Origin of the sequence: Roseisolibacter agri, from assembly GCF_030159095.1 — a bacterium.
Taxonomy (GTDB): Bacteria; Gemmatimonadota; Gemmatimonadetes; order Gemmatimonadales; family Gemmatimonadaceae; genus Roseisolibacter; species Roseisolibacter agri.
In genome coordinates, this window is sequence record NZ_BRXS01000004.1 from 517,302 (window position 1) to 632,644 (window position 115,343).

At 74.3% G+C, this 115,343-nt stretch carries 93 protein-coding genes, 3 tRNA genes and 1 pseudogene (2 of these 97 cut by a window edge); 81 read left to right on the top strand and 16 right to left on the bottom strand.

What is annotated here, in order from left to right:
- From rosag_RS14465 to rosag_RS14480, 4 genes are all read right to left on the bottom strand, one after another.
- Positions 1–419: the 5' portion of an Ig-like domain-containing domain gene (locus rosag_RS14465; protein ID WP_284350854.1), read on the bottom strand. 991 nt of this gene lie to the left of the window's left edge; 419 of the gene's 1,410 nt are visible here — the first part of the coding sequence; its start codon is at positions 417–419; its stop codon lies beyond the left edge, outside the window.
- Between the two features lie 8 nt (positions 420–427).
- Complete coding sequence (locus tag rosag_RS14470; RefSeq protein WP_284350855.1) at positions 428–3,247, bottom strand: valine--tRNA ligase; 2,820 nt, start codon at positions 3,245–3,247, stop codon at positions 428–430.
- A 77-nt stretch (positions 3,248–3,324) separates the two neighbouring features.
- On the bottom strand, positions 3,325–3,585 hold the full coding sequence (locus rosag_RS14475) for a hypothetical protein (RefSeq protein WP_284350856.1): 261 nt from the start codon (positions 3,583–3,585) through the stop codon (positions 3,325–3,327).
- A gap of 186 nt (positions 3,586–3,771) precedes the next feature.
- Positions 3,772–4,629 (bottom strand): BON domain-containing protein, encoded by an 858-nt coding sequence (locus rosag_RS14480; protein ID WP_284350857.1) that lies wholly within the window; start codon positions 4,627–4,629, stop codon positions 3,772–3,774.
- A 145-nt stretch (positions 4,630–4,774) separates the two neighbouring features.
- On the opposite strand from rosag_RS14480, the gene thrS reads away from it, so the two are divergent.
- The 19 genes and pseudogenes from thrS to rosag_RS14575 all read left to right on the top strand — a co-directional run bounded on the left by thrS (position 4,775) and on the right by rosag_RS14575 (position 24,679).
- Complete coding sequence (thrS, locus tag rosag_RS14485) at positions 4,775–6,784, top strand: threonine--tRNA ligase (RefSeq protein WP_284350858.1); 2,010 nt, start codon at positions 4,775–4,777, stop codon at positions 6,782–6,784.
- A gap of 197 nt (positions 6,785–6,981) precedes the next feature.
- Positions 6,982–9,753 carry a TonB-dependent receptor gene (locus tag rosag_RS14490; protein ID WP_284350859.1) on the top strand — a complete coding sequence of 924 codons (2,772 nt, stop codon included), beginning with the start codon at positions 6,982–6,984 and terminating at the stop codon, positions 9,751–9,753.
- A 96-nt stretch (positions 9,754–9,849) separates the two neighbouring features.
- Complete coding sequence (locus tag rosag_RS14495) at positions 9,850–10,509, top strand: YczE/YyaS/YitT family protein (RefSeq protein WP_284350860.1); 660 nt, start codon at positions 9,850–9,852, stop codon at positions 10,507–10,509.
- A gap of 77 nt (positions 10,510–10,586) precedes the next feature.
- Positions 10,587–11,798, top strand: a complete 1,212-nt coding sequence (locus tag rosag_RS14500) for an acetyl-CoA C-acetyltransferase (protein WP_284350861.1) — start codon at positions 10,587–10,589, stop codon at positions 11,796–11,798.
- A gap of 68 nt (positions 11,799–11,866) precedes the next feature.
- Positions 11,867–12,742, top strand: coding sequence for a CPBP family intramembrane glutamic endopeptidase (locus tag rosag_RS14505; protein ID WP_284350862.1), 876 nt, complete (start codon positions 11,867–11,869; stop codon positions 12,740–12,742).
- A gap of 1 nt (position 12,743) precedes the next feature.
- On the top strand, positions 12,744–13,610 hold the full coding sequence (locus tag rosag_RS14510; protein WP_284350863.1) for a 3-hydroxybutyryl-CoA dehydrogenase: 867 nt from the start codon (positions 12,744–12,746) through the stop codon (positions 13,608–13,610).
- A gap of 2 nt (positions 13,611–13,612) precedes the next feature.
- Positions 13,613–14,773, top strand: coding sequence for an acyl-CoA dehydrogenase family protein (locus tag rosag_RS14515; protein ID WP_284351074.1), 1,161 nt, complete (start codon positions 13,613–13,615; stop codon positions 14,771–14,773).
- Positions 14,774–14,883: 110 nt separating this feature from the next.
- Positions 14,884–15,933: a Glu/Leu/Phe/Val dehydrogenase dimerization domain-containing protein gene (locus rosag_RS14520; protein WP_345784844.1), complete on the top strand. Its 1,050-nt coding sequence runs from the start codon at positions 14,884–14,886 to the stop codon at positions 15,931–15,933.
- A gap of 7 nt (positions 15,934–15,940) precedes the next feature.
- Positions 15,941–16,366, top strand: a pseudogene (gene rpiB / locus rosag_RS14525) (ribose 5-phosphate isomerase B); the annotation flags it as partial.
- Between the two features lie 107 nt (positions 16,367–16,473).
- On the top strand, positions 16,474–17,763 hold the full coding sequence (locus rosag_RS14530) for a serine hydroxymethyltransferase (RefSeq protein ID WP_284350866.1): 1,290 nt from the start codon (positions 16,474–16,476) through the stop codon (positions 17,761–17,763).
- Between the two features lie 256 nt (positions 17,764–18,019).
- Complete coding sequence (locus rosag_RS14535) at positions 18,020–18,406, top strand: Minf_1886 family protein (protein ID WP_284350867.1); 387 nt, start codon at positions 18,020–18,022, stop codon at positions 18,404–18,406.
- 63 nt (positions 18,407–18,469) lie between these two features.
- Positions 18,470–18,661 (top strand): hypothetical protein, encoded by a 192-nt coding sequence (locus rosag_RS14540; RefSeq protein ID WP_284350868.1) that lies wholly within the window; start codon positions 18,470–18,472, stop codon positions 18,659–18,661.
- Positions 18,662–18,776: 115 nt separating this feature from the next.
- The gene (locus rosag_RS14545; RefSeq protein WP_284350869.1) at positions 18,777–20,303 is read left to right on the top strand and encodes an NAD(P)H-hydrate dehydratase; all 1,527 of its coding nucleotides are present in this window, start codon (positions 18,777–18,779) and stop codon (positions 20,301–20,303) included.
- Positions 20,304–20,802: 499 nt separating this feature from the next.
- Positions 20,803–21,777, top strand: coding sequence for a thiamine-phosphate kinase (thiL, locus tag rosag_RS14550; RefSeq protein ID WP_284350870.1), 975 nt, complete (start codon positions 20,803–20,805; stop codon positions 21,775–21,777).
- Positions 21,777–22,553, top strand: coding sequence for a lysophospholipid acyltransferase family protein (locus rosag_RS14555; protein WP_284350871.1), 777 nt, complete (start codon positions 21,777–21,779; stop codon positions 22,551–22,553). Before thiL ends, rosag_RS14555 begins: the two co-directional genes overlap by 1 nt.
- A 93-nt stretch (positions 22,554–22,646) precedes the next feature.
- Positions 22,647–23,927, top strand: coding sequence for a phosphopyruvate hydratase (gene eno / locus rosag_RS14560; protein ID WP_284350872.1), 1,281 nt, complete (start codon positions 22,647–22,649; stop codon positions 23,925–23,927).
- 43 nt (positions 23,928–23,970) lie between these two features.
- On the top strand, positions 23,971–24,312 hold the full coding sequence (locus tag rosag_RS14565; protein ID WP_284350873.1) for an FtsB family cell division protein: 342 nt from the start codon (positions 23,971–23,973) through the stop codon (positions 24,310–24,312).
- Between the two features lie 70 nt (positions 24,313–24,382).
- Positions 24,383–24,456, top strand: a tRNA-Met gene (locus rosag_RS14570).
- Positions 24,457–24,605: 149 nt separating this feature from the next.
- Positions 24,606–24,679: transfer RNA gene (locus tag rosag_RS14575), tRNA-Met, on the top strand.
- A gap of 66 nt (positions 24,680–24,745) precedes the next feature.
- Here the strand turns inward: rosag_RS14575 and rosag_RS14580 are convergent.
- Positions 24,746–24,952 carry a hypothetical protein gene (locus rosag_RS14580; RefSeq protein WP_284350874.1) on the bottom strand — a complete coding sequence of 69 codons (207 nt, stop codon included), beginning with the start codon at positions 24,950–24,952 and terminating at the stop codon, positions 24,746–24,748.
- Between the two features lie 333 nt (positions 24,953–25,285).
- Between rosag_RS14580 and rosag_RS14585 the strand changes: the two genes are divergently transcribed.
- The 6 genes from rosag_RS14585 (at position 25,286) to rosag_RS14610 (ending at position 31,509) form a co-directional block, all read left to right on the top strand.
- A complete protein-coding gene (locus tag rosag_RS14585; protein WP_284350875.1) occupies positions 25,286–25,633 on the top strand; it encodes a hypothetical protein in 348 nt (115 codons plus the stop codon).
- Between the two features lie 167 nt (positions 25,634–25,800).
- Positions 25,801–26,796: an aldo/keto reductase gene (locus tag rosag_RS14590; RefSeq protein WP_284350876.1), complete on the top strand. Its 996-nt coding sequence runs from the start codon at positions 25,801–25,803 to the stop codon at positions 26,794–26,796.
- Positions 26,793–28,199 carry an NTP/NDP exchange transporter gene (locus rosag_RS14595; protein ID WP_284350877.1) on the top strand — a complete coding sequence of 469 codons (1,407 nt, stop codon included), beginning with the start codon at positions 26,793–26,795 and terminating at the stop codon, positions 28,197–28,199. The genes rosag_RS14590 and rosag_RS14595 overlap by 4 nt, the downstream gene beginning before the upstream one ends.
- Positions 28,200–28,478: 279 nt before the next feature.
- Positions 28,479–29,354 carry a pyrroline-5-carboxylate reductase gene (gene proC, locus rosag_RS14600; protein WP_284350878.1) on the top strand — a complete coding sequence of 292 codons (876 nt, stop codon included), beginning with the start codon at positions 28,479–28,481 and terminating at the stop codon, positions 29,352–29,354.
- Positions 29,351–30,178, top strand: a complete 828-nt coding sequence (gene proB, locus rosag_RS14605; protein ID WP_284350879.1) for a glutamate 5-kinase — start codon at positions 29,351–29,353, stop codon at positions 30,176–30,178. The genes proC and proB overlap by 4 nt, the downstream gene beginning before the upstream one ends.
- The gene (locus tag rosag_RS14610; RefSeq protein ID WP_284350880.1) at positions 30,175–31,509 is read left to right on the top strand and encodes a glutamate-5-semialdehyde dehydrogenase; all 1,335 of its coding nucleotides are present in this window, start codon (positions 30,175–30,177) and stop codon (positions 31,507–31,509) included. Before proB ends, rosag_RS14610 begins: the two co-directional genes overlap by 4 nt.
- A 4-nt stretch (positions 31,510–31,513) precedes the next feature.
- Here the strand turns inward: rosag_RS14610 and rosag_RS14615 are convergent, their stop codons facing one another.
- Complete coding sequence (locus rosag_RS14615; protein WP_284350881.1) at positions 31,514–32,182, bottom strand: hypothetical protein; 669 nt, start codon at positions 32,180–32,182, stop codon at positions 31,514–31,516.
- 32 nt (positions 32,183–32,214) lie between these two features.
- Positions 32,215–32,802, bottom strand: coding sequence for a biliverdin-producing heme oxygenase (locus tag rosag_RS14620; RefSeq protein ID WP_284350882.1), 588 nt, complete (start codon positions 32,800–32,802; stop codon positions 32,215–32,217).
- Between the two features lie 125 nt (positions 32,803–32,927).
- Here rosag_RS14620 and rosag_RS14625 point away from each other — a divergent pair, with 125 nt between their 5' ends.
- From rosag_RS14625 to rosag_RS14635, 3 genes are all read left to right on the top strand, one after another.
- A complete protein-coding gene (locus rosag_RS14625) occupies positions 32,928–33,668 on the top strand; it encodes a DUF2383 domain-containing protein (RefSeq protein ID WP_284350883.1) in 741 nt (246 codons plus the stop codon).
- A 118-nt stretch (positions 33,669–33,786) separates the two neighbouring features.
- Positions 33,787–34,866: a deoxyribose-phosphate aldolase gene (gene deoC, locus rosag_RS14630; protein ID WP_284350884.1), complete on the top strand. Its 1,080-nt coding sequence runs from the start codon at positions 33,787–33,789 to the stop codon at positions 34,864–34,866.
- A gap of 5 nt (positions 34,867–34,871) precedes the next feature.
- Complete coding sequence (locus rosag_RS14635) at positions 34,872–37,268, top strand: aldehyde dehydrogenase family protein (RefSeq protein ID WP_284350885.1); 2,397 nt, start codon at positions 34,872–34,874, stop codon at positions 37,266–37,268.
- 80 nt (positions 37,269–37,348) lie between these two features.
- Here rosag_RS14635 and rosag_RS14640 read toward each other — a convergent pair whose 3' ends face one another.
- Positions 37,349–39,052, bottom strand: a complete 1,704-nt coding sequence (locus tag rosag_RS14640; protein ID WP_284350886.1) for a glycoside hydrolase family 10-like protein — start codon at positions 39,050–39,052, stop codon at positions 37,349–37,351.
- A 156-nt stretch (positions 39,053–39,208) separates the two neighbouring features.
- On the opposite strand from rosag_RS14640, the gene rosag_RS14645 reads away from it, so the two are divergent.
- The gene (locus rosag_RS14645; RefSeq protein ID WP_284350887.1) at positions 39,209–40,615 is read left to right on the top strand and encodes a DUF4403 family protein; all 1,407 of its coding nucleotides are present in this window, start codon (positions 39,209–39,211) and stop codon (positions 40,613–40,615) included.
- Between the two features lie 220 nt (positions 40,616–40,835).
- Positions 40,836–41,840 (top strand): hypothetical protein, encoded by a 1,005-nt coding sequence (locus tag rosag_RS14650; protein ID WP_284350888.1) that lies wholly within the window; start codon positions 40,836–40,838, stop codon positions 41,838–41,840.
- A gap of 30 nt (positions 41,841–41,870) precedes the next feature.
- Here the strand turns inward: rosag_RS14650 and rosag_RS14655 are convergent, their stop codons facing one another.
- Together rosag_RS14655 and rosag_RS14660 are read right to left on the bottom strand one after the other, a co-directional pair.
- On the bottom strand, positions 41,871–43,955 hold the full coding sequence (locus rosag_RS14655; protein ID WP_284351075.1) for a beta-N-acetylhexosaminidase: 2,085 nt from the start codon (positions 43,953–43,955) through the stop codon (positions 41,871–41,873).
- Between the two features lie 17 nt (positions 43,956–43,972).
- Positions 43,973–45,022 carry a M28 family peptidase gene (locus rosag_RS14660; RefSeq protein WP_284350889.1) on the bottom strand — a complete coding sequence of 350 codons (1,050 nt, stop codon included), beginning with the start codon at positions 45,020–45,022 and terminating at the stop codon, positions 43,973–43,975.
- 576 nt (positions 45,023–45,598) lie between these two features.
- Between rosag_RS14660 and rosag_RS14665 the strand changes: the two genes are divergently transcribed.
- Both rosag_RS14665 and rosag_RS14670 read left to right on the top strand, forming a co-directional pair.
- Entirely contained in the window at positions 45,599–47,827 is a 2,229-nt protein-coding gene (locus rosag_RS14665) for a S9 family peptidase (protein ID WP_284350890.1), read from the top strand.
- An 83-nt stretch (positions 47,828–47,910) separates the two neighbouring features.
- Positions 47,911–49,248 (top strand): hypothetical protein, encoded by a 1,338-nt coding sequence (locus rosag_RS14670; protein ID WP_284350891.1) that lies wholly within the window; start codon positions 47,911–47,913, stop codon positions 49,246–49,248.
- Between the two features lie 370 nt (positions 49,249–49,618).
- Here the strand turns inward: rosag_RS14670 and rosag_RS14675 are convergent, their stop codons facing one another.
- Together rosag_RS14675 and rosag_RS14680 are read right to left on the bottom strand one after the other, a co-directional pair.
- Entirely contained in the window at positions 49,619–51,544 is a 1,926-nt protein-coding gene (locus tag rosag_RS14675; protein ID WP_284350892.1) for an ATP-dependent metallopeptidase FtsH/Yme1/Tma family protein, read from the bottom strand.
- A gap of 286 nt (positions 51,545–51,830) precedes the next feature.
- Complete coding sequence (locus rosag_RS14680; RefSeq protein WP_284350893.1) at positions 51,831–52,379, bottom strand: thioredoxin family protein; 549 nt, start codon at positions 52,377–52,379, stop codon at positions 51,831–51,833.
- Between the two features lie 216 nt (positions 52,380–52,595).
- Between rosag_RS14680 and aceB the strand changes: the two genes are divergently transcribed.
- Together aceB and aceA are read left to right on the top strand one after the other, a co-directional pair.
- A complete protein-coding gene (aceB, locus tag rosag_RS14685; protein ID WP_284350894.1) occupies positions 52,596–54,203 on the top strand; it encodes a malate synthase A in 1,608 nt (535 codons plus the stop codon).
- Positions 54,200–55,678 carry an isocitrate lyase gene (gene aceA, locus rosag_RS14690; RefSeq protein WP_284350895.1) on the top strand — a complete coding sequence of 493 codons (1,479 nt, stop codon included), beginning with the start codon at positions 54,200–54,202 and terminating at the stop codon, positions 55,676–55,678. The genes aceB and aceA overlap by 4 nt, the downstream gene beginning before the upstream one ends.
- Before the next feature lie 78 nt (positions 55,679–55,756).
- On the opposite strand, the gene rosag_RS14695 is transcribed toward aceA, so the two are convergent.
- Entirely contained in the window at positions 55,757–55,948 is a 192-nt protein-coding gene (locus rosag_RS14695; protein WP_284350896.1) for a hypothetical protein, read from the bottom strand.
- 70 nt (positions 55,949–56,018) lie between these two features.
- On the opposite strand from rosag_RS14695, the gene tilS reads away from it, so the two are divergent.
- The 5 genes from tilS (at position 56,019) to cdaA (ending at position 61,839) form a co-directional block, all read left to right on the top strand.
- Positions 56,019–57,470 (top strand): tRNA lysidine(34) synthetase TilS, encoded by a 1,452-nt coding sequence (gene tilS, locus rosag_RS14700; protein ID WP_284350897.1) that lies wholly within the window; start codon positions 56,019–56,021, stop codon positions 57,468–57,470.
- Positions 57,427–58,002 (top strand): hypoxanthine phosphoribosyltransferase, encoded by a 576-nt coding sequence (gene hpt / locus rosag_RS14705; RefSeq protein ID WP_284350898.1) that lies wholly within the window; start codon positions 57,427–57,429, stop codon positions 58,000–58,002. Before tilS ends, hpt begins: the two co-directional genes overlap by 44 nt.
- 87 nt (positions 58,003–58,089) lie before the next feature.
- The gene (ftsH, locus tag rosag_RS14710) at positions 58,090–60,069 is read left to right on the top strand and encodes an ATP-dependent zinc metalloprotease FtsH (RefSeq protein ID WP_284350899.1); all 1,980 of its coding nucleotides are present in this window, start codon (positions 58,090–58,092) and stop codon (positions 60,067–60,069) included.
- Between the two features lie 117 nt (positions 60,070–60,186).
- A complete protein-coding gene (folP, locus tag rosag_RS14715; RefSeq protein ID WP_284350900.1) occupies positions 60,187–61,035 on the top strand; it encodes a dihydropteroate synthase in 849 nt (282 codons plus the stop codon).
- Positions 61,036–61,044: 9 nt separating this feature from the next.
- Complete coding sequence (gene cdaA, locus rosag_RS14720; RefSeq protein WP_284350901.1) at positions 61,045–61,839, top strand: diadenylate cyclase CdaA; 795 nt, start codon at positions 61,045–61,047, stop codon at positions 61,837–61,839.
- On the opposite strand, the gene rosag_RS14725 is transcribed toward cdaA, so the two are convergent.
- Both rosag_RS14725 and rosag_RS14730 read right to left on the bottom strand, forming a co-directional pair.
- Positions 61,829–62,905, bottom strand: a complete 1,077-nt coding sequence (locus tag rosag_RS14725; protein WP_284350902.1) for a serine hydrolase domain-containing protein — start codon at positions 62,903–62,905, stop codon at positions 61,829–61,831. The two genes, cdaA and rosag_RS14725, sit on opposite strands and share 11 nt — an antisense overlap.
- Positions 62,902–64,794 carry a serine/threonine-protein kinase gene (locus rosag_RS14730; RefSeq protein WP_284350903.1) on the bottom strand — a complete coding sequence of 631 codons (1,893 nt, stop codon included), beginning with the start codon at positions 64,792–64,794 and terminating at the stop codon, positions 62,902–62,904. Before rosag_RS14730 ends, rosag_RS14725 begins: the two co-directional genes overlap by 4 nt.
- 27 nt (positions 64,795–64,821) lie before the next feature.
- Here rosag_RS14730 and rosag_RS14735 point away from each other — a divergent pair, with 27 nt between their 5' ends.
- The 25 genes from rosag_RS14735 to rosag_RS14855 all read left to right on the top strand — a co-directional run bounded on the left by rosag_RS14735 (position 64,822) and on the right by rosag_RS14855 (position 91,475).
- Positions 64,822–66,870: a protein O-mannosyl-transferase family gene (locus rosag_RS14735; RefSeq protein WP_284350904.1), complete on the top strand. Its 2,049-nt coding sequence runs from the start codon at positions 64,822–64,824 to the stop codon at positions 66,868–66,870.
- A gap of 10 nt (positions 66,871–66,880) precedes the next feature.
- A complete protein-coding gene (locus rosag_RS14740) occupies positions 66,881–67,561 on the top strand; it encodes a YggS family pyridoxal phosphate-dependent enzyme (RefSeq protein ID WP_284350905.1) in 681 nt (226 codons plus the stop codon).
- Between the two features lie 127 nt (positions 67,562–67,688).
- The gene (locus rosag_RS14745) at positions 67,689–68,429 is read left to right on the top strand and encodes a DivIVA domain-containing protein (RefSeq protein ID WP_284350906.1); all 741 of its coding nucleotides are present in this window, start codon (positions 67,689–67,691) and stop codon (positions 68,427–68,429) included.
- Positions 68,426–69,310 (top strand): purine-nucleoside phosphorylase, encoded by an 885-nt coding sequence (locus rosag_RS14750; protein ID WP_284350907.1) that lies wholly within the window; start codon positions 68,426–68,428, stop codon positions 69,308–69,310. Before rosag_RS14745 ends, rosag_RS14750 begins: the two co-directional genes overlap by 4 nt.
- Positions 69,307–72,630: an isoleucine--tRNA ligase gene (ileS, locus tag rosag_RS14755; protein WP_284350908.1), complete on the top strand. Its 3,324-nt coding sequence runs from the start codon at positions 69,307–69,309 to the stop codon at positions 72,628–72,630. Before rosag_RS14750 ends, ileS begins: the two co-directional genes overlap by 4 nt.
- On the top strand, positions 72,630–73,088 hold the full coding sequence (locus rosag_RS14760) for a TraR/DksA family transcriptional regulator (protein WP_284350909.1): 459 nt from the start codon (positions 72,630–72,632) through the stop codon (positions 73,086–73,088). Before ileS ends, rosag_RS14760 begins: the two co-directional genes overlap by 1 nt.
- Before the next feature lie 4 nt (positions 73,089–73,092).
- The gene (lspA, locus tag rosag_RS14765) at positions 73,093–73,668 is read left to right on the top strand and encodes a signal peptidase II (protein ID WP_284350910.1); all 576 of its coding nucleotides are present in this window, start codon (positions 73,093–73,095) and stop codon (positions 73,666–73,668) included.
- Between the two features lie 11 nt (positions 73,669–73,679).
- The gene (gene lspA / locus rosag_RS14770) at positions 73,680–74,267 is read left to right on the top strand and encodes a signal peptidase II (protein ID WP_284350911.1); all 588 of its coding nucleotides are present in this window, start codon (positions 73,680–73,682) and stop codon (positions 74,265–74,267) included.
- Positions 74,264–75,340 carry an RluA family pseudouridine synthase gene (locus rosag_RS14775; protein WP_284350912.1) on the top strand — a complete coding sequence of 359 codons (1,077 nt, stop codon included), beginning with the start codon at positions 74,264–74,266 and terminating at the stop codon, positions 75,338–75,340. Before lspA (rosag_RS14770) ends, rosag_RS14775 begins: the two co-directional genes overlap by 4 nt.
- 10 nt (positions 75,341–75,350) lie before the next feature.
- Complete coding sequence (locus rosag_RS14780; protein ID WP_284350913.1) at positions 75,351–75,983, top strand: chemotaxis protein CheW; 633 nt, start codon at positions 75,351–75,353, stop codon at positions 75,981–75,983.
- A gap of 3 nt (positions 75,984–75,986) precedes the next feature.
- Positions 75,987–76,349: a response regulator gene (locus tag rosag_RS14785; protein WP_284350914.1), complete on the top strand. Its 363-nt coding sequence runs from the start codon at positions 75,987–75,989 to the stop codon at positions 76,347–76,349.
- Positions 76,350–76,380: 31 nt separating this feature from the next.
- The gene (locus rosag_RS14790; protein WP_284350915.1) at positions 76,381–78,327 is read left to right on the top strand and encodes a chemotaxis protein CheA; all 1,947 of its coding nucleotides are present in this window, start codon (positions 76,381–76,383) and stop codon (positions 78,325–78,327) included.
- Positions 78,324–78,956, top strand: a complete 633-nt coding sequence (locus rosag_RS14795) for a chemotaxis protein CheC (protein ID WP_284350916.1) — start codon at positions 78,324–78,326, stop codon at positions 78,954–78,956. Before rosag_RS14790 ends, rosag_RS14795 begins: the two co-directional genes overlap by 4 nt.
- A 14-nt stretch (positions 78,957–78,970) precedes the next feature.
- Positions 78,971–81,628 carry a tetratricopeptide repeat protein gene (locus tag rosag_RS14800; RefSeq protein WP_284350917.1) on the top strand — a complete coding sequence of 886 codons (2,658 nt, stop codon included), beginning with the start codon at positions 78,971–78,973 and terminating at the stop codon, positions 81,626–81,628.
- Complete coding sequence (locus rosag_RS14805; protein ID WP_284350918.1) at positions 81,625–82,287, top strand: DUF4388 domain-containing protein; 663 nt, start codon at positions 81,625–81,627, stop codon at positions 82,285–82,287. Before rosag_RS14800 ends, rosag_RS14805 begins: the two co-directional genes overlap by 4 nt.
- A gap of 21 nt (positions 82,288–82,308) precedes the next feature.
- A complete protein-coding gene (locus rosag_RS14810; RefSeq protein ID WP_284350919.1) occupies positions 82,309–82,914 on the top strand; it encodes a GTP-binding protein in 606 nt (201 codons plus the stop codon).
- Positions 82,915–83,018: 104 nt separating this feature from the next.
- Complete coding sequence (locus tag rosag_RS14815; RefSeq protein ID WP_284350920.1) at positions 83,019–83,477, top strand: hypothetical protein; 459 nt, start codon at positions 83,019–83,021, stop codon at positions 83,475–83,477.
- 2 nt (positions 83,478–83,479) lie between these two features.
- Entirely contained in the window at positions 83,480–85,099 is a 1,620-nt protein-coding gene (locus rosag_RS14820; protein WP_284350921.1) for a DUF4388 domain-containing protein, read from the top strand.
- Positions 85,096–85,956 carry a CheR family methyltransferase gene (locus rosag_RS14825; RefSeq protein ID WP_284350922.1) on the top strand — a complete coding sequence of 287 codons (861 nt, stop codon included), beginning with the start codon at positions 85,096–85,098 and terminating at the stop codon, positions 85,954–85,956. The genes rosag_RS14820 and rosag_RS14825 overlap by 4 nt, the downstream gene beginning before the upstream one ends.
- Positions 85,953–87,035: a chemotaxis-specific protein-glutamate methyltransferase CheB gene (gene cheB, locus rosag_RS14830; RefSeq protein ID WP_284350923.1), complete on the top strand. Its 1,083-nt coding sequence runs from the start codon at positions 85,953–85,955 to the stop codon at positions 87,033–87,035. The genes rosag_RS14825 and cheB overlap by 4 nt, the downstream gene beginning before the upstream one ends.
- Positions 87,032–87,994, top strand: a complete 963-nt coding sequence (locus rosag_RS14835; RefSeq protein ID WP_284350924.1) for a tetratricopeptide repeat protein — start codon at positions 87,032–87,034, stop codon at positions 87,992–87,994. The genes cheB and rosag_RS14835 overlap by 4 nt, the downstream gene beginning before the upstream one ends.
- A gap of 20 nt (positions 87,995–88,014) precedes the next feature.
- Positions 88,015–89,010, top strand: coding sequence for a peptidase MA family metallohydrolase (locus rosag_RS14840; RefSeq protein WP_284350925.1), 996 nt, complete (start codon positions 88,015–88,017; stop codon positions 89,008–89,010).
- A gap of 58 nt (positions 89,011–89,068) precedes the next feature.
- Positions 89,069–89,260 carry a hypothetical protein gene (locus tag rosag_RS14845; RefSeq protein WP_284350926.1) on the top strand — a complete coding sequence of 64 codons (192 nt, stop codon included), beginning with the start codon at positions 89,069–89,071 and terminating at the stop codon, positions 89,258–89,260.
- Positions 89,261–89,436: 176 nt separating this feature from the next.
- Positions 89,437–89,510 (top strand) — tRNA-Val (locus rosag_RS14850).
- A gap of 390 nt (positions 89,511–89,900) precedes the next feature.
- Positions 89,901–91,475: a tetratricopeptide repeat protein gene (locus rosag_RS14855; protein ID WP_284350927.1), complete on the top strand. Its 1,575-nt coding sequence runs from the start codon at positions 89,901–89,903 to the stop codon at positions 91,473–91,475.
- Positions 91,476–91,546: 71 nt separating this feature from the next.
- Here rosag_RS14855 and rosag_RS14860 read toward each other — a convergent pair whose 3' ends face one another.
- Complete coding sequence (locus rosag_RS14860) at positions 91,547–92,461, bottom strand: diacylglycerol/lipid kinase family protein (RefSeq protein WP_284350928.1); 915 nt, start codon at positions 92,459–92,461, stop codon at positions 91,547–91,549.
- Between the two features lie 117 nt (positions 92,462–92,578).
- On the opposite strand from rosag_RS14860, the gene rsmH reads away from it, so the two are divergent.
- The 17 genes from rsmH to recG form a co-directional block, all read left to right on the top strand.
- The gene (gene rsmH / locus rosag_RS14865) at positions 92,579–93,556 is read left to right on the top strand and encodes a 16S rRNA (cytosine(1402)-N(4))-methyltransferase RsmH (RefSeq protein ID WP_284350929.1); all 978 of its coding nucleotides are present in this window, start codon (positions 92,579–92,581) and stop codon (positions 93,554–93,556) included.
- Positions 93,553–93,903, top strand: a complete 351-nt coding sequence (locus rosag_RS14870; protein ID WP_284350930.1) for a cell division protein FtsL — start codon at positions 93,553–93,555, stop codon at positions 93,901–93,903. Before rsmH ends, rosag_RS14870 begins: the two co-directional genes overlap by 4 nt.
- Before the next feature lie 22 nt (positions 93,904–93,925).
- Positions 93,926–95,983 (top strand): peptidoglycan D,D-transpeptidase FtsI family protein, encoded by a 2,058-nt coding sequence (locus rosag_RS14875; protein WP_284350931.1) that lies wholly within the window; start codon positions 93,926–93,928, stop codon positions 95,981–95,983.
- Positions 95,980–97,491 (top strand): UDP-N-acetylmuramoyl-L-alanyl-D-glutamate--2,6-diaminopimelate ligase, encoded by a 1,512-nt coding sequence (locus rosag_RS14880; RefSeq protein WP_284350932.1) that lies wholly within the window; start codon positions 95,980–95,982, stop codon positions 97,489–97,491. Before rosag_RS14875 ends, rosag_RS14880 begins: the two co-directional genes overlap by 4 nt.
- Positions 97,488–98,912, top strand: coding sequence for a UDP-N-acetylmuramoyl-tripeptide--D-alanyl-D-alanine ligase (locus rosag_RS14885; RefSeq protein WP_284350933.1), 1,425 nt, complete (start codon positions 97,488–97,490; stop codon positions 98,910–98,912). The genes rosag_RS14880 and rosag_RS14885 overlap by 4 nt, the downstream gene beginning before the upstream one ends.
- Before the next feature lie 37 nt (positions 98,913–98,949).
- The gene (gene mraY / locus rosag_RS14890; RefSeq protein WP_284350934.1) at positions 98,950–100,101 is read left to right on the top strand and encodes a phospho-N-acetylmuramoyl-pentapeptide-transferase; all 1,152 of its coding nucleotides are present in this window, start codon (positions 98,950–98,952) and stop codon (positions 100,099–100,101) included.
- 10 nt (positions 100,102–100,111) lie between these two features.
- The gene (gene murD / locus rosag_RS14895) at positions 100,112–101,518 is read left to right on the top strand and encodes a UDP-N-acetylmuramoyl-L-alanine--D-glutamate ligase (protein WP_284350935.1); all 1,407 of its coding nucleotides are present in this window, start codon (positions 100,112–100,114) and stop codon (positions 101,516–101,518) included.
- Positions 101,519–101,750: 232 nt separating this feature from the next.
- Entirely contained in the window at positions 101,751–103,004 is a 1,254-nt protein-coding gene (locus tag rosag_RS14900) for an FtsW/RodA/SpoVE family cell cycle protein (protein ID WP_284350936.1), read from the top strand.
- Positions 103,005–103,029: 25 nt separating this feature from the next.
- A complete protein-coding gene (locus tag rosag_RS14905; RefSeq protein ID WP_284350937.1) occupies positions 103,030–104,148 on the top strand; it encodes a UDP-N-acetylglucosamine--N-acetylmuramyl-(pentapeptide) pyrophosphoryl-undecaprenol N-acetylglucosamine transferase in 1,119 nt (372 codons plus the stop codon).
- A 70-nt stretch (positions 104,149–104,218) separates the two neighbouring features.
- Positions 104,219–105,625: a UDP-N-acetylmuramate--L-alanine ligase gene (gene murC, locus rosag_RS14910; protein WP_284350938.1), complete on the top strand. Its 1,407-nt coding sequence runs from the start codon at positions 104,219–104,221 to the stop codon at positions 105,623–105,625.
- On the top strand, positions 105,622–106,395 hold the full coding sequence (locus rosag_RS14915; protein ID WP_284350939.1) for a cell division protein FtsQ/DivIB: 774 nt from the start codon (positions 105,622–105,624) through the stop codon (positions 106,393–106,395). Before murC ends, rosag_RS14915 begins: the two co-directional genes overlap by 4 nt.
- Complete coding sequence (ftsA, locus tag rosag_RS14920) at positions 106,392–107,666, top strand: cell division protein FtsA (RefSeq protein ID WP_284350940.1); 1,275 nt, start codon at positions 106,392–106,394, stop codon at positions 107,664–107,666. Before rosag_RS14915 ends, ftsA begins: the two co-directional genes overlap by 4 nt.
- Before the next feature lie 558 nt (positions 107,667–108,224).
- Entirely contained in the window at positions 108,225–109,439 is a 1,215-nt protein-coding gene (gene ftsZ / locus rosag_RS14925) for a cell division protein FtsZ (protein ID WP_284350941.1), read from the top strand.
- Between the two features lie 13 nt (positions 109,440–109,452).
- Complete coding sequence (locus tag rosag_RS14930; protein WP_284350942.1) at positions 109,453–110,769, top strand: M23 family metallopeptidase; 1,317 nt, start codon at positions 109,453–109,455, stop codon at positions 110,767–110,769.
- Positions 110,770–110,847: 78 nt separating this feature from the next.
- Positions 110,848–112,674, top strand: coding sequence for a hypothetical protein (locus rosag_RS14935; protein ID WP_284350943.1), 1,827 nt, complete (start codon positions 110,848–110,850; stop codon positions 112,672–112,674).
- 70 nt (positions 112,675–112,744) lie between these two features.
- The gene (gene ftsY / locus rosag_RS14940) at positions 112,745–113,677 is read left to right on the top strand and encodes a signal recognition particle-docking protein FtsY (protein WP_284350944.1); all 933 of its coding nucleotides are present in this window, start codon (positions 112,745–112,747) and stop codon (positions 113,675–113,677) included.
- Positions 113,678–113,682: 5 nt separating this feature from the next.
- Positions 113,683–115,343, top strand: partial view of an ATP-dependent DNA helicase RecG gene (recG, locus tag rosag_RS14945; protein ID WP_284350945.1) — the 5' portion only. It continues 439 nt past the right edge of the window; 1,661 of the gene's 2,100 nt are visible here — the first part of the coding sequence; its start codon is at positions 113,683–113,685; its stop codon lies beyond the right edge, outside the window.

The window sequence follows — 115,343 nt, forward strand, 5'->3', positions numbered from 1 at the left end:
TCGCGCAGGTCCGCGAGCCCCGGCAGCATCGTGATCGTGTACGTCGTGCTGTCGCGGAAGCCGCGCCGCGGGCGGATCGCGATGCGCTCGCGCCGCCAGTCCACCTCCACCGAGCCGACGCGCGGCGAGACGATGAACAGCGGCTCCAGCGGATCGCCGGCGCCCGCCGTGCCCGCGCCGCCGGAGCCGCCCACACCGGCGCCGCGCGGCGTCTCGCTCACGACCTCGTCGAAGGTGAAGACGACCTCCTTCGGCCGCGTGCCGGTCGCCCCGGTGTCCGGCGAGATGCGGAGGAGCTTCGGCGGCGAGCGGTCCTCGGGCCCGCCCGGCGGCACGCCGGGCGACGCGCACGCCGCGCCCACGATGGGGAGCAGCGTCACGAGCCCGAGGAGTGCGCGCCGCGCGCGCGATGGCTGCACGCGCGGCGTCACGCGCCGCCGCCCATGGCGGCGAGCGTCGCGGCCAGCTGCTCGCGGCGCCGCGACCAGTCGGCCTCCTTCTGCCGCTCGGCGTCCACCACGGCGGCGGGCGCGCGCGACACGAAGCCCTCGTTCGACAGCCGGCCGCGCAGCGCGCCCAGCTGCTTGTCGAGCTCCGCCAGCTCCTTCGTCAGCTTCTCGCGCTCCTTGTCGAGGTCCACGATCCCGCCGAGTGGAACGACCAGCTCCGTGCCGCCGCCGAGCACCTTCGTGGCCGCCGCGCCCGCGGGCTTCGCGTCCGCCACGGCGAGCGTGCTGCGCGTGAGCCGGCCCGCCAGCACCGCCTCCGACTCGAACAGCGCGCGCGTCGCCGCGTCGCGCACGACGAGCATCGCCTCGACCTGCTTGCCCGGCGCGACGTTGTACTCGGCGCGCACCTCGCGCAGCGCGCTCACCGCCTCGCGCACGAGCTCGAACTCCGCGGCGCCGTTGGACGATGCGTCCGCGCCACGCGCCTGCGGCCAGCTCGCGACCGTCAGGAACTCGCCCTGCGCGCGGCCCGGCAGCCGCTGCCAGAGCGACTCGGTGATGAACGGCACCACGGGATGCAGCAGGCGCAGCGCGCCGTCGAGCGCGTGCACGAGCACCGCGCGCGCGACCTCGCGGTCGTCCTCCGTCGCGCCCGCGCCGGCCAGCCGGCCCTTCGTGCTCTCCAGGTACCAGTCCGCCAGCTCGTTCCACACGAAGCGGCGCGCCGCCTCGGCGTACTCGTTCAGGCGCAGGCCCGCCGCGTGCTCGCCCTCGCGCCACTGCGACTCGCCGTGCGCCGACACGCCGCCTGCAGGCGTCGGGCGCGCGGGGCCGAGCGCCGCGTCGCAGTCCGCGATCGCCTGGTCCAGGCGCGCGAGGATCCAGCGGTCCGCGCGCGTGAGGCGCTCGGCCGCGACGTCGGCGAGCGGCGTCACCGCCTCGGTGCCGACGTTCTGCAGCAGGAAGCGGCCGATGTTCCAGAGCTTCGTGCAGAAGTTGCGGCCCGGCGCGAACGACTTCTCCAGGTCGTTGTGGTCGAGGATGACGTCCGCGCCCATGCCGAGGCCCGCGATCGCCGTCCAGCGGAGCGCGTCGGCGCCGTAGCGCTGCACGACCTCGATGGGATCGATCCCGTTGCCGAGCGACTTGGACATCTTGCGGTGCTGCGTGTCGCGCACCGTGCCGTGCAGGTAGACCGTGTGGAACGACGTGCGATCCTTGAACGCGTAGCCGGCCATGATCATGCGCGCGACCCAGAAGAAGAGGATCTCCGGGGCCGTCACGAGCACGTCGGACGGGAAGAACGCCTTCAGGTCGTCGCTGTCCTCGTTCGGCCAGCCGAGCGTGGAGACCGGCCAGAGCCACGACGAGAACCACGTGTCGAGCACGTCGTCGTCCTGGCGCACGCTCGCGCTGCCGCACGACGGGCACGCGCTGACGTCGTGCCGCAGCGCGTCGTGCCAGTTGCACGCGTCGCAGTAGAACACCGGGATGCGGTGGCCCCACCAGAGCTGCCGCGAGATGTTCCAGTCGCGGATGTTCTCCAGCCAGTGGACGTACACGCCCTCCCAGCGCTCGGGGAGGATGCGCGTCGCGCCCGAGCGCACGGCCTCCAGCGCCGGCGCGGCCAGCGGCGCCATCTTCACGAACCACTGGTCCGAGAGGCGCGGCTCGACGACGGTGTCGCAGCGGTAGCAGTGCCGCACGTTGTGCTGGTGCGCCTCGACCTTCACCAGGCGCCCCGCCGCGCGCAGCTGCTCCACCACCTTCTCGCGCGCCGCGAACCGGTCGAGGCCCGCGATGTCCGCCGGCACGCGCCCCTCGGCCTCGCTGACCTCCTTCATCGTGCCCGTCGCGTCGATGACGATCGGCATCGGCAGCGCATGGCGCCTGCCGACCTCGAAGTCGTTCGCGTCGTGCGCGGGCGTGATCTTCACGACGCCGGTCCCGAAGGCGGGATCGGTGTACTCGTCCGCGACGACCGGGATCGGGCGGTTCACCAGCGGCAGCGTCACCGTCTTGCCGACGATGTCGCGGTAGCGCTCGTCCTCGGGATGCACCGCCACCGCGACGTCGCCGAGCATCGTCTCGGGGCGCGTGGTGGCCACCGTGACGGTGCGCGTCGGGTCGTCGGTGAGCGGGTAGCTGACGTGATACAGCCTGCCCGCCGACTCCTGGAACTCCGCCTCCTCGTCGGAGAGCGACGTCATGCAGCGCGGGCACCAGTGGATGACGCGGTGGCCCTTGTAGATCAGGCCGCGCTCGTAGAGGCGCACGAACGCCTCGCGCACGGCGAGGCTCAGCTCGGGCGAGAGCGTGTAGCGCGTGCGCGACCAGTCGCACGACGCGCCGATCGCCTTCAGCTGCTGCAGGATGACGCCGCCCGTCTCCTCGACGAACTGCGCGGTGCGGCCGACGAACGCCTCGCGCCCGAGGTCATAGCGCGTCTTGCCCTCCTCGCGCGCGATCAGCTTCTCGACGACGTTCTGGGTCGCGATGCCGGCGTGGTCGGTGCCGGGGAGCCAGAGCGCCTCGTCGCCGGCCATGCGGCGCCAGCGCGTGACGACGTCCTGCACCGTGTTGTTCAGGCCGTGCCCCATGTGCAGCACCGCCGTGACGTTGGGCGGCGGCATGAGCACGACGAACGGGTCGCGGTCGCCGTCCAGGCGGTTGGTGCGACGGGGCTGCGCGGTGTAGACGCCCGCCTCCTGCCAGCGCGCGTAGATCGCGGGCTCGGTGGCGGCGGCGTCGTAGGTCGCGGGGAGGTCGAGCGGGGCGGGGGAGCTGTGGTCGGCCATCCCCCAAAGTACAACGCCCCCGGGCCGAAGCCGCAGGGGCGAGGGGTGCCGCGTGCGCGATCCGCGCGCGGGACCGTCTATGAGTGGCTGGTGGGGCCGGCGTCCGGGTTGCGGAAGCGGTCCACGCAGTCGCGGTTCGCGTCGATCTTGGCCTGCAGGTCGTCCGCCCGGTACCCCGCGTCCGGGCCGATGTCGGCGACCGCGCCACCCAGGCGCACGTCGTCGCGCACGAAGTCGGCGCCCTGCGGATCCGCGAGCTTGTCGTCCACGTCGGTCTGCTTGACCTTGAAGTTGCCGTTGGTGCTACGGCCGTTGTGCGGCTTGTGGCGTTCCGACATCCGTATCCTCCTCTCCGGGGAAAGCGCCGGCGCTGCGGCCGGCCCCGTTCCCAGGGGCAAGGCTCGGGCCGGGGGACGCGGATCCCACAAACGATCGGCGCTCCGCGCTCGGCGCTCGGCCAGTCCGTTCGACTTGGCGAGCGCCGAGCGCGGAGCGCCGAATTTCGGACGGCCCCTGGGCCGACCTCAGTCCGCGCGGATGTTCCGGTCCGTCCGCCCCGTCTGCTCGCGCAGCACCGGGTCGGCCGAGGCGGGGTCGGCGACGTGGTCGCCCTTCGGGACGCCGGTCGGGGTGATCGGCGAGCCGCCCGTGCGGTCCCCCTCCAGGTCGGCCGTGGACGAGGCGCGGCGCTCGGCCAGCCCCTCGACGTCGTCGGCCGCGGCCTTCAGCGCCTGCTGCTCGCGCTGCCAGCGCTCCTCGAGCACCGGCTTCGGGTCGGCGTGGCGGTCGACCTCGGCCGAGGTGCCCTGGCGCGGGCGGCCGGTGCCGATGCCCATCCCCTCCCAGCGCGGCGACGTCTCCTCGTCGCCCGCCTCGTAGCGGCGGCCGCGCTCCTCGAAGCGGTCCTCGTCGTCGCGCACCGTGAGGCGGTTGACGACCGTGTCGACGCCGGGCACGCCGCGCGTGACGGTCACCGCGTGGTGCGTCTCGTCCTCGGCGTGCACCCAGCCGGTGAGCTCGATGATGCCGGTGCCGATGGCGCCGATGTCGATCGCGCGCTCGCTCAGCACGGGATCGTTGCGGAAGGCCTCGAGCACGCGCTCCTCGAGCACCTCGCCCTCGTCGGCGTCGTCGCCGAGCGGCTCGTCGTCGTACTCGGGGACGTCGTGCGCGGACGGGCGGCCCGAGAGCTCCTGCTCCGTGCCCTCGTCCTCGAGCGCGGCCTCGCCGAACCGGTCGCGCACCTTCTGCGTGATGCCCGACAGCCCGCCGTAGCGCTGCGCGAGCAGCACGCCGGCGGCGAGCCCCGCGAGCGCGCCGACGGCGACGAAGATGGCGCCGGAGGTGGAGCTTTCGCGGTCGCGGTAGCGAATGGTGGCCATGCGGTGGTCCGTGTGGCGGAGGTGAAGATGCTCAAATAGTTTACGCGTTTCCCGGCCCGTCGCACGGCCGGAATTCCACGCTACACTGCGACCGCGCGGGCGCAAGAACAAGGCCACCCCTCGGGGTCGCCACTGCCTCTCCTCGATGTCCTCTTCGATCCTCGATCGCCCCGACGCTCCGTCGCCCGACGCCCCGACGCTCACGCTCGTGCTGCCCGACGGTGCGACGCGCACCGTGCCCGCCGGCACGCTGCCCCGCGACGTCGTCGCGTCCATCGGCGAGCGGCTGCTCAAGGCCGCGGTCGCGGTCTCGGTGGACGGCGAGGTGCAGGACCTGATCACGCCGCTGCGCCGCGGCGGCGCGTTCAAGGTGCTCACGGACAAGAGCCCCGAGGCGCTCGCCGTGCTGCGCCACTCCGGCGCGCACGTGCTGGCGACGGCGGTGCGCCGCGTGCGCCCCGACGCCAAGATCGGCTTCGGCCCCGCCATCGACGACGGCTTCTACTACGACTTCGAGGTCGCCGCGCCCTTCACGCCCGAGGACCTGATGGCCTTCGAGGCGGAGATGCGCAAGGTCGTGCAGGAGAAGCTCGCCTTCGAGCGCCGCGAGGTCTCGCGCGACGAGGCGCAGGTCGTCTTCAGGGACGATCCGCTCAAGCTCGAGCGCCTGCAGGACCTCCCCGACGACGAGGTCATCTCGACGTACCGCGACGGCGACTTCGTGGACCTGTGCCGTGGCCCGCACGTGCCCGACACGTCGTGGCTGAAGCACTTCAAGCTCATGTCGACGGCGGGCGCGTACTGGCGCGGCGACTCCAAGCGGCAGATGCTGCAGCGCATCTACGCGACGGCCTTCTTCAAGAAGGAGGAGCTGGAGGCGCACGTCCACCGCATCGAGGAGGCGAAGCGCCGCGACCACCGCGTGCTCGGCAAGGCGCTGGACCTGTTCCAGTTCTTCCCGGTCGCGCCGGGCGCCGCCTTCTGGACGCCGCGCGGGACGACGATCTACAACACGCTCATCGACTTCGTGCAGGAGCGGCAGAAGGAGCGCTTCCTCGAGATCAAGACGCCGCTGCTGTTCACGAAGAAGCTGTGGGAGCAGTCCGGCCACTGGGGCAAGTACCGCGAGAACATGTTCCTCGTCCTCGACAACGAGACGAACGAGCACGACATGTCGCTCAAGCCGATGAACTGCCCCTCGCACCACCTGTACTTCACGTCGACGCGCCACTCGTACCGCCAGCTGCCGCTGCGCTACGTGACGTTCGACGTGCTCCACCGGAACGAGCTCTCGGGCGCGCTGTCGGGCCTCACGCGCGTGCGCCAGTTCGCGCAGGACGACTGCCACGTCTACCTGCGCGAGGACCAGATCGTCGACGAGGTGAAGTTCCTGATGGACTTCATCCTCGGCTACTACGAGACGTTCGGGCTGACGGCGACGCTCAAGTTCGCGACGCGCCCCGAGCAGCGCATCGGCTCCGACGAGATGTGGGACCGCGCCGAGTCGGCGCTGCGCGGCGCGCTGGAGGCGACGGGCAAGCCGTACGAGCTGAAGGAGGGCGACGGCGCGTTCTACGGGCCGAAGATCGACTTCGACGTGCACGACTCGATCGGGCGCGCGTGGCAGCTGGGCACGATCCAGCTGGACTACGCGGCGCCGGAGCGCTTCGACCTGACGTACGTCGGCGCCGACAACGCGCCGCACCGGCCGGTCGTCATCCACCGCGCCGTCAGCGGCTCGATGGAGCGCTTCATCGCCATCCTCATCGAGCACTTCGCGGGCGCGTTCCCGGTGTGGCTGGCGCCCGAGCAGGTGACGGTGATCCCGATCGCCGAGGACTACGCGGAGTACGCCGGGCGCGTCGCGGCGACGCTGCGGGAGTCGGGCGTGCGCGTGGTGTACGATGCCGCGAGCACGGAGGACTACCGCGTGCGCATCCGCGAGGCGGCGACGATGAAGGTGCCGTACATGCTCGTGCTCGGGCGCCGCGAGGCCGAGGCGGGCACGGTCACGGTGCGCACGCGCGGGCGTGAGAAGCAGGAGGCGATGCCGCTGGAGCAGTTCGTCGCGCGGGTCACGGACGAGATCCGCTCGCGCGCGCTGGTGCCCGTGTCGGACGCGGACGAGGCGGCGGCGGCGAAGTCGGCGAGCTGATTCACGCGTTGCGGGTTCGGCAGGCGGGGCGGTCGCACGGTGGTGCGGCCGCCCCGCGTCGCGTTCGCGCCGTAAGGATCGCGTGTCGAACGCCCGTGAAACGGTGGGGCTCGCCTTGCGGCCGCGCGTCGCGGGCTGCACGCTAGCGCAGCGGGAGTCATCCGCTCGGCGAGCCCCATCCCCTCGAGGAGGTCGCGATGCTCCGATCCCAGGTCTCCGCAGCTCCGCTCCGAACCCGTGCCGACGCACCGTGGCTGGTCGTGGCCGCGCTGCTCGGCGCCACCGCGCTTCCCGCGCAGCAGCCCGCCACCGGCGCGGTGAGCGGCCGCGTCACCGGCGAGGACGGCGGCGGCATCCAGGCCGCCACCATCTCCGTGTCCGGTACCCTACTCGGCGCGACGACGCGCTCCGACGGCACGTACCGGCTCGCCCTCCGCCCCGGGCGCTACGAGCTGCGCGCCCGCCTGATCGGCTACGCCGTCGCGCGCGACAGCGTGACCGTCACCGCCGGTGGCAACGCCACGGTCAACTTCCGCCTCGAGCGCGCCGCCTCGACGCTGGAGGCCGTCGCCGTGACCGGCAGCCGCACCGAGGCGCGCACCGTCATCGAGTCGCCGGTGCCCGTGGACGTCCTCTCGGCGGCGGAGATCAGGAGCACCGGCCGCGTGGAGACCGCGCAGATCCTCCAGCAGCTGGCGCCGAGCGTGAACTTCCCGCGGGCGACGATCTCCGACGGCACGGACCACGTGCGTCCCGCGACGCTGCGCGGCCTCGGCGCCGACCAGGTGCTGGTGCTCGTGAACGGGAAGCGGCGGCACACCAGCGCGCTGGTGAACGTCAACAGCTCGATCGGGCGCGGGCAGGCGGCCGTGGACCTGAACGCGATCCCGGCGAGCATGATCGAGCGGATCGAGGTGCTGCGCGATGGGGCCGCGGCGCAGTACGGCTCGGACGCGATCGCGGGCGTCGTCAACATCATCCTCAAGTCGAGCGGCGTGGGCGAGTTCTCCGCCACCGCCGGCCGCACGCAGACGACCTACGCGCGCGAGTTCAACGCGGACCGCAAGGCGACCGACGGCGGCACGGTGCAGCTGTCGCTCAACGGCGGCGTGAACCGCGCGCAGAACGCCTTCCTGCACGGCGGCGTGGAGTTCCGCGATCGCGACGCCACCAACCGCACCCTCGGCGATCCGCGCCCGCAGTCGTTCGCCGAGGTGGCGAGCAACACGACGCGCACCAACCTGACGGGGCCGATCAACCACCGGCAGGGCGACGCCGCGACCACGGACCTCGTGGGCTTCCTCAACGGCGCCTACGGGCTGGCGAACGGCGTGGAGCTGTTCGCGTTCGGCGGCGTGAGCCGCCGCGACGGCGAGGCGGCGGGCTTCTTCCGGCGCGCGCAGGACGACCGCACGGTGCGCTCGCTCTACCCGAACGGCTTCCTGCCCCTCATCACGTCGCGCATCTGGGACGTCTCCACGACCGCGGGCGCGCGCACCACGTTCGGTGGGTGGCGGACGGAGCTCAGCACCGTCTTCGGCGGCAACTCGTTCCGCTACGACATCGAGAACAGCAACAACGCGTCGATGGGGAACGCGAGCCCGACGGAGTTCTACGCCGGCACGCTGATCGACCGCCAGTCGACGACGAACCTCGACTTCTCGCGCGAGTTCCAGCCGCAGGCCGTGCGGGCGGTGCGCACCGCCGCCGGCGCCGAGTTCCGCATGGACTGGTACGAGATCCAGGAGGGTGAGCCGGACTCGTACCGCGACGGCGACGTGCGGGTGATCGGCGCCAACGGCCAGCCGACGACGACGCGCGCGGCCCCGGGCGCGCAGGTCTTCCCGGGCTTCCGCCCGACCGACGCCACCAGCCAGTCGCGCAACAACGTCGCGGTCTACGCCGACGTCGAGACCGACGTCACCGACCGCTTCCTGGTCGCGGTCGCGGGCCGCTTCGAGAACTACAGCGACTTCGGCTCGACCACCAACGGCAAGGTGTCGTCGCGCTTCACGCTGGCGCCGGGCTACGTGCTGCGCGGCGCCGCCAGCACCGGGTTCCGGGCGCCGTCGCTGCAGCAGTCGTTCTACTCCGCTACCGCGACCAACTTCGTGAACGTGAACGGCAACCTGACGCCGTTCGAGATCAAGACGTTCCCGGTCAGCTCGCAGCAGGCGCGCGTGCTGGGCGCCTCCGACCTGACGCCGGAGAAGTCGGTGAACCTGAGCGCCGGCCTGGCGATGGAGCCGGTGCGCAACCTGTCGCTCACCGTCGACGCGTACCAGATCGACATCGACGACCGTATCGTGCTGTCGGAGAACTTCACCGGCGCCGCGGTCGCCGCCCTGCTCCAGCCGTTCGGCGCCACGGGCGGCCGCTACTTCACCAACGCGATCGACACGCGCACGCGCGGCCTCGACGTCGTCGCCAACTACGGGCTGAATCTCCAGGCCGCCGGCTTCGCGCGCTTCACCGCCGGCTTCGCGCGCAACTACACCGTCGTGCAGCGCGTGGACAGCACGCCGCCGGCGCTGCGCAGCCAGCAGGAGGCGCTGTTCGGCCGTGTGGAGCGCTCGCGCATCGAGGAGGGGCAGCCGCGCACCAACGTCCTGCTGTCGGGGACCTACGACCTGCGCAACTTCGGGCTCGTGGCGCGCACGCAGCGCTTCGGCGAGGTCACCACGCGCACCGCGCTGACGGCCGCCGGCGTGCCGTCGGCACCGGACCAGACGTTCGGCGCCAAGTGGATCACCGACGTCAGCGCCTCGCTCCGGATCCTGTCGCGCGTGACGCTCGTGGTCGGCGCGGACAACGTCCTCGACGTGTACCCGGACGAGAACAGCGACCGGCGCAACTCCACCGCGGCCAACTCGGGGAACGCGAACTTCGGCATCTTCCCCTACAACCAGTTCTCGCCGTTCGGCTTCAACGGCCGGTACGTCTACGGGCGCGTGACCATCGGGCTCTGACGCCGTCCGACGGACCGTGGTACAGCCGGCCGACGGGCGCCGCTACCTTCGGGTGGCGGCGCCCGTCGCCGTTCCGCCTCCCCGCGCCCCGCCGCCGTGCCCGCCCGTCCGTCGTCCGATCTCCCTCGCCGCTGGGCGCAGCTCGTCCTCGGCCTGTTCGGCTGGGGCGCGTCCGTGGTGCTGATGCTGCGCAGCGGCCTCGGGGTGGGCCCGTGGGACGCCTTCCATCAGGGGCTGCACCTGCGGCTCGGCATCGGCATCGGCACGGCGAGCATCGGGGTCGGCCTGCTGATTGTCGCCCTCTCGCTCCCGCTCGGGCTGCGACCGGGCCCCGGGACGATCGCGAACATGGTGCTCGTCGGCCTGTTCACGGACCTGCTGCTGCCGCTCGTGCCGCCCGCCGCAGGTCCGGCCTGGGGGCTCGCGTACCACCTCTCCGGCATCCTGCTCTGCGGGTGGTCCACGGGCGTCTACATCGCCGCCGGGCTGGGGAAGGGCCCGCGCGACGGCCTGACGATGGGGCTGTCCGCGCGCCTCGGGTGGCCGGTGCGGCGCATCCGCGCGCTCATCGAGCTGTCGGTGCTGGGCGTCGGGTGGGCGCTCGGTGGCACGCTGGGCGTCGGCACGCTGCTGTTCGCGCTGCTCATCGGTCCGAGCATGCAGTGGGGGCTGCGCCGCTGGGGCGTGCTGCCGGCGCCGCTCGCGCGGGAGGAGCGCCCAGTCCGCTCCGTTGAACCCGTCCGGCGCGCCGGGTAGCTTTCGCGGGCTGGGCGCGCCGGGGCAGGCCCCCGTGCGCCGACCGGCATTCCCTGGCCGACCGTCCCGGATTCCCGATGCCCGATACCTCCCGCCAGCCCGTCATCGTCAGCGCCGCGCGCACCCCGATCGGGAAGTTCCTGGGGTCGCTGAGCGCGCTCACGGCGCCCGAGCTGGGCGCCGTCGCCATTCGTGCCGCCCTCGAGCGCGCCGGCCTCCCGGCCGACCAGATCCAGGAGGTCATCCTGGGGAACGTCATCCAGGGGGGCGTCGGCCAGGCGCCGGCGCGGCAGGCGCTGCTGAAGGCCGGGATCCCGGCCACCGTCTCCGCGCTCACCATCAACAAGGTGTGCGGCTCGGGCCTCAAGGCGGTGATGCTGGCGGCGCAGGCGATCAAGGCGGGCGACGCCGACGCGATCGTCGCCGGCGGCCAGGAGTCGATGTCGAACGCGCCGTACTACATGTACGGCATGCGCAACGGCGTGAAGCTGGGCGACCAGAAGCTCGTCGACGGGATGATCAAGGACGGCCTCTGGTGCGCCGTCTGCGACGTCCACATGGGCGGCCACGCCGAGTACACGGCGCGCAAGGCGGGTGTGTCGCGCGAGGAGCAGGACCAGTTCGCGGCCGGCTCGCACGCCAAGGCGATCGCGGCCCAGCAGGCCGGGAAGTTCGCGGCCGAGATCGCGCCGGTGACCATCCCCGGCAAGAAGGGCCCGACCGTCGTCGACAGCGACGAGGGCCCGCGCGCCGACACGACGGCCGACACGCTCGCGAAGCTGCGCCCCGCGTTTCCCGACAAGGGCACCGCGCCCGAGGATCTCACGGTCACCGCGGGCAACGCGTCGTCGCTGAACGACGGCGCCTCCGCACTGGTCGTGACGAGCGAGGCGTACGCGATCGCGCATGGGCTGCCGATCCTCGCCCGCATCACGGCGTACGCGACCGGCGCGACGAATCCGCAGGACCTGTTCTTCGCGCCCATCACGGCCGTGCAGAACCTGATGAAGAAGGCCGGCACGTCGATCGGCGACTACGACCTGATCGAGGCCAACGAGGCGTTCGCGTCGCAGGCGCTCGCGACCGGCCGCGGCCTCGGGTGGGCCGACGAGCGCGTGAACGTGAACGGCGGCGCGATCGCGCTCGGCCACCCGATCGGCGCCAGCGGCGCGCGCGTGCTGACGACGCTCCTGCACGCGCTGCAGGACCGCGACAAGGCGACCGGCCTCGCGACGCTCTGCCTCGGCGGCGGGGACGCGGTGGCGCTCAGCGTGGAGCGGGTCAGCTGAGCACGACCGGCCCATCGTCGTCGGCGCTGACGCGCTGGGTCGGGTTCGACGGCGGCCGGCCCGGCGCCGTGTGGCGGCTGCTGGGCTACGTGCTGGCGTTCGTCGCCGGCAGCGCGATCGCCGACGCGGTGCTGTCGCCGCTGGCCGCGACGCTGTTCGCGACGACGGGCGCGCGCCTCATCGTGTACTCGTGGGTCAGCCTCGCCGGCGCGGCGCTGGCGCACGTGGTCGCGCTGCGCTGGATCGAGAAGCGCAGCTGGCGCGACGTCGGGCTGGGACGCGACGCGCTGCGGCCGCGCGCGCTCGCAGGTGGCGCGGCGGTCGGCGCGCTGGCGGTCGGCGTGCCCGCGCTGCTCATGCTCGGCGCCGGCCTGCTGCGCGCCGAGCCGACCGCGGACGGCAGCTGGTGGGGCGGCGCGGCGTCGATGCTCGCGATGCTCGCCCCCGCGGCGCTGTTCGAGGAGCTGCTGCTGCGCGGCTACCCGTTCCTCGTGCTGCGCGAGGCGGGCGGACCGGCGGTCGCGCTCGCGGTCACGAGCAGCGTGTTCGGCGTGCTGCACCTGCAGAACCCGAACGCCACGCTCGGCTCGGTGGCGATCGTCGCGCTCGCGGGGGTGTTCCTGGGCAGCGTGCTGCTGGCGACCGGCAGCCTGTGGGCGGCGTTCGCGGCGCACCTGGCGTGGAACTGGACGCTGGCGGGGTTGCTTCACGCGGCGGTGAGCGGCGTGCCGCTCGCGACGCCGGACTATCAGGTGGTGGACGCGGGACCGGACTGGCTCACGGGCGGCGCGTGGGGCCCCGAGGGCGGCGCGGCCGCGGCCGCGGGAATGCTGCTCGCGCTGGGCTGGCTCTGGCGGCGTGGGCGCGGCGCGGCTCCCGCCACCCTTCACGGATCACTCGACGGTTCACTGGACGCGCGGCCCGACGGCCGCGGGAGCTTCTAGCATGGCGGACGGCACCACCGGGCGCGCGATCGCGGTCATCGGCGCGGGGCAGATGGGGAACGGCATCGCGCACGTCTTCGCGCAGAGCGGCTTCGACGTCGCGATGCTCGACGTCAGCGACGCGGCGCTGCAGCGCGGCCTGCAGACGATCGAGAAGAACCTCGACCGGCAGGTGAAGAAGGGCGCGCTCGACGCCGCGGCCAAGGACGCGACGCTCGGCCGGCTGACGACGCACACGGACCTCGCGGCCGTGAACGGCGCGGAGCTCGTCGTCGAGGCGGCGACCGAGAACGTCGACCTCAAGTTCAAGCTGTTCGGCGACCTCGATCGGCTCGCGGGCCCCGACGCCATCCTCGCCAGCAACACCAGCTCGATCGCGATCACCGAGATCGCCGCGCGCACCAAGCGCCCCGAGCAGGTCATCGGGATGCACTTCATGAACCCGGTGCCGGTGATGCAGCTGGTCGAGGTGATCCGCGGCCTCGCGACCTCCGACGCGACCACCGCGAAGGTGATGGAGCTGGCGCGCACGCTCGGCAAGACGCCGGTCGAGGTCAACGACTTCCCGGGCTTCGTCGCCAACCGGATCCTGATGCCGATGATCAACGAGGCCGTGTACTGCGTCATGGAGGGCGTCGGCACGCCCGAGGCGATCGACACGGTGATGAAGCTCGGCATGAACCACCCGATGGGGCCCCTGACCCTGGCCGACTTCATCGGCCTCGACACGTGCGTCGCGATCCTCGAGGTCATGCACCAGGGCCTCGGCGACCCGAAGTACCGCCCGTGCCCGCTGCTCAAGAAGTACGTGGCGGCGGGGTGGCTGGGCCGGAAGTCCGGTCGCGGGTTCTATTCGTACGCTTCGTGAACATGTTCGACGCGCTGTTGCCGCTGACGGAGACGCAGCGGGAGATCCAACGCCTGGCGCGCGACTTCGCGCGCGAGCACATCGCGCCGTTCGCGGCCGACTGGGACCGCCGCCAGTACTTCGAGCCCGCGCTCGTGCGCCAGATGGGCGAGCTGGGCTTCCTCGGCATGCTGCTGCCGGAGGAGTACGACGGCCTGGGCCTCGACGCCTCGTCGTACCTGCTGGCGCTGGAGGAGATCGCGGCCGCCGACGCCTCGGCGGCGGTGATGATGAGCGTGCACAACTCGCTGCCGACGCAGATGCTCCTCAACTGGGGGAGCGACGCGCAGAAGGAGCGCTACCTGAAGCCGATGGCGCGCGGCGAGCTGCTGGGCGCGTTCGCGCTCTCGGAGCCGGACAGCGGGAGCGACGCCGCGTCGCTGCGCTGCCAGGCGGTGCGCGACGGGGACCACTGGGTGCTCAACGGCACCAAGGCGTGGATCACGTCGGGCACGTACGACCGGCTCGTCGTGCTCGTGATGGCGCGCACCGACACGGCCGACGCGCGCCGCGGCTCGAAGGGGATCTCCGCCTTCGTCGTGACGCCCGACATGCCGGGCTTCAAGGTCGGCAAGAAGGAGAACAAGATGGGCCTGCGCGCGTCGCCGACCGTGCAGCTCGTCTTCGAGGACCTGCGCGTGCCGGCCGAGAACCTGCTGGGGCAGGAAGGGCAGGGCTTCGCGTACGCGATGCAGTCGCTCGACCACGGGCGGCTAGGCATCGCGGCGCAGAGCATCGGCATCGGGCGCGCGGCGCTGGAGGCCGCCCGCGACTACGCCGACCAGCGCAAGCAGTTCGGCCAGCCGATCCGCCAGTTCCAGGCGATCCAGTTCAAGCTGGCCGACATGGCGACCCGCCTCGCGGCGGCGCGCGCCACCCTGCACGCGACCGCCGCCGCCAAGGAGCGCGGCGAGCGCGTGACGCAGTTCAGCTCCATCTCCAAGCTCTTCGCGAGCGAGACGGCGATGTTCGTCACCGACGAAGCGGTCCAGATCTTCGGCGGCTACGGCTACGTCACCGACTACCCGGTCGAGAAGTACCTGCGCGACGCGAAGGTCACCGAGATCTACGAGGGCACCTCGGAGATCCAGCGCGTGGTGATCGCGCGCGAACTCTACGCCTGAAGGATTCCCGCCTCATGACGAGCGCCGCCATCATCCCGCCGACGCGCAGCACCAACGCGCCGGACCTCGCCGACTCCAGCAGCCTGCAGCTGTTCGACACGATCGCCGGCATGGGCCACGAGCAGGTCGTCGTGTGCCACGACAAGGCCAGCGGCTACCGCGGCATCATCGCCATCCACGATACGACGCTCGGCCCGGCGCTGGGCGGCACGCGCTTCTGGAGCTACGCGACCGACGCCGAGGCGATCGTCGACGCGCTGCGCCTCTCGCGCGGCATGACGTACAAGAACGCCGTGGCCGGCCTCAACCTCGGCGGCGGCAAGAGCGTCATCATCGGCGATAACCGGACGCCGAACCGCGAGATGATCTTCCGCGCGCACGGCCGCTTCGTCGACTCGCTCGGCGGGCGCTACGTGACGGCCGAGGACGTGGGCACGAGCACCGGCGACATGGACTTCGTGCACATGGAGACGGACTACGTCGCGGGCCTCGCGGGCGCGTCGGGCGATCCGTCGCCGGTGACCGCGCACGGCGTCTTCCGTGCCATCCAGGCGTCGGCCTTCCGTCGCTGGGGCTCGGACAGCCTGGAGGGGAAGACGATCGCGATCCAGGGCTGCGGCAACGTCGGCTATCACCTCGCGAAGGAGCTGCACCGCGCGGGCGCGAAGCTGATCGTCGCCGACATCGACGCCGAGCGCGTGAAGCGCGTGGTGAACGAGACGGGCGCCCGCTCGGTCGCGACCGACGAGATCGTCGGCCAGCAGGCGGACATCTACGCGCCGTGCGCGCTGGGCGGCGGGATCAATGACCGCACGATCCCGCAGCTGCGCGTCGAGATCGTGGCCGGCGCCGCGAACAACCAGCTGCTCGAGGACCGGCACGGCGACGAGCTGGAGGCGAAGGGGATCCTCTATGCGCCGGACTACGTCGCGAACGCCGGTGGCGTGATCAACGTCTACAGCGAGCTGGCCGGTTGGAGCCGCGAGCGCTCGCTGCGCAAGGCGGACGAGATCTACCACACGGTGCTGAACGTCTTCGACATCGCGAAGCAGGACGGCATCCCGACGTACCAGGCCGCCGACCGCCTGGCCGAGCGCCGCATCGCGGCCGTGCGGAGCATGGTGAAGACGTGGCCGCAGTGGCCGAACAAGGCGAGCTGAGGGCACCATGAAGGAGTCCATCCCGATCGCCGCCGACCACGCGGGCTTCGAGCTGAAGGAGAAGCTGCGCGCGGCGCTGGAGCGGCGCGGCTTCGCGGTCGACGACCTCGGGCCGTCGAGCGACGCCTCCACGGACTACGCCGACTACGCGCACCCGCTGGCCGACCGCGTGTCGACCGGGCAGGCGGCGCGCGGCATCCTGATGTGCGGCACGGGGCTCGGGATGTCGTACGCCGCCAACCGTCACCCGCACGTGCGGGCGGCGGTGGCATGGGCGCCGGAGATCGCCGAGCTGGCGCGCCGCCACAACGACGCGAACGTGCTCGTGCTGCCGGCGCGCTTCCTCTCGGAGGAGGAGGCGGAGCAGATTCTGGACGCGTGGCTGGCGACGCCGTTCGACGGCGGGCGCCACGAGCGCCGGATCGAGAAGATCGAGACGACGGACGCGGCGCGGGCCGAGGAGGCCGCGCGTCACCACCCCGACCATCGCGTCGGCCTGGGCGAGCAGGGCCCCGGCGGGCACGCGCACGAGGAGCTCGAGTGAAGAACTGGACCGACTGGGACCGCTGCCCGCCGGGCGCCTCCCTCTCCGAGACGGATCCTGAGATCGCGCGCCTGATCGAGCTGGAGATCGCGCGCCAGAACGAGGGGCTGGAGCTGATCGCGAGCGAGAACTTCGTGTCGCCGGCGGTGCTCGAGGCGATGGGCTCCCCGCTCACGAACAAGTACGCCGAGGGGCTGCCCGGGAAGCGCTACTACGGCGGCTGCGAGGTCGTGGACCAGGTGGAGCAGCTGGCCATCGACCGCGTGAAGCAGCTGTTCGGCGCCGAGCACGCGAACGTGCAGCCGCACTCCGGCGCGTCGGCCAACGCCGCGGTGTTCCTCGCCTTCCTCAAGCCGGGCGACACGTTCCTCGGCATGGACCTGTCGAACGGCGGCCACCTGACGCACGGCTCGCCCGTGAACTTCTCGGGCATCCTGTACCGGGCCGTGTCGTACGGCGTCACCGACGACGGGCTGCTGGACTACGCGCAGATGCGCGCGCTGGCGCGCGAGCACAAGCCGAAGATGATCATCGCCGGCTACAGCGCGTACTCGCGGGCCATCGACTGGCAGCAGTTCCGCGACGCGGCCGACGAGGTGGGCGCGATCTTCATGGTCGACATGGCGCACTTCGCGGGGCTCGCGGCCGTCGGCGCGTATCCGTCGCCCGTGCCGTTCGCCGACGTCGTGACGTCGACGACGCACAAGACGCTGCGCGGCCCGCGCGGCGGCATCATCCTCTGCAAGGCGCAGCACGCGAAGGCGATCGACAAGGCGATGTTCCCGGGCATGCAGGGCGGCCCGCTGGAGCACGTGATCGCCGCCAAGGCGGTGTCGTTCGGCGAGGCGCTGCGTCCCGAGTTCGCGACGTACTGCCAGCGCGTGGTCGCCAACGCGCAGGCGCTGGCGGCGGCGTTCGTGCGGCGCGGGTTCCACGTCGTCTCGGGCGGCACCGACAACCACCTCATGCTGCTCGACCTGCGCAACCGCGGGCTGACCGGCAAGGTGGCGGAGCAGGCGCTCGACAAGGCGGGGATCACGGTGAACAAGAACACCGTGCCGAAGGAGACGCAGTCGCCGTTCGTGACCAGCGGCATCCGCGTGGGCACGCCGGCGGTCACGACGCGCGGCATGGGCGAGGCCGAGATGGCGCGCATCGCGGAGCTGATCGACCGCGTGCTGCAGGCACCCGAGGACGCGTCGGTGCTGGAGTCCGTGCGGTCCGACGTGCGCGAGCTGGCCGCCCGCTTCCCGCTCTATCCGGCGACGGCGGGCGTCAGTCACTGAGCCCGGCGTGAGCCCGTGGCGCCGGCCGCGGAGCCGGGGTCCCTTCGGGGATCCCGCCGCGGCCGGGCGCGGTCCGCAAGGGTCGCGCCGCCCGTTCGTGCCCTGTGCAGAGGTTGCGGGGCGGGGGACGGAGGGGCAGTTTGCAGCACCGGCGGCGCGGCGTTGCAGGCCGCGCCGCCGCGCGTCCATTGAGCGTTGTCGAGCAGGATCGGGCAGGGCGTTTCGCTCACCGAGGTCGCACCTGGAGTATCTGACGTTGTCCGAGTTGGCGTTCCGCGACGGGATCATGGACCAGATCCGACTGCGCGAGCCCCGCTTTCACGAGCGCGGGTTCCTGTTCGTGCTGTCGGCGCTGGAGCACTGCCAGAAGACGCTCACCGAGCGGCGGCACATCACCGGCGCCGAGCTCGCGCGCGCGTGCCGCGACCTCGCCCTCGAGCGCTACGGCGTGCTCGCCCGCCTCGTCCTGGACCACTGGGGGATCCGGTCCACGGACGACATCGGCGACATCGTGTTCGCGCTCGTCGACCTAGGGCTGCTGATCAGCCAGCCCAACGACTCCCGCGACGACTTCGCCGGCGTGTTCGACTTCGATACGGCGTTCGAGCGCGACTATCCCTGGAACTGCGCGCTGCTCGGCTGATCGACCGGCGACGCCGCCCGGTCGCCGCGTGGCCGCCGCGCTCCGCCACCACCGCATCCCCCGATGCCCACCGAACTACCGACCTGCCACAAGTGTGGCGCGGGGACGCTCCTCCCGCTCAGCGACTACGGCCGCGACGGCGCGCCGATCACGTACAAGGCGTGGGTCTGCAGCAATCCCGAGTGCGGCTTCAACATCCGCATCGACAACGGCGAGATCGGCTACGGGCGCACGGTGGGGCCCTCGCACAAGTGAGCCGCGCGCGGCGTCGCTGCCCTGGACGTCCCATCCCGCGAGCGGCGGCCCATCCGGCCGCCGCTTTCGTTTGCGTCCACGTCGCATGACCGAGCATGCGGCTGCGACTTCCGCGGTGCGCGTGACGCGCGCGGACGAGGCCAGCGCCGCCGACCGCGCCGCGATCGATGCGGGCACGCCGTCGCGCGCGCTCATGCAGCGCGCCGGTGCCGCGGCGGCGTCGGAGATCGTGCGGCGATTCGGCGCGCTGCTCGATCGCGGCGTCGCGGTGCACGCGGGACCCGGGAACAACGGCGGCGACGCGTACGTGGTGGCCGCGGCGCTCGCGCGCGCCGGCGTGCGCGTCGGCCTCACCGCCTGGGGGCCGGCCGAGCCCAAGACCGACGACGCGCGCTTCGAGCGCGCACGCGCGCTGGCCGCGGGCGTGGGCGCCCCGCCGACGGGCGCCGAGCGCGTGGTCGTGGACGGCGTGCTGGGCGTCGGCGCGAGCGGCGCGCCGCACGGCTGGGCCGCGCAGGCCATCCGCGCCATCGTGCAGGCGCGCACGCTCGGCGCATCGGTCGTCGCGCTCGACGTGCCAAGTGGGCTGGACGCGACGACGGGCGCGATGCCGGGCGGCGTCGTGCGCGCGGACTGCACGCTGACGTTCGGCAGCTGCAAGCGCGGGCTGCTCGTCGCGCGCGACTGCGCGGGTGCGATCGCGGTGCTCGACATCGGCCTCGATCCGTCGCTGATGGGCGACGCGCCCGCGCTCGTGGGCCGGCCCGCGCCGCGCGCCTTCGCGGCGTCGGCGCACAAGGGGACGCGCGGCAAGGTCGTGGTGTACGGCGGCGGCGCGGGCATGGCCGGCGCGGCGCTGCTCGCGGGCCGCGCGACGCTCCGCACGGGCGCGGGGCTGGTGAAGCTGGTAGTGGACGCCGCGAGCGTGCCGGTGGTGCAGGGCGCGCTCCCGTCCGCGCTCGCGGCTGCATGGCCTGACGACGACGGCGCGCTGCGTCGTCACGTGATCGACTGGGCGGACGCGGTGCTGCTCGGCCCGGGACTCGGCACGGGCGACGACGCGCGCGCGCGCTGCGAGCGCACGCTGCAGGCGTGGCGCGGCCCCGTCGTCGTCGACGCCGACGCGCTCAACGCGTTCGCGGGCGACCTCGCCGCGCTCGGCGCGCTGCTGCGTGGGCGGCCGGCACTCGTGACGCCGCATCCGCTGGAGCTGGCGCGGCTCGCGGGCACGCCGCTCGACGACCTGCTTTCGCGTCGCTTCGACCTGCCGCGCGAGATCGCGGCGACGCTCGACGCGACGGTGCTGCTCAAGGGGACGCCGACGGTCGTCGCCGACGCGCGCGGCGTGCTCGTGGTGCCCACGGGCGCGCCGGCGCTGGCGACGGGCGGCAGCGGCGACGTGCTGGGAGGGATCGCGAGCACGCTGCTCGCCCAGGCCGCGGGAGAGCGGGTCGCGTCGCTCGCCGCCGAAGCCGCGTGGGTGCACGACCGCGCCGGAGCGATCGCCGCCGAGCGCCGCGGCGGCGCCCGGGGCGCCACGCTCGACGAGGTGGTCGACGCGCTCGGCGACGCGTGGCCGCGCGTCGCCGCGCCGCCAGCCGCGTATCCGGTGCTGGCGGAGCTGCCGCGCGTCGTCGGCTGAGGCTTCGCGTTTGCCATCCGGCGGACTGGCGTGCAGGCGCTCCGTACCGCGGCGCGGACGGTGGGTGCGAGGGTTTCGCCGGCTCGGAAATCGGGGCGGCGGAGCCACGACGGCGCTGCGCGCGTCGCGTCTCCTCACGCCCCGATTTCAGGTCGCTCGGCTCCACCCTCGCACCCGCCGTCCGCCGTGCACCGCTGCATCGCCGAGGATGCACGGGGCGAAGCGTGGCGGGGTGGGTCGCCGAGCGACGCCGCGATCGCAGCAAGGAGACCCGACGCGCAGCGGTCGGGGCTCCGCAGCGGCCGCGATCGCCCGGAGCCGGCGGGCCGCCCCACCACGCGCCGCCACGCGCGGAGGCCGGCCGCCGCACCGGTCGTAGGCGGACGGTGGGAAGGACGCGCGCCTGACGACCTCTCATCGGGCGCGTGCCTCGTGTGTGGGTTGCGCGGGCTGGCGCGTTCGGTAGCATCCGGCGCGTGAACGGCTCACTGGTCACTCCATGGCGTTCGCGGGCATGACCGCGGATGCGCACCATCGCCTCGGCCCCGGACGCGAGTTCGACCTCGTGCGCGCGATGCTCGCGCGGTGGGGCGACGTCGCGCAGGGGATCGGCGACGACGCCGCGTCGCTCGTCGTGCCGCCGGGCGAGCGCTTGGTCGTCAGCACCGACGCCTCGGTCGAAGGGGCGCACTTCCGCCGCGAGTGGCTGACGCCCGAGGAGATCGGGTGGCGCGCCGCCGCGAGCGCGCTCAGCGACCTGGCGGCGATGGCGGCGCGGCCGCTGGGGATGGTCATCGCGATGGCGCTCCCGGACGTGTGGCGCGCGGACGCGCTGGCGATCGCGGACGGCATCGGTGCCGTGGCGCGCGCGACCGGGACGCCGATCGTCGGCGGGGACCTCGTGCGCGCGTCCGAGCTGGGGCTGACCATCACGGTGCTCGGCAGCGCCGTGCGGCCGGTGGGGCGCGACGGGGCGCGCGTCGGCGACGCGGTCTACGTCACCGGCATGCTCGGCGGGCCGCGCGTGGCGCTGCGGGCGTGGGAGCGGGGCGAGGTGCCGTCGGCCGAGGCGCGTGCACGCTTCGCGCGCCCCATGCCGCGGATCGCCGAGGCGCGCTGGCTGGCCGAGCGGGGCGCGCGGGCGCTGGTGGACGTGTCGGACGGGCTCGGGGCCGACGTCCGGCACGTGGCGGCGGCCAGCGGCGTCCGCATCGTGCTGGAGCGCCGGCTCGTGCCCTGTCTGGCGGGCGCGTCGCCCGCAGATGCTCTGGCTGGCGGCGAGGAGTACGAGCTCGCGGTCGCCGCGCCGCCCGGGCTGGACGTGGAGGCGTTCGCCGCGCGGTTCGGGGTGGCCCTGAGGCGGGTGGGCGAGGTCGTCGCGGATGCGGCGGGCGCGGCCGGTCAGGTGGAGATTCGCGGCGACGACGGCGCGCGCGTTGAATTCCCCTCCGGCCACGACCACTTTTCGGGCTGATGCGCACCCTCCTCGCCGCCCCGGCCCTCCTGATCCTCACGCTCGTCTGCGGTGGGATCGTCCTCGTGGCCCAGCTGCTCGGGATTCCCGACGGTCCGGGGACCATCTACGAGAAGGCGCCGCGGTGGTGGGCGAAGGGGATGCTGCTCGCGTCGGGCACGAAGGTGGTGATCCACGGCGAGGAGCGCATGCGCACCGGCGAGCCGCGCATCTTCGTCAGCAACCACATCAGCTGGTACGACGTCCTGGTGCTGGTCGCCTACCTGCCGCGCTACTCGTTCGTCGCCAAGGCCGAGATCTTCAAGGTGCCGCTGTTCGGCGGCGCGGCGCGCGCGGTGGGGACGATCCCGATCGAGCGCGAGAACCGGAAGGCCGCGTTCCAGTCGTACGAGGAGGCGGCGGCGCGCATGAAGGGCGGCCGCAACGTCGTCGTCTTCCCCGAGGGGACGCGCGGGCCCGAGTACGCGCTGCGCCCGTTCAAGAAGGGGCCGTTCGTGCTCGCGATCGCGGCCGGCGCGCCGATCGTGCCGACGCTCATCCACGGCACCATCGAGGTGCTGCCGCGCGGCTCGTTCTGGCTGCGCGCCGGGCGGGTGGACGTGCACCTGCTGGAGCCCGTGCCGACCGCCGGTCTGGCGTACGACCAGCGCGACGAGCTCGCGCGCCGCGTCTACGACCGCCTCGCCGCGGCCCAGCAGTCGCTGTACGGCATCGCGAGCCCCGCGCTGCCGGGGGCCGCCGCACCGAGCGATACGCCCGTGGTCCGCGCGGGCTGAGACACACACGCATTCCGGCGCGCCGCGAGAGGCGCGCCGTTCCCGAAGGCCACGACGCGGCGCTCGGCGCCCACACCCGTTCACGACTCCGCAATGCCCACGATCATCGACATCAGCGCCCGCGAGATCCTCGACAGCCGTGGCAATCCGACCGTCGAGGTGGACGTCACGCTGGAGAGCGGCGCCGCCGGCCGCGCCGCGGTGCCGAGCGGCGCCTCGACGGGCGAGCACGAGGCGCTGGAGCTGCGCGACGGCGACGCCAAGCGCTACCTGGGCAAGGGCGTGCTGCAGGCCGTGCAGAACATCGAGGAGCAGATCGGGCCCGCGCTCGTCGGCATGGAGGCGAGCGACCAGATCGGCATCGACCGCCTGATGCTCGAGCTGGACGGCACCGAGAACAAGGCGAAGCTGGGCGCGAACGCGATCCTCGGCGTGTCGATGGCCGTCGCGCGCGCGGCCGCGTTCGAGCTGGAGCTCCCGCTCTATCGCTACCTGGGCGGCCCGATGGCGCGCCTGCTCCCGACGCCGCTGATGAACGTGGTGAACGGCGGCGCGCACGCGACGAACACGGTCGACTTCCAGGAGTTCATGATCGTGCCCGTGGGCGCCGAGACGTTCGGCGACGCGCTGCGCATGGGCGCCGAGGTGTTCCACCACCTCAAGAAGGTGCTCGTGAAGCGGAAGCTCGCCACGGGCGTCGGCGACGAGGGCGGCTTCGCGCCCGACCTGAAGACCGACGAGGAGGCGATCACCGTCATCCTCGAGGCGGTCGAGGCGGCGGGCTACGCGCCGGGCAAGGAGATCGCGCTCGCGCTGGACTGCGCGGCGTCGGAGCTCTACAAGGGCGGCACGTACACGTTCAAGAAGAGCGGCGCCGGCGCGCGCGACGCGCAGGGGATGATCGACCTCTACTCCGAGTGGCTGGAGAAGTATCCCATCGTCTCGATCGAGGACGGGCTCGCGGAGAGCGACTGGGAGGGCTGGGCGAAGCTGACGTCGGCGCTGGGTGACCGCGTGCAGCTCGTGGGCGACGACCTGTTCGTCACCAACACCGAGTTCCTGTCGCGCGGGATCGAGGAGGACGTGGCGAACTCGATCCTGGTGAAGGTCAACCAGATCGGCACGCTGACCGAGACGCTGGAGGCGATCGAGCTCGCGCGCGCGGCCGGCTACAGCGCGATCATCTCGCACCGCTCGGGCGAGACCGAGGACACGTTCATCGCCGACCTCGCGGTGGCGACGAACGCGGGGCAGATCAAGACGGGCTCGGCGTCGCGCTCGGACCGGATCGCGAAGTACAACCAGCTGCTGCGCATCGAGCAGGCGCTGGGTGAGGCCGCGGAGTTCGCGGCCGGCGGCCCGTTCGGGCTCTGAGGGAACCGACGAGGTCGCGCGCGCGACGCTGAGGAGCTGACGGATGTCGTGGGTGAAGCGCGCGGTGTGGACCGCGATCGGCGTGGGCGTGGCGGCGTTCGCGGTGCAGGGCGGGGAGTACGGCACCTCGGACCTGCTGGCGCAGCGCGCGCGCCGGCAGGCGCTGCAGGCGGAGGTGGACTCGCTGCAGCGGCAGGTGGACTCGCTGCGCACGCTGGAGAAGCGGCTGCGCAGCGACCCCGTGCTGCAGGAGCGCGTGGCGCGCGAGGAGTTCGGGATGGTGCGCGGCGACCGCGAGCTGCTGTACCGGTTCGCGGAGCCGCGCGTGTCGGACACGGCCGGAACGGGCCGCGTGCGGACCGCGCGCGCGCGGCCGGACTCCTGAGCGCGCGCGGGAAGTCGCACGTCGCGCAGGGTTGACGATGCCTCCTGTGCGGCTATCTTACGATCACTGCCGCGGGGTGGAGCAGCCTGGTAGCTCGTCGGGCTCATAACCCGAAGGTCGCGGGTTCAAATCCCGCCCCCGCCACTCGCGAAACGGCCAGCCTTCCCGGCTGGCCGTTTCGTTTGCGGGTCGGTCGGTCGTCCGGTGCCCCAGCAGTTGCGTGGCGGTTCCCTGCGGCGGCCGGAGCGGCTAGATTCGTGTGCTCGCCGCGGGAGACCGGGGCGAATGGTCGTGGCTGGGTAGCTCAGCTGGTGAGAGCGCACGACTCATAATCGTGAGGTCGCGGGTTCGATCCCCGCCCCAGCTACTTGAACGACGACGCCCCGCCGGCACACGTGCCGGCGGGGCGTCGTCGTTCCGGCGATCGACGCGCTCACGCCTTCACGCGGATCTTCCCCTCGCTCTTCAGGTCGGCCACCGCGATCGCGACCATCAGGCCGTTCAGCGACGGATCGTGCCGCTGCGCCAGGTGGCGGATGTCGGCCGGCGTCAGCGGCGCGGACGCGTCGCGCACCACGGTCCGCACGACCGCGCGCGTGCGCGCCATCGACGACGGGCCTCGTTCCTGGTCGGCTCTCACGGCTGGCTCTCCTCTCGACGGGCGATCGCGGGCCGGCGCCCGGCGTCGGCGCCGCATGTCCGGACCGAAAGATACCCGCCGGACCCGTCCGCACCATGCGGCGCGCCCGCGACACCTCCCGGGCGCCGGTGTCCAGGGTACGCCCGTTGCCTTGAGAGATCGCGGACCACACCGACCGCCGACCGCCCGCCGACGGGTCCCCGCCGCCACGACTTGGTGACGGGGAACACGCTCGCGGGCACGTCGCGTGCACCCCGGCCTGGTGACCGACGTGCGGTGGACGGGACCGCCGCGCGCGCGGCCGGCAGGGGACCAGCCAGCTGACGGTAGGGGATGCGGACGTTCGTCGACGAGCAGGGCACGGAGTGGACGGCCTGGGAGGTGCGGCCGGGCACGGGATCGCTGGCGCGGCCGGAGCGACGCCTTCACGACCGACGGCGCGAGGCGGCGCCCGATCCCGTGGTCGAGCGCCGGCGGGGCGAGGACCGCCGCAGCCGCAGCCCACGCGCCCGTGCGTCGCTCGTCCCTCGCACCGCGGCCTGGCTCGCGTTCCAGGCGGGCACCGTGCGCCGCCGGCTGGTCCCGATCCCCGACGCATGGGAGGGGCTGACCGACGTCGAGCTGCGGGCGCTCTGTCGCGCCGCCGCCCCGGTCGCGCGCGCGATGGTCGCCGTCGACTGACCGTCGACTGACCGTCGACTGGCCGTTGCTGACGGTGGACTGACGGAACGCGAACATCGCAGGGCATAACGCTCCGCCCCGGCCATGCGTACACTCGGCCGGGCGCGGGGCGCACGGGCGCCGCGCCGAGTGTTGAACACCGTGCGCCGTCCCGCGCCCCTGCCGCCATGCGTCGCTCCCCGAACGACTCGCCGGACCGCGCGCCCGACGCGCTCGGCCGCCGCGACCTGCTGAAGCTCCTCGTCGGCGCGGGGGCCGCGCTGTCGCTCGATCCCGCCCGCCTCGCCGCGTCGACCATCGCGCCGTCGCTCGACTGGCTGGTCGCGCAGGGGCTCGTCTCCAAGCCCATCCCCTCGTCGGGCGAGCGGATCCCCGTGATCGGCGTCGGCACCGCGCGCCGCTACGAGTCCGCCGCGACCGAGGCCGAGCGCGCGCCGCTGCGCGAGGTCGTGCGCAACCTGCCGAAGCTGGGCGGGCGCCTGATCGACACGGCGCCGAGCTATGGCCAGGCGGAGAGCGTCGTCGGCGACCTGGTGGCGGAGGTCGGCAATCGCGACCAGCTCTTCATCGCCACGAAGGTCGGCCGCGGCCGGCAGGGCGTGCAGGCCGGCAAGGACGAGATCGAGGCGTCGTTCCGCAAGCTGAAGACGGATCGCATCGACATGCTGCAGATCCACAACCTCGGCGGCGTGCCGGAGATGCTGCCCGTGCTGCGCGAGATGAAGCAGGCGAAGCGCATCCGCTACTACGGCGTCACCACGTCGTCCGACGGCCAGTACGCCGCGCTCGAGGAGTTCATGAAGCGCGAGCCGATGGACGTCGTGCAGGTGGACTACGCCATCGACAACCGCGGCGTCGAGGAGCGCATCCTGCCGCTCGCGGCGGAGAAGGGGATCGCGGTGCTCACGAACCTCCCGTTCGGCCGCGGGCGCGTGTTCGAGAAGCTCGGCAAGCAGCCGCTCCCCGACTGGGCGAAGGCGATCGGCATCACGACGTGGGCGCAGTTCGCGCTCAAGTACGTCGTGTCCCACCCCGCGGTCACGGTGGCGATCCCCGGCACCGCGAAGCTCGAATACCTGACCGACAACCTCGGCGCCGCGCGCGGCCCGATGCCCGACGACGCGACGCGCCGCCGCATGGCCGCGCTGGTGGAGAGCGCGTGAGCGCGGGTGTGACCACGCGCGTGAGCGACAGCGCGCTCGCACGCGCGATCGGCGCGCGCGGCGGCGAGGGGAAGGCGCTGCTCTGGTCGTGCGCCTACTACTTCCTCGTCCTCACGGCGTACTACATCCTGCGCCCCATCCGCGACGAGATGGGCGTCGCCGGCGGCGTCGAGAACCTGGCGTGGCTGTTCACGGGCACGCTGGCGGGCATGCTGCTGCTGCACCCGCTGTACACGTGGATCGTCGCGCGGCTGACGCGCCGCCGCTTCATCGCGCTCACGTACCGGTTCTTCATCGCGAACCTGGTGATCTTCTACCTGCTGCTGCGCGCGGCGGGAGGCGACACGCCCGACCCCGCGCGCGCGGTGTGGATCGGGCGCGCGTTCTTCATCTGGACGAGCGTCTTCAACCTGTTCGTGGTGTCGGTCTTCTGGTCGTTCACGACCGACATGTACCGGCCCGCGCAGAGCCGGCGCCTGTTCGGCGTGATCGCGGTCGGCGGCACGCTCGGCTCGATCCTGGGCAGCTCCATCACGTCGGCGCTGGCGGGCACGCTCGGCGCCGCGAACCTGCTGCTGGTGTCGGGGCTCTTCCTGGAAGCGGCGGCGTGGGCGGCGCGCGCGCTCGAGACGCGCGAGCCGGAGCTCGCGGCCGCCGCCCAGGCCGACGTGGCCGAAGGGGAGCGCGACCGCGCGGCGGTGACGCAGCCCGAGGCGAAGGACGCGGTCATCGGCGGCGGCGTCGCGGACGGCGTGCGGCACGTGCTGGCGTCGCCGTACCTGCTCGGCATCGCGGTGGTGATGCTCTTCTTCACCATCTCGTCGACCTTCCTCTACTTCCAGCAGTCGCAGATCGCGAAGGACACGTTCGGCGCCGACTCGGCCGGGCGCACGCAGTTCTTCGCCAACGTGGACCTGCTGGTGAACGCGCTGACGCTCGTCGCGCAGGTGTTCCTGACCGGCCGCGTCCTGCGCTGGCTCGGCGTCGGGATCGGGCTCGCGTTCCTGCCCGCGGTCAGCCTGCTGGGCTTCGCGGCCATCGGCATCGCGCCGGTGCTGCCCGCCGTGGTCGTGCTGCAGGTGCTGCGGCGCGTCGGCAACTTCGCGATCCAGCGCCCCGCCCGCGAGGTGCTGTACACCGTCCTCCCGCGCACCGACAAGTACAAGTCGAAGAACTTCAACGACACCTTCGTTTACCGCCTGGGGGACCAGGTGGGCGCGTGGTCGGCGACGCTCATCGGGTGGCTGGGCTTCGGCCTCTCGGGGCTGTCGTGGACGATGGTCCCGCTGTCGGCCGCGTGGCTGGCGCTCGCGTTCTGGCTGGGCGCGCGCTACCGCGGGCTGCAGGCGGGAGCCGAGCCCGCGCCGCGGCCCGCGCTGGAGCCGCGGCCCAACATCGCGTGAACACGGCGTCGCGCACGCTCGCCTTGACTTCCGTGCGCGTGTCCCGTAATCCTGCAACCGTGATCCCGTTCCGCGCCCTCCCCGCCACGCGCCTTGCCGCGCCGCGACCGCGACCGTCGTCGAACTCCCGACGCCGGACGATGGTCGCGCACGCAACCGCGTAGCGACCGAGCGCGCTCCGCCGCCCCTCGTGGGCGTGCCCGACGCCCCGTCCGTGCATTCGCACCGGACGGGGCGCTCTGCGTCCGGCCGGTGCTCATCCCGAGCCCATCACCGGCCATGCTCCACACCAGCAACTCCTCCGCCGCGGCCGCCGTCGCGCAGCTCGACGGCGCCTCGCTCGCGGGACGACGACTCGCGCTGATCGGCGCGGGCACGATGGGCCGCGCGATCGCGGGCGGCCTGCAGCGCGCCGGCGCCTTTCCCGACGCCGCGATCGCGGTCGTCGACCACCACGACAGCACCGCGCGCGCGCTCGCGAGCGAGATCGCGGGCGCCCACGTGGACGATCTCGCGGGCGCGTGCCGCGACGCCGACGTCGTGCTGCTGTGCGTGAAGCCCAAGGACGTCGCGGGCGTGCTCGCGACGCTGCGCGGCGCCGACGCGCTGGCGCACGCGCCCCTCCTGATCTCCATCGCCGCGGGCGTCTCGATCGCGACGCTGGAGGCGGGGACGGGCGGCCGCGTGCCCGTGATCCGCGCGATGCCGAACACCGCGTCGCAGATCGGGCGCGGGTGCACGGTGGTGTCGCGCGGCGCGCTCGCGACCGACGAGCACCTCGCGATCGCGGAGACGATCTTCACCAGCGTCGGCCGCTGCCTGGCGCTCGACGAGCGGCACCTCGACGCGGTGACCGCAGTGTCGGCGAGCGGGCCGGCGTTCATCTACGTCGTGCTGGAGGCGCTCACCGACGGCGCCGTGTCGTGCGGGCTGCCCCGCGACGCGGCGATGGAGCTGGTCGCGCGCATGACGCAGGGCGCGGCCGAGATGGTGCTCGCGACGGGACGGCATCCCGCGGCGCTCAAGGACGACGTCACCACGCCCGGCGGCTGCACGATCGCCGGGCTGATGGTGCTGGAGGACGGGCGCGCGCGCAGCGTGCTGGCGCGCACGATCGAGACGACGGCGCGCGTCGCCGCGGGGCTGGGCCGATGATCATCGAGGACACCTTCGAGGCCGAGCGCGGCGCGCTGGTGCGCGATGCGCGCCGCATCGTCGTGAAGCTGGGGAGCAACGTCGTGCTGGACGCCGATGGCGCGCCCGCGACGGCGCGGCTGGAGCGGATCGCCGACTCGCTGGTGGCGCTGCGTGCGACCGGGCGCGAGGTGCTGCTGGTGTCGTCCGGCGCCGTCGGGCTGGGCCGGCACGTCTGCGGCGCACGGACGGCCATGACGCGGCAGGCGGAGGCGGCAGTCGGGCAGGGGCGTCTGCTGGCCTTCTATCACCACGCCTTCGCTCGACGCGGCGTCGAGATCGCGCAGGTGCTGCTGACGGATCAGGACTTCGACGCGGGGGCGCGCGAGGAGCGGCTCGCGGCAACCCTGGATTCGCTCCTGGCACATGGCGCGCTCCCCGTGATCAACGAGAACGACGTCGTGGGGGACGTCTTCGGCGCCCCGCTGCGTCCCTCGCACATCCGCGACAACGATGCGCTGGCGTCGGCGGTCGCGCGGACGACGCGCGCCTCGCTCCTGCTGCTCCTGTCGGACGTGGACGGCGTCTACACCGCGAACCCCGCGGTGGCGCACGACGCCACGCTCATTCCGACGCTGCGGAAGGTGACGCACGAGCTGATCGTCGCCTCCGTGGGGCGCGGCGCGCGGGGACGTGGGGGCATGGCATCCAAGCTGGCGGCGGCGTCGAACGCGTCCGGCGCCGGCATCGGCGTCGTGATCGCCAATGGGCACGCCGACGGCGTGATCGACCGCATCCTGCGCGGCGAGGCGGTGGGGACGCTGGTGACGCGGAGGACGTCGTGACCGCGGCCGACGAGGTGCGCGCGCTCGCCCTCGCCGCGAAGGCTGCGTCGCGCGTGGTCGCCGCGCTGCCGTCGGAGGTGCGCCGGCATGCAGTGCTCTCGCTCGCCGACGCGCTGCTGGCGTCGCGCGACGCCATCCTCGCCGCGAACGCCGCCGACGTGGTCGACGCGCGCGAGGCCGTGGCTGCCGGCGAGATGAGCGCCGCCACGCTGCAGCGCCTGACGCTCGACGCGCGCAAGCTGTCGGAGGTGGCGGTGCAGCTGCGCGAGGTCGCCGCGCAGGACGAGCCGGTGGGACGCGTCCGCGAGCGCACGCTCCTGGACGACGGCCTGGAGCTGCGCCGCGTGACGTGCCCGATCGGCGTCGTGGCGGCGGTGTTCGAGGCGCGTCCCGACGCGGTCACGCAGATCGTCGCGCTCGCGCTCCGCTCGGCCAACGCGGTGGTGCTCAAGCCCGGGCGCGAGGTGCGGCGCACGGCGCGCGCGATCGTGGACGCGATGCACGCGTGCCTCCGCACGGGCGGCGCGATCCCGCCCGCCGCGATCGCGATGGTGGACGACCGCGCGGCGGTGGACGTGCTGCTGACGCTCGACGACCTGATCGACCTCGTGGTGCCGCGCGGCTCGCAGGCGCTCGTGCGGTCGGTGATGCAGCGCACGCGCATCCCGGTGCTGGGCCACGCCGACGGCGTGTGCCACGTCTACCTCGACGCGGCGGCCGATCCGGCGATGGCGGTGGAGCTGGTGGTGGACGCGAAGGTGCAGTATCCGTCCGCCTGCAACGCGGTGGAGGTCGTGCTCGTGCACCGCGACGCGGCGCCCACGCTGATCCCCGCGCTCGTCACGCGCCTGCGCGCGGAGGGGGTGACGCTCGGCGGCTGCGCGCGCACCGTAGCCCTCGCGCCCGACGACGTCTCGCTGGCGGCCGACGACGACTGGCACACGGAGTGGGGCGACCTGCGGCTGACGATCGGCGTCGTCGACGATGTCGACGCGGCGATCGCGCACGTGAACGCGCACGGCTCGCACCACACCGACGCGATCGTCACCGAGGCCAACGGTGCCGCGGACGCCTTCCTCGCGCGCGTCGACTCCGCGTGCGTCTTCCACAACGCGTCCACGCGCTTCGCCGACGGCTTCCGCTTCGGGCTGGGCGCGGAGCTGGGCATCGGCACGGGCAAGCTGCACGCGCGCGGGCCGGTCGGGCTGGAAGGGCTGACGACCTACCGCTGGGAGCTGCGCGGCAGCGGTCAGCGCGTGGCGTCGTACGCGGGCGCCGGCGCGCGCGCGTTCCGGCACGAGCGGCTGCCGGCCGGCGACGGCGCGCGCTGAGTCGTCAGCGCGCGCGGATGCGCGCCTCGGCCACCGTCTCGTGCACGGCCGCGATCCAGTCGTCGCCGAAGCGCTCGGGGTCCGTCGCCCAGCTCACGACGCTGGGCACGGCGAGCTCGATCCCGTCGCGCTCGTCCGCCACCGCGGCCGCGAGGATCCCGCCCATGCGGCGCAGCCGGCGCAAGTCACCGGATGCGACGCGCGCGTCGAAGTCCTGCTCCAGCGCGCGGAACGTCGCCTCGTCGAAGACCGCCAGCCGGCGCGCGCGCAGCGCCCCGGCGCAGTCGTGGAAGCGCTCGTAGTGCGCCCACTCGGGGCCGGGGCGGATGCGCGTCAGCTCGTCGGCCAGCAGGTCGATGTGGTGCTCCAGCATCCACCGCGGCATGCCGCGGCCGGAGAGCACGGTGCCGAGCCAGAGCGCCTGCGCGCACGCGCCCTCCTTCGTGAGCGCGCAGAGCGTGACCAGCCAGCCGCTGTCGCTGGAGCTGAAGCTGCGCCCCCGCGCGCCGAAGCGCCGCGCGTAGTACGGGAACTCCGCCCAGCTGCGCCGGATCGCGCGCTCCGCGGCCGCGATCTCCAGCGGGTCCGCCGTGACGGCGTGGTCGCCGGCGGCGGGGTTGAGCGCGCTGGCGGGCTGCGTGCGCGGTGGGGCGGCGGTCGGGAACTCGTGCATCGGAGCGGAGGGCGGTGGAGCCGGTGAGTCGCTCAGGCGGGGACGGCCAGCGTGCGGTCGAGCCACTCGGCCAGCGCGTCGAAGGTGTCGCGCGCGCCGGCGAGCAGCTCGTCGGGCGGGCAGCCCTCGCGCTCGACCGCGACGGCGAGGCCGGCGAGGAACGTGCGCCACATCGGGCCCACGTCGTCGCCGTAGGCATGGTAGTATGCCGCGCCGGTATCGGGCCCGAGGCCGAGCGTGCGCGCGAGGTGCCGCCGCACGAGCTGGCCGCCGAGCGTCGCGCCCTCGAGCACGTAGGCGCAGCCGAGCGCGCGCGCGAGCGTGCTGGCGTCGGGCAGACGATCGCACGCGGGGATCACCGCGACGTCGGCCGGCGCGCCGCCCAGCGCGCGCAGGTCCCGCGCGAGCAGCGGCGTCTTGCGGCGCGCGTCCCAGTCCAGCCCGAGCCGGTCCCACGGCACGGCGGCCAGCTGCCGCTCCAGCGGCGCGTGGAAGCCGTGCAGCGCATGGAGCACGCGCGCGTAGTCGGCGCGCGTGAGCGCCGGGTCCATCACCGGCAGGCTCGCCTCGGCGCGGGCGTGCTGCGCGCGGGTGCCGTCCTTCAACAGGGCGTGGATCATGGATGGCGGACGGTCGCATGGGCCGCGCGCCGACACAAGGCCGACGCACGTGTGTGTTCGCGCGCGGACGCGGTCGCCGGCTCGTCGCTTGCTCATCGGGACGCTCCCACCCGAATGGAGGAGCCGTGAGCCCCGTCACAGAGACGCCGGCCAGCGCGACGCTGATCGCCGAGCTGAACGACCTGCTGCAGCTGGACCACGACGCCCTGCAGTCGTACACGATGGCCATGCACGAGCTGGAGCACTCCGCCTACCGCGAGACGCTGCGGCGCTTCCGCGGCGACCACGAGCGGCACGTGGAGGAGCTGAACGCGCTCATTCGCGCGCACGGCGGGATGCCGATCGACGTGCCGCACCCCACCGGGCTGGCAAAGCTGGCGAAGCAGGCGCTCGGCGGGGCCGGGACCGACCGGCGGGTGCTGCTGGCGTTCCGCGCCAACGAGCGGCAGTCGCGCGACAAGTACGTGCGGGCGGCCGAGCGGGCGGCGGCGTGGCCGGCGGACGTGCGGGCGGCCGTGAAGCGCGGCGCGGCGGACGAGGAGCGCCACTTCGACTGGGTGGACGCGACGCTCGAGTCGCTGGGTGAGCGTCCGGACTCGCCGCGGGGGCGGGCGCGGCGCGCCTACGACGTGGTGCACGCGCGCGCGGCCGACGCGGTGGAGGCGGTCGGGAAGCGCGGGATGGTGGGCTTCGAGGCGGCGCGGCGTGGCGCGGCGCGCGTGGGCGGTGCGGGCCGGACGGTCGCCGTGAAGGCCCGCCAGCGTCCGGTCCTCACGGCGCTGGCCGTGGTGGGCGCCGGGGTGCTGACCGCGGCGATCGTGGGCGGGCTCGGCACGCGTCGGCGGCGGCGGACGCGGCGCGGCTGAGGGCCGTATGACGAGAGCGTGACGCCCGGCCCGCCCGTCGGGCGGGCCGTGTAGATTGCGAGGTCGGCCGGCGGCCGCACGTGGATGCATCCTCTCAACTCGCCGGCCCGCCCTCGTCATGGAAGCCAAGCGAACCCTCCCCAAGTCCGCCCGCGGGGCCGGCGTCACGTCCATCGTGGACGGGCGCGGCCCGCAGCTGGCGCCCGCGCCGGTCGACCCTGCCGCGGGCAACGGGCACGCCGACGATCACGTCGCGCGCAACCCGGGCACGGCCCTCGACCTCGACGTCGTGCGCGCGCTGCGCGTGAACCGCAGCGCGGTCGAGCGCCGCGCGGCCACGCTCCCCGCCCGCCGCACGGTGAAGAAGGAGTGGCAGGCGGCGTGGCTGCTGCGCGCCATCACCGTCATCGACCTCACCACGCTCTCGGGCGACGACACCCCGGGCAACGTGCGCCGGCTGTGTGCCAAGGCGCGCCAGCCCGTGCGCCCCGAGCTGCTCGAGTCGCTGGGCGTCGCGCACCTGGGGCTGAAGACCGGCGCGGTGTGCGTCTACCACGCCTACGTCGCGACCGCGGTCGAGGCGCTGCGCGGCAGCGGGATTCCCGTGGCCGCCGTGTCGACGGGCTTCCCGGCCGGTCTGTCGCCGCTGCGCGAGCGGCTGGCGGAGATCCGCGCCTCGGTGGCCGACGGCGCGACCGAGATCGACACCGTCATCACGCGCGCGCACGTGCTGCGCGGCGAGTGGGAGGCGCTGTACGACGAGGTGAAGGCGATGCGCGAGGCGTGCGGCGACGCGCACCTCAAGGTCATCCTCGCGACCGGTGAGCTGGCGACGCTGACGAACGTCGCGCGCGCCAGCGAGGTCGCGATGCAGGCGGGCGCGGACTTCATCAAGACGTCCACCGGCAAGGAAGGGACGAACGCGACGCTCCCCTACGCGCTCGTGATGTGCCGCGGCATCCGCGCGTACCAGGAGCGCACGGGCCACCTGGTCGGCTTCAAGCCGGCGGGCGGCATCCGCGCCGCGAAGGGCGTGCTGGAGTTCATGTACGTCATGAAGGAGGAGCTGGGCGACCGCTGGCTCAAGCCCGACCTGTTCCGCGTCGGCGCCAGCGCGCTGCTGACCGACATCGAGCGCCAGCTCGAGCACTTCGTCACGGGGCGCTATTCGGCGGCCCATCGCCACCCGATGGTCTGATCACGATGACCTCCGTAGCCGAGATCTTCGAGACGATGGAGTACGGCCCCGCGCCCGAGAGCGACAAGCCGGCGCGCGAGTGGCTGGCCGCGCACGACGGCGCGTTCGGGCAGTTCATCGGCGGCCGCTGGACGGCGGTCGCGCAGGACGCGCTGTTCGACGTGCAGGAGCCCGCGACGGGGAAGCCGCTGGCACGCGTGACGCAGGGCTCCGCCGCCGACGTGGACGCCGCGGTGAAGGCCGCGCGCGCCGCGCTGCCCGCGTGGCGGGACCTGCCGGGACACGCGCGGGCGCGGCACCTGTACGCGCTCGCGCGCGCGATCCAGAAGCACGCGCGCCTGTTCGCGGTCGTCGAGTCGCTGGACAACGGGAAGCCGATCCGCGAGACGCGCGACCTCGACATCCCGCTCGTCGCGCGCCACTTCTACCACCACGCCGGCTGGGCGCAGCTGCTCGAGAGCGAGTTCCCGGGCTACGAGGGCGCGGGCGTCGTGGGGCAGATCATCCCCTGGAACTTCCCGCTGCTCATGCTGGCGTGGAAGGTCGCGCCCGCGCTCGCGGCGGGGTGCACGATCGTCATCAAGCCGGCGGAGTTCACGCCGCTGACGGCGCTGCTGTTCGCGGAGATCGCGCAGGAGGCGGGGCTGCCCGCGGGCGTGCTGAACGTCGTCACCGGCGACGGCAGCACGGGCGCGGCGATCGTCGACCACCCGGACGTCGACAAGATCGCCTTCACCGGCTCGACCGAGGTGGGACGCGTCATCCGCCGCGCGACGGCGGGCAGCGGCAAGAAGCTGAGCCTCGAGCTGGGCGGCAAGAGCCCGTTCATCGTGTTCGAGGACGCGGACCTCGACAGCGTGGTCGAGGGCGTGGTCGACGCGATCTGGTTCAACCAGGGCCAGGTCTGCTGCGCGGGCTCGCGCCTGCTGGTGCAGGAGGGCATCCACGACGCGCTGATCGCGAAGCTCAAGCGCCGCATGGAGACGCTGCGCCTGGGGCGCCCGCTCGACAAGGCGGTGGACATGGGCGCGATCGTCGCGCCGGTGCAGCTGGAGCGCATCCGCACGCTCGTCGAGGCGGGGCGCGACGAGGGCGCGAGCATGTGGCAGCCGTCGTGGGCGTGCCCCACGGAAGGCTGCTTCTATCCGCCGACGCTGTTCACCGACGTCGCGCCGTCGTCGAGCGTCGCGCAGGTCGAGATCTTCGGGCCGGTGCTGGTCGCGATGACCTTCCGCACGCCGTCGGAGGCGGTGGCGATCGCGAACAACACGCCCTACGGCCTGGCCGCGAGCGTGTGGACGGAGAACATCAACCTCGCCCTGGACATCGCCCCGAAGATCAAGAGCGGCGTGGTGTGGATCAACGCCACCAACCTGTTCGACGCGTCGGCCGGCTTCGGCGGCTACCGCGAGAGCGGCTTCGGGCGCGAGGGCGGGAAGGAGGGGATGTACGAGTACCTCAAGAAGGCGAAGACCCCCTCGACGCTCGACGCTCGACGCTCGACGCTCGCGTCGTCGAACGGGAAGGGGAGCGGTGAGCGTCGAGCGTCGAGCGTCGAGGAGATCCTCCCCGCCATCGACCGCACGCCCAAGCTCTACGTCGGCGGCAAGCAGGCGCGCCCCGACTCGGGCTACAGCCGCCGCGTCCTCGGCGCGGACGGGCAGGTGCTCGGCGTCGTCGGCGACGGCAACCGCAAGGACCTGCGCAACGCGGTCGAGGCGGCGCACAAGGCGAGCGGCTGGGCGCGCACCACGGGCCACGCGCGCGCGCAGATCCTGTACTACGTCGCGGAGAACCTCGCCGCGCGCGGCGACGAGTTCGCGGCGCGGCTGAGCGCGATGACGGGCGGTGACGGCGCGGCCGAGGTGCAGGCGGCGGTCGCGCGGCTGTTCACGTACGCGGCGTGGGCCGACAAGTTCGACGGCGCGGTGCACGACGTGCCGATCCGCGGCGTCGCGCTCGCGATGCACGAGCCGATCGGCGTCGTCGGCGTCGCGGCCCCGGACGAGTCGCCGCTGCTCGGCCTCGTCTCGCTCGTCGCGCCGCTGGTGGCGATGGGCAACACGGTCGTCGCGGTCCCGTCGGAGCGGCACCCGCTCGCGGCGACGGACTTCTACTCGGTGCTCGACACGAGCGACGTGCCGGGTGGCGTGATCAACATCGTGACCGGCGCGCGCGACGCGCTGGCGACCGTGCTGGCCGAGCACGACGACGTGGACGCGGTCTGGTACTTCGGCGGCGCCGAGGGCGCGGCCGCGGTGGAGCGCGCGTCGGCCAGCAACATGAAGCGCACGTGGGCCGAGTGGGAGCCGCGCGACTGGACCGGTGCCGACGGCGAGGGGCGCGAGTTCCTGCGCGCCGCGACGCAGGTCAAGAACGTGTGGGTGCCGTACGGCGAGTGATCGCCCAAGATGCGTGAAACGCACGAGGCCCCGCGGTGACATCGCCGCGGGGCCTCGTCGTTTTCACCGCGTGCGCTGCGTCAGCGCAGCCGCACCATGCGCGAGGGGCTCTGCACGCCGCTGGGCGTGACGGCGGAGACCGCGACCGCGTTCGCCACCGCGCCCGGCGCCAGCTCGGCGCTCAGGCGCCGCTCGGCCGCCGGCACGACGCGCGTGTGCCAGGTACCCACGGAGTCGAGCAGCTGCACGGCCCACCAGCGCACGCGCAACGTGTCGCCCGGCAGCACCGACAGCGCCGGACCGCGCGGCGCGCCGTACTGCGCGCCGCCGTCGCCCGGAAGCGTGGAGGGATCGGGGCACCACGGCGTGACCTCGGGCGCCGCGGGCGGGGTGGGGCCGAGCCATGGATTCGCCGGCGGCAGCGCGGGAGTCGCGTAGAGCGACGTCGCGAGCCGGTCGCCGAGCGCACCCTGTGCCTGCGGCATCAGCGTCGACATGCGGAAGTGCACGTGCCCCTGCGCGTCCGGGCGTCCCTCGCGTGCGGCGCGCAGCCACTCGATCTGCGACGTGATCGCGCTGCCGGACCAGGGCGCGCCGCGCGACGCGACGCGCATGGTCAGCAGGCCCGGGAAGACGTGGCGACCCTGCACGTTCTCGCGGCGCCACCACTCGTCCAGCCGGCGGAAGCGCTGCTGCTCGCCGTCCAGCTCCCAGTAGAGCTGCGGCGCCACGTAGTCGAGCCACCCCTCGCGCAGCCACTTCCGCGAGTCGGCGTAGATCTCCGCGTACGCGTCGAGGCCGTAGACGCCGGGTGCCGCGCCGGGGCGCCAGATGCCGAACGGCGAGATCCCGACGGCGACCTCCGGCTTGCGCGCCTTCACCTCGCGGTAGAGCGCCGCGACGAACTGCGACACGTTGTCGCGCCGCCACGCGTCGCGCTCCATCCCCGTGCCGCGGCCATGCCGCGCCCACGACACGTCGTCGTCGAAGCGGATCGTCTCGGTGCGCGTGACCGTGCGGCGGCGCCTCCCCTTGCCGACGCGCGTGCGGATCGTGCGCTCCTCGCGGTACGGATAGAAGTAGTCGTCGATGTGCACGCCGTCGACGTCGTAGCGGTCGACCACCTCGAGGATGTCGGCGAGCGCCTCCTGCCGCGCGGCCGGGAAGCCCGGGTCGATCCACTGCTGCGAGCCGTAGCGCACGATCCACTGCGGGTTGCGGCGCGCGATCGCCTGCGCGCCCACCGCGGCGCGCGAGCGGTTGGGCGGCGCGGCGCGGAACGGGTTGAACCAGACGTGCACCTGCAGCCCGCGCGCGTGCGCCTCGCTGAGCGCGAACGCGAGCGGATCGAAGCCGGGCGCGCGCCCGTCGGGACCGACGAGGTACGACGACCACGGGACACGCGTGGTCGGGTACAGCGCGTCGGCCGCGGTGCGCACGTGCAGCACGATCGCGTTCAGCCCGATGTCCGACGCGCGCTGGATCGCCGCGCGCAGCTCGGCCTGCGACGTCGCGTCGTCCATCCCCGGACGCGTCGGCCACTCGCCGCCGTCGACGGGCGTGATCCACGCCGCGCGGAACTCGCGCGGCAGCACCGGCGGCGACTCCAGCGTGCTCGCGTCGAGCAGCACCGGGCACTCCGCCACGCTGCGAGGGGCAGGCGCCGCGGGCTCCGACGACGCGGGGCCGGCGCTGGCGACGAGCAACGGAAGCGCGGCCGCCGGCAGCAGGCGGCGGGCGACGCGGCGGGACGCGCGGTCGGGTGGGAGGGACGGAACCGGCACGGTACGGCGGAAGGCGACGGGCGGAGGCACGGACGGGCGGATCGGCGGCGCGTCGGGACGCCCCGCTAAGTTGGGCGTCATACCCACGATCCCGCAAAACGGCGCACAATCGACGCGCCGCCCGCCCACCCCGCCGGGACCGTCCCGCCGCAGTCCATGTCCGTGCCCTCCCCGCGCGCCCGCGCGCGCCGCTCGCTCGTCGCCCTCGTCGCCCCGCTCGTCGTCCTGGGGACCGTCTCATGCGGCGGCGGCGGCCGCCCCGCCACCGCCGTCCTCGCGCCGACGCCCACGCTCCCGCCGCTGGAGCCGGCCGTCCTCGCGCTGCCGATCACCATCCAGACGAGCGCCGTCGTCGCCGCGATCGAGAAGGCGCTGCCGCGCGCCGACAGCCTCGACCGCGCGCGCTGCCTCACGCTGGGCGGCGTCGTCTGCCACCAGTACGCATACCGCCGCGATACGCTGCAGCTGCGCGTGACCGGCGACCGGGTCGACATGCTGGCGCGCCTGCGCTACCGCGGCCGCGTCGCGCTGCCCACGGGCGGCAGCGTGGGCAGCTGCGGCTTCGCGCCCGAGCCCATGCCGAGGGCCGAGCTGCGGTTCACGACGTCGCTGTACTGGCGGAGCGACTGGCGGCTGGCGACGCGCGCGACGCAGCTCACCAGCGCGATGCCCGATCCATGCCAGGTGACGCTGCTGCGCGTGGACGCGACGCCGCTGATGAAGCGCATCGTCGACTGGCAGCTGGGCCGCGCGGTGTCGCAGGTGGACTCCGCGTTCCCGGCGCTCGCGGACCTGCGCGCCGCCGCCGACTCGATGTGGCGCCAGCTCCAGGCGCCGGTGCCGGTGGACTCGGCCGGCACGGCATGGCTGCTGATGTCGCCCGAGAGCGTCGCGCTGGCGCCGATCGAGGGGCGCGGGACGGCGATCCACTCGGGCGTCACGCTGGTCGCGCGGCCGCGCATCGTCAGCGGCCCGCGTCCACAGGTGGCGGTCCGTCCGCTCCCGCCGCTGGCGCTGGCGCGGCCGGCGAGCGGGCTGCGTGTGCCGGTGCAGATCGAGCTGCCGTTCGCGGAGATCGCGCGGCAGTCGGCGGCGCTGCTGGCGCAGGAGACCGCGGGGCAGCCGCTGCGCGTGACGGGCGTCGAGGTCGTGGGCGCGGGCGACAGCGCGCTCGTGCGGCTGAACATGGAGGGCCGCATGAACGGCGCGCTGACGCTGGTCGGCCGGCCGCGCTACGACGAGACGTCGCGCACGCTGATGTTCGACGACCTGCACTACAGCGTCGAGAGCCGCGACCGCATGACGCGCCTCAAGGCCACGCTCGGCGCGCCGCTCATCAAGCGCGCGATCGACCAGGCGACGGGCGGCGGCAAGCTCGCGCTCGGGCCGCAGCTGGACGCGGCGCGGATGCAGCTGACGCAGCAGATGAACCGCGCGCTGGCGCCCGACGTGGCGGTCGGGGGCGGCGTGCGCAGCCTGCGCGTGACGGGGCTCCACACCTCGCCGACGGCGTTCGTCGTGCGCGTGCTGCTGGAGGGCGACGCGGGGCTCTGGGCGCGCTGAGCGCTCAAGTCGCCCGCGCGGGCCGCCGATCCTCAGGGTGACCCTCCGCGCGCCGGCACTCCGCCGTCGCGCCGCGGGCTGCCCTGGGGTGCCGCATGCCGATCACCGTCGCCGTCGTGGGTTGCTTCGTGCTAGTCGCCTGCGCGGGACGCGCGCTCTGGCGGCCGGCACCCGTTCGCGCGCGCGTGCGCCCCTCGTCGCCGGTCCGCCGCGCGCGCCGATGATCGCTCCCGCACGACGCCTCGTCGCGCTCCTGGTCGGCGCCCTGACGCTCGGTTCGCTCGCCGCGCCGGCCGCGGCGCAGGATCCGCTCTGCGCGCCGGCACCGCTGCGCGCGGCGCTGCGCATCTCGACGCGCGCGCCGGCGGCGCGCCGCCCGGTGCGGAAGCCGGTCCGCGCGCGCTCGACGCCCGCGACGAAGCCGGTGGCCGTGAAGGCGCCCGCGCGGAAGGTCGCGCCGACGAGGCCGGTGCGCCGCCCCGCCGCGCGCCTCGCCTCGGTGGTCCCGCTGCCGACGACGGCGATGCGGGCGCCCGCGCGCAACGCCTGCCGCAGCGCGGGCCTGCCGCTGGCCATGGTCACGCAGCCCGACGGCACCGTGCGCCCGATCGCGCTCGTGGGCGAGGTGCCGCTGACGCTGCCTGACACGCTCGTCCAGGACGACTCGACGGGCGTGCCGCTCCTCTGGTGGCTCGGCGGCCTCGTGGCCGGCGGCGGCGCGATCGCCGCCGGCAGCGTGGACGACGGAGCGCCTCCCACGGGCTTCCTGACCACGCCCGCGGCGCCCGTGACGGTGAGCCCGTCGATCCCCGCGTGGGGAGAGGGCGACCCGGACGGAACGCCGGGCCGCCCCTCATCGACTGGCCCTGGTGGCGGCACGGGCGGGGGGCCGGGCACCGATCCGGGCGACGACTCCAACGGGCCGCCGCCGCAGTTCCCACCGCCGCCGCCGATCGGCGGGCTGCCGCCGTTCCCGTTCCCGCCCGGCGACGGGCCGCTGCCTCCGAGCTGGACGCCGCCCGGCGAGCTTCCGCCGCCTGGTGGCCCGCCCGGTGGTCCACCCGGCGGCGACCCTCCGCGTGATGGCCCGCCGCCGACGTTCGGCGACCCGCCGACCGTGACGACGACCGCGTCGGTGGTCCCGGAGCCGGCGCCGCTCGGGCTGCTGATGGTCGGCGGCGGCGTGCTCGCGCTGTTCGCCTGGGGCTACTCCCGACGCTCGTGACGCGCGCCTGATCCGACGCCCGCCCGCGCCTCAGCGCGCGGCGGGCGTCGGCGCGTCGGTGACCTCGGGCATCCCCAGCTCGGCGGGCGGCGGCAGGCGGCGCGTGCGCGCCCACTGCGCGCGCACCTGGTTCATGCGCTCGATGCGCGACACCCAGAGCTGCGTCGAGACGTCGAAGCGCGCGAGCACATTGGGCAGCCACGCGGGGCGGTTCTCGTGGCGCCACGCGGTCTCGTACAGCACGCGGTTCTCGACGTGCACGTCGCGGAGGTCCTGCAGGCGGCCGTTGATGCCCGAGAGGTCCGCGAGGTCGTACCACTTGATGGCCGCGGCGCCCGCGCTGTCGCGGCCCTGCGCGAGCAGCAGGGAGTACTGCGCCGCGATCTCGTGCGCGAGCTGGAACTTCATGCCGATGAGATCGAGCCGACGCGCGCCGAGCTCCATCGCGTCGAGGGCGCCGGGCTCGCGTAGCGCACCGGCGCGCCGTGCGCGCACCACGTGCTCGATCGCGGACTCCGCGCGCAGCCGCAGCTCCGACGCGAGCGGGAGGATGCGCGGCGTGAGGCGGCGGCCCTCGTCGGACCACGGATCCATCCAGTAGATCTGCTCGTGCATCTCCGTGCCGGCCGCGCGCGTGAGCAGCGCGGTGGCGGCCATCAGGTCGCGCTCCGCCGCCTCGACGTGGCCCGCGGCGTCGCCGTGGAAGACGCGCGGGTAGCGGCGCAGGAAGACGTCCGGGTCGCAGTCGCCACTCTGCCACGCGGCCGCCGCGCCGAACAGCACACCGCTCCACGTGGACTCGAACAGCTGCTCGCCGAAGTCGTCCCACGTCGTGTTCAGCAGGCCGACGGCGCCGAGCCGCTGCCCCTCGCGCGCCATGAGGCGGATGTTCGGGAGGGCGATGCCGAGGTTCGGGTAGACGCGCCACCAGTTGTTGACGCCGGGCGCGACCCACGTCTCCATGCTCGCGTCGCGGAACGGCTTGATCCACTTCTCCGCGCTCGGGACGTTGTCGTACATCCACGGCACGGCGATCAGGTCCTTCGGCAGCGTCGCCACGAGCTCGGGATGGTTCGTGCCGACGTCGCCCCAGAGCACGAGCTTCCGGTTCAGCGGCCGCAGCGCGCCGACGACCTTCGACACGTAGTCGACGTACGTCTGCCCCAGCCCCTCGCGGCGGATGCGGTCGGCCGTGCGGCCGCGTCCCAGCTCGAACGTCTCGTCGCCGCCGATGTGCAGGAAGCGGCTGCCGAACGCCGAATCGAGCTCCGCGAACGTGGTGCGCACGAAGTCGAGCGCGCGCGGATCGTCCGGCGCCAGCGCGTGCCCGTGCGGCCGCTCGGCCAGCGGCGAGTATTTCTCGAGGCGCAGCACGGTGTGCAGGTGCCCGAACGTCTGCTGCTCGGGGATCACCTCGACGTGGTAGCGGCGCGCGTAGTCGGCGAGCTCGCGCGCGTCCTGTGGGGTGATGCTGTTGAGCGGCGCGCCCAGCAGCGGATGCGACGCGTACTGGAAGACGTTCTCGAGGTACGGCGAGTAGACGTTGACCTTGTACGCCGCGAGCGTGCGGATCTGCCGCTTCTGGTAGTCGAGCGTCGGGAGCGGGCCGCGCGACCAGTCGTCGTGCAGGCCGCGCCAGCGCATGGCCGGCCAGTCGCGCACACGCGCGCCCAGCACGCGCGCGCGCGGCCCGTCGCCGTCGACGAGCTGCTTCACCGTCTGCGCGCCGTAGAAGACGCCCGCGGCGCTCGCGCCCACGACGTCGACGCGGCCGTCCTGCGCGACGAGCACGTAGCCCTCGTCGTTCATCGCGGCGTCGAAGGCGAGATTCGCCCGCTGGAGCGCCGCGCGCCCGGCGGGCGTGTCGCGCCGCAGCAGCCGCACGGTGACGCCCCCGCCCGACGTCACGACCGGCACGCCGCGCGCGCGCAGCGCCTCGGCCAGGTCGCGCGCCGCGAAGCGGTCGTCGTCGGTCGCGCCACCATCGATCGCGATGCCGCGCCCGATGGCGAAGGCGGGCAGCGCGGCGCCCTCGCGCGGGGCGGGGACGAGCGGCAGGTCGGCCGACGGCTGCGCGTTCGCGACGGCGGCGGACGCCAGCGCGACGACCGTCATACGAAGCACGACGCGCATCAGCTGCACCCGGCGGGCGCGGCGCCCGAGCCGGTGAGCACCGGCAGGCAGTGGTCCGCGCGCCGCACCGCCTCGATCACGGTGCGCGCCGCGCGCACGTAGAAGCCGCGCGTCAGCCGCTCGAACGAGTCGCTCGGCTTGTGGTAGTCCGGGTGGTCCTCGACGCCGAAGTAGAGGAACGGGATCCCCGCGGCGTGGAACGCGCCCTGGTCGGACTGCGACGTCCAGTCGTACGACGCCGAGCCGCTGTCGTGGCCGATGCGGATGGAGACCGGCGCGTCGGCGGCGAGGCGGTCGGCGAGCGGGCGCAGCTTCGGCCACTTCGTGGGACCCGCGATCCAGAGCTCGCCCTTCACGTCGCGCGAGATCATGTCGAAGTTCACGTTCATCGCGATCGACGCCTTGGGCACGGGCGGGTTGGCGACGAACGCGCGCGCGCCCAGCAGGCCCATCTCCTCGCCGTCGGGCCAGAGCAGGATGACCGTGTGCTCCGGCGGGCGCGCGACCAGCTCGCGCGCGACGGCCAGCAGCGCCGCGGTGCCGGACGCGTTGTCGTCGGCGCCGTTGTAGATCGAGTCGCCGTTCACCGGCCGCCCGATGCCGACATGGTCGTAGTGCGCGCTCACCACCAGCACGCGGTCCGGCGTGCGCGTGCCGCGCACCTGCGCGACGACGTTGTAGCCGGTGACGCTGTCGCCGGCCGCCGCACCGCGACGCGCGGCACGGAAGGCGTGCGCGTAGGGCGTATCCGCGACGCCGCCGGCCACCGGCTGCGCGCCGATCTCTGCCAGCTGGCGCGAGAGGTACAGGCGGGCGTCCGCGTTCCCGGGCGTGCCGAGCCGGCGGCCGGCGCGCGTGTCGTGCGAGAGGAACTCGACGTCGGCCAGGAGGCGCACCGAGTCCACGGTGGCGAAGCCGCTGGCCGCCGCAGTGCGCGCGCCCTCGGGCCCGCGCGCGGTGTCGGGGCCGCCGGCGGTGCCGCGGCAGGCGGCCAAGGCGAGCAGGGCGAGAAGCGCGGCGTGCGGGCGGCGCGGACGGGCGATCGGCATGGGAGCGGGGCGGGGGCGGGCAGGCTCGCGCGCGGCGCGCGGGCGACAGCCGGGAATCTGACACGTGCCCCTGCCCGCGGCGACGGCGCGTCGAACGCGCGCCTGCCGAACGCAACGAAGGGCACCCCCCGCCTAGGGGGTGCCCTTCGTCGTCAGTGCTGCAGCCCGCGGCGCTCGACGTTGCCGTCTCGCGGGGGCGAACAACACTCCGGTTTCACCTGTCGGCTCACCGGAGCGTAACTGCCTGATGGTTCAGGCGGTTACGGTGATCCGGGTGAAACCAAACTGACTAGACAATGGATCACCTCCTTGAATGCGGTTGCGTCTCGGGCAGGACAGGCCGCGTCGGGGGAGACTTGGCCAGGTCCGACGCCGCGTCGCGTCGTCGGAACGCTGAGAAATACACAGGGTGGACCACGGGGGTTCCAGTCCTGTTCGAAATTTTTTTTCGGGGCCGGGACCTCCGGTCTGGCCGCCGGCGCGCCCGCGCGCGAACGTTCGCGTCCGCCCCGCCGTAACCCCGCAGGTCGCGCCGCCGCACGGGGCGGCGCCGTCGTCCCCCCACTCCCGTCCGCCATGTCCCCGACCGTCCGCCCTGGCCGGTTGCTGCCGGCTGCCCTGCTCGCGCTTCCGATGGTCGCGGGCGCGCAGGCCGCGGCCCCGGCCGCGACACCCGCCGCCTCCCGCACCGCCGGCCCGCGCGCCTTCACGCCCACCGACGTCTACCGCCTGACGACCGTCGGCAATCCGGCCGTCTCGCCCGACGGGCGCCGCGTGGCCTTCACGGTCACGACGGTGAAGGAGGCGGAGAACCGCCGCCACAACGAGGTCTGGATGGTGCCGACCGCGGGCGGCGCGCCGTTCCGCTTCACGAGCCCCAGCACCGAGAGCTCCAACCCGCGCTTCACGCCGGACGGCAAGCACCTCCTCTTCACCTCGCAGCGCCCGGGCGGGAAGGGGAGCACGTGGGCCATCCGCCTCGACGAGCCGTCGGGCGAGGCCTTCCAGATCGGGTGGCTGCCGCCCGCCAGCGCGAGCTGGACGCGCGACGGCGCGCTCGCGGTCTTCGCCGACACGTCCGAGGGCGGCGCGGCCGGCAGCGACTCCACGCGCGCCAGCGACGGCGTCCGCAGCGCGATCTCGCGCGCGCCGTTCGGCGCGATCACGAAGCCGATCGACCCGAAGCGCTTCGACGGCCGCCACGTCGTGGAGTTCGGCTACAAGAGCAACGACCGCGGCTACGTCGCCAACCGCGCCGAGGCGCGCCGCTGGCGTCCCGCGCAGCTGTTCACGCTCGCTAAGGGCGACACGGTCAAGAAGCAGCTCACGCGCACCTCGTACTCGCACCGCAACGTCGCGGTCTCGCCCGACGGGCGCTGGATCGCGTTCGTCGCCGACAGCGCGCTGCGCCCGGACTCGCTCGTCGAGACCGAGCGCGACTCGATCGCGCGGCTGCCGTACGACAAGGCCCGCGACGAGGCGGAGCGGAACGACACCGACATCTACGTCATCCCGGTCGCGGGCGGCACGCCGCGCAAGGTGGCGACGATCCCCGGCTCGGAGGCGCAGCTCGACTGGTCGCCGGACGGCCGCACGATCGCCTTCATCCACCGGCCGGCGCGCGCGAAGTCGGCGCGCCTCGCGACGGTGGACGTGGCGAGCGGCCGCGTGAAGAACCTGATCGGCGACTGGCAGTACGAGCCGGCCGGCTTCGACTGGCTCTCGAACGGCGAGCTGGCGATGAACGCCGAGGTCGGCGGGCGCACGGGCCTCTTCCGCGTGCGCGCGGACGGGAGCGGGGCGCCGCGCGAGGTGCTCGGCGGCCGGCGCCGCATGTCGGGCTTCGCGTTCGACCCGGCCAAGCGCCAGGTCGCGTACGTCTCCACCGGCACGACGACGCCCACGGAACTCTACATCGCCAACGCGGACGGCACGGGCGAGCGGAAGCTGACGTCGTTCAACGACGCGATCTCGAAGGAGGTCGCGTTCAGCGACGCGGAGCGCATCGTCTACAAGAGCGTCGGTGGGCAGGAGATCGAGGGCTGGCTGATGAAGCCCTACGGCTACCAGTCGGGCAAGAAGTACCCGCTCGTGCTCTACATCCACGGCGGCCCGCACTCGGCCTACGGCGAGAACTGGTTCGACGAGTTCCAGAACCTCGCGGGCGCGGGGATGTTCGTGCTCTACACGAACCCGCGCGGCTCCAGCGGCTACGGCGCGGACTTCACGTACAGCACGCGCGGCCGGTGGTTCGACGAGGACTACCAGGACCTGATGAAGGCGGTGGACGTCGCCGCGCAGCGCCCCGACGTCGACTCGACGCGCATGGGCGTGACGGGCGGCTCGTACGGCGGCGTGATGACGGCGTGGGTGACGGTGAAGACGAACCGCTTCAAGGCCGCGCAGACCGACCGCATGATCAGCAACTGGTGGTCGTGGTACGGCAGCTCGGACGCGCAGGGCCTGACGGAGTTCGAGTTCTTCGGCAAGCCGTGGGACAACCCGACGCTCTACGACACGCTGTCGCCCATCCGCTACATCCGGAAGGTGAAGACGCCGACGCTCATGGTGCAGAGCGAGGAGGACTTCCGCACGCCGATGACGGACGCCGAGCAGTGGTTCATGGGCCTGCGCAAGCAGGGCGTGCCGACGGAGCTGGTGCGCTACCCGCGCTCGACCCACGAGCTGTCGCGCAGCGGCGAGCCGTGGCTGCTGGTGGACCGCCTCGGCCGCCTGCGGCAGTGGTTCGGGCACTGGCTGATCGGCCCGCGCGCCACGACGACGACCGCCGACGCCGGCAAGTGAGCTAGCACGATCCACCGACGATGGCCGCGGGCGCACATGCCCGCGGCCATCGTCGCATCCGCCTCCGGACGTTCCCGCGACGCATGCTGCCTGCCGCCACTCCTCCCATCGCGCCCGCGAACGGCTCAGAGGCCGACACGCCGTCGATCGACGTGCCGCGCGACACGACGCCGACCTTCGAGCTCGAGATGCTGGTCTCGGGCGCGGTGCTGTTCGGCCTCTTCCAGCTCGCCGGAGAGCTCGAGCAGTGGGTGCACTACTGGCAGCCGCACGTGGGCCTGCTCGGCACCTTCCTCGTGTCCGGCGGCGGGATGCTCGGCCGCGCGGCGCTGTACGGGCTGATCGCCTGCTTCGTCACGCACCTCGCGATCCGCGCGTACTGGGTCGCCCTGGTCGGCGCGAACTCGGTGTTCCCCGGCGGGCCGCGCTGGGACCGGATGCGCCAGCTCGGGCCGATCCAGACGGAGCTCACGCGTGCCCGCGTGCGTCCGCTGAGCGAGTTCATCACGCGCGCGGACAATGCGGCGAGCATCGTCTTCGCGAGCGGCTTCGTGATCGCGCTCTCGCTGACGACGGCCATCGTCATCATCGTCCCGTTCGCGCTGCTCGTCTGGGCGCTGCAGCGCGTCCTGCGCATGGAGACCGCGCTGATCGTCTCGGGCGGCATCGTCCTGACGCTCGCCGTCGCGCAGATCGGCGCGAGCCTCGTGGACTACCAGCGCAAGGAGCGCCTCGATCCGGAGAGCCGGCTCGGGCGCGCGGTGCGCGCGGCGCTGCGGTTCGCGCTGTCCACCAGCACGCCCGCCGTCCGGTCGTTGTGGACGGTGCTGATGACCAACCTCTCGCCGAAGGTCGCGGCGGCGGCGATGATCGCCGGTGCGGTGATCCTGAGCGCGATCTCCATCAGTCGCTCGCAGGCGGACGGCGGGCTGCCGGGCGCGTCGAACTTCCGCTTCTTCAGCGACGGCGGGCCGGGCGCGCTGTCCGCCGCGCGCTACGCGACGCTGGGCGCCGAGCCGGACACGCGCGGCCCGTGGATCGACGCGGACGTGGTGACGGGGCCCTACCTCCGGCTCCACATCCCGTACCGCCCGCTGGTGCACGACCTGGCGATGCCGGCAGCCTGTCCCGACGTGCGCCCGCTCGACTTCGACGACCTGGGCTCGGCGCAGGCGCGGGCGGCGACGGAGGCGGTGCTGCGCTGCGCGGCCCGCATCCACCGCATCGCGCTCGACGGTCGTCCGCTCGACTCGCTGCGGCTTCGATTCCTCGCCGACCCGAAGGCCAACCGCCGCGTCTTCGTGGCGCACGTCTCCGTGCGCGGTCTGGCGGAGGGGGAACACGTGCTCACGGTGTGGCCGGCCGTCCGCCCGGGGCGCCCGGCGGCGACGGCGCCGTACACGATCCCGTTCTGGCGATAGGACGCTGCGTGCTCCGCGCTGCGTGCATGGCCGCTCGGGATACCTCGGCGCGCCGGACCTGTTGGCCCCTTGGAGGGATGCGGATGCTGCGGATCGGAACGGATGAGACGGATCGCTCCTCGGAGTGCATGGGACGTCGCCCCCGTGAGGGACGATCCGAAGGATCCGTTCTCATCCGGAGCATCCGCATCCCCCCGAGAGGCAAAGGAGTCCGGCGCACCGGACCCGAGCTGCACGAGCAGACAGGATGACGGGACGACGAGGAGGCTCCGCGAAGCGCACGGGATCATGCGCTCAGCGGAGCCTCCTCGTCATCCTGTCAAAGCACTTCGTCGTTCAGGTCCGCAGCCCGCAGCCCGCAGCCGTGAGTTCAGACGGTCGACAGCGCCTGCTCGACGTGCACGCCGTGCGCGGCGGCGATCTCGATCACCTGGTCCGCGCTCAGCACGTCGTGCACGAGCAACGCGTCCGCCACCGCCTCCACCGCCGCGCGGTGCTCGCGGATCAGCGCCTCGGACCGGTCGGCCTCCTGGCGGATCAGCGCGCGCACCGCGCCGTCGATCTGCGACTGCAGCTGCGAGCCCGGGGCCGCGCCGCCGTGCGCGCTCGGATCGGCGCTCACCAGCCCCACCTCGTCGCTCATGCCGAAGTCCGCGACCATGCGCCGCGCGACGCTCGTCGCCTGCACCAGGTCGCTCCCCGCGCCCGACGTCACGTTCTCCGGGCCCAGGAACACCAGCTCCGCCGCGCGGCCGCCCAGCGCCTTCGCGATCACGCCCAGCAGGTAGTGCCGCGTGTGCAGGTGGCGGTCGACGTCCGGCGCGAAGTGCGCCGCGCCCAGCGTGCGGCCGCGCGCCTCGATCGTGACCTTGTGCAGCTTGTCCTCGGGGCAGGTGATGAGCCCCACGACCGCGTGCCCCGCCTCGTGCAGCGCCACCAACCGGCGCTCCTTGTCGCTGATCACGACCCCGGCGCGCACGCGGCCGAGGAGGATCTTGTCGCGCGCCTGCTCGATGTGGCGCATCGCGATCACCGGCGAGTCGTCCTGCACGGCGCCGATCGCGGCCTCGTTCAGCAGGTTGGCCAGCTCGGCGCCCGAATGCCCGACCGTCAGCTGCGCCAGCCGCTCCAGGTCGACGTCCGGGGCCAGCGGGGCCGACTTCGCGTGGATCTTCAGGATGTCCAGGCGGTCCTGCGCCGTCGGCAGCCCGACCTCGACGATGCGGTCGAAGCGGCCCGGGCGGCGCACGGCCGGATCCAGCATGTCCTCGCGGTTCGTCGCCGCCATCCACACGATGCCCTCGCTCCCGGCCATCCCGTCCATCTCGACGAGCAGCTGGTTGAGCGTCACCTCCTCCTCGCCCGAGCGGTTCGGCCGGCCGCGGCGGCCGCCCAGCGAGTCGAACTCGTCGATGAACACGATGCACGGCGCCGCCTTGCGCGCCTGCTCGGCCAGCTGGCGCACGCGCTTGGAGCCGACGCCGACGTACATCTCGTTGAAGTCGGAGCCCGCGGCCTGGATCACCGCGACGCCCGCCTCGCCGGCGACCGCGCGCGCGAGGAGCGTCTTGCCCGTGCCCGGCGGGCCCACGAGCAGCAGACCCTTGGGGCACTTGGCGCCCATCGCCTGGAAGCGCGCCGGGTCCCGGAGGTAGGCGATGACGTCCTGCAGGTCCGCGCGCGCCTCCTGGGCGCCGCCGACGTCCGCGAGCGTCAGCTGCCGCGACGGCGGCGTGGGGAGGAACCGCCCCTTCGTCGAGCCGCCGCGCTGGCGCGCCACCAGGTAGCCGACGCCGCCCACCAGCACGAGGAAGCTCAGGAGCTGCAGGATCTGCTCGGTCGAGTGGCCGGTGTTCTCGGAGACCCGGACGCGCGCGCCGGTCGACGACCAGCGCTCCAGCACCTCGACCGACACGCCGCGCGACGGCACCGACGTCGCCACCGCCGCCGCGACCTTGCCGTGCACGACCTCGGGCGTACGCAGCTCGGCCACCAGGCGGCTGCCCCCCTGGTCGACGAGGATGCCCTTGATCCGGCCGCCGGCCAGCGCGCGCGCGAACTCCGAGTACGCGACCACCGGCGGCGGCACCGGCGTGGGCTGCATCATCCGCCAGCCGACGACGGCCGCGATCACGAGGCCGAGGACGAGGGCGAACGGCCAGTAGCGCACCGGGCCGCCACTGCGCGACAGCAGCTCCAGCCTGGCGCGCGTGCGGAGGTTGCGGCGCTCCTTGAAGCCGGAGCCCGTTCCGGAGTCCGGGCCGCGCTCGGCACGGAGGGTCGACGTGGAAGGCATGCGGGAGGACGAGTATACGAAGACGCGTCCCGCGTGGCCGGAGCCGCGCGGTGGAGGCGGGACGAGCGATAGCACGCGATGAGGCGATGCGCGATGACCGGAGTCACGGTCGCCGGCTCCCCGTCGGGGAGACGACGCCCGCGGGACCGCTGTAACCGGTCCCGCCGCGCTCGCCCCTCGCGCGTGCGCCGTCGCGCGAGGGACCTGCTGCTACGCCTCGCGCGCCCGCTGGTTCCGCGTTCCTGTGCGTCTCGTCAGACGAGGCGCGCGCGTCGCGCCGCCGGCCTCACGCGGCCGCGTCGTGGCGCACGCCGCCGGCGGCCTCGAGCAGCGCGATCACCTCGTCCAGCGTCGAGCGGCCGCGATCGCGCGCGTACCACGTGCGCACGTGGCGATAGCGCTCGTCCTTCTCCATCCCGCGCCCCTCCGTCTCGATCCACGCCTGCAGCTCGCTCGGCCGCGAGCCCCACCAGCCCCGCTCGGCATACTGCTCGTCCAGCACGATCACCACGGGAATCGCCCGCGCCCCGCTCGGCGCGAGGTGCGCGTCCATCAGGTCGGGATTCGCGTCGCGGCCCAGCACCCGCAGGTCGAGGTTCGGGCTCAGCTCCGCCAGCCGCGCGAGGTACGGGATCGTGTTCACCGCGTCGCCGCACCAGTCCTCGACCAGCACGAGGAGATGCCAGCGACCGGGCACGGCCGTGGCGCGCGCGATGGCGTCGTCGGGCACCTTCGTCAGGCGATACGTGTCCCGCCAGAGCGCCGCATTCTTCTGGGCGGCGGCCAGGAACTCCGCGAAGCGCGGCGCGGTCTCGAAGCGATCCTTGAGCGACATGCGGGAGTGCAGTGCGAGGGGCGCGCCGCCACGTCGGCGGGCGCTCGTGCGTTACCCGTACGCTATCCACGCGGCGAGCCGAGCGCTGCCGGGGATGGCACGCGACTGGCAACCCCGACCGCTGACGTGACGTCGGCCGTTCCCACCCTGCGCTCCGCCTGGTGGGCGCGGGCCGCCGCGCGTTCCCCGTCCTCCGATAGACCGAGAGAGAGTCCGATGGCCCGGCCCGCTGGCGTCACCGTCCGTCCGTCGTCCATCCCACCCGCCGCCGACTCCGTGGCGCGCGTGCTCACCGACGACGCGCTCGCCTTCGTGGCGGAGCTGGAGCGCCGCTTCGGCGAGCGCCGACGCGCGCTGCTCGCCGCGCGCGCGGAGCGCCAGCAGCGCCTCGACGCGGGCGAGCGCCCGACGTTCCCCGAGGAGACGCGCGCGATCCGCGAGGGCGACTGGCAGGTCGCGCCGACGCCGCCCGACCTGCAGCGCCGCCGCGTCGAGATCACCGGCCCGACCGACCGCAAGATGATGATCAACGCGCTGAACTCCGGCGCGGACTGCTTCATGGCGGATCTCGAGGACGCGACCAGCCCGACGTGGGCGAACGTCGTCGACGGCCAGGCGAACCTCATGGATGCGGTGCGTCGCACGCTCGCGCTCGAGGGGGAAGGGAAGTCGTATCGACTGAACCCGACCATCGCGACGCTGATCGTCCGGCCGCGCGGCTGGCACCTCGACGAGGCGCACGTGGAGGTCGACGGGCGCGCGATGTCCGGCTCGCTGTTCGACTTCGGGCTCTACTTCTTCCACAACGCGCGCGAGACGCTGGACCGGGGCACGGGGCCGTACCTCTACCTCCCCAAGCTCGAGTCGCGGCACGAGGCGCAGCTGTGGGACGACGTCTTCACGTTCGCCGAGGAGCGCGTCGGCGTGCCGCACGGCAGCGTGCGCGTGACGGTGCTCATCGAGACGGTGCTCGCGGCGTTCGAGATGGAGGAGATCCTCCACGCGCTGCGCGACCACGCGGCGGGGCTCAACGCCGGCCGGTGGGACTACATCTTCTCGATCATCAAGAAGTTCAGCGGACGCGGCGACATGCTGCTCCCCGACCGCGCGCAGGTCACGATGACCACGCCGTTCATGCGCGCGTACACCGAGCGGCTGGTGCAGGTCTGCCATCGCCGCGGCGCGCACGCGATGGGCGGGATGGCGGCCTTCGTCCCCAACCGCCGCGACGCCGCCGTCACCGAGGCCGCGGTCGCGAAGGTGCGCGACGACAAGCTGCGCGAGGCGGGCGACGGCTTCGACGGCACGTGGGTCGCGCACCCCGACCTCGTGCCGATCGCGATGGACGTCTTCACGGCGAAGCTCGGCGACCGTCCGAACCAGCGCGAGCGCCGGCGCGACGACGTGCACGTGCAGGCGGAGCAGCTGCTGCGGCTCGACGTGCCCGGCGGACAGGTGACGCGGCAGGGCGTGCGCACCAACGTCGACGTCGCGCTGCAGTATCTGGACGCGTGGCTGCGCGGCGCGGGCGCGGTCGCGATCCACAACCTCATGGAGGACGCCGCGACGGCCGAGATCTCGCGCGCGCAGCTGTGGCAGTGGATCCGACACGCGGCACCCCTGGCTGAAGGGGGCACCGTCACGCGCGCGCTGTACGAGGAGACGCGCGCCGCGGAGCTGGCCGCGCTCGAGGCCGCGCGCGGCGGCGCGCCCTCGCGGCTGCGCGACGCCGCGCGCCTGCTGGACGAGCTGGTGCTCGGCGAGCGCTTCGTCGAGTTCCTCACCATCCCGGCGTATCCCATGCTCGAGGAGGCGGACCGATGAGCGAGCGCGAGGTGGAGCGGACGACCGTGGCGGAGCCGCGGACCGGTGGCACGACGGGCGCGCCGGGGTTCGCGGCGCAGGTGCGGGCGCTGGAGCAGGAGTGGCGCGCGGCGGGCGACGACCTGCGACGCGACTACTCCGCGGCCGACGTCGTGCGGCTGCGCGGCGCGGTGCGCGTGGAGCACACGCTGGCGCGCCGCGGTGCGGAGCGGCTGCGCGCGCTGCTGCGCGAGCGGCCGTACGTGCACACGTTCGGCGCCCTCACGGGCGCGCAGGCGGTGCAGATGGTGCGCGCGGGGCTGGAGGCGATCTACCTCAGCGGGTGGCAGGTCGCGGCCGACGCGAACCTCGCGGGGCAGACGTATCCGGACCAGAGCATCTATCCGGTCAACAGCGTGCCCGCGCTGGTGCGGCGGCTGAACAACGCGCTGCTGCGCGCCGACCAGATCGAGTGGAGCGAGCGAGCGTCTGACGGCGCGGAACCCGAGCGCGACTGGTTGGTTCCCATCGTCGCCGACGCGGAGGCGGGCTTCGGGGGGCCGATCCACGCTTACGAGCTGACGAAGGCGATGATCGAGGCCGGCGCCGCGGGCGTGCACTTCGAGGACCAGCTGGCGGCCGAGAAGAAGTGCGGGCACATGGGCGGCAAGGTGCTCGTGCCGACGCAGCAGCACGTGCGCACGCTGAGCGCCGCGCGCCTCGCCGCCGACGTCCTCGGCGTGCCGACGCTGGTGGTCGCGCGCACCGACGCGATGGGCGCGACGCTGATCACGAGCGACATCGACGAGCGCGATCGGCCGTTCACGACCGGCGAGCGCACGGCCGAGGGGTACTACGTGACGCGGCCGTCGCTCGACGCGGCGATCGCGCGCGCGCTGGCGTACGCGCCGTACTCCGATCTCCTCTGGTGCGAGACGAGCACGCCCGACCTCGCGGAGGCGCGCCGCTTCGCGGAGGCCGTGCACGCGCGCTTCCCGAACAAGATGCTCGCGTACAACTGCTCGCCGAGCTTCAACTGGCGCCGCAACCTGGACGAGCGGACGATCGCGACCTTCCAGCGCGAGCTGGGCGCGATGGGCTACCGCTTCCAGTTCATCACGCTCGCGGGCTGGCACCTCATCAACCTCGAGACGTTCGAGCTGGCGCGCGCCTATCGCACGCAGGGGATGCCCGCGTACGTCGAGGTGCAGGACCGCGAGTTCGCGCGCGAGGCCGACGGCTACACCGCGACCAAGCACCAGCGCGAGGCGGGCACGGGCTACTTCGACCTCGTGCTGACGACGGCGACGGCGGGGCAGGCGTCCACCGGCGCGATGCACGGCTCGACGGAGGCCGAGCAGTTCCACGGCGGGCCGCACGCGGTGGGCGTGGACGGACCGCACGGCGTGGACGAGAAGGCGCACGGGGATCCGCTGCGCGGGCTGCTGGCCCGCACGCTGGAAGGCGGCCCGGGCGCGGCGCCGGCGGCGCCCTGACCCCGTGGCCGGACGCACGAAGCCCCCGCGGCCGACGGCCGCGGGGGCTTCTTCATTCCGAAAGCGGGCGAGGCGCGCTCAGCGCGCCGGGATCGCGCCGCGGCGCTTCGCGGCCACGCGGTCCTGCAGCCACGTCAGCGGGATCAGGAACAGCGGGGTGAGGAAGAGCCCCAGCAGCGTGTTGATCCAGACGAGCGCCATGTAGTACGCCGTCATGCCGAACGCCGCCCAGAGCGTGCCGAGAACGTTGCTGGTTTCCAAGACGATCACCGCGGTTCAGGTGGAGGCCGGAATTGTAGCGGGCGCCGGCGTGGGACGGTAGCGCGCGGTAGCTTGCGGCATGACGACGCCCGTCCCGGTCGAGCGCGACGCGGAGCGCGACGCGGACGCCCGGCGCAGCATCCGCGCCGTGCGGGCGCGCGTGCGCGCGGCGCTGGCGGACGGCGCGTCGAAACGCGTCGTGCTCGCCGTCTCCGGCGGTCGCGACTCGATGGTGCTGCTGGACGCGGCGTGCGCGGTCGCGCGCGAGCGGCTGGCCGGCGTGGCCGTGTTCGACCACGGGACGGGACCGCACGCGCGCGCCGCTGTCCGTCGGGTGCGGCGGGCCGCGGCGCGCCACGGGCTGCCGGTCGTCGTGGGGCGGGCCGCGCTCCCCGACGCGGGCGAGGCGGTGTGGCGCGAGGCGCGATGGCGCTTTCTCCGCCGCGCCGCGCGCCGGCTGGGCGCCGACGCCGTCGCCACCGCGCACACCCGCGACGACCAGGTCGAGACGGTCGCGATGCGCGTGCTGCGCGGCGCGGGCCCCAGGGGGCTCGCCGGGCTGCTCGCGACGCGTCAGGGAGTCGTGCGGCCGCTGCTCGCGGTGGGGGCCGCGCGGGTGGCCGCCTACGCGCACGCGCGCGGCCTCCGCTGGGTCGAGGATCCGTCGAACGCCTCGCGGCGCTTCCTTCGGAATCGCCTGCGCCACGAGCTGCTTCCTGCGCTGGAGGCGGCGCGCCCCGGCACCCGGCGGCTGCTGCTCGCCCTCGGTCGCGAGGCCGCGGCGTGGCGCGCGGAGGCCGAGGCGCTGGCGGAATCCGTCGCCGTCACGCGTGCGGCCGACGGGGCGCTCCACGTTGCCCTGCCCCTGCTGGCGGGGTATGATGCCGAAGGACTCGCCGTCCTGTGGCCCGCGCTCGCGGCCCGGGGCGGGGTGCGGCTCGACCGGCGGGGAACCGCCCGGCTCGTGGCGTTTACAATTCGGGTGGCCGCGGAGGCCACCGCCGTCGGTGCCGGGATCCCGCTCGCGGGAGGCATCGAGGTGGTGGTTCGCCGCGGCCGGCGCGTTCCGGGCGGCCGCGAGGCGCAGCGGGAGCTGGTGCTGCGGCGTGCCGCAGCGTGGCGACCGACGGCGTCGCCGCCCGGGAACGAGCCGCTCGCCGACGGGTTGACGTTCGGCGGCTGGCGGTTCGGCGCATCGCAGGGCGAGGCAGCAGCAGTGGACCCCGCGTGGTCCGCGTGGCTGCCGGCGGACCGCCCGCTGGAGGTCCGCGCCTGGCGTCCCGGAGATCGCATCCGGGCGGCGGGGAAGCAGGGGGCACGTCGTGTGAAGCGGTTCCTCGCCGAGGCCGGGATTCCCGGTCGGGAGCGGCCGGGGTGGCCGGTGGTCGTCGCCGGGGGCGATGGCCAGGAGATCCTGTGGATTCCTGGGGTGTGCCGCAGCGACGCGGCGACGGACCGGCACGCGACGCCGGGTCAGCACTTCATCTGTGAACGCATCGATCGACGTCCGCGGCCAGAGCGCCGCGGCTGACCCGCGCCTGGCGGGCCGCGCCCTCAAGCGGGTCGCGTTCTCCGAGGCGCAGATCGCCGCGCGCGTCGCGGAGCTCGGGCGCGAGATCACGGCCTTCTATCCGGACGACGACCTGCTCGTGCTCGGCCTGCTCAAGGGGAGCTTCATCTTCCTGAGCGACCTGGTGCGGCAGATCGCGCGGCCGCTGCACGTGGACTTCCTCGTCGCCTCCAGCTACGGCGACGCGACTGTCTCCAGCGGCACGGTCCGGCTCCTCTACGATCCGGAAACGGAGCTGGAGGGCAAGCACATTCTCCTGGTGGAGGACATCGTCGACTCCGGCCGCACCCTGCAGAAGCTCGTCGAGCTGCTCGGGGACCGGCGGCCGAAGTCGCTCGAGATCTGCGCCCTCCTGCACAAGCACATCGCGACCCACCTGGACCACCCCGTGCGTTTCGTCGGCTTCGACGCGCCCGAAGAGTTCCTCGTGGGGTACGGACTGGATCACGCCGAGCACTTCCGGCACGTCCCGTACGTCGCGAGCCTGCAGTAAGCGGCAGTCGCCCGCGACACGCCGCGCCCATCGGCAGTAACGCGCTCACGCGCCGACACAGGTAGAGAGAGGTTCATGCCTCCGACCATGCCCAATCCTCCCAAGAAGCCCGCGAACTGGAGCCGCGTCTCCAAGACGCTCGCCTTCTGGGTCATCGTCATCCTGATCCCCGTCGCCTTCCTGCAGCTGACGAACGGGAGCCGGAGCGACGCCGCCGAGATCGAGTACACGACCTACCGCCAGCAGGTGGAGCGCGGGAACGTCACCGCCGTGACGTTCCAGGGCGACCGCTACCTCGTGGGCGAGTTCGGCGCGCCCGTGAACGCGGGCCGCACGTCGCGGCCGGCCAAGCGCTTCTCCGTGAAGCTGCCGCCCGAGGTGGCCGACGAGGAGGTGGCGCGCCTCGCCGACCGCAACGTGCGCATCGCCGCCGAGGAGCCGCGCACGTCGGTCAGCGGCATCCTCGTGACCTTCCTGCCGTACCTGCTGCTGATCGGCTTCTGGATCTTCCTCTTCCGGCAGATGCAGGCCGGCGGCGCGAAGGCGTTCTCGTTCGGCAAGTCGAAGGCGAAGCTGCTCACCGGCGACACGCCCAAGGTGACGTTCGCCGACGTGGCGGGCGCCGACGAGGCGAAGGTCGAGCTGCAGGAGATCATCGAGTTCCTGAAGGACCCGCAGAAGTTCACGAAGCTGGGCGGCCGCCTGCCGAAGGGCGCGCTCCTCGTGGGTCCGCCGGGCACGGGCAAGACGCTGCTCGCGAAGGCGGTCGCCGGCGAGGCCGGGCGCCCCTTCTTCTCGATGTCGGGCTCCGACTTCGTCGAGATGTTCGTGGGCGTCGGCGCGAGCCGCGTGCGCGACCTGTTCGAGCAGGGCAAGGCGCACGCGCCGTGCATCATCTTCATCGACGAGATCGACGCCGTCGGCCGGCACCGCGGCGCGGGCCTCGGCGGCGGGCACGACGAGCGCGAGCAGACGCTGAACCAGCTGCTCGTCGAGATGGACGGCTTCGAGTCGAACGACGGCGTGATCCTGATCGCCGCGACGAACCGGCCGGACGTGCTCGATCCCGCGCTGCTGCGCCCGGGCCGCTTCGACCGCCAGATCGTGGTCGACGCGCCGGACCTGCGCGGTCGCGAGGGGATCCTGCGCGTGCACCTGCGCAACAAGCCGATCGCCGAGGACGTGACGGTGACGACGCTGGCGCGCGGCACCCCGGGGATGAGCGGCGCCGACCTGGCGAACCTCGTCAACGAGGGCGCGCTGCTGGCCGCCCGCCGCAACCACGACAAGATCTTCATGGCCGACTTCGAGGAGGCCAAGGATCGCGTCATGCTCGGCGCCGAGCGGAAGTCGATGGTGATGAAGGAGGAGGAGCGCCGGCTGACGGCGTTCCACGAGGCGGGTCACGCCGTCTGCGCGATGATGGTCAAGGGCAACGACCCGCTGCACAAGGTCACGATCGTGCCGCGCGGCCGCGCCCTGGGCGTCGCCTTCACGCTCCCCGAGGACGACCGCGTCTCCGTGACGCGCGAGCAGCTCGAGGCGCGGCTGGTGATGGCGTACGGCGGCCGCGTGGCGGAGGAGCTGGTGTTCGGGCGCGACCGGGTCACCACCGGCGCGGCGAGCGACATCCAGCAGGCCACGGGCATCGCGCGCCGCTACGTGGCGCAGTGGGGCCTGTCGGACCGCATCGGCCCGATCCTCGTCGGCGACAACGAGCACGAGGTCTTCCTGGGCCGCGAGATCTCCAGCCGCCGCGAGGTGTCGGAGCAGACGGCGCAGCTGGTGGACAGCGAGGTGAAGCGCGTGATCGACGCCGCCTACCAGCGCGCGACGCAGGTGCTCACCGAGCACCGCCCGCTGCTGGATGCGGTCGCGGCCTCGCTGCTGGAGCGCGAGACGCTGTCGCGCGAGGACATCGAGATGCTGAAGCGCGGCGAGTCGCTGCCGCCGCGGCAGCCGATCGGCGGTTCCTCGCCGATCCCGGCTCCGATCCCGACGCCGGTCGTGCAGCCCAAGCCCGTGACCCCGCCGCTGCTGGGCGGGCCGGAGATCGCCCCGGCCTGAGGGTCGTCTCCATCGCTCCACGTCGCTCAGCGCTCGGCGCTCGGCGCTCACTTCGTCCCGCGGGGACGGTGAGCGCCGAGCGCCGAGCGCTGAGTGCATAGGGAGGTCGGTCGTTCCATGCACTGGCTCCTCCGCGACCGCCGCGTGCTGCTCCGGCGCCCCTTCGTCCTCGGGATCGTCAACGTGACGCCCGACAGCTTCAGCGACGGGGGCCTGTACTTCGGCGTGCACGCGGCGGCCGACCACGCGGAGCGGCTGCTGGACGAGGGCGCGGACGGCGTGGACCTGGGCGGCGAGTCCACGCGCCCCAACAACCCCGGTCCCGTCCCCGAGGCCGAGGAGATCGCGCGCGTCGCGCCCGTGGTGCGCGAGGTCCGGCGCCGTCGGCCCGACGCGATCGTCAGCGTCGACACGGTGAAGGGCGCGGTCGCGCGCGCCGCGCTGGACGAGGGCGCGGACGCGATCAACGACGTCTCGGGGCTGCGCCTGGATGCGGACGTCGGCGCCGCGTGCGCGGCCGTGGGCGCGGGGCTGATCCTCATGCACTCCCGTGGCGCGGTCGCCGACATGGCCACCTTCACGCACGCCGAGTACGGCGACGACGTGGTGGGCGAGGTCGTGGAGGAGCTGGAGGGGGCGCTCACCCGCGCCGCGGACTCCGGCGTGCCGGCCGAGTGCATCGTGCTCGATCCGGGCGTGGGCTTCGCCAAGCGCAGCGAGCACTCGATCGAGGTGCTGCGCGAGCTGCGGCGCCTCGCGGCGCTGGGACGCCCGCTCCTGGTGGGCGCGTCGCGCAAGCGGTTCGTGGGGGAGCTGAGCGACGTCGCCGATCCGGCGGGCCGCGTGCACGGCTCGGTGGGCGCGCACGTGGCCGCGCTGGCGGGCGGCGCGCGGCTGTTCCGCGTGCACGACGTGCGCGCGCACCGCGAGGCGCTCGACGTGGCGTGGGCCGTGCTGCGCGGCTAGCTTCGCCGCATGGCGCTCCCGGCGACGTGGCACGCGGTGAACGTGGGCTGGCGCGACCTCCTCGAGGTCGCGCTCGTCGCGTTCGTCCTGTACCACGGGCTGCGCCGGCTGCGCGGCGCGCGTGCGCTGGCGATCGGCGCGGGGCTCGTGGCGGTGACGGCCGGATACACCGCGGCGCTGGCGCTGCAGCTGCCGCTGGTTGCCTGGACGATGGAGCTGCTGCTGAAGTGGGGGCTCGTGCTGGTGCTGGTGATCTTCCAGCCCGAGCTGCGCGCCGCGCTCGCCCACCTGGGCCAGCCGAAGACGGCGCGGCAGACGCGGTCGCTGGAGGAGGGCGAGGTCGTCGAGGCGGTGACCGACGCCGTCGAGCGCCTGAGCCGGTCGAGCACGGGCGCCATCATCGCCATCGAGCGCGACGTGTCGCTCAACGACTACGTGGACTCCGGGCGCGAGCTGCACGCCAAGGTCTCGGGCGACCTGCTGGCGACGATCTTCACGCCGTACACGCCGCTGCACGACGGCGCGGTGGTGGTGCGCGGCGACTCGATCGTCGGCGCGGGGTGCATCCTCCCGCTCTCGCAGACCCGCGTCGAGGACCGCTCGCTCGGCACGCGGCACCGCGCGGCGCTCGGGCTGAGCGAGGAGACGGACGCGCTGCTGGTGGTGGTGAGCGAGGAGAGCGGCGCGATCTCGTTCGCGACCAACGGCACGCTGCGGCGCGGGCTCACGCCCATGCAGCTGCGCGAGCTGCTGCTCGGCCGCACGCCGCGGCTGACGATGGAGCAGGCGGTGGTCACCGCGTGACGGTCGCGGGCCGCAGCGCCGCGACGACACGGCGCGCGGCATGGGCGCTCCACGTCGTGCCCGCGTGCGCGCCCGCGTTGGACAGCACGATCACCGTGAGTCCGTCCGGAAAGACGCGCACCATGCCGGTGTGGCCGTCGTCGCCGCTGCCCGAGTGCACCACCTCGGTCACGCGCCCGTTCCGGGTGAGGACGCGCACGCCGTAGCCATAGGAGACGTCGGCCGGCGGCTCGCGGCGCACGAAGACCTGCGGCGCGGCGAGGCTCGCGCGGCTCGCCGCGCCCAGCACCGGTCCGTCGCGCAGCACCGCCGTCCAGCGCAGCAGGTCGCGCGCGGTCGACGACATGCCGTTGGCGCCGCGATGGCCCCAGTCGGCCGGCCCGCCGCAGCGCGCGCGCCGAGCGTCGATGCCGGCGATGGGGGAGGGGGCACCGGACCGATGGCGGCACCAGAAGCCCGTGCGCGACAGACCGGCCGGCACCAGCAGCTCGGCCTCGACGACGTCGGCCCAGCTGCGCCGCGTCGCCACCTCGACGATCGCCGCGAGCAGCTCGTAGTCGTCGTCCATGTAGCGATAGCCCGTGCCCGGCGCGAAGGCGAGCGGCTGGGCGAGGATCGCGGCCACCGCGCGGTCACGATCCTGGATGCCGCCGCCCGCGTACCGGCCGTCGATGCCGGAGGTGTGCGTCAGCAGCTGCCGCACGGTGATCGCGCGCTTGTCGGCCGGCGCCGTGGCGAGGAAGCGGCCGACGGTGTCCGCGAGCGAGAGCCGACCATGCTCGGCCAGCCGCAGCACCGCCGCCGCGGTGAAGCCCTTCGTCATCGACGCGATCCAGAACGCGCTCCCCGTCGTCGGACGCGCGACGGCGCCGCCGCGCGCGGCGTAGGCGCGCTCCAGCCGCACCGTGGTGCCCGTCGCGACGAGCGCGACGCCGGAGAAGCCGCTGTCGGTGAGCGCACGCAGGGCGGCGTCGGCGGCGCGCAGGCGGGCGCGCGAGAGAGCCTGCTGTCCATCCGCGCGTCGCGTGAGGGCCAGCAGCGCGACGACGACGCAGACGCGTCTCACGCGTTCGCGTCGGGCGGGGCGCCCGCGCGGACGAGCGCCTCCAGCTCCGCCAGGTCGGGTGCGAGGTCGTCGGCGCTCGCCAGCCCCGCGCGCACGCGTGCGAGCTGGATGCGCAGGTTCTCCGATGCCGCGACGACGTCGGCGCGTCGCGCGCGCGCGTCGTCCAGCGACCCGCGCAGGTCGGCCACCAGCGACACGCGCCGCGAGACGAGCTGCGCCCGGGTGGTGGGCCCGCCCGCGGGCGCGTCGCCGTCGCGGGCCGCCCCGCTCTCCACCAGCACGCGCTCGATGCGCGCCTCGCGCTCGGCCAGCGCGCGCGCCAGGTCGCCCGCGTCGCGCAGGAGGCGCGGCAGCTCCGGATGCCGCGCGACCGCGGTGTCGGGGAGCGCGGCGTCGTCGCGCGCGTCGGACGGGCGGACGACGTCAGACGCGCGCGGTCGGTCGAGGCCCCAGCCCGCGAGCCGGAAGAACCAGAGCGTGAAGCCGCTGCGCCAGAGGCGCCCCGCCAGCCGCCCGGCGCGGCGCTCCGCGCGCTCCGAGGAGTTCATCGCGACGACGAACGCGATGACGCCGACGAGCAGCGGCAGCAGCGCCCCCCAGCGGAGCGCGTTGCGCTCCCACGTGCCGACTGCGAACGCCGTGCGCGCGGCGACGGTGGCGAGGAGCCAGAGCCCGACGCCCACGGCCGCCACCACCGCCGCCACCGTCCGCGTGCGTCGGAGCTGCGCGCGGCTTTCACCATGGTAGAGCGCCGCCACCTCGTCGGCGCGCGCGTCTTCTTCGAGCAGGAAGGCGCGCACGACGTCGCCGGCGCCGAAGCCCTGCAGGATCAGGTGCCGCGCGCGTCGCGCGAGGTCGGCCCCCACCGCCAGCAGCGCGGCCACGATCGCGACCAGCGACGCGGCCGCGCGCGCGTTCGACTGCGCGGCCGTGGCGAGGATGAGCGGCGCCATCGTCCCGAGCATCATCGTGCTCTGCTGCGCGAGGCGCACGAAGTTGCGGACCTGCGGGGCGACCACCGGCGGCGTGCCGCCCGCCTCGTCCAGCGCCGCGGCCAGCGCCTCCGCCGACGGGAAGCGGTCGTCGGGGCGCTTCGCCAGGCAGCGGTCGACGATGGCCGCCAGTCGCGCCGGCACCTCGGGGCGCAGCGACGCGACCGGCGGCGGATCCTGCATCAGCTGCATCGCGAGCAGCGCCGCGACGGTGCGCGCCTCGAACGGCGGCCGGCCGGTGAGCGCGACGAAGCCGACGGCGCCCAGCGCGTACAGGTCGCTCCGGCCGTCGAGCGCCTCGCCGGCCGCCTGCTCGGGGCTCATGAACTGCGCGGTGCCCATCACGTGGCCGTCGAGCGTCAGCGACGACGGCGCATCCTCGACGCGCGCGATGCCGAAGTCCGTGACGAGCGCGCGCCCGCTCCCGCGATCGAGGAGGATGTTGTCGGGCTTCACGTCGCGGTGGATCACGCCGCGGCCGTGCGCGTACGCGAGCGCCCATGCGACGTCGCGCAGCACGCGCGTCGCCTCGGCCGCCGGCAGCGGCCCGCCGCGCGCGACGCGGCGCGCCAGCGTCTCGCCGTCCACGAAGCCCATCACGAAGAACACGACGTCGCCGTGCGCCTCGACCGCGTGGATCGGCACGACGTTCGGGTGCGACAGGCCGGCGGCGGTGCGCGCCTCGCGCAGGAAGCGCTCGCGCAGGTGCGGCTGCCGGGCGAGCGCCTCGGGGAGCAGCTTGATCGCGACGGGCCGGTCGAGCGACAGGTCACGGGCCAGCACCACGATGCCCATGCCGCCGCGTCCCAGCTCGCGCTCCAGCGCGAAGCGGCCACGCACGGCCGCCTCCAGGGCGTGCAGCTCGGGATCGATGGGCGGCAGGGCAGTTGGCGGCATGCGCGGAGGGTGCGAGTCTTCACCGCCATGCGCAACCACCCGCCCCTCGACCGCGACGCGGACGCCGGCGTCGCCCGTCGGGCGGGGCTCGTCGCCGGCGCGCTGCTGCTCGCGCTCTATGCGGCGACGCTGGCACCGGGCGTCACCTTCTGGGACGCGGGCGAGTTCGCGGCGGCGTTCGCCACGCTCGGCATCCCGCATCCGCCCGGCACGCCGCTCTTCGTCGCCGTCGGCCGCGCGTGGACGGTGACGCTCGGCGTGATCGGCGTGGACCTCGCCGTCGCGGCGAACCTGCTCTCCGCGGCGTGCACCGCGGGCGCGGGCGCGCTGGCCGCGTGGCTGCTCACACGCTGGACGCGCCTTCCGATCGCCGCCTGCGCGGCCGCCGTGTGCGCGGGCGCCACGAGCAGCGTCTGGCTCAGCGCCACGGAGACGGAGGTCTACGCCGCGGCGCTCCTGCTGTCGTGGCTCGCGCTCGCGGCCGCCGATCGCGCGGCGGAGCGCATCGCGCGCGCGCGGCTGACGACGTACGCGCTCGCGCTCGCGGTGCCGCTGCACCTCAGCGCGCTCGCCGTCGCGCCGGCGGCGGCGCTGCTCGGCGCGAGCTCCGCCGAAGGCACGCGGCGCATCCTGCGTGGCGCGACGCTGCTGCTCGCCGCCGTCGCGGCCGCGGCCGCGGGCACGGGGCGCTGGATCATGGCCGGCGCCGCGTCGATCGCCGCCGCCGCGCTCGCGGCGTGGGACGGCGGGGGATCGGTCGCGACGCGTATCGGGCGCGCGCTCGCGCTGCTCGCCGTCCTCGCGGTCGCGGTGTCGGGCGTGCTGATGCTGCTCGCGCGCGCGCGGCACGATCCGGGGCTGAACCAGGGGAATCCCGCCACGCTCGCGGCGCTCGACGACGTGCTCGCGCGCCGGCAGTACGCGGTCGCGCCCCTCTGGCCGCGGCAGGCGCCGTGGTGGCTGCAGCTCGGGAACCTGGGCGTGTGGGCCGACGCGCAGTTCGGCCTGGGGCTGGACGGCGGCGTCGGCGTACGTGCGCTGCGACTGCCGGTGACGCTCCTCTACCTCGCGCTCGGCGCGGTGGGCGCGCGCTGGCATCGCCGCCGCGACCGGCGCGGCTGGCGCGTGCTGGCGGTGCTGCTGCTCGGCGCGAGTCTGGGCGTGGCGGCGTACCTGAACCTCAAGGCCGGGCCGACGTACGGGTGGGGCGTGCTCCCCGCGGGCGCGCCGCGCGAGGCGCGCGAGCGCGACTACTTCTTCGCGCTCGCCTTCTTCACGTGGGGGCTGTGGGCGGGGCTGGGCGCGTGGGCGCTGGGCGATGCGTCGGCACGGCGCCTCGGCGCCGCGTGGCCGCGCCTCGCGGGCGTCGCGCTCGCGGCGCTGCCCGTCGCGCTCAACTGGCGCGCGGCGGACCGGCGCGTGCAGCCCGACGCCGCGCTCCCCGCGGCGTTCGCCGAGTCGCTGCTGGCGGATGCGCCGCCGCGCGCGGTGCTGCTGCTCAACGCCGACAACGACAGCTACCCGGTCTGGTTCGCGCAGCTCGCGCGTCGCACACGGCCCGACGTCACGCCCGTGACGGTGTCGCTGCTCGGCGCCGCGTGGTACCGCGCGGAGCTGGCGCGGCGACACGGGCTGCTCGCCGCCGCGGACGTCCCCGTGTGGCGTGGCGCGCCGGCCACGCTGAGCGCGATCGCCGCCCGTGCGCGCGCCGACGGCCGGCCCGTCGCGGCGACGCTCGCGGTGTCGCCCGCGGCGCGCGGCGGTGCCTCGTGGACGCTTCGCGGAGCGGTCGTGGTGCGCGGCGACGACGCGTCCGCGGACGGCGACACGATGACGGCCGGCGCGAACACCGCGCGCGCCGCGCTCGTGGCGGGCGTGGACACCGCCGCCACACGCCGCGCGGCGGTGCGCGTCGCGCCGCTGCTGGCCGTGCCCGCACGCGCCGACGGCGACCGCGTGCCCGCGTGGGCGCAGCGGCAGCTGGCGTGCGCCGCGCTCGCGCTGGCGGAGCTCTCGGTGGCCGCGCCGGCACCACCGCCGGACGCACGGGTTGAGACCGCGTGCCGCGGCTGGTAGACTGGCGCGCATGCCATATCCGGAGCTGGCGGAGCGACTGGCCGCGGTGCGCGCGGCGATCGACGGCGCGATCGCGCGCGGCGGGCACCAGCAGCGCGTCGCCGTCGTCGCGGTGACCAAGACGCACGGCCCCGACGCCGTGCGCGCCGCGTGGGCGGCCGGGCTGCACGACGTGGGCGAGAACCGCGTGCAGGAGGCGCTGCAGAAGATGGCGGAGGTCGACGTGCCCCTGCGCTGGCACCTCATCGGCCACCTGCAGCGCAACAAGGTGAAGCAGCTCGACGGCTTCGCGCTCGTCCACTCGATGGACAGCGCGCGCCTGGCCGACGCGCTGCACGAGGAGGGCGTGCGCCGCCAGCGCCCGATCGACGTGCTGCTGCAGGTGAACGTCAGCGGCGAGACGTCGAAGGGCGGCTACGGCCCCGACGACGTGCGCGCCGAGGCGGAGCGGCTGACGACCCTGCCGGGCGTCGTCGTGCGCGGCGTGATGACGATGGCGCCGTTCGACGCCGAGGAGCGCGTGCTGCGCGCGACCTTCGCCGGCGCGCGCGAGGCCCGCACCGCGCTGCTGGAGGCGGGCCATCCCGCCGCCGAGCTGTCGATGGGGATGTCGGGCGACTACGAGGTGGGGGTCGAGGAGGGCGCGACGATGGTGCGCCTGGGGACGCTGCTCTTCGGCGCCCGCGGCTGAACCCGCGCCCGAACGGCCCGCCGACACCGCGCGAACCAGGGGCGAACGTCGGCCGAACCGGCGGCTGACGCCGGGGCGGGCGCCCCGGTTATCTTCGTCGGTCCCCGTTCCCGCCGCGTCCGCCCCGATGACCGACGACACCTTCCGCCTGACCGCCCTCGACGTGCGGCGCTACGACTTCGGCGCCGCCCTCCGGGGCTACGACAAGGCGCGCGTCGAGCAGTTCCGCGAGCAGGTGGCCGCGGAGCTCGAGCGGCTCGCGCGCGCCGTCCAGGACCTGGACGCCAAGGCGCGCGGCTTCCACGAGCAGCTGCGCGCCTTCCGCGACCGCGACCGCGCGCTCAACGAGGCGCTCATCTCGGCGCAGCAGCTGCGCAACGAGACCCGGGAGACGGCCGAGCGCGAGGCGGAGCTGATCCGCCGCGAGGCGCGCGCGGAGGCGGACGACATCCGCCGCCAGGCCGAGGAAGGCGCGCGCCGCCACGTCGAGCAGCTGCGCGGCGAGCAGCGGCGCGTGGAGGAGGAGATCGCGGGGCTCGACCGCGTGCACCGCACGTACATCGCGCAGCTGCGCCTGCTGGCCGAGCGGCAGCTGGCCGAGCTGGCGGCCGCCGAGGAGCGGACGCTGCCGCCGCCGGTGACGCGTCCGCGCGCGCTCGAGGCGCAGAGCGCGTCCACGCGCGACGCGCACCCGCTGGACGCGAGCGCGCTGGAGGCCGTCGCGGCCGAGCTGGAGTCGGCGTTCGGCGTCGCGACGTCGCCCACGGGGCGCGATCCGTTCTCCCTCGACGGCGCGGAGGTTCTGCCGCACGATGCGCACCCGCACGCGCGCCGCGACGACGAGACGCAGGGACAGGGACCGGGATGACGGCGACGGGACACGAGGTGGTGCAGGGAACGGAGGTGTCGGACGCCCTGGCGGCGGGGCGCGCGCGCCTGGCCGCGGCGGTGTCGGCGGTGCGCGCGCGCTGGGATGCGGTGCCCGAGGCGGCGGTGATCCTCGGCACGGGGCTCGGCGGGCTGGCGGAGCGCATGACGGTGGACGTCGCGATCCCGTACGACGCGATCCCGGGGATGCCGCTGTCGACCGTCGAGTCGCACGCGGGGCGCCTGCTCTGCGGCACGCTGGCGGGCCGTCGCGTGATCGCGATGCAGGGCCGCTTCCACCGCTACGAGGGCTACGCGCTGGCCGACGTCACCTTCCCGGTGCGGCTGCTGCGCGCGCTCGGCGCGCCGACGCTCGTCGTGTCGAACGCGTGCGGCGGGATGCACCCGCTGTGGGCGCCCGGTGACCTGATGCTGATCGCGGACCACATCAACCTGATCGGCGACAACCCGCTCGTGGGCCCCAACGACGACGCGATGGGCCCGCGCTTCCCGGACATGTCGGAGCCGTACGACGCGGCACTGCGCACCGTCGCCCGCGAGGTCGCGCTGGCGCGCGGCGCGACGCTGCGCGAGGGCGTGTACGTCGCCGTCGCCGGCCCGAACCTGGAGACGCGCGCCGAGTACCGCATGCTGCGCGCGCTCGGCGGCGACGTGGTGGGGATGTCCACCGTGCCCGAGGTGATCGTCGCGCGGCACGCGGGCATGCGCGTGCTGGGGCTGTCGATCATCACCGACCAGTGCCTGCCGGACGCGCTGGAGCCGGCGACCGTGGAGCAGATCATCGCCGTGGCGCGCCGCGCCGAGCCGGCGCTGGCCGACGTCGTGTGCGGCGTCCTGGAGCGACTGGAGGGCACGCCGTGAGCGACGAATCGACGACCACCGCGAACGGGACGTTCCCGTCGCTGCCCGCCGACGCGGCGCCGCACGCGCAGGAGCAGGAGCTGCTTGCGCAGTGGAAGGCCGAGGGGCTGTTCCACCGCGTGCAGGAGTCGCGCGCGGGCGCGAAGCCGTTCGTCTTCTTCGAAGGACCGCCGACGGCCAACGGACGGCCCGGCATCCACCACCTGTTCGCGCGCACGATCAAGGACCTCTTCTGTCGCCACCGCGCGATGCAGGGGTACTTCGTGCCGCGCAAGGCGGGGTGGGACACGCACGGCCTCCCCGTCGAGATCGAGGTCGAGAAGCAGCTCGGCATCAGCGGCAAGCAGGACATCGAGCGCGTGGGCGTGGCGGAGTTCAACCGCCTCTGCCGCGAGAGCGTGTGGAAGTACCGCGGCGAGTGGGAGCAGCTCTCCGAGCGCATGGCGTACTGGCTGGACTACGACCAGCCGTACGTCACGTACACGCACGACTACGTCGAGAGCGTGTGGTGGGCGCTGAAGACGCTGTTCGAGAAGGGGCTGCTCTTCCGCGGGCACAAGATCCTGCCGTACTGCCCGCGCTGCGGCACCGCGCTCTCGTCGCACGAGGTCGCGCTGGGCTACAAGGACGTCGAGGATCCGAGCGTGTACGTCGCGCTCGACCTGGTGCACGACGGCCCGCAGCGCCGCCGCATCATCGTCTGGACGACGACGCCGTGGACGCTCGTGTCGAACACCGCGCTCGCGGTGAACCCCGAGCTGACGTACGTCGAGCTGCGCAAGAAGACGGGCGCGGAGTGGACGATCGTGCTCGCCGAGGCGCGCGCGGCGGGCGTGCTGGGCGCCGACTACGCGGACCGCTGGGACGTCGTCGCGACGATGCCGGGCAGCGCGCTCGCGGGTATGCGCTACCGCCGTCCGCTCGACTGGGTCGCGTATCCGGAGCAGGGCGAGCGTGAGCTCATCGTGGCCGAGTCGTTCGTGTCGGCGGACGACGGCTCGGGCGTGGTGCACATGGCGCCCGCGTTCGGCTCCGACGACTACGCGGCGGGCCAGCGCCACAACCTCGCGTTCGTGCAGCCGGTGAACGGCCGCGGCGAGTTCGACGCGTCGATCCCGGTCGTCGGCGGCACCTTCGTGAAGAAGGCCGACCCGCTGATCATCGAGGAGCTGAGGCGGCGCGACGCGCTGTGGAAGGCGCAGCAGGAGCTGCACAGCTATCCGCACTGCTGGCGCTGCGGGACGCCGCTGCTGTACTACGCGCGCGACTCGTGGTTCGTGCGCACGACGGCGTACCGCGACCGGATGATCGCGCGCAACGACGCGGTCGACTGGAACCCGCCGGAGGTGGGCAGCGGCCGCTTCGGCTCCTGGCTGGAGAACAACATCGACTGGGCGGTGTCGCGCGACCGGTACTGGGGCACGCCGCTGCCGGTGTGGGTGAACGACGCCGATCCGAGCGAGATCGAGGTCGTCGGCTCGTACGCGGAGCTGGCGGCGAAGGTCGGCCGCGCGCTGCCCGAGGACTTCGATCCGCACAAGCCGCACGTCGACGCGTACACGTGGCCCGCGGCCAGCGGCACGGGCACGATGCGGCGCGTGCCGAGCGTGATCGACACCTGGTTCGACTCGGGGTCGATGCCCTTCGCGCAGTGGCACTACCCGTTCGAGAACCAGGACGTCGTGGCGGCGCAGTACCCGGCCGACTTCATCGCCGAGGGCGTCGACCAGACGCGCGGGTGGTTCTACTCGCTGCTGGCGATCGCGACGGGGCTGGGCGACGCGCTCCCGAACAACGGGACCGACGCCGCGGCGCCGTATCGCGCGGTCGTGGTGAACGACCTCGTGCTCGACGCGACCGGGCAGAAGATGTCCAAGAGCAAGGGCAACGTGGTCAACCCGTGGGAGGTGATGGAGCGCCACGGGGCGGACGCCGCGCGGCTCTTCCTCGTCTCGTCCAGCCAGGTGTGGGTGCCGCGGCGCTTCGACGAGTCGGCCATCCGGCAGACGGCGGGCAACTTCCTGGTCACGCTGAAGAACGTGTACCGGTTCTTCGCGCTGTACGCGAACTTCGGCTGGTCGCCGAGCGACGCGGACCCGGCGCCCGCCCAGCGTCCGCTGCTCGACCGGTGGGTGCTGTCGCGGCTCGCGACGGTGGAGCGCGAGGCCGACGCGCTGCTGACGCAGTACGACGCCACGCTGGCCGCGCGGCGCGTGATGGAGTTCTTCGACGACGACGTCTCCAAGTGGTACGTGCGCCTGTCGCGCGCGCGGTACTGGGGCGACGGCACGTCGGCGGACGAGCGCGCGGCGTTCGCGACGCTGCGCGAGGTGCTGCTGGTCACCGCGCGCCTGCTGGCGCCGTTCGCGCCCTTCATCACCGACTGGCTGCACCGCGCGCTGGCCGGCGAGAGCGTGCACCTCGCGGGCTACGTGCGTCCGTCCTCCGATGCGGCCGTGGTGCACGAGCCCGCGCTGGAGGCCGCGATGGCGGGGATCCGCCGGCTGGCCAACCTGGGCCGCGCGGCGCGCGAGAGCGTGGGGATCAACGTCCGGCAGCCGCTGGCCGAGGTGGTCTGCGTCCTCCCGGTGCCGATCGGGGCCGAGGGGGCGGAGGCGGCGCGGCTGGCGCGCGAGCTGGACGGGCTGCTCCGCACCGAGCTGAACGTGAAGGCGGTGCGCTGGGCCGAGAGCGGCGACTCGCTGGTGACGCTGGAGGCGAAGCCCAACTTCCGCGTCCTCGGGAAGCGGTTCGGGAAGGCGACCCCGCTGGCGGCCGAGGCCGTCGCGGCGCTCGGCGCGGACGCCCTGCACGCCTTCGAGCGCGGCGAGCCGGTCGCCATCTCCGTGGAAGGGAGCGACCACCTGCTGCAGCCCGAGGAGCTGTCCATCCTGCGCCGCGCGACGGGCGAGTACGCCGTCGAGGAGGAAGGCGGGGTGGTGGTCGCCCTCAACCCGCGGATCTCGCCGGAGCTGCGCGAGGAGGGAATGGCTCGCGAGCTGGTGAGTCGGGTACAACGCCTCCGCAAGGAATCCGGGCTGGAGGTCAGCGACCGCGTCCGCCTCGCGATCCGGGGCGGCTCCGAGGTCGAGGCCGCCGTGCGGACGCATCGGGAGTACATCGCGGGGGAGGTCCTGGCACGACACCTCGCGGTGGGCACGGACGTAGACAGCAGCAGCGTGAGCGACGCCGAGAGCGCCGCGGCCGGGATGCCCGCGTCCGGCGCGGCAGATGCAACTGTGCCCCCCCAGACCTGGACGCAGTCCTTCGACCTCGACGGGGCGGAGGTGCACGTCACCCTGAGCAAGGACCCATCCTGATGCCCAGCAGCGGGACCAAGGCGGCAGCCGCGAAGGCGCCGGAGCCCTCGGCCGACAAGAAGTTCAAGCCGATGACCAAGAAGCAGCTGTCCCACTTCGAGAAGCGCCTGCTCGAGGAGCGCAAGCGCGTGCTCAAGGAGCTGGGGCATCATGGCGAGACGTTCGGCGCCAGCGCGCAGGAGTCCGACGGCGACCTGAGCTCGTACTCGTTCCACATGGCCGACCAGGGGACCGACGCCATGGAGCGCGAGAAGGCGTTCCTCTTCGCCAGCCAGGAGGGCCGCTTCCTCTGGCACATCGACGAGGCGCTGCGCCGGCTGTACCGCTCGCCCGAGACGTTCGGCAAGTGCCACTCGTGCGGCGGGGAGATCGCGTACGATCGCCTCGACGCACTCCCCCACGCGCGCTACTGCATCGACTGCAAGCAGCGCGAGGAAGACGGGAAGAAGGGCGGCTGACGCCGTGTCCGACCGGAGCCCCGCGTCGGCGGCCGAGGGCGAGATCAGCACGAACGGCGTGGTCTTCTGGCCCGTCGTCGTGCTGATCGTCCTCGTCGACCTCGTCACGAAGCTGATCGCCGCCTACGCGCTGGTGCCGCGCGGCTTCCCGCACGAGGTCTTCGGCGACGCGGTGCGCTTCACGCTCGTGTACAACCCCGGCGCCGCGTTCGGCCTGCACGTCGGCGAGCACTCGCGCTGGGTGTTCCTGCTGCTGACGGCGGTCGTGCTGCGCGTGCTCTGGTCGCTCTACCGCACGACCCGCGACCGCGACAACGTCCGCACGCTGGCGCTCGCGCTGGTGTGCGCGGGCGCCGTCGGGAACGCGATCTGCCGGCTGCGCTCCCCCGAGGGCGTGGTCGACTTCATCGACGTGGGCGTGGGCGCCGCGCGCTGGCCCACCTTCAACATCGCCGACGTCGCGGTCACCGGTGGCGCCGCGCTCCTCGCGTGGGCGCTGTGGGGCGAGCCCGACGACGCGGCCGACCCGGCTCCCGCCTCCGCCCCCGCCGCGCTGCCGGATCCGGCCGACGCGCCCTGAGACGCCCCACCATGTCCCTCTCCTCCGGCTCGCACCCCGCGCACGACGCGGACGCCGAGCGCTCCACCGCCCGCGCGGCCGTCGTCCTGGCCGCGGTCGTCGTCGCGCTCGACCAGGGCACCAAGCTGCTCGCCGAGCGGCACCTGCTGCCGCGGCACACCCCGCACGACATCATCGGCGACGTGCTGCGCTTCACGCTGACGTACAACCCCGGTGCCGCGTTCGGCATGCATCTGGGCGAGGCGTCGCGCTGGGTGTTCATGGTGCTGACGGTGCTCATCGTCGGCTTCCTGATCCGCCTCTACCGCAGCCTGCCGACCGGCGAGCGCCCGCTGAAGCTCGCGATCGCGACCGTCATCGGCGGCGCGATCGGCAACTTCGTCGACCGCATCCGCTCGCCCGAGGGCGTGGTGGACTTCATCGACGTCGGCGTCGGCGACGTGCGCTTCTGGACGTTCAACCTCGCCGACACCGCGGTCAGCCTCGGCGCCGCGTGTCTGGTGCTGATGCTGTGGCGCTTCGAGTCGCGGCTGCACGCGCAGCAGGCGGCTGCCGGCGTCCCCGGCGCGGCGCCCGAGGCCGGCGCCGCCGAGCGGTGACCGGTCCGAACGGCGGGCCCGAGCCGGAGGACGTCCTCGACGCGGACGAGGGGGACGACGAGGCCGCGGGCCTCGCGCCCTCCGTCGCGCCCGGCCGCTACGCGCTCGTCGTCGCGGACACGGATGCCGGCGCGCGCCTCGACCTCTACGTCGCCGCGCAGGTGGGGCTGTCGCGCACCCAGTCCGCGACGCTGATCGCGAACGGCAACACGACCGTCGACGGGCGGCGCGAGAAGGCCAGCTGGCGCGTGCGCGCCGGCGAGCGCGTGGACGTCAACGTGCCGCCCCCGCCCGGCCGCGCGATCGTCCCCGAGGACATCCCGCTGTCGATCATCCACGAGGACGACGAGATCGTCGTCATCGACAAGGCGGCCGGGATGGTCGTGCACCCCGCGCCCGGCAACTGGACGGGCACGCTGGTGAACGCGCTCATGGGGCGCGGGCAGGCGCTGGCCGCGGGGGGCGGGGAGGAGCGTCCCGGCCTCGTGCACCGGATCGACAAGGACACCTCAGGGCTGCTGGTGGTGGCCAAGACCGAGCGCGCGCACCGCGTGCTGTCGGCCGACCTGGCGGCGCGGCGCGTCGTGCGACGCTACGCGACCGTGTGCTGGGGCCACCTGAAGGAGGACCGGATCACGGTCGAGAAGCCGATCGCGCGCGATCCGCGAGACCGGAAGCGCATGGCGATCGTCACTGGAGGGAAGGCCGCCCGGACCGACTTCGTGCGGCTCGCCCGGTTCGACGTCGGGGACCTGCTGCGCGCGCACCTGCACACGGGGCGCACGCACCAGATCCGCGTGCACCTCGCCAGCACGGGCCATCCCGTCCTCGGCGACGACACGTACGGCGGCGGGGGCGGGCGACGGCTGGTCGGGCTGGGCGCGCAGCGGCACTTCCTGCACGCGGCGTGGCTGCGCTTCCGGCATCCGGCGTCGGGCGAGGCGATGGACTTCCGGGCACCGCTGCCGGAGGACCTGCGCCGCTCGATGGCGGCGCTGGCGGACGACCGCGCGCTGGCCGACCACCCCGACCCGCTCTCCGTCTTTGGCTTCTACGACGACCCGCTCCCCTGACGACGCCGAGGTGCCGCCGGCGTCGTCGGACGAGCTGTCAGCGCTCGCACCGGACGACGCCGACGCGGCCCTCGCGGACGCGGAGGAGCTGCTGGTCGTGCAGGTGGGCGAGCGGACGTACGCGCTCCCCGCGGCGCAGGTGCGCGAGGTCGCGCGCGCCGCGCCGGTGACGCCGCTGCCGGGGCCCGCCAGCTGGATCCGCGGGCTGGCCGCCGTGCGCGGCGCGCTGCTGCCGGTGGGCGACCTGCGCCGGCGCGCGTCGCACGGCGTCGCGTCGGAGGACGCGCTCACCGGTCGCGACGCGTGGATGGCCGTCGTCGACGATGGCCGGCGCGGTGCGGCGCTGGTGGGGTTGCGCGTGCGCGGCGTGGCGCTCGCGCAACGCACCGCGGACGATGCTGCCGTCCTCGCGACGCTCGACGCGGCGGGGTTGCCCGTGCGGGGGGACGCGCGTCTGATGGGCGACGACCGGCGCGCTGCCGGTGCGGGGCTCGTGCGCCTGGCGCGCGGGTCGCGCGCCCGTGGCCCGGCGTCCCGCGCGCCCGCGGCCGGCGCCGCGAGCGAGCCCGCCACGCAGTCGGCGCTCGTCGCGCGACTGGACGTGACGGCGCTGCTCGACGACCTGTACGACGACGGAGGATAGCGCGTGTCCCGAACGGTGCTGATCTGCGACGACGCGATCTTCATGCGCACGATGGTGAGCGACATCCTGCAGCAGGCGGGCTTCGAGGTCGTCGGCGAGGCCGAGTCGGGCCTGCAGGCGATCGAGAAGTACCGCGCGCTGCGCCCGGACCTCGTGACGATGGACATCGTCATGCCGGACATGGGCGGGATCGACGCGGTGCGCGAGATCACGAAGCTCGATCCGGCCGCTCGCGTGCTGATGTGCAGCGCGATGGGTCAGCAGGCGCTGGTCGTCGAGGCGCTGCAGGCCGGCGCCAAGGACTTCGTCGTGAAGCCGTTCCAGCCGAGCCGCGTGCTGGAGGCGGTGGAGCGCATCCTGAACTGAGGCGCGCCCTCACGGGCGCGGGCGCGCGCCCGTGAGCTTCTCCACCGCCAAGTACGCGGCCCTCTTCGCCGACGAGGCGCGCGAGCACCTCGCGGCCGCCGCCGACGCGCTGCTCGCGCTGGAGCGCGCGGCCGACGCGGGCGTGCGCGACGCCGCCGCGATCGACGCCGCGTTCCGCGCGGTGCACACGGTGAAGGGGATGAGCGCGACGATGGGCTACGCCGTCGTCGAGCGCGTCGCCCACGAGATGGAGCACGTGCTGGCGCACGTGCGCGCGGGCGCCCTGCCTGTGGATCCCGCGCTGGTGGACGCGCTGCTCGCGGCCTCCGACGCGCTGCAAGCGGCGGTGCACGCCGCGGTCGACGGCACCGCGGCGCCGGACGCCGACGCGAGCCTCGCGGCGCTCCGCGCGTTCGACGCGAACGCCGCGACGGCGGCTGCGTCATCCAGTGCCGACGCAGCGTTCGCGTCACCGATCAGCATCGCCGGCGGGCTGCGCGTGCGCGTCCGCATCGCCGCCGACGCCGCGCTCCCGGGCGTCCGCGCCTTCCTCGCGCTGCAGCGCGCGGAGTCCCTCGGCGCCGTGCACGACGTGGCGCCGCCCGCCGCCGCGTTCCAGGCCGACGACTTCGACGGCGCGTTCGCGTTCGTGCTGGTGCCGTCGTCGCCGATGGATGCCGACGCGATCGCGCGCGCCATCCGCGCCGCCGGCGAGATCGCGAGCGTCGACGTGCGGCAGCCCGACGCCACGCCGCTGTCGGTGCCCGCGATCGAGGCACCGACGTCGCGCGAGAGCGCGCCCGCGTCGCGCACGGTGCGCATGGACGCCGCGCGGCTCGACGCGCTGCTCGACCTCGCGGGCGAGCTGGTGACCGCGCGCGGGCGACTCGCCGCCGCCGCCGCGCGCGTGGGCGACGCGGTGCTCGCGGGGGCCGTCGCCGACGTCGGCCGGCTCGTGGGCGCGCTGCAGGAGCAGGTGCTGGAGAGCCGCCTCGTGGCGGTGGCGGAGGTGTTCGACCGCATGCCGCGCCTGGTGCGCGACGCGGCGCGCGCGACCGGCAAGCAGGTCGCGCTGGAGACCGACGGCAGCGACGTCGCCGTCGACCGCGCGGTGCTCGACGCGCTCGGCGATCCGCTGGGACACCTGCTGCGCAACGCCGTCGACCATGGCATCGAGGCCGCCGACGCGCGCGCCGCGAGCGGGAAGCCCGCGGTGGGCCGTGTGCACCTGCGCGCGGCGCGCGAGCGCGACGCGATCGCCGTCTCCGTCACCGACGACGGCCGCGGCATCGACCCGGCGCGCGTGCTGCCGCGCGCGCGCGCGCTCGGCCTGGTTGGACCGGACGAGACGACGCTCGACGACGACGGCCTGCTGCGCGTGCTCGCCAGCCCGGGCTTCTCGACGGCGGACCGCGTGACGTCGGTCTCGGGCCGCGGCGTCGGCATCGACGCGGTGCTCGCGCGCGTGCGCGCGCTGGGCGGCACGCTCGCGCTGCACACGCAGCCCGGCGCGGGTACGACGTGGACGCTGCGGCTCCCGCTGACGCTCGCGGTCGCGCGCGCGCTGCTCGCCCACACGGACGACGGGCAGACGTATGCGCTCCCGCTCGCGCACGTGCGCGAGACGCTGGACCTGGGCGGCGAGTCGGAGCGCGACGCGGACGGCCGCCGGGCGGTCCGGCTGCGCGACGAGCTGGTGCCGCTGGTGGCGCTCCGCGACGCGGTCGCGCCGGGGGCTCATGGACGGAAGGACGACGACGCGCTGGCCGGCTGCACCGAGGCCGCCGTCGTCGAGGTGGGGGCGCGGCGCGTCGCGCTGGCGGTCCCCGCCTTCGCAGGACAGCCGGACCTCGTCGTCAAGCGCCTCCCGAGCGTCCGCGGCGCGCTCAGGATCTTCGGCGGGGCGACGATACTCGAGACGGGGGCAGTGGCCCTCATCGTGGACGTGCCCGCGCTCCTCACCCGGATCTCCTCATGACCCTCGCACTCGACGACCTCCGGTCCCTCAGCGCGCTGCAGCTCGACGCACTCCGCGAGGTGGCCAACATGGGCGCCGGCCACGCGGCCACCGCGCTCTCGCAGATGACCGGCGGCACGATCATGATCAGCGTGCCCACGATCGAGGTCGCGCGCCTCGAGGACCTGCCGCCGGAGCTCGGCCCGGCCGAGCAGCCCGTGGCGGGCGTCGTGATGGACATGCTGGGCGACCTCACCGGTCGCACGCTGCTCGTCTTCCCGAAGGCCACGGTCATGCGCATGGCAGAGATGATGCTCCGTCGCCCGCACGGCTCGTCGGTCGCGCTCGGGGAGCTGGAGCGCTCGGCGATCAAGGAGGCGGGCAACATCCTCAGCGGCGCGTACATGAACGCGCTCAGCGACTTCATGGGCATGGTGCTGCTGCCGTCGCCGCCCACGCTCGCGGTGGACGCGTCGACGGCGGTGCTGTCGCGCGAGTTCCTGCGCATCGGCGCGGAAGCGGAGCAGGTCTTCGTCGTCGAGACGGAGTTCACGATGCAGGACCTCGGCGAGCGGCTGCGCGGGTTCTTCCTGCTGCTGCCGGATCCCGCGTCGCTGCAGGCGATCCTGCGCACCATCCGGCTCGCCTGAGCGGCAGGGCGATCGTGGGCGCCGAGGCGGCCGTCGCGCTTCCGGCCCCGGATCCGCTGCTCGCGCTCGCGCGCCGCACGGATCCGGCCGATCCTGGCGCGCAGAACAACCTCGGCGTCCTGCTGCACAGGCGCGGCCGGCCCGAGGCCGCGCTGCACGCGTTCTCACGCGCGCTCGCGCTCGACCCGGCGATGCGTCTCGCGCGTCGCAACCTCGCCGCGGCCGCGAACGACGCCGCCGGCGACCGCCGCGAGGCGGAGCTGCGCGCCCGCGTGCGGCAGGACGGCGCGGACCTCGACGCGCGCCGCGAGCTGGCGCGCCTGCTGTCCGCGCTGGGCCGGCACGACGCCGCGCGCGCGGAGCTCGACGCGCTGGTCGCGCTCGCGCCCGACGCACCCGGCGTGCACGTCGAGCGCGCGCGCGCCGAGCAGGCCGCGGGCGACGTCGACGCGGCGGCGGCCGCGCTGGAGCGCGCGCGCGCGCTCGCCCCGGCCAGCGCGACGATCCGCGCGCTGCTCGCCCACGTCACGTACCACGCGGGCGATCCCGCCGCCGCGCTCTCGCACGTCGAGGACGCGCTGCGGCTTGGCCCCGACGACGCCGACGCGCACCTGCTGCACGGTTTCCTGCTCGGCGAGCTGGGACGGCCCGACGAGGGACTCGCGGCACGCGCGCGCGCGGTCGCGCTGAACCCCGCGCTCGGCCGCGCCGACGCGAACCTCGCGCTCACGCCGGTCGGCGACGCGCGTCCGCATGCGGGCGCGGAGCCCGACCCGGACGCCGAGCCGCCCGAGGCGTTCCTCGCGCTCGGCACGGCGTTCCGCCACAAGGCCTACTACGACGAGGCGCTGCGCGAGTACCGGCGCGCGGCGTCGCTCGGCGCGCCGGAGGCGGCAGTCGCCCGCGCGGTCGGCGAGGTGCACCTGCTGCGCGGCGCGCCCGAGGCCGCGATCGTGCCGTGGACGCGCCTCACGGCCCTCGCGCCCGACGACGCGACCGCGTGGCTCGGGCGCGCCGGCGCGGCGCATCTCGCGGGGCGCGCGGAGGACGCGCGCGCCGCGTACGAGCGCGCGCTCTCGCTGGCGGGTGCGCGCGTCGATCTGGTCGCGTGGGCGCACAACGGGCTCGGCGCGCTGCGCTGGGCGGCGGGCGATCTCGCCGGCGCCGCGACCGCGTTCGAGACGGCGGCGCGCGCGCCGGGTGCGGTGGTGCCGCAGCTCAACCAGGCGGCGGCGCTGGCGGCGATCGGCGAGCTGTCGCGCGCGCTCGTCGTCGCGCGTGGCGCGGTGCGCGCCGCGCCCGATCGCGCACCCGCGTGGACCATGCTCGGCGGCCTGCTCGCCGACGCGAACCGTCCCGCGGACGCGCGCAGCGCCTTCGCGCGCGCGCTCGACCTCGACGAGCACGACGCGGGGGCCCGCTACGGGCTCGCGTTCGCCGCGGCGGCGCTGGGCGATCACGACGTCGCGCGCCGCGAGACGGAGCGCGTGCTCGCGACGACGCCGGTGGTGCCCGGGCGCCGCCTCTTCCTCGTGCTGGACCTGGGCGGTCCCACGGAGTTCGCGATCGACGCGCCGGAGGTCACCGCCGCGGGTGCCGCGGTCGCGGGCTTCGCGCTCGACGACGCGGCGGCCGACGCGCTGGTGGCCGAGCTGCTCGCGCCGCGCTTCGACCACGGCGACGTCGGCGCGCCCGCGGCCGAGGGCGCGCATCCGTACGCGCTCGCGGACGAGCACCTCGCGCACGGCGACGTCGAGCGCGCGGAGGCGGCGATCAGCCGCGCGATGGGCCGCGGCGGCGACCGGGCCGAGGGGCTCGCGCGACTGGGCGCGCTGTTCGCGCGGCGCGGCCTGCACGGCGAGGCGCTGGAGCGCTTCGGCGAGGCGCGCCAGCTCGCACCCGGGCTGCGCGCGGCGGTGCTGGGCGAGGTGCGCGCGCTGCGCGAGCTGGGGCGCATGCGCCATGCATGCGAGGCGAGCGCCGTCATGGCGGCCGCGTGGCCGCGCGACGACGAGGCGCTGGCACTGGCCGCGCTGGCGCACGCCGATGCGGGCGACGCCGCGAGCGCGCTCGCGCTGCTGGAGCGCGCGGCCGAGCGCGCGCATGGCCTCGCGGCCTGGCGCGACGTCGCCGCCACGTGGCGCGCGCTCGGCGACGCGGTCGCATGCGTGGCCGCGCAGGAGCGCGTGGTCGCGCTCTCGAACGGCGATCCGCGCGAGCGGCTGGCGCTCGCGCACGCGCAGCGCGCCGCCGGCGACGTCGATGCGGCCGAGTCGTCGCTGCGCGCGCTGCTGGCGGACGTGCCGGCGCTCGCGGACGCGTCGCTCGCGCTGGCGGCGATGCGCATCGAGCGCGGCGCGCCGCGCGACGCGGTGCCGCTGCTCGCCGCGGTCGCGGCGCGCGATCCGTGGCACGTGGACGCGCTGGCGCAGCTGGCCGCGGCGCTCGCCGACGTCGGCCGGCCGCGCGACGCCGCGGTCGCCGCCTCGCGCGCGCGGCGTCTGGACCCCGAGCACGCGCTCGCGCTCTGCGTCGAGGGCGACTGCCGCTTCGCGGTCGGGCAGCGCGCACGAGCGGCCGCCTGCTGGCGCGGCGCGCTGGCGCTGGAGCCGGTGGGCATCGCGGCCACGCGCGCGCGCGCCGCGCTGCGCGCCGCGGGAGAGGCGCCATGAGCGCGCCCGTGCTGGAAGGCTCGCTGCGCGAGCTCGCGCTCGCCGACGTGCTGCAGCTGCTGGAGCTCGGGCGCCGCACGGGCACGCTGCGCGTCGTGGACGAGCCGCGCGGCCTGGTGGGCGAGGTCGACCTCGCGGACGGCGCGATCGGCGGCGCGCGGCTGGGACCGCGCGGTGCGCTGCGCGACGCGGTGCGCGACGCCGACGTGCAGGCCGTGGTGTGCGCGCTGCTCGACGCGCGCATCGGGCGCTTCGGCTTCCTGCCCACGGCGGAGCCGGCGCCCAGCATGACCGCGCGCCGCCTGCGCATCGAGGGCGTGCTGGTGGAGGCCGCGCGCCGCGCCGACGAGTGGGCGCGCCTCGCCGACGACGTGCCGCACGCCGGCGCGGTGCCCGTGCTGAGCGCGGGCGAGGACGCGTCGCCGGTGTCGCTCGACGCGCGCCGATGGGCGCTGCTCGCGGAGATCGATGGCAGCAGGGATGTCGTGGGGCTCGCAGCCTCGCTCGGACGCGATCCGCTCGACCTGGCCGCCGAGCTGGCCGAGCTGGTGCGCCTCGGCGTCGTCGCCTGTCGCGACGCCGCCACGTCGCCCGCGAGCGACAGCACGTCCGCCGCGTCCGACGTTCCGTCGGCGCCCGTTCGATCGTCCAGCTGGTGACGCCACGCTCCCGGGGATTCCGTGCCGCTCGTCAACTACGTCACCCGCGAGATCACCTGCAAGATCGTCTACTACGGGCCGGGCCGGTCCGGGAAGACGAGCAACTTGCGCCACGTGCACGACCGGCTACCGCCGGGCCGCGCGGGGCAGATGGTCTCGCTCGCGACCGAGGGTGACCGCACCCTCTTCTTCGACTTCCTGCCCGTCGACCTGGGCGTGGTGGCGAACTTCGCCACGCGCTTCCAGCTCTACACGGTGCCGGGGCAGTCGTACTACGCCGCCACCCGCCGCCTCGTGCTGCAGGGGGCCGACGGCGTCGTCTTCGTCGCCGACAGCCGCCGCCGGCAGCGCGACGAGAACCTCGCGAGCTTCCAGGACCTGCACGAGCAGCTGGCGTCGCACGGCGTCGATCCGCGCACCATGCCGATGGTCCTGCAGTACAACAAGCAGGACCTGCCGCGCGAGCTGCTGATGGCGCCCGCCGAGCTGTCGGAGCTGCTGAACTTCCGCGGCGCGCCGGAGTTCGCCGCCGACGCGCTGGGCGGCGTGAACGTCTTCGAGACGATGCGCGCGGCGTGCGCGCTCGTGCTCAAGCGCATCGCCAGCGGCGCGGCCGCCGCGGCCTGAGCCCGATGCGCGCGGTGCCCGACGAGACGTCCACCGAGGCGACCGATGCGTCCGACGCGCCGGCGGCGCCTGCACCGGCACCGCGTCCGCCAGAGCGAGCACCCATGCCGCCCGCGGCGCCGGCCGCCGCCGCGCTCTCGCCGGCGTTCGTCGATCCCTTCGACGATCTCGTCGCGGACGTCGCGAGCGCCATCGAGTCGAGCGTGCCGTCGTGGCGCGTGCGCATCGGCGAGGCGGCCGCGCGCTGGCAGGGCGAGGGCATCGCGACGGGCGTGCTGGAGCGCGCGCTGCGCCTGACGCAGGCGCCCGACGTCGACGGGCTGCTCGGCGCGTTCACCCAGGCGGTGGCCCGGCTGCGCGCGCTGGAGCGCGAGGCGATCGCGCTCGATCCGAGCGTCGCGGGACGCGACGTCTTCCACGATCCCGCGCGCACCGCGGAGGCGGTGGCTCTCGTCGAGCGGCTGCGCAGGCCGCGGCCCGCGCGCGCGCCGCTGCACGTCGATCCCGAGGTGTGGGTGGCCGAGTGGCCCGACGTGATCGCGCTGCTGGTCGAGGAGGCGTAGCCGTGGCGATCCGTGGCTCGCTCGCCGAGGCGGGGCTCTCCGACGTGCTGCAGCTGCTCGCGCTCGGTCAGAAGACCGGGTGCCTGAGCGTCGCGCGCACCGGCGACTTCGGCTCGCTCTACTTCGATCGCGGGCGCATCGTGCACGCGGCGCTCGTCAACCGGCGGGACCGACTGGGAAAGGCGCTCGTGCGCAGCGGCCTGGTGGACGAGGCGGACGTGCGCGCCGCGCTGGCCGAGCAGGCGGGCGAGCCGGGCACGCGGCTCGGCGAGGTGCTGCTGCGCCGCGGCGCGATCGACCGCGCGTCGCTCGACCGCCACGTGCGCATCCAGATCGAGGACGCGGTCTACACGCTGCTCGCGTGGACCGACGGGACGTTCTCGTTCGAGGCCGACGTCCACCCCGATCCGCGCGACCGCGTCATCTCGCTCGATCCCGGCGCGCTCCTGCTGGAAGGCGCGCGGCGCGCCGACGAGCTGACGCTCATCACGACCGAGGTCCCGGGCAGCGACGCGGTGTTCGCGGGCATCGCCGCGCCGGTCGACCCGGCGGAGCTGACGCACGACCAGCAGCGCGTGCTGCCGCTGCTCGACGGCCGACGCGACATCGCGCAGCTGGCCGACGACGCGGGCCTGGGCGAGTTCGAGGTGTCCCGCGCGCTCTTCGACCTGATGAAGCGCGGCCTCGCGCGCCGCATCGGGCGCAGCGCGGGCTCCGACGGCCGCAACGCGACCGCGCGGCTGGACGAGCACCGCAACCTCGGCCTCGCGTTCGCGCGCGCGGGCATGCTCGACATCGCGGCGCGCGAGTTCCGTCGCGTGCTGGAGCTGCGCCCGTCGGACGTCAGCGCGCGCCTGCAGCTCGGCCTCCTCGCGCTGCGCGAGCGGCGCTGGGCCGACGCCGCCGCGGTGCTCGGCGAGGCGACGGCGCTGCCGTCCGCGTCGGCGGCGGTGTTCCACGCGCTCGGCCTCGCGCGGCACCGGCTGGGCGCGCACGACGAGGCGCACGAGGCGTTCGAGGAGGCGGCGCGTCGCGGGCTGGCGCCCGATCCGCGACTGGCGGTCGCACGCGCGTCGCTGGCCGCGGCGCGCGGCGATCACGTCGGGGCGCGCGAGTGGCTGCAGGCCGCGCGCGGCGCCGACGGCGCGCCGCCGGCCCTCGCCGAGTGGCACCACCTCGCGGCGGGCGCGGCGCTGGCGGCCGGCGACCACGCGGCGGCGGAGGCCGCACTGCGCGCGGGGCTCGCCGCGCATCCGGACGCCGCGCCGCTGCACGCCTGCCTGACCGCGCTGCTCGCCGCCTTGGGGCGCCACGACGATGCGCAGGCGCACGCGCGCCGCGCCGGCGAGACCGATCCCGAGCTGCCGCAGGGCCAGAAGGCGCTCGGCGACGCGGCGTATCGCGCGGGCCGGCTGGACGAGGCCGCGGACCGCTACCAGCGCGCCGTGCGGCTGGCACCGTCGCTCGGCGCGGAGACGTGGGTGCGGCTCGGTACGCTGGCGCTCAGACGCGGCGACCGGCCCGCGGCGGTGAATGCATGGGAGCGAGCGCTTAGCTTGCAACCCGAGCATCCGATCGCGCGCGGCAACCTCGAGTCGCTGCTGCGGGCGGGGGCTCCGTGAGCGCCAACGTCCTCGCCGAACCCCGCGTGCTCGAACCGGTCACCGTCGACGATCCTGCCGGCTTCGCCGCGCTGTGCGACAAGATCGTCGCCGAGCGTGGCTTCCGCTGCCGCAGCTACAAGGAGCGCTGCCTGCTGCGCCGGATCGGCGTGCGGCTGCGCGCGACGGGCGTGCACACGTTCGACGCGTACATGCGCGTGCTCGACACCGACCCGCGCGAGTGGGACCGGCTGCTCGACGCGCTGACCATCAACGTCACGAAGTTCTTCCGCAACTGGGAGGTCTGGGAGTCGCTCGCCGAGCGCGTGATCCCGGCCCTGTGGGCGCGGCCGGACGCGACGCTGAACGTGTGGAGCGCGGGCGCGTCGTCGGGCGAGGAGGCGTACTCGCTGGCGGCGCTGTTCCACCGCCACGCCGAGCGGCTGGGAGAGCTGGACCGGATCTCGCGCGTGCGCGTGCTGGGCACCGACATCGACCGCGACTCGCTCGCGGCGGCGGAGCGCGGCGTCTACGGCGAGAGCGCGTTCGCCGACACGCCGGCCGAGCTGCGCGCGCGCTACTTCTCGGCCGGACCCGCGGCGTCGGTCGCGCCCGAGCTGCGCGCGATGGTGACGTTCGAGCGCCGCGACCTGCTGCGCGAGATGCCGCCCGAGGGGCCGTGGCACCTGATCGCCTGCCGCAACGTCGTCATCTACTTCGACCGCGAGTCGCAGGAGGATCTCTTCCTGCGCTTCCACGACGCGCTCGTGCCGGGCGGCGTGCTCTTCCTCGGCAAGGTCGAGACGCTGCTCGGCCCCGTGCGCTCGCTCGTCGGGCCCGTCGTGCAGCGCGACCGCATCTTCCGGCGCCCCGGATGAGCGCCCTCCGCTCGCCGAAGGCGGCGCCCGCGCCGCGCACGGTGCTCGTCGTGGACGACAGCGCGTTCATGCGTCGCGTGGTCGCCGAGATGGTGGGCGAGTGCGAGGGCTTCCGCGTCGTGGGCACCGCGCGCGACGGCGAGGAGGCGCTGCGCCTCGTGCACGCGCTGCGCCCCGACGTCGTCACGCTCGACGTCGCGATGCCCGGCCTCGACGGCCTGCAGGTGCTCGGCTACGTGATGAGCGAGACGCCGCGGCCCGTGGTCGTGCTGAGCGGCCTGGGCGAGGACGGGCTCGCGCTGCGCGCGCTGGAGCTGGGTGCGGTGGACTTCGTGCCGAAGCCGTCGGGCCCCATCAGCCTCGACGTCGTCGCGGTGCGCGACCGCCTGCACGACGCGCTGCGCGCGGCGGCGGTCGCGGACGTGTCGCGCCTGGACGTCGTCGCGCGCGCGGCGCAGGAGCGCGCGCCGTCGCCGGCACCCGCGGCGGCGGCACCGGCGGAGCGCGCGGTCGTCGTCGCCGCGTCCACGGGCGGTCCGAACGCGCTCACGCAGCTGCTGCCGCGCCTGCCGCGCACCCTGGGCGCCGCGGTGCTGGTCGCGCAGCACATGCCCGCGGGCTTCACCGAGTCGCTGGCGCGACGCCTGGCCGCGCGCTCCGCGCTGCCCGTGCTGGAGGCCGAGCACGATGCGCCGGTGCTCGCGGAGCACGTGTACGTGGCGCCGGGCGGTCGCCACCTGCGCGTGCTGCGCGACGCAGCCGGTGTCGTGCGCCTGTCGCTCGACGACGGACCGGCGGTGTGGGGCGTGCGGCCGTCCGCCGACCTGTTGTTCGCGTCCGCGGCGTCGACGTTCGGCGGCGCGACGCTGGGCGTGGTGCTCACCGGCATGGGGCGCGACGGCGCCGACGGGCTGCTGGCCGTGCGTCGCGCCGGTGGGCGCGCCATCGTGCAGGCGCGCGAGACGGCCGTGGTGCCGGGCATGCCAGATTCGGCGCTCGCGCGCGCGGGCGCCGACGTCGTCGCGCCGCTGGACGCGCTGGCCGCGGCCGTCGTCGCGCAGCTGGGCGAGCTGGCATGAGCGAGTCGCAGCCGACCATCGACCTCGGGGAGGAGCTGGCGGCGCTGCAGGCCGAGCACGACGCGCTGCTCGCCGCGCTGCACGCGAGCACCGCGCGCGGTCACGTGCCCGACGAGGAGCGCGCGCGCCTCAAGCAGGAGATCGCGACGCTCTTCCGCACCATCGACCGGCGGCTGACCGCGCTCGCGCAGCTGAAGGAGGACGTGAAGGGGCTCGTCGCGGCATGGAAGCAGCTGCCCGAGGCCTCGGAGCCGCCGGCGCCGGCGTTCCTGGACGACTCGTCGCACGTCGACGACGCGCCCGTCTCCGCGATGCGCGCGCGCGCGCCGATCGCCGATCACGCGAGCGTGCGCGTCGACCACCTGGGCGCGTCGACCTTCGTCGCGAAGGGGTGGAGCGCGATCTCGATGGGCGAGCACGCGCGCGCCGAGGAGACGCTGACGCGCGCGCTGGAGCTCGCGCCGGACGATCCGGAGGGCGTCGCGCTGCTCGCGTGGGCCGTGATGGGGCAGGGGCGGCTGGACGAGGCGCGCGCGCTGTGCGACCGCGTGCTCGCGCGCTCCCCCGGCTTCCCACTGGCGCGCGTGAACCTCGGCTACATCGCGCTGCGGCGCGGGCAGTACGGCGAGGCGATGGAGCACCTGGCGACCGCCGTGCGCGAGGACGCCGACCGGAAGGCCGCGCTGTACGCGACCTTCTACCTGGGTCTGGTGTACCTGCGCCGTGAGATGTACGACGACGCCGTCGGGCTCTTCCGGCGCGCGCTGGAGCTCGGCCCCAACCTGCTCGAAGCGTACTACGAGATGGGGCGCGCGCACTGGCTCGCGGGCGACCGCGACGCGGCGCGCGCGGCGTGGCGCACGGGCGCGGCCTCGGGCAAGTTCAATCCATGGGGGGCGCGCTGCGCGGACGTGCTGGAGCAGGTGGAGCAGGGCGGGGAGCCGCCGCCGCTGGACTGATCGCCCGCTCGTTCGCGGCGGTGCGCGCGCTCGTGGGCGCATGGCGTGTGCTGCCGCTCCTGGCGCTCCTCGCGTCGCTGGCGCTCGCGCAGGGGAGCCGCGACTCGCTCGTGCCCCGCGGCGCGGAGCGGTTCGACGCGGGCCGCTTCACCGTCGTCGCGTATCCCGCCGACCGGCCGCTCGCCCGCAGCCTGCTGGCCGAGGCGCAGCGGCGCGACACGTTCCCGGGGCTGCCGCGGCCGCACGCGCGCGTCCTGATCGCCGTGGCGCCCGACGCGCGCCGCTTCCGCGACTGGATCGGTCCTGCCGCGCCCGAGTGGGGCGCCGCGATCGCGTTCCCCGCGCTGCAGCGGATCGTGATGCAGGGGCGCACCGCGGGCTCGGACGCGGGCGACCCGCGCTCGGTCCTGCGGCACGAGCTCGCGCACCTCGCGCTGCACGAGGCGCTCGGCGACCTGCCGCCGCGCTGGTTCGACGAGGGGTACGCCAGCTTCGCGGCCGGCGAGTGGGGGCGCGACGAGACGCTGGCGACCAACCTGACGCTGCTCGCGCGCGGGATGCCGACGCTCGACACGCTCGAGGCCGGATTCTACGAGGGGGCGGCCGAGGCGGAGGCGAGCTACGCGCTGGCGTTCCGGGCCGTCTCGGATCTCTCCGAGCTCGACCGTGAGCGGGGGCTGACCCTCTTCTTCCGGTACTGGAAGGAGACGGGGCGCTTCGACGCGGCGGTCCGGCAGGCGTACGGGATCACGGCGACCGCGTTCGAGAAGCAGTGGCAGGAGCGGACGCGGCGGCGCTACGGGATGCTGGCGCTGGTCGCGAACCTGTCGCTGGCGACCTCGATCTTCCTCGTCGCCTTCCTGCCGCTCTGGATCATGCGGCGGCGGCGCGACCGGCGGCGCCTGGAGGCGCTGCGGCAGGCCGACGAGATCGCGGAGCGCGAGGCGCGCGCGCTCGATGCGCTGCTGGGCGAGACGCCGGTGCCGGACGCCGCGCCCGAGCCGCCGCGGGGCTAGCGGCCGTGCCGCGCCCGTTGGTTGACTTCGCTCCGGACGCGCTCTAACCTGCCGACCCATGATGCAGACCACGACGCCGACGCCGACGACCCTCGAGACCCGCACGCGCCCCGCCTGGATCTGGTGGGTGGTCGCGGCCGTGGTGCTGGCCGTCGGGTACGCCGACCTCTGGCGCGGCGGCGAGACGCTCGCGCCGATCCTGCTCGTGCTCGGCTACTGCGTGTTCGTGCCGCTCGCGATCCTGCGCTGACGCGCGGCGCGACCGCGAGATGAGGAGAGGGGCGCGGCCGGACTCGGCCGCGCCCCTCGTGCATCCAGCGTGAAGGGGCGACTGCGTGCCGCAGACGCCTCACAAATGAAGAATGGATTAAGAGACCGCGGCGCCGTTGCGGGCATCCTCGTTGGCGTCTTAGCGTTACCGCCTCTGGGGCGGTAGCTCAGTTGGTTAGAGCGCTCGCCTTACACGCGATAGGTCCTGGGTTCGAGTCCCAGCCGCCCCATGTGAGCAGGACGCCGGGCACCCGGCGCGGCGGCTGACCGCCGCGGCGGGATCGCGCCGGCGGCGGGTGGCGGGAACCCGGGCGCGGTGGCGCACGGCTGGCACGGTCGGCGCAGATGTGGCAGCCGCAGTGCGCGAACCTCGCGTGGGGAACGCTGTATCTAGAGGGCGAAGGCTGACGTGAGCCGGCGTGGGAAGGCGCGCGAGCGCGCGGCCGGAACCGCCACGGGCCGAGAGGGTACAGATGTTTAACGCTTTGGAGGTTATGACATTGAAGGCTCGGTACTGCCACGCGCTCACGGCTCTCGCCGCCGGTGTCGTCGCCGCCGCTCCGCTCGCGGCCGGCGCCCAGACCTCCCGCGGGGCCGCGGATCCCAACGCCCCCCGCCTGATGGTCGGCGTCTTCCGCAGCGCGGACAAGACGTCCGGCGTGCAGGCCGCGGACGCGATCCGTACGCGCATCAGCCAGGACGTGACGCCCAAGCAGCTCTGGGTCCTGCCGAAGAACGACATCACGGCGAACCTCGAGGCCTCGGGCTTCCCGACCAACGAGGCGCTCGCGCCGCATGACGCGCGCGCCCTCGCGCAGATCCTCCGCGCCGACGAGTACATCGTCGGCAACGTGCTGCGCGACAGCGCCGGCATGCGCGTCGACGCGTTCCTCGTCATGACGCGCGACAACAAGCTGGTGCAGCCGCTCGGCTCCTACCGGGTGGACAAGGCCGACAAGGCCGCCGGCCAGATCTCGAAGGACTTCCGCGACGCGCAGAAGGCCTTCCAGCACGAGCGCGCCTGCGTCAACGCGGCCCGCGAGAGCAAGTACGACGTCGCGATCGCGGCGGCGCGCAAGGGCATCGCCGAGTACCCGAAGTCGACGCTGGCGCGCATCTGCCTCGCGCAGGCGCTGTTCGCGCAGAAGGCCTCGCCCGACGAGATCATCAAGGTCTCGCAGGAGGTCATCGCGATCGACCCGCGCAGCAAGCCGGCGCTGCAGCTCGCGTACGAGGCCTACAAGGCGCAGAACAACGTCGAGAAGGCGGACGAGACGCTGCTCGCGCTCGTCGCGTCCGATCCGTCCGACCAGCGCCTGCTGGAGCAGATCGCCAACGAGTGGGCGGCCAGCGGCAAGGCGGCCAAGGCGGTGCCGGTCGTCGAGCAGCTGGTGAAGGACAACCCGGGCGACCCGAACTACCTCCAGCTCCAGATGCGCGTGCGTCTGGCGGCCAAGGACTACAAGGGCGGCATCGCGTCGGGCGAGGAGCTGATCAAGGCGGACACGGCGGCGGCCACCGCGGCGCTGTTCACCCGTCTGGCCACCGCGGCGGTGCTCGACAGCCAGCCGCAGAAGGCCGCGCAGCTCGCGGCGATGGGCGTGCAGAAGTTCCCGAACGACGGGGATCTCCTCGGCACGTACGCCGACGCGCTGACCCGCTCGGGCCAGTCGCAGCAGGCGATGGAGGTGCTCACCCGCGCGCTCCAGGCCAACCCGAAGCTCCCCGGCGCGTACGGTGCGCTCGGCCGCATGCAGGCCGAGGCCGGGCAGGCCGCGCAGGCGCTCCAGTCGTTCCAGCAGGCGGTCGCGAACGGCGACAGCGCGAGCTCGGTGGCGCTGTACGCGCTCGCCGCGGGCCAGGCGGCCATGCGCAAGGCGTCCGCGTCGAAGGCGAAGGCCGACTACGAGATCGCCGACCAGCTCCTGACGTTCGCCGACAAGACCAACTCGACGCCGACGTCGTCGCTCCTGCTCGGCCTCAACTCGCTCTCGTTCGGCCAGATGCTGCTGACCGAGGCGCAGAAGTCGAAGAGCTGCGAGACGGTGAAGCAGGCGCAGGGCCTCTTCCTCGTCACGCAGACGACGGTGCCGAAGGCGGGCCGCGACAACCCGCAGGCGGCGCAGCAGGCGCTGACGGGCCTGAACCAGCTCTCGCCGTACGCCGACCAGATGGCGAAGGCGTTCTGCAAGTAAGCGCTCGACCGCGGCAGCTACTGCCGCAGGCGACGGGGCCGCGTCCACCAGGACGCGGCCCCGTTCGCGTTTCACCCCGCGCCGTTCTCGCCGCCCTCGCCCGGCAGGTGCCCCACGTGCACGCGCAGCGCGCGCGGCAGCACGCGGTACTCGAGCTGCGTCAGCGACTGCGGCTCGCCGTCGAGGTTCACGGTCAGCGGCACCTCGCTCTCCACGCGCACCCAGGGCAGCTGCGCGTACAGCACGCCGTCGCGCTCCAGGTGGTCGCCACGCCGCAGCTCCAGCAGCAGCCCCGCGAACGCACCCAGGGCCATCGGCTCCACCAGGCAGACGTCGAGCATCCCGTCGTCTACGCGCGCGAGCGGGGTGATGACCGTGCCCGCGCCCGTCGCGCGCGCGTTGCCCACGGCGAAGAGCAGGAACTCGACCTCCCGCTCGAAGCTCGGCCCGCTGAAGCGGGCGCGCCGCGGCTCGATCTCGCCGGCCAGCTTGCGCACCCCGGTGAGCGCGTACGCCAGCGGCCCGAGCATCCCTTTCGCCACCGCGCCCGTCTCGGCCGTCGTCTCGGCGCCCAGGCCGGCGGAGGAGACGTTGAGGAAGGCGCGGTCGTTCAGCGTCCCGAGGTCGACGACCACGGGCGGCCGCTCGATGACGAGATCGAGCGCGGCCCGCGCGTCCTCCGGGATCCCCGTCTGGCGGGCGAAGTCGTTGGCGGTGCCGACGGGGAGGATCCCCAGCGGCACGTCGGTGCCGAGCAGGCCGTTGACGACCTCGTTGACCGTGCCGTCGCCGCCGACGGCGAGCACGGCGTCGGTGCCGCGGCGGGCCGCCTCGGCGGCGAAGCGGCGCGCGTCGCCCGGCTCCCAGGTCACGTGCGCCCGGATGCGGTGGCCGATGGTGCGCGCCCACTCGGCGGCGGCGCGGAGGCCCGCGTCGTCCGCGCGGGCGCCATGGATCACGAGGTCGAAGGTGCGTCCGAACGTCATGGAGCGCGCGAAAGTGCGAGATTCCGGCCAGCGCCCGCGTCCCGCCGGCGCATCCTCGGGGCCCCGTTCGGGTCCGATTGACGCCCGCGACGGAGCGCCGCTAGCTTGCCCCTCCCGATGTCCGACGGTGCCCGCTGGGACTCCGCGTATCACGCCCCCGTGCTGGCGGCCGAGATCGTCCGCCTGCTGGTCGGTGAGGACGCGACCGGGGCGCCGCGGTCGGCGCACGGGCGCCTGGCGGTCGACGGGACGCTCGGCGGCGGCGGGCACAGCCTCGCGTTCCTCGAGGCGGGCTTCGACGTCGTCGCCTTCGATCGCGATCCCCGGGCGATCACCGCCGCGACGGAGCGGCTGCGGGCGTACGCGGAGGCCGGCCGCTTCCGGGCGGTGCAGGCCAACTACGCCGACGCCGACGTCCACCTCGCCGGTGCGACCGTGGACGCGGTCCTGCTCGACCTCGGCATCTCCTCCCACCAGATCGACGACACCGGCCGCGGCTTCTCGTTTCGCGAGGGCGCGCCGCTCGACATGCGCATGGGCACCGACGCGCCGGCCGACGCCGCCACCCTGCTCAACGCGCTGGACGAGCGCGACCTCGCCCGCGTCTTCCGCGATTACGGCGACGAGCCCCGCGCGCCGCGACTCGCCCGCGAGGTCGTGCGCCGCCGCGCCAACCGGCCGTTCGAGACGAGCGACGACCTGGTGGGCGCGATCCGCGGCGCCTTCGGGCCGCGCACCGGCCCTGGCGACTTCGCGCGCCTCTTCCAGGCGGTCCGCATCGCGGTGAACGAGGAGCTGGAGGGGATCGGCCGCGCGCTGCCGGCCCTCCGCGACCGGCTCGCGCCCGGCGGGCGCATCGCCGTCATCGCCTACCACTCGGGCGAGGACCGGCTGGTGAAGCACGCCTTCCGCGAGTGGAGCACCGGGTGCATCTGCCCGCCGCGGCAGCCCATCTGCACCTGCGGACACGTGCCGCTGGGCAAGCTCGTGACGCGGCGCGCCATCGAGGCGTCCGCGGACGAGGTCGCGCGGAACCCGCGCGCCCGCAGCGCGAAGCTGCGCGTCTGGGAACGCTCGACAGAGGCGGCCGCGTGAGCCCCCGCAAGGTCGCCGCGCGGCGTGGGCCGCGCGGCCGTTCGATCGTCGCCGTCGGGCTGCTCGCCTTCGTGCTGGTCGCGGCGGCGGTCGTCTGGCGTCGCACCTACGGGCTGGCGCGCACGCGCGAGCTGCAGGTGCTGGACGTCCGGCGGCGGCAGCTGGAGGCGGAGCGGGCGGCGCTGCAGAGCGCCGTGCGCATGGCCGCCAGCCGCGGCCGCATCGGCACCGCCGCCGAGCAGCGCCTCGGCATGCGCGTCCCCAGCGACACGCAGGTCGTCATCATCTCCCGGCCCGCGCCGCGCCCCACGGGGCGCGACACGGAACCGGGCGACTCCACGTCGTAACGCCGTTCCCGGACTCGCCCGCGTGCCCCGGCCCGATCGTCTCGCCATCGTCCACGGCTCGCTCGTGGTGTTCGCCGTCGCCCTCATCGGGAAGGCGGCGCAGGTCCAGCTGTTCCAGGCCGACCGCTGGCGCGAGAGCGCCGCGCGGCAGCAGATCGCCGACGCCTCGCTCCCCGCACCGCGGGGGCTGATCAGCGACGCCAGCGGGCGCGTGCTCGTCGAGAGCCGCGAGCTGGTGCACCTGCGCGTCGCGCCGCGCGAGGTCACCGACCGCGACGCGCTGCGCAAGCGCCTCAGCGCCGCCGGCGTGCCGGCCGAGTGGGTGAAGCGCGCGACGGACGTGAAGCGCGCGTGGGTCGAGATCCCGGGCCGCTACCTGCCGAGCGACGTCGCGCCGGCGACCGCGATGCGCGGCGTGCACGCGGTGCCCTCGATCGACCGCGTGCTGTCCACGAGCCCCGCGGTGCGGCGCATCGTCGGGCGCGTGGACGAGCGCGGGAAGCCGGTCGACGGCATCGAGCTGGCGCTCGACAGCGTGCTGCTGGGCCAGCGCGGCACGGCGCTCATGCTGCGCGACGCGCGCGGCGGGCGCATGGCGTCGCCGTCGGTGCAGTCGGTGGAGGCGCGGCCCGGTCACTCGGTGACGCTGACGCTGAACCAGGGGCTGCAGGACATCGCCGAGCGCGCGCTGTCCGAGGCCGTGGCGAAGGCGGAGGCGACCGGCGGCGACATCGTCGTGCTGGAGCCGCACCGCGGCGAGATCCTCGCGCTCGCGAGCCAGCGGCAGGACCCGCGCGCGACCGCGGCGACCGCGATCTCGGAGCCGTTCGAGCCGGGATCGACGATCAAGCCGTTCATGGCGGCGGCGCTGCTGCAGCGCAAGCGCACGCACCTCGACGAGGTGGTGAACACCGAGAACGGGGTCTGGCGCTACGGCAAGCGCACGATCACGGACGTGCACAAGGCGCCGCAGATGTCGCTCCGCGAGATCATCCGCGAGTCGAGCAACATCGGCATCGTGAAGCTGGCGATGAAGCTCTCGCCGCGCGAGCAGTACGAGACGCTGCGCGACCTCGGCTTCGGCGCGCCCACGGGCGTGCCGTATCCCGCGGAGGCATCCGGCACGCTGCATCCGCCCACGCGCTGGTCGGCGACGACCGCGGCGTCGCTCGCGATGGGCTACGAGATGGCGGCGACGCCGCTGCAGCTCGCGGCGGCGTACGGCGCCATCGCCAACGGCGGGCTGCTGCTGGAGCCCGCGCTCGTGAAGGAGATCCGCGACGCCGAAGGCGACGTGAAGTTCCGGCACGAGGCGCGGCCGGTGCGCCGCGTGATGCCGCCGGAGATCGCGGAGACCATGCGCGGGCTGCTCCGGTCGGTCGTCGACAGCGGCACGGCCACCGACGCGGACCTCGCCAGCTACACGCTCGGCGGCAAGAGCGGCACGGTGCGCCGCACCGAGGGCGGGCGCTACGCGTCGGGCAAGTACAACGCGGTGTTCGCCGGCATCTTCCCGGTCGACAACCCGCAGTTCGTCATCATCGTCAAGATCGACAACCCGTCGGGCGTCTACTACGGCGGCAAGGTCGCGTCGCCGGTGTCGAAGGTGGTGCTGCAGGCCGCGCTCGCGGCGCGCGACGCGGCGCTCGACCGCGCGTCGCTGGCGCACAGCGTGCTGCCGGCCAACCGCGATGCCTACCGGCCGAAGGACACCGTGGTGAAGAAGGCGGCCGCCGAGAGCGCGCTCGCCGCGCGCGCGGCGGCGCCCGCCGTGCCGGTCGAGCTGCAGCGCGAGATGCCGGCGGCGGAGGTCGGCGACGCGAACGCGGAGCCGGTGAAGGTCGTCGTCGAGCTGCCGGCGCGTCCCGCGCCCGCGACGGTGCTGCCGCCGCGCGCCGTGCCCGCGGTACAGGGTCTGCCGGTGCGCGACGCGGTGTTCGCGCTGCATCGCGCGGGCTTCCGCGTGCGTCTCGCCGACGCGCCGCGCAGCGGCGTCGCGCCGTCGGCGGGCCGCACGCAGCCGGTCGCCGGTGCGGTCGCACGCGCCGGCGCGATGGTCACCCTCTTCCGCGAGCCATGACCCCGTCCGACCCGGCGCCCGGCGCCGGCCCGCGCATCGCGCTGCACGACGTCGCGCAGGCGCTCGAGCAGGCCGGCCTGCTGGCCGAGCGACTCGGCACGCTGCCGGAGTCCGCGACCGCGATCACCGACGACAGCCGCGCGGTGACGCCGGGCGCGCTGTTCATCGCGGTGCGCGGCTCGCAGCGCGACGGCCACGACTTCCTCGCGCAGGCGCAGGAACGCGGCGCGATCGCCGCGATCGTCGAGGATGCGACGCGGAGCACGCTGCCCGCGCTCGTGGTGCGCGAGGGGCGCCGCGCGGCGGCGCTCGCGGCGGCGGCGGCATACGGCGATCCGGCGCGCCAGCTCACGCTCGTCGGCGTGACCGGCACGAACGGCAAGACGACGACGGTCGACATGCTGCGCCACCTGCTCGACGCCCCGGATCGTCCGTCCGCGTCGATCGGCACGCTGGGCGTGCGCGTCGGCTCGGCCGGCACGCCGCTGCCCGGCGGCTCGGGGCTCACGACGCCCGGCCCCGTCGAGCTGCAGCGGCTCTTCCGCCAGCTCGTGGACGCGGGCGTGCGCCAGGTCGCGATGGAGGTCTCGTCGCACTCGCTGGACCAGCGGCGCGTCGAGGGCGTGGCGTTCGACGCGGCGGTGTTCACCAACCTCACGCGCGACCATCTCGACTACCACGAGACGATGGACGCGTACCTCGCGGCCAAGGCGCGGCTGGTCGCGCACCTCACGCCCACGGGCGCGGCGGTCGTCAACGCCGACGATCCGGCGTGGGCGACGCTGCCGAGCGCGGCGCGCACGGTGACGTTCTCGGTCGCGGGCGCGGACGCCGACGTCGCGGTCACCAACCTCGCGTTCGACGCGCGCGGCTCGCGCGGCACGCTGCGCGTCGGCGCCGACGAGGCGACGCTCGCGCTGCCGCTGATCGGCGACTTCAACGTCGCCAACGCCGCCGCGGCGGCCGCCGCCGCGCACGCGCTGGGCATGCCGATCGACATGATCGCGACGCGCCTGGCCGAGCAGCCGCAGGTGCCGGGACGCCTGGAGGTGGTGCACGAGTCGCCGACGGTGCTGCGCGACTACGCGCACACGCCCGACGCGCTGGAGCGCGCGATCGCCGCGGTGCGGCCGTTCACGCGCGGACGCGTGATCGTCGTCTTCGGCGCCGGCGGGGACCGCGACCGCGGCAAGCGCCCCGAGATGGGCCGCATCGCCGCGCGCGACGCCGACGTCGCCGTCCTCACGAGCGACAACCCGCGCACCGAGGACCCGGAGCGCATCCTGGACGACATCGAGGCCGGCATGGGGCAGGGCGGACATCACCGCGTCGTCGACCGGCGCGAGGCGATCGCGCGCGCGCTGGAGCTCGCGGGTCCGGACGACGTGGTGCTGCTGGCCGGCAAGGGCCACGAGACGTACCAGGTGCGCGGCACCGAGACCTTCCCCTTCGACGAGCGTGCGATCGTCGCGGAGCTGACGGGCCGCGCCGGCGGAGCGACCGCATGAGCACTCCGCTGCCGGACACCGGCGCCTTCCCGTTCTGGACGCTCGACCGCGTCGCCGACGCGCTGCAGGGCGAGCTGTCGGGCGCCGTGCCCCGAGGGCCGACCGCGCTGCGCGCCGTGGCCACCGACACGCGCGCGCTGCGCGGTGGGGAGCTGTTCGTCGCGCTCAGGGGCGAGAACTTCGACGCGCACGACTTCCTCGCCGACGCGGTGAAGGCGGGCGCCGCGGCGCTCGTGGTGCACGATGCGGCGCGCGCGGCGGGGCTCGGCGTGCCGGCGTTCGAGGTGCGCGACACGCTGCACGCGCTCGGACTGCTCGGGCGCCACTGGCGGCGCACGTGGAAGGGGCTCGTCGTCGGCGTCGCGGGCTCGAACGGCAAGACGAGCACGAAGGAGCTGCTGCGCGCCGCGCTGGGCGCCGCGCGCACGGTGCACGCGACGACGGGGAACCTCAACAACCTGGTCGGCGTCCCGCTCACGCTGCTCGCGATCCCACCCGCGACCGAGATCGCGATCGTCGAGATGGGCACGAACATGCCGGGCGAGATCCGCCAGCTGCGCGCGATCGTCGAGCCCGAGATCGTCGTGCTGACGTCGATCGGCGAGGAGCACCTCGAAGGGCTCGGCGACCTCGCGGGCGTGCTGCGCGAGGAGAGCGACGCGTTCGACGGCGCGGCGCTGGCCATCACGCCGGCCGACCAGCCCGAGGTCGCGACGGCCGCACAGAGCCGCGCGCGGCAGGTGACGAGCGCGGGCCTCGACGAGGGCGACCTGCGCGCCGAGCGCTGGGCGATGGACGGCGACGGCGCGGGCGTGCTGACGGTCGACGGCGTCGAGGTCCGCACGCCGCTGCGCGGCGCGCACAACCTGCGCAACACGATGCTGGCGCTGGCCGCCGCTCGCGCGGTCGGCATCCCGCTCGACGTCGCCGCGCGCGGCCTCGCCGCGATGCCCGTGCCGAGCATGCGCTCGGCGTGGACGCCGCTGGGGCGCGCGACGCTGGTGAACGACGCCTACAACGCCAACCCCGGCTCCACGCGCGCCGCGCTCGAGATGCTCGCGAACGCGGGCGCGGGCCGGCAGCGCGTCGCGGTCCTCGGCTCGATGCGCGAGCTGGGCGCACAGGCCGACCGGCTGCACGCCGAGCTGGCGCGCGACGCGCTCGCGCGCGGCCTCGAGGTCGTCGCCGGCGTGGGCGACTTCGCCACCGCGCTGCTGGCCGCGGCGCCGGGCGACCCGCGCGTGGTGGCCGCGCCCGACGTCGAGGAGCTGTGGCCGCTGCTCGCGCCGCGGCTCGCGCCCGACGCCATGATCCTGCTCAAGGCGTCGCGCGGCGTGCGCCTGGAGCGGCTGGTGCCGCACCTCGAAGCCTGGGCGGGCGTGACGGCCGACGCGGCCGCACCCGCCGCCGCATCGCACTGACCACCGCCGCTCCACCTCTCCGCGTCCACCACGCCCCGTGCTCTTCTTCTTCCTGCAGCCCTTCGCGCGCGACGTTCAGCTGTTCAACCTGCTGAACTACATCACGTTCCGCGCGGCCGGCGCGCTCGTGACCGCGCTGCTCATCGCGTTCGTGGTGGGCCCGGCGATCGTGCGGCGGCTGCGCGCGATGGCGGTGCACCAGGTGGTGCGCGAGGGCACGCCGGACACGCACGCCGGCAAGGGCACGACGCCGACGATGGGTGGGCTCATCATCCTCGCGGCGACGGTGGTGCCGGTCGCGCTCTGGGGCCGCTTCGACACGCGCGGCGGCGAGTACCTGCTGGTCGCCACGCTGGTGATGCTCTGGATGGGCGGCATCGGCTTCCTGGACGACTACCTCAAGATGCGGCAGAAGCGGCTCGGCCTGAAGAACGAGGGGCTGGTCGAGCGCTACAAGCTGGCGGGGCAGATCACCGCGGGCGTCGTGCTGGGGCTCTACCTCTGGCTCTCGCCGCTCTCCACGCTGCCGGGCGCGTCGACGACGCTGCCGTTCTTCAAGTACATGCTCATCGTGCCGGCGAGCGCCGCGCTGGCGTGGCTGTACGTGCCGTTCGTGACCTTCATCCTCACGGGCGCGAGCAACTCGGTGAACCTCACCGACGGCCTGGATGGGCTGGCGACGGGGCTGACGGCGATCGCGGCCGCGACCTTCGCGCTGTTCGCGTACGTGATGGGCCGCATCGACACGAGCGCATACCTGCAGATCTTCTACCTGCGCGGCGCGGGCGAGCTGACGATCTTCTGCGCCGCGATCTTCGGCGCGTGCGTCGGCTTCCTCTGGTGGAACACGTTCCCGGCGCAGGTCTTCATGGGCGACACGGGCTCGCTCGGCCTCGGTGGCGCGCTGGGCGCGGTGGCGATCCTGCTCAAGAGCGAGTTCCTGCTGCTGATCATCGGCGGCGTGTTCGTGGCCGAGACGGTGTCGGTGATCCTGCAGCGCTCGATGTTCAAGTACCGCCGTCGCCGCTACGGGCTGGAGTACGCGCAGAAGCACCGCGTCTTCAAACGGGCGCCGCTGCACCACCACTTCGAGGTCGACGGGTGGCCCGAGACGCAGGTGGTGGTGCGCTTCTGGATCCTCGGGATCTTCTGCGCCATCCTGGCGCTGGCGACGCTCAAGCTGCGCTGAGGACCGCCGGATGAACGCGGGCATCTTCCGCGGCCGCCCGGCCGGCGAGGTCGCGGTCATCGGCCTCGGGAAGAGCGGGCGCAGCGTGGCCGAGCTGCTGGCGCGCGACGGCCACGCCGTCTACGCGTCCGATGCGGGCACGGGCGACGCCGCGCGCCAGGCCGCCGAGTCGCTGGCGGCGCTCGGCGTGGCGGTGCAGACGGGCGGGCACGACCTCGCGCGCATCGCACGGGCGGCGCTGGTGGTCGCGAGCCCCGGCGTCCCGCCCGAGGCGCCGCCGCTGGCCGCCGCGCGCGAGGCCGGCGTGCCGATCGTGGGCGAGATCGAGATCGCGCTGCACTACCTCCCCGCGCTGCGCACCGTCGGGATCACCGGCACCAACGGGAAGACGACGACGACGGCGATCGTCGGCCACCTGCTGCGCGCGCTCGGGCACGACGCGGTGGACGCGGGCAACATCGGGACGCCGCTGGCGGAGCTGGCGCTGCGCGAGCGGCCGCCGGCGTGGGCGGCGCTGGAGCTGTCGTCGTTCCAGCTGCACGACACGCCGAGCGTCGACCCGACCGTGGGCGTGGTGACGAACCTCAGCCCCGACCACCTCGATCGCTACGCGTCCATCGACGCGTACTACGCGGACAAGGCGCGGCTGATGGCGAACGCGCACGCGGGCTCGCGCTGGGTGCTGAACGCCGACGACGCGGGCGTGCTCGCGCTGCATCGTCGCATCGGCGCCGAGCAGCTGGCCGGCGAGGTGCGCACCTTCTCGCTGCGCGATCCGTCGGCCGCGGCGCACTACGACCGCACGGCCGATGCGCTCATACTGGACGGCGCGCCGCTGCTGCCGCGCGCCGAGTTCCCGCTCCTCGGCGATCACAACGTCGCCAACGCGCTCGCCGCCGCGCTTGCGGCCTGGATGGCGGACGAGGCGCACCGCACGCCCGAGGCGCGGCTGCGCATCGCCGACGCGCTGCGCGGCTTCCACGCGCTCAAGCACCGCATGGAGCCCGTCGGCACGTATGGCGGCGTCGCGTGGATCAACGACTCCAAGGCGACCAACGTATCGTCGACGCTGGTGGCCGTGCAGGGGATGACGCGGCCCTACGTCCTCCTCCTGGGTGGGCGGCACAAGGGCGAGCCGTACACCGCGCTGGCCGAGCCCTTCCGGCGGCACGGGAAGGTCGTGCTCGCGTACGGCGAGGCCGCGCCCATCGTCGAGCAGGATCTGGGCAGGCTCGTGCCCGTCGAGCCGGTGGACGGCGACTTCGCGGCGGTGGTGGCGCGCGCGCGCGCGCTCACCGGTCCAGGCGACGCGGTGCTGCTGTCGCCGGCCTGCTCCAGCTTCGACATGTTCCGCAACTACGAGGAGCGCGGGGCCGAGTTCCGGCGGCTGGCCGCGGCGGAGCAGGGCACGGCCTGACCGCAAGCTGCGGGATGTGACGCGCAGCACGGCTCGCGCGTCGGGCCCCCGGACACCCGGGCACGTCGTCCGATCGTCGGACGCGCCCGCGCCCCGGAGCGGGCATCCGCGCGAACGCGACGAACGCGCGCGCAAGCCCTGTCCACGGACGACGTGACGCCCTACACTGCGTCCTCCGTCGCCGTCCCGCCGCCGTGCACTCGCTCGAACAGCTGGAACCGCAGGAGCAGCCATGACCACCGCCGCCGCGCGCGGGCTGGAGCCCGTCGCCGTCGGGAGCTACGACCGCCGGTCCGCTCCGCGTCAGGAGACCATCCCCCTCAACCGCGACCAGATCCGCGAGCGGTGGCGGATGGGCGTCGAGGCGCGCGCGCTCGTGCTGGTGACGGCGGTGCTGCTCGCGTTCGGGCTCGCGGTGCTCTACAGCGCGAGCGCCATCGCCGCGGTGCAGGAGGGGCGCGGCAGCGCGCACTACTTCCTCAAGCAGCTGAGCGGCATCGCGGTCGGCGCGGTGGCCTTCGCGATCGTCGCGAAGGTGGACGCGGAGAAGTGGCGCGAGTGGGCGTGGCCGCTCATGGGAATCGCCATCTTCACGATGCTGCTGACGGTGCTCCCGTTCACGAAGAGCATCGCGCCGCCGATCCACGGGTCGCGCCGCTTCCTGTTCGGCGGGTCGCTGCAGCCGTCCGAGTTCGCGAAGCTCGCGATCATCGTCTGGACGTCGATGCTGCTGGTGAAGAAGCAGGAGACCGGTCAGCTGCGCCGCCTGAGCAAGGGGATGCTGCCGTTCCTGCTGGTGGTCGGCCTGCTGGCGGTGCTCGCGGCGCTCGAGCCCGACCTGTCGGTGGCGATGATGTTCGTCATGATCATGGCGATCATCCTGTTCGCCGGCGGCGTGCGCATCGGGCACTTCATCGCGCTCGGGATCATGGGCATCCCGGTGCTCTGGCACGAGCTGGAGCGCCTCAACTACGTCGTGCAGCGCCTCCTCGCCTTCCTCGGCACGAGCGACGCGCGTGCGGAGATCAGCTACCAGCTGAAGCAGTCGCTCGTCGCCGTGGGCTCGGGCGGGCTGCTGGGCACGGGCTTCGGCCAGGGGCGCCAGCAGTACGGCTTCCTTCCGTTCCCGTACTCCGACTTCATCGGCAGCAACATCGGCGAGGAGTGGGGCTTCGTGGGCCTGACGCTGCTGACGGCCGCCTACGCGCTCTACACGTACCTCGGCTTCCGCATCGCGCGGCAGGCGCGCACGCGCTTCCAGCAGCTGCTCGCGGTGGGGCTGACGATGATGATGGCGCTGACCGCGTACCTGCACCTGGGCGTCGTCATCGGCCTGCTGCCGACGACGGGGCTGACGCTGCCGTTCATCTCGTACGGCCGCTCGAACCTGGTGCTGTCGCTGCTGATGACGGGGCTGCTGGTGAACGTCGGCAGCGAGCGCCAGCGCGTGGTGGGAGAGAGCGCGACGAACCCACTGGGAGCCTGATGCACGGGCTCTCGCCGAGCGCCGAATGAACACCCTCTCGGTGGTCGTCACCGGCGGCGGCACCGGCGGTCACCTCTATCCCGGCCTGGCGATCGCGCGCGCCCTCGTGCGCGCCGACGCGCGCGTGCAGCCGTTCTTCGTGGGCGCGCAGCGCGGCATCGAGCGCGAGGTGCTGCCGACGACGGAGTTCGAGCACCTGCTGCTCGACCTGCATCCGCTCTATCGCCAGCGACCCTGGGAGAACTGGCGCACGCTCGCCGGCGCCGCGCGCTCGTGGGGCGCGCTCGGCCGGCTGTTCGCGGAGCGGCGCCCGCGCGCGGTCATCGGGACGGGCGGCTACGCCGCGGCGCTGGCGCTCGCGTACGGCGCAATGCACGGCGTGCCGATCATGCTGCAGGAGGCGGACAGCAACCCGGGCCAGACGACGCGCCTCTTCGCGCGCCGCGCGCACGACGTCTTCCTCGGCTTCCCCGAGGGCGCGGCGAAGCTGTCGCCGGGCGCGCACACGCAGGTGCACGCGTTCGGCAACCCGATCGAGCCACCGCCGGCCGACCGCCCGGATCGCGCCGCGGCGCGCGCCCGCTGGGAGCTGCCCGCCGACGTGCGGATGGTCCTGCTGGCGTTCGGCGGGAGCCAGGGCGCGCGGGCGCTGAACGAGGCGCTGGCCGCGTGGGTGCGCGAGGGGCTGCCGGCCGGCCTCGGGCTGGTCTGGGCGACCGGCCGCGGACAGTTCGAGCCGTACGCCGCGCTCGACCGGGCGGCCGGCGGCCGCGTCCGCGTGGTCCCGTACCTCGCGCCCATCGCGGAGGCGTACGCCGCCGCCGACCTCGCGCTCACCCGCGCGGGGGCGATGTCGATCGCGGAGCTCTGCGCGTGGGGGCTGCCGGCCGTCCTGGTGCCGCTGCCGACCGCGGCGCAGGACCACCAGACCCACAACGCCCGCGCCCTCGAGGCGGCCGGGGCCGCGGTGCACCTGCCCCAGCGCGAGCTGTCGGCGCAGCGACTGCAGACGCTCGTCGGCGACCTGCTGGCGGCGCCCGACCGCCTGCGCGCACTGGCCGACGCGGCCGCGTCGCGCGGGCGGCCGGACGCCGCGGCGCGGATCGCGGCCCGGATCCTGACGACCGTCGGCGGCGCCGGGTGAGCCCCGATCCTCGTCCGGATGGCCTTGCCTTGAGGGCGTCCCACCAGCCCGTCATATTGCGCCGGCCGCCATGCCCCTCCTTCTGAATCCCGATCCCCGCCCGGTCCACTTTGTCGGCATCGCCGGCGCCGGGATGAGTGCGCTCGCCGAGCTCTTCGTCCGCCGCGGCGCCACGGTCACGGGATGCGACGCCAACCCCGCCCAGGTCGACGACCTGCGCCGGCTGGGCGTCGAGGTCACCGCGGGACACGACCCGGCGCACGTCGCGGGCGCGCGCGCGCTCGTCGTCACGTCGGCGATGCCGAAGGACCATCCCGAGCTGGAGGCCGCCCGCGCCGCGGGCCTGCCCGTCATCCGCCGCGCCGAGGCGCTGGCGGAGGCGATCGCGGGGGGCGCGTGCATCGGCATCGCGGGGACGCACGGCAAGACGACGACAACCGTGCTGACGACCGAGGCGCTCGCCGCCGCGGGGCTCGCGCCGACGGGTGTGGTCGGCGGGCGCGTGGGCGCGTGGGGCGGCAACCTGCGCTTCGACGGCGTCGAGCGCTTCGTCGTCGAGGCGGACGAGTACGACCGCTCGTTCCTCGCGCTGACGCCCACGGTGGCAGTGGTGACGAACGTCGAGGCGGACCACCTCGACATCTACGCCGATCTGGACGACATCCGCGCGACGTTCGCGGAGTTCGTGAGCCGCGCGCGTTTCGCGGTCGCGTGCGCGGACGACGCGGGTGCCAACGCGCTGCCGTATCCGACGACGTCCGAGGTCGTGCGCTACGGCGTCGCCGCGCCGCATCCGCATCCCGACGCGCGGCTCGTCGCGCACGACCTGCGTGTCGAGCCGCGCGCCGACGGCGACCGCACGGTCTTCGACGTCGTCTACGACGGCAAGCCGCTCGGCGCGGTCGCGCTGCGCGTGCCGGGCGCGCACAACGTGCGCAACGCGCTCGCCGCGATCGGCGTGGGCCTCCTGCTCGGCGCCACGCTCGACGCGATGCGTCCGGGGCTGGAGGCGTTCGGCGGCGTCGAGCGCCGCTTCCAGCGCCTCGGCGAGGCGGGCGGCGTGCAGGTCGTCGACGACTACGCGCACCATCCGACGGAGGTCGCCGCGACGCTCGCCGCCGCGCGCACCGCGTATCCCGGGCGTCGTGTGGTGGCCGCCTTCCAGCCGCACCTCTTCACGCGCACGCGCGACTTCGCGGGCGCGTTCGGCGAGGCGCTGGCGGGCGCCGATTCGGTCTTCCTCACGGAGATCTACCAGGCGCGCGAGCAGCCCATCGCGGGCGTCACCGCCGGGCTGGTGGAGGAGGCCGCGCGCGCGGCGGGTCGCCCGGTGACCTGGCGCGGCCCGCGCGACGGGCTGGCCGAGGCGCTGGCCTCGCACGTGGCGCCGGGCGACGTCGTGCTGACGCTCGGCGCGGGCGACGTGACCCGGACCGGTCCCGAGCTGCTGGCCCGGCTGTCCGGCCGCGACGCATGAGCGAGGAGGCGGAGAGGCCGTCGCGCCGCGTCTGGACGAGCGGCCGCATCGCGTGGGCGGCCGTGGCCCTCGCCCTGGCGGGGACGGTGCTGACGTCGCCGGCCTGGGGCCCGCGCGCGCTGTCGTCGCTCGCCTTCTTCCGGGTCCGCCGCGTCGAGCTGGACGGGGTCCGCTACGCGTCCGCCGCCGAGCTGGTGAGCCGGCTCCGGGTGGACACGCTGACGTCGATCTGGACCGAGCTGGCGCCGCTCGAGAAGCGGGTCGCCGGCCATCCGATGGTCGCGAAGGCGACGGTCGTGCGCCGGCTGCCGGGGACGCTCCGCGTCCAGGTGGACGAGCGTGTGCCCGTGGCGATGGCCCCGGCGCGGGCCGGGATCGCGGTCTACGACTCGGCGGGCACGGCCCTTCCCGTGGAGCCGAGCTCGGCCGGTGGGCTGGACGTGCCCCTGGTGGCGGTGCGAGATACCACGCTGCTGCGGCTGCTCGGCCGGATGCGCCGCGAGGCGCCGCGGCTGTTCGCGCGGGTGAGCGAGGCGCGCCGGGCCGCGGGACCGGGCGGGGCGCGCGACGAGTTCGAGTTCACGGTGACGTCGCCCGCGCCGGCTGGCGCGTGGGGCGGCACCACGGTCGTGGTGCGCGCGATGGCGGACGTCTCCGTCGAGCGCCTCGCGGACCTCGTGCCGGTGGAGGACGACCTGCAGCGCCGCCGCGTGCGCGTGGCCGAGATCGACCTCCGCTATCGAGACCAGGTGATCGCCAGACTGCAATGAAGCACGAGAGACTCGTCGCGGGGCTCGACATCGGTTCGGCGCGGACCACCGCGATCATCGCGGAGGTCGTCGGCGAGCTGCCCAAGCGGCCCGGGATCCGCGTGCTGGGCGTCGGGCAGGCGCCGACGACCGGGATGCGGAAGGGGATCGTCGCGAACATCGAGGAGACGGCGCGCTCGATCACGCGCGCGCTCGAGGACGCGCAGCGCATGGCCGGCGCGTCCGTCGACAGCGCGTTCGTCGGCATCGCGGGCGAGCACGTGCAGGCGATGACGAGCAAGGGGATCGTCGCCGTCGCCGGCGACGAGATCTCGCGCGCGGACGTCGAGCGCGTGAACGCCGTCGCGCGCGCGCACGCGATCCCGCAGGACCGCGAGCTGCTGCACGCGATCCCGCAGGAGTACACCGTCGACCGCACCGGCGGCATCCAGGATCCGGTCGGCATGACGGGCACGCGGCTGGAGACCGAGATGTATCTGGTCACCATCGGCGCGCAGCCCGCGACCAACCTGCGCAAGAGCGTGGAGCGCGCGGGGCTGAAGGTGCGCGAGCTGGTGCTCGAGCCGCTCGCCAGCTCGCTCACGGTGCTGAGCGAGGACGAGAAGGACATGGGCGTCGTGCTCGTGGAGCTCGGCGCCGCGGCGACCGACGTCGCCCTGTTCCACGAGGGGAAGATCCGTCACCTCGCGACGGTGCCGTTCGGCGGCGCGCACGTGACGAACGATCTGGTGCACGGCGTCGGCGTGACGCAGAGCGACGCCGAGTCGCTGAAGGAGCACTACGGCGTCGCGCTCGAGTCGCTCGTCGACCCGACCGAGGTGATCGAGCTGCCGCCGAGCGCCGCGCACGGCGAGCGGCAGATCCCGCGCGAGCTGCTGGCGCACATCATCCATCAGCGGCTGGACGAGATCTTCGACCTCGTGCAGCGCGGCGTGGAAGGCGCGGGCTACGGTGGACGCATCAGCGGCGGCTTCGTGCTCACCGGCGGCGGCGCGGAGATGCCGGGCGTGACGGAGCTGGCGACGGACGTGTTCGGCGCCAACGTGCGGCTCGGGATGCCGCGCGACTTCGTGGGCGGGCTGCGTGAGACGGTGGAGTCGCCGCGCGCGGTGACGGCGGTCGGGCTGGCGCTCTACGGCGCCTCACGTCTCGCGCTGCGCGGCGCGTCGGGCGCCACCGGCGCGGTGAGCGGCAAGCGCATCGCGATCCCCGCGCCCGGTGTGGACAAGTGGGCGCAGCGACTGAAGCTCTGGCTGCAGGATTTCTTCTGAGCGACGTGCAGCGGGCCGCCACGATACGCGTGGCGGCCCGCTCGTCAAGTGTGACGCGCTGACGCACGCGGCGCGCGCGTCGCGCCACCCTGGCACGACGCAGCGCGTGATGGACGCGTCGCGCATGGCACGCGCCCGCCCGGGCGTCGTGCGTCACACGCGGGTGAAGAATCCGTTGCGCGCGCGCGTGTCCGACGCGCGCCGGGTGTCGGACGCGCCGGGACGTGTGGAAAACGTCCGCCGTGCGGCTGCAACGCCGGCGGGTCGGTGGCGTTGTGATCTTCCGCGCGCTGGATCGTCCGTGTGAGGTGATCACCCGTGGCGACGACGTCGACGGGTGGCGGCGCGCCGTGCGACCGGTGTGCGGCGAGGCTTGCGCGCACCCCTGTGGCAGCGCGCGGGAATCGCGTTATATTCGGCGGCGGTCGAGAAGCCTCCGCAGTCGCCGCGCCGGCAGTTCCCCCCTCCCTCGGCGCGAGTAGTGAAGGCTCGACCCGGGCAGCCGCCCCGCCCTCGGCTCGCCCAACTCCCCCCCGCAGCATCTGGAGTCGCGTCCGCATGATCTTCGAGTTCGAGGAGAGCGCCACGCAGAACGCCCGCATGAAGGTCGTGGGCGTCGGCGGGGGTGGCGGCAATGCCGTCAACCGCATGATCGAGGAGCACCTCGAAGGCGTCGAGTTCATCTCGGTGAACACCGACGCGCAGGCGCTCCTGACCTCGAAGTCCGACGTCAAGATCCAGATCGGCAAGAAGCTGACGCGCGGTCTCGGCGCCGGTGCGCGCCCGGAGATCGGGCGGCAGGCGGTCGACGAGAACCGCGACGAGGTGTCGCGCGTGATCGCGAGCGCGGATCTGGTGTTCATCACGTGCGGCATGGGCGGCGGCACCGGCACCGGTGCGGCGCCCGTCGTCTGCGAGCTCGCGCGCGAGGCCGGCGCGCTCACCGTCGGCATCGTGACCAAGCCCTTCCTGTTCGAGGGGCGCAAGCGCATGCGGCAGGCGGAGCATGGCATCGCCGAGATGCGCAAGCACGTCGACACGATGATCGTCGTGCCGAACGAGCGGCTGCTCGCGGTGGTGGGGAAGGGGATCCCGTTCGGCGACGCGCTGAAGAAGGCGGACGAGGTGCTGCTGCACGCGACGCAGGGCATCTCGTCGCTGATCAGCGTCACGGGGCTCGTGAACGTCGACTTCGCCGACGTGCGCACGGTGATGCAGAACGGCGGCTCGGCGCTCATGGGCACCGGGATGGGCCGCGGCGAGAACCGCGCGATGGAGGCGGCGCAGCAGGCCATCTCCTCGCCGCTGCTCGACAACGTCTCGATCTCGGGCGCGACGGGCGTGCTGGTGAACATCACCGGCGGCGCGGACCTGACGCTCGGCGAGGTGCACCAGATCAACGAGATCGTGCACGACGCGGTGGGCGACGAGGCCGAGATCATCTTCGGCGCGGTGCACGAGCCGGCGATGCAGGGCGAGATCCGCGTGACGGTGATCGCGACGGGCTTCGACCGTCAGCTGCAGCTCGGCGGGATGGGCGGCGTGGGTGGCGGCGCCGAGTCGGGCCGCGGCAACCCGAACGTGCTGCCGTTCCCGCGCGGCGAGCGCCCGGCGCCCGTCGGCGGCCGCGTGCTGAACGCGGGCGCGCGCACCGCGCCCGCGACCGAGGCCGCGCCGCGGCCGCGCGCGCCGATGAACGCCGCCGAGCGCGGAGGAGCGCAGGATCTCTCCGACATGGAGATCCCGACGTTCATTCGCCGCCAGATGGACTGACGGAGTCCGCGTAGTGTCCTCGCCCCGCAAGTCGAAGGGTCGCCCGCACGGCCGCCTGCGCGCCACGACATATCTCGTCGTCGGTGGCGCGGCGGCCGTCGCCGCGTATCTGACCCCCGAGGCGCCGGAGCCGGCGCGCCCCGTCGTCGCCGCGCTCGCGGAGTCGCCGCGCGCCGTCGAGGCGCCGCTCGCGCCCGTGTGGCGCTCGCGCGTGGACACCCTCGGCCGCGGCGAGACGCTGGTGGCGGTGCTGGAGCGCGCGGGGGTCAGCCGCTCCGAGGCCGCGCGTGCGCTGCAGCAGACCGACGTGCTCGATCCGCGGCAGCTGCGCGCCGGCATGACGGTGACGACGAGCGGCATGAGCACCGACTCGATGCCGGCGGAGATCGTCGTGCAGCCGGAGGTCGATCGCGTCGTGCGCCTCAAGTACCTCGCGGGCGCGTGGAAGGCCATCGAGGAGCGGCTCGCGTGGCGCACCGACACCGTGGCCGCGCGCGGCGTCATCGCGTCGAGCCTGTACGAGACGATGCACCAGGCGATCGGCAGGAACCTGCCGGCGCCCAAGCGCTCGGAGCTGGTCTGGAAGCTCGCGGACCTGTTCGAGTACCGCATCGACATGAGCCGCGACCTGCAGAAGGGCGACTCGGTCGGCCTGCTGATCGAGCGGCGCGTGGCGCCCGACGGCTCGCCGCGCGACGCGAAGATCCTCGCCGCCGCGCTCACCGTCGGCGGCAAGCCGGTCGAGGCGATCCGCTTCCGCGGCAAGGGCACGCTCGGCGACTTCTACGACCAGGAGGGCAAGTCGCTGCGCGCCGCCTTCCTGCGCGCGCCGCTGGAGTTCCGCCGCATCTCGAGCGTGTTCGGGATGCGCCGCCACCCGATCCTCGGGATCCTGAAGGCGCATCGCGGCACGGACTACGCGGCGTCGTCGGGCACGCCGGTGCGCGCGATCGGCGAGGGCACGGTGATCAAGGCCGGCTGGAGCGGCGGCTACGGCAACGTGCTCGAGATCCGGCACCGCAACGGCTTCGTCTCGCGCTACGGCCACCTGCGCGGCTTCGCCAAGGGCGTGCGCCCGGGCAAGTCGGTCGGCATCGGCCAGACGGTCGCCTTCGTGGGCACGACGGGCCTCTCGACCGCGCCGCACCTGCACTTCGAGGTGCTCGTGGGCGGGCAGCAGCGCGATCCGCGCGTGGCGCTGCGCGACAAGAGCGGCTGGCCCATCGAGCGGCGGGAGAAGGGCGCGTTCACCGCGCTCCGCCAGCGGCTGCTGGCGCAGATCGATGCGCGCTCGACCGGCGCGCCGCACCTCGCGAGCGCGAACGACTGACCCGCGTTGACGGGCGCCTGACGGCCGATCTGCCGCCGGCGCCCTGCGCGCCGCGCGACGCGCGGCTAGCTTGACGCGATGACCGCCTGGCTGCTCGCGCTGGCCATCGCCGGCGTCCTCGCCGCCCTCGCCTACGTCCCGCCGCCGCGCGCGCACGTCGCCGTGGCGGCGCTCGCGTTGCTGCGCGTCGCGGCCGTGACGCTGCTCGCCGCCCTCGCGCTCGACGCGCCGCGCGGGAGCGCGCAGGCCGCGCCGCCGCTCGTCGCGCTCGATGCGTCCGCGAGCTGGACGCGCGGCGGCGACTCCGCCGCGTTCCGCGCGGCCTCCGACAGCGCGCGGCGCCTCACGACCGACACGCTCTGGCTGTTCGGCGACTCGCTGCGCGCCCGCGCGCGCGGCGGCGTCGCCAGCGTGGACGAGGTGCGCGACGCGCGGTCGCGCGTGGGCGCGCTCGCGGACCGGGCGGCGGCCGCGGGACGTCCGCTCCTGCTGCTGACCGACGGCGAGATCGACGAGGGCGAGGCGCTCGCGCGCGCGCCGCGCGGCTCGCGCGCCATCGTGCTGCCGCCGACGCGCGGCGCGGACGCGGGCGTCTTCGGGCTCACGCTGCCGCCGTCGGGCAGCGCGCGCGACACCGTGACGGCCGAGGTGCTCGTGGGCGCCGACGCGCGGGGCTCGGATGTCGGCACGGTGCGCGTGCTGCTCGACGACCGCGTGGCGGCCGAGGCGCCGCTGGCCGCGCTGGCGCCGCACGCGGAGCAGGTGGTGCGGCTGCCGGTGCCGCTCGCGGGGCGTTCGGGCACCGTCGTCGCGCGTGCGGTCGTCGCCGTGAACGGCGACCGCGAGCCGCGCAACGACACCGCGGCCGTCTCGCTGGAGGTGAGCGACGTGCCAGCGGTCGTCTTCGTCAGCTCGGCGCCCGACTACGACGCGCGTGCCGCGCTCGGCGTCGTGCGCGGCGCGCTCGGGCTGCCGGTGCGCGCGTACTATCGCGTGGCGCCGGGTGCGTGGCGCCGCGAGGAATCGATGGCGCCGATCGACGAGCTGCTGGTGCGCGCCGCCGCGCGCGACGCCGGGCTGCTCGTGCTGCACGGCGACACCGCGGTGTTCGGGCCGCCGCGCGCGCTCGGGCGCGGCGCGCTGGCGCTGGCGGCGCCGCCGCGGTCGTCGGGCGAGGAGGAGGGCGCGGAGTGGTACGCGACGGGTGCGCCGCCGTCCCCGATCGCGCCGGCCCTCTCCGCGGTCGTCTGGGACTCGCTGCCGCCGCTCGACCTGGGTGCGGGTGCGCCGCGCGGCGACTGGGTGGGGCTCGAGGCGCGGCTCGGCCGCCAGGGCGCGGCGCGCCCCGCGGTGACGGGCGTCGAGGGCGCGCGCCGCGTCGCGGTGGTGGGCGTCGGAGGGCTGTGGCGCTGGCAGTTCCGCGGCGGGGTGTCCACCGCGGCGTTCTCCGCGCTGTGGGGCGGTATATTGGACTGGCTCGCGGCCGGCCGCGGCGACCGGCGCGCGGCGCTGCCCGAGGGCGGCGTGGTGCGGGCCGGCGAGCCGGTGGTCTGGCGGCGCGGCGGCGCGGACTCGGTGGCGGCGCTGGTGCTCACGCGGCGCGGCGGGGCGGCGGCGGCGGAGTCGCTCGCCGTGCGCTTCGGCGCCGCGGAGCGCACGGCGACGACGCCCGGGCTGGCCGCTGGGGTGTACGACGTGCGCGGTCCCGGGGGGACGTCGGTGCTCGCCGTCAGCCCCGCCCGCGAGCTGCTGCCGCGCCGCGCCGCGCTGCGCGCCGGTCCGGTGGGCGGCGGGGCGACGTCGGACCTCGCGCCCCGCCTGCGCGATGCCTGGTGGGCGTACGTGCTGCCGCTCCTGCTGCTCTGCGGCGAGTGGCTCACGCGGCGCCGGCTCGGCCTGCGCTGATGCACGCGTGACGCGCGCCTGACCCGCGGCGGCACCCTCCGTTCGAAAACCGTCCCGTACCTTCGGCATCATGGCCCGGCTGTTCCGCAAAGAGGGCGACGCGCCCAAGAAGTCGCTCTGGCAGCGCATCAAGGACGTCGCGACCACCGACGTCGGCGTCATCCTGCGCGGCGGCGTCAAGGACGGCTCGCTCGAGGACCTCGAGGAGATCCTCCTCGGCGCCGACTTCGGCGTGCCGACGACGCTGGCGCTGGTCGACAAGATCGGCGGCTACGCGCAGAAGGGCTTCATCAGGACGGAGGCCGAGTTCCAGGACGCGCTGCGGCGGCTGGTGGAGGCCGAGCTGCGCGAGGGGAACAGCGACCCCGCGCTGCGCATGGCGGCGCAGGGGCCGACGGTGATCCTCGTCATCGGCGTCAACGGCGCGGGCAAGACGACGTTCATCGGCAAGCTCGCGGCCCACTTCCGGAAGCAGGGGAAGCGCGTGCTCGTCGGCGCGGCCGACACCTTCCGCGCGGGCGCGATCGACCAGCTGCGCCTGTGGGCCGAGCGGACGGGCGCGGACTTCGTGGCCTCCAAGCCGGGCACCGATCCGGCGGCCGTCGCGTTCGACGCGATCGACGCGGGCGTGACGCGCGGCGCGGACGTCGTCATCGTCGACACCGCGGGCCGCCTGCACACCAGCGGTGGCCTGATGGACGAGATGAAGAAGGTCCACCGCGTGATCGGCAAGCGAATGGAGGGCGCGCCGCACGAGACGCTGCTGGTGCTCGACGGCACGATCGGACAGAACGCGGTGCAGCAGGCGAAGCAGTTCTCCGAGGCGGTCCCGATCACGGGCCTCGTGGTGACGAAGCTCGATAGCACCGCGAAGGGCGGCGTGGTGGTCGCGGTGCACGAGGCGCTCGACCTGCCGGTGAAGTTCATCGGCGTCGGCGAGGCGGCCGACGACCTCGAGGCGTTCGATCCGGCGGCGTTCGCGCGCGAGCTCACCGAAGACTGAGCCGCATGGCGGCAGACCCGCGCCGGACGCCCGCGCAGCCGAAGCTCTCGCTCGACACGCCCGTCACGTACCTGAAGGGCGTCGGGCCCGCGCGCGCGCAGGCGCTCGCGAAGCTGGGCGTGATCTTCGCGCGCGACCTGCTCTACCACGTGCCGCACCGCTACGAGGACGCGAGCACGGTGTCGCGCATCGCCGATCTCGAAGCCGGCATGGACGGCACGGTGATCGGCAAGGTGGTGTCGAAGGGCGTCATCCCGACGCGGAAGGGGCTGCGCATCTTCCAGGCGGTCGTGAAGGACGCCAGCGGGATGCTCGAGGTGTCGTGGCCCGGGCAGCCGTTCCTCGACCGCACGATCAACAAGGGCGACGTGCTGCTGCTCGCCGGCACCGTGCGCTTCTTCCACGGGCGCCAGCTGCAGCCGCGCGAGTTCGTGAACCTCGGGCCGGAGGAGCAGGGCACCGGCGGCGGCCGCGTGCTCTCGGTCTATCCCGCGACCGAAGGGCTCTCGTTCCGGCAGATCCGTGCGCTCGTCGAGTCGCACCTCGACCTGCTGCTGCCGCAGGTGCGCGAGACGCTGCCGCCCGACATCCTGAAGCTCGCGGGCGTGCCGCCGCTCCCCGAGGCGCTGCGGATGGTGCACCGGCCCACGAGCATCGCCGAGGCGCTGGAGGGGCGTGCGCGCCTCGCGTTCGAGGAGCTGCTGTGCGTGCACGTGCTGCACCGCCGCGCCAACGCGCTCGCCCGCGACAAGCGCGACGGCATCGCGTTCGCGAACCGGCGGCAGCTCACGTCGGCGCTCAAGGCCGCGCTGCCGTTCGAGCTCACGGGCGCGCAGACGCGCGCGCTGCGCGAGATCGTGATGGACATGACGAGCGACCGCCGCATGCACCGCCTGCTGCAGGGTGACGTCGGCAGCGGCAAGACGATCGTCGCGCTCTTCGCCAGCCTCCTCGCGATGGAGAACGGATGGCAGGCGGCGGTGATGGCGCCGACCGAGCTGCTGGCCGAGCAGCACTTCCGCACCTTCTCGCGCCTGCTGGAGCCGCTCGGCATCCGGCCCGTCCTGGTGACGGGCCGCCTGTCGGCGCGCGAGCGGCGCGAGGCGGCGGCGCTGATGGAGCAGCCCGCGCCGCTGCTGGTGGTCGGCACGCACGCGCTGGTGCAGGAAGCGACGCAGTTCGCCCGGCTCGGCTTCGTGGCGATCGACGAGCAGCACCGCTTCGGCGTCGAGCAGCGCAAGGCGCTCGGCGCCAAGGGGCACGCGCCCGACGTGCTCCTCATGAGCGCGACGCCGATCCCGCGGTCGCTGGCGCTGACGCTGTACGGTGACCTCGACGTCAGCATCCTGGACGAGAAGCCGCCCGGTCGCCAGCCCATCACGAGCGCCATGCGCCCCGAGAGCGCGCGCGAGCGCGTGCTGCAGTTCGTCGAGAGCGAGCTGCAGAAGGGGCGGCAGGCGTACGTCGTCTATCCGCTGATCGACGAGTCCGAGAAGTCGGACCTGAAGGCGGCGACGATCGCGTACGCGGAGCTGGCCGAAGGCCCGTTCGCCAGCCGGCGCGTGGGGCTGTTGCACGGGCGTCTGCCCGGCGACGAGAAGGACGCGGTGATGCGCGCGTTCCGCGACGGGGAGCTGGACCTGCTGGTCGCGACGACGGTGATCGA

Bases quoted from the DNA above. Each gene is read 5' to 3' on its own strand.
- ftsY (WP_284350944.1), top strand. From the start codon at position 112,745: ATGGCCCGGCTGTTCCGCAAAGAGGGCGACGCGCCCAAGAAGTCGCTC.
- rosag_RS14490 (WP_284350859.1), top strand. From the start codon at position 6,982: ATGCTCCGATCCCAGGTCTCCGCAGCTCCGCTCCGAACCCGTGCCGAC.
- rosag_RS14660 (WP_284350889.1), bottom strand. From the start codon at position 45,022: ATGCCGATCGCCCGTCCGCGCCGCCCGCACGCCGCGCTTCTCGCCCTG.
- rosag_RS14745 (WP_284350906.1), top strand. From the start codon at position 67,689: ATGACCGACGACACCTTCCGCCTGACCGCCCTCGACGTGCGGCGCTAC.
- rosag_RS14510 (WP_284350863.1), top strand. From the start codon at position 12,744: ATGGCGGACGGCACCACCGGGCGCGCGATCGCGGTCATCGGCGCGGGG.
- eno (WP_284350872.1), top strand. From the start codon at position 22,647: ATGCCCACGATCATCGACATCAGCGCCCGCGAGATCCTCGACAGCCGT.
- proC (WP_284350878.1), top strand. From the start codon at position 28,479: ATGCTCCACACCAGCAACTCCTCCGCCGCGGCCGCCGTCGCGCAGCTC.
- rosag_RS14480 (WP_284350857.1), bottom strand. From the start codon at position 4,629: ATGGCCACCATTCGCTACCGCGACCGCGAAAGCTCCACCTCCGGCGCC.
- rosag_RS14795 (WP_284350916.1), top strand. From the start codon at position 78,324: ATGACCCTCGCACTCGACGACCTCCGGTCCCTCAGCGCGCTGCAGCTC.
- folP (WP_284350900.1), top strand. From the start codon at position 60,187: ATGCACTGGCTCCTCCGCGACCGCCGCGTGCTGCTCCGGCGCCCCTTC.
- rosag_RS14860 (WP_284350928.1), bottom strand. From the start codon at position 92,461: ATGACGTTCGGACGCACCTTCGACCTCGTGATCCATGGCGCCCGCGCG.
- aceA (WP_284350895.1), top strand. From the start codon at position 54,200: ATGAGCGAGCGCGAGGTGGAGCGGACGACCGTGGCGGAGCCGCGGACC.
- rosag_RS14650 (WP_284350888.1), top strand. From the start codon at position 40,836: ATGATCGCTCCCGCACGACGCCTCGTCGCGCTCCTGGTCGGCGCCCTG.
- rosag_RS14585 (WP_284350875.1), top strand. From the start codon at position 25,286: ATGCGGACGTTCGTCGACGAGCAGGGCACGGAGTGGACGGCCTGGGAG.
- rosag_RS14665 (WP_284350890.1), top strand. From the start codon at position 45,599: ATGTCCCCGACCGTCCGCCCTGGCCGGTTGCTGCCGGCTGCCCTGCTC.
- rosag_RS14740 (WP_284350905.1), top strand. From the start codon at position 66,881: ATGCCATATCCGGAGCTGGCGGAGCGACTGGCCGCGGTGCGCGCGGCG.
- rosag_RS14670 (WP_284350891.1), top strand. From the start codon at position 47,911: ATGCTGCCTGCCGCCACTCCTCCCATCGCGCCCGCGAACGGCTCAGAG.
- murC (WP_284350938.1), top strand. From the start codon at position 104,219: ATGCCCCTCCTTCTGAATCCCGATCCCCGCCCGGTCCACTTTGTCGGC.
- rosag_RS14815 (WP_284350920.1), top strand. From the start codon at position 83,019: ATGCCGCCCGCGGCGCCGGCCGCCGCCGCGCTCTCGCCGGCGTTCGTC.
- rosag_RS14915 (WP_284350939.1), top strand. From the start codon at position 105,622: ATGAGCGAGGAGGCGGAGAGGCCGTCGCGCCGCGTCTGGACGAGCGGC.
- thiL (WP_284350870.1), top strand. From the start codon at position 20,803: ATGGCGTTCGCGGGCATGACCGCGGATGCGCACCATCGCCTCGGCCCC.
- rosag_RS14565 (WP_284350873.1), top strand. From the start codon at position 23,971: ATGTCGTGGGTGAAGCGCGCGGTGTGGACCGCGATCGGCGTGGGCGTG.
- rosag_RS14500 (WP_284350861.1), top strand. From the start codon at position 10,587: ATGCCCGATACCTCCCGCCAGCCCGTCATCGTCAGCGCCGCGCGCACC.
- rosag_RS14855 (WP_284350927.1), top strand. From the start codon at position 89,901: ATGGTCGGCGTCTTCCGCAGCGCGGACAAGACGTCCGGCGTGCAGGCC.
- rosag_RS14620 (WP_284350882.1), bottom strand. From the start codon at position 32,802: ATGATCCACGCCCTGTTGAAGGACGGCACCCGCGCGCAGCACGCCCGC.
- rosag_RS14590 (WP_284350876.1), top strand. From the start codon at position 25,801: ATGCGTCGCTCCCCGAACGACTCGCCGGACCGCGCGCCCGACGCGCTC.
- rosag_RS14680 (WP_284350893.1), bottom strand. From the start codon at position 52,379: ATGTCGCTCAAGGATCGCTTCGAGACCGCGCCGCGCTTCGCGGAGTTC.
- rosag_RS14515 (WP_284351074.1), top strand. From the start codon at position 13,613: ATGTTCGACGCGCTGTTGCCGCTGACGGAGACGCAGCGGGAGATCCAA.
- rsmH (WP_284350929.1), top strand. From the start codon at position 92,579: ATGTCCGACGGTGCCCGCTGGGACTCCGCGTATCACGCCCCCGTGCTG.
- rosag_RS14470 (WP_284350855.1), bottom strand. From the start codon at position 3,247: ATGGCCGACCACAGCTCCCCCGCCCCGCTCGACCTCCCCGCGACCTAC.
- rosag_RS14805 (WP_284350918.1), top strand. From the start codon at position 81,625: ATGAGCGCGCCCGTGCTGGAAGGCTCGCTGCGCGAGCTCGCGCTCGCC.
- thrS (WP_284350858.1), top strand. From the start codon at position 4,775: ATGTCCTCTTCGATCCTCGATCGCCCCGACGCTCCGTCGCCCGACGCC.
- rosag_RS14905 (WP_284350937.1), top strand. From the start codon at position 103,030: ATGAACACCCTCTCGGTGGTCGTCACCGGCGGCGGCACCGGCGGTCAC.
- rosag_RS14900 (WP_284350936.1), top strand. From the start codon at position 101,751: ATGACCACCGCCGCCGCGCGCGGGCTGGAGCCCGTCGCCGTCGGGAGC.
- proB (WP_284350879.1), top strand. From the start codon at position 29,351: ATGATCATCGAGGACACCTTCGAGGCCGAGCGCGGCGCGCTGGTGCGC.
- cheB (WP_284350923.1), top strand. From the start codon at position 85,953: ATGAGCGCCCTCCGCTCGCCGAAGGCGGCGCCCGCGCCGCGCACGGTG.
- rosag_RS14475 (WP_284350856.1), bottom strand. From the start codon at position 3,585: ATGTCGGAACGCCACAAGCCGCACAACGGCCGTAGCACCAACGGCAAC.
- aceB (WP_284350894.1), top strand. From the start codon at position 52,596: ATGGCCCGGCCCGCTGGCGTCACCGTCCGTCCGTCGTCCATCCCACCC.
- rosag_RS14750 (WP_284350907.1), top strand. From the start codon at position 68,426: ATGACGGCGACGGGACACGAGGTGGTGCAGGGAACGGAGGTGTCGGAC.
- rosag_RS14675 (WP_284350892.1), bottom strand. From the start codon at position 51,544: ATGCCTTCCACGTCGACCCTCCGTGCCGAGCGCGGCCCGGACTCCGGA.
- rosag_RS14735 (WP_284350904.1), top strand. From the start codon at position 64,822: ATGCGCAACCACCCGCCCCTCGACCGCGACGCGGACGCCGGCGTCGCC.
- rosag_RS14880 (WP_284350932.1), top strand. From the start codon at position 95,980: ATGACCCCGTCCGACCCGGCGCCCGGCGCCGGCCCGCGCATCGCGCTG.
- rosag_RS14615 (WP_284350881.1), bottom strand. From the start codon at position 32,182: ATGCACGAGTTCCCGACCGCCGCCCCACCGCGCACGCAGCCCGCCAGC.
- rosag_RS14835 (WP_284350924.1), top strand. From the start codon at position 87,032: ATGAGCGAGTCGCAGCCGACCATCGACCTCGGGGAGGAGCTGGCGGCG.
- rosag_RS14730 (WP_284350903.1), bottom strand. From the start codon at position 64,794: ATGCCGCCAACTGCCCTGCCGCCCATCGATCCCGAGCTGCACGCCCTG.
- rosag_RS14635 (WP_284350885.1), top strand. From the start codon at position 34,872: ATGACCTCCGTAGCCGAGATCTTCGAGACGATGGAGTACGGCCCCGCG.
- rosag_RS14845 (WP_284350926.1), top strand. From the start codon at position 89,069: ATGATGCAGACCACGACGCCGACGCCGACGACCCTCGAGACCCGCACG.
- murD (WP_284350935.1), top strand. From the start codon at position 100,112: ATGAACGCGGGCATCTTCCGCGGCCGCCCGGCCGGCGAGGTCGCGGTC.
- rosag_RS14555 (WP_284350871.1), top strand. From the start codon at position 21,777: ATGCGCACCCTCCTCGCCGCCCCGGCCCTCCTGATCCTCACGCTCGTC.
- rosag_RS14885 (WP_284350933.1), top strand. From the start codon at position 97,488: ATGAGCACTCCGCTGCCGGACACCGGCGCCTTCCCGTTCTGGACGCTC.
- rosag_RS14645 (WP_284350887.1), top strand. From the start codon at position 39,209: ATGTCCGTGCCCTCCCCGCGCGCCCGCGCGCGCCGCTCGCTCGTCGCC.
- deoC (WP_284350884.1), top strand. From the start codon at position 33,787: ATGGAAGCCAAGCGAACCCTCCCCAAGTCCGCCCGCGGGGCCGGCGTC.
- rosag_RS14655 (WP_284351075.1), bottom strand. From the start codon at position 43,955: ATGACGGTCGTCGCGCTGGCGTCCGCCGCCGTCGCGAACGCGCAGCCG.
- tilS (WP_284350897.1), top strand. From the start codon at position 56,019: ATGACGACGCCCGTCCCGGTCGAGCGCGACGCGGAGCGCGACGCGGAC.
- cdaA (WP_284350901.1), top strand. From the start codon at position 61,045: ATGGCGCTCCCGGCGACGTGGCACGCGGTGAACGTGGGCTGGCGCGAC.
- ftsZ (WP_284350941.1), top strand. From the start codon at position 108,225: ATGATCTTCGAGTTCGAGGAGAGCGCCACGCAGAACGCCCGCATGAAG.
- rosag_RS14520 (WP_345784844.1), top strand. From the start codon at position 14,884: ATGGGCCACGAGCAGGTCGTCGTGTGCCACGACAAGGCCAGCGGCTAC.
- ftsA (WP_284350940.1), top strand. From the start codon at position 106,392: ATGAAGCACGAGAGACTCGTCGCGGGGCTCGACATCGGTTCGGCGCGG.
- ftsH (WP_284350899.1), top strand. From the start codon at position 58,090: ATGCCCAATCCTCCCAAGAAGCCCGCGAACTGGAGCCGCGTCTCCAAG.
- rosag_RS14760 (WP_284350909.1), top strand. From the start codon at position 72,630: ATGCCCAGCAGCGGGACCAAGGCGGCAGCCGCGAAGGCGCCGGAGCCC.
- rosag_RS14935 (WP_284350943.1), top strand. From the start codon at position 110,848: ATGACCGCCTGGCTGCTCGCGCTGGCCATCGCCGGCGTCCTCGCCGCC.
- lspA (WP_284350911.1), top strand. From the start codon at position 73,680: ATGTCCCTCTCCTCCGGCTCGCACCCCGCGCACGACGCGGACGCCGAG.
- rosag_RS14540 (WP_284350868.1), top strand. From the start codon at position 18,470: ATGCCCACCGAACTACCGACCTGCCACAAGTGTGGCGCGGGGACGCTC.